Below are 115,343 nucleotides of genomic sequence, written 5' to 3' on the forward strand. Positions count from 1 at the left end.
CACAATAAGTACGGTCCTGGACCAGCCTGCCGAAAGCAAGCTGCTCAGGCATATCGACTGGCGCGGCGCCTTCTGGGTGGCGAGTGGCGTTCCGGCGCTGGTCCTGTTCTCGATCGGCGGCATTGCCGGCACGACGGGAAAGCTGGCGTTCCTGATCTGGACGGTCTCCATGATCATGGGCTTTCTGCAATCCTTCACCTATGCCGAGATCGCCGGCCTGTTCCCGAACAAGTCCGGCGGTGCCTCGATCTACGGCGCCACGGCCTGGCTGCGCTACTCCAAGTTCATCGCGCCGCTGTCGGTGTGGTGCAACTGGTTCGCCTGGTCGCCGGTGCTGTCGCTCGGCTGCTCGATCGCCGCCGCCTATATCCTCAATGCACTGGCGCCGGTGCCGCTGTTCACCGAGGCCTCGCCCGATGTCGTCGCCTACATCGCCGCGCACGCCGGAACGGCACCTGCCGACGCCATCACCGCGGTGACCGCCGCCGCGACGCCGGCGATCCGCAACTGGACTCTGTGGAGCCACACGCTAGGCCCGGTGTCCTTCACGCTCAATGCCACCTTCTTCATCGGCGCCGTGCTGATGCTGATCATCTTCTCGATCCAGCATCGCGGCATCCTGGGCACTGCCAGCGTGCAGAAATATATCGGACTGCTGGTCATTATCCCGATGCTGATCGTCGGCGTGGTGCCGATCTTCACCGGCCAGATCGACTGGTCGAACTTTTCGCCGCTGGTGCCGCTCGCCGCCGCCTATGCACCTGAGCCCGGCTCCTGGAACATCGCCGGCTGGACATTGGCGCTCGGCGGCATGTTCATCGCCGCATGGTCGACCTACGGGTTCGAAACCGCCGTCTGCTACACGTCGGAGTTCAAGAACCCGGGTACCGATACGTTCAAGGCCATCTTCTATTCCGGCCTGCTCTGCATGCTTTTGTTCATCCTGGTGCCCTTCACCTTCCAGGGCGTGCTGGGCTTGAACGGCATGCTGGCAACACCGATCGTCGACGGCTCCGGCGTGGCCGATGCGCTGGCCGGCATGGTCGGCGGCGGCAGGCTTATCCACAGTCTGCTGGTGATGCTGATGATCCTGGCGCTGGTGCTGTGCATCATGACGGCGATGGCCGGCTCGTCGCGCACGCTCTACCAGGGCTCGGTCGACGGCTGGCTGCCCCGTTATCTCAGCCACGTCAACGAGCACGGCGCGCCGACGCGGGCCATGTGGACCGATCTCTGCTTCAATCTGGTCGTGCTGGCGATCGCCTCGGCCGACGCGACGAGCTTCTTCTTCATCCTCGCCGTGTCGAACTGCGGCTACATCATCTTCAATTTCCTCAACCTCAATGCCGGCTGGATCCACCGCATCGACAACGGCCATATCGCACGGCCGTGGAAAGCACCGAGCTGGCTCTTGGGGATCGGGGCGATCTTCGCCTACGTCAACGCGATCTTCATGGGCGCAGGCGCCAAGGTGTGGAACCCGATGGCGCTGTGGGCCGGACTGATCACGGCGGCGCTGATTATCCCGGTGTTCTGCTTCCGCCACTACATCCAGGACAAGGGCAAATTCCCCGACCACATGCTGGCCGATCTCGGCATGGCGGGAGCCGACCTTTCGGTCAAGAAGGCGGGCATGCTGCCCTATCTGACACTGGTCGCCGGCGTGGCGGTCATGCTCATCGCGAATTGGGTGTTCGTCATCTGATGGTCTGACTGCGGCCTAAATCATTGCATCAAGGAAAACCGGCCGGTCGCAAATCGACCGGCCGGTTTTTTATTCCGCCGCCAACGGCAGTTGCGGCCGTTCGATGCCTTCGATCTCCCCTGGCTCCGGCGCCTGCTGGTCGGTCTTCGCCTTCTTCGGCTCGCGGCCGAAGAAGAGCGCATAGCCCGCCGGCAGCACCAGGATGGTGAGCACGGTGGCGACCAGAATGCCGCCCATCATGGCATAGGCGAGCGGTCCCCAGAACACGCCGCGCGAGATCGGGATCAGTGCCAGCACCGCCGTCATCGCCGTCAGCACGATCGGCCTGAAGCGGCGCACGGCCGAGCCGACGATCGCTTCGGAACGGTCCATGCCCTTGGCAATGTCCTGGTCGATCTGGTCGACCAGGATGATCGAGTTGCGCATGATGATGCCGAGCAGGGCGATGACACCGAGGATGGCGACGAAGCCGAACGGTGCACCGCTGATCAGCAGAGCCGCGGCCGCGCCGATGATGCCGAGCGGGCCGGTGGCCAGCACCAGCATCGCCTTGCCGAAGTTCTGCAGCTGGATCATCAGGAGCACGACGATGATGGCCAGCATGATCGGCGCCTTGGCGGCGATCGAAGCCTGGCTTTCGGCTGAATCCTCCGCACCGCCCTGGATCTCGATCTTGTAACCGGGCGCCAAGCCGTCACGCAGGCCCTGCATGTCCTTGTACATCTTGGTGACGACGTCGTTGGACTGCACGCCGTCTGGCAATGTGGCGCGCAAGCTGATCGTCGGCAGGCGGTCGCGCCGCCATTCGATGCCTTGCTCCAGCACAGGCACCACCTTGGCCACCTGCGACAGCGGCACGAAGCCGCCGAAATCGGTCGGGATATAGACCGAGTCGACCGACGACAGCAGGCTGCGGCTGGCATCCGGCTCGCGGGCGACGATCGACACCGTCTCCTCGCCGTCGCGGAAATCGTCAAGCGGCGCGCCGGACATCGTCGCCTGCAGCATCTGGCGGATGCGCTGCGAGGTGACGCCGAGCGCACGGGCACGATCCTGATCGACAACCAGCTTCATCGCCGGAACGGGCTCCAGCCAGTCGTCATGGACGGCGCCGAGCAGGGGATCCTGCCGGAACTTCGCCTTCACCTGGTCGGCGATGCGGCGCACCTCCTGGCGGTCCGGACCCATGACGCGCATCTGCACGGGCCACCCGGTCGGCGGTCCGAGGAACAGGCGGTCGACCTTGGCACGGATCGACGGGAAGTCCTGAGCCAGAACCGTGCGCAGCTTGACGATCAGCCGCTCGCGCGCCGGCTCGTCATTGGCCATGACCAGCATCTGGGCGAAGTTCGGGTTGCGCAGTTGCTGGTCGAGCGGCAGGAAGAAGCGCGGGGCGCCCTCGCCGATATAAGTGGCGATGAAACGCTTGTCCTTGTCGTCCATCATCTTGGCTTCCAGGGCCTTGGCCTGCGCCTCGACCTCCTTGATGCTGGTGCCTTCCGGCAGCCAGAGGTCGACAAGAATTTCGGGCCGTGACGATTGCGGGAAGAAATTCTGCGGGATGAACTGGAACGCCCAAAGGCTAGTGCCGAAAGTCGCCAGCGTCATCACCAAAACGATGATGCGATGGCGCACGGCCCAGCCCACCGTGGCACGCAGCCGACGGTAGAAGCCTGTGTCGAAGGCGTCGTGATGGCTGCCGGCATGCTTGCGCTGCTTGAGGATCATATAGCCGAGCCAGGGCGTGAAATAGACCGCCACGAACCATGACACGATCAGCGCGATGCCCACGACATAGAACAAGGTGCGCACATATTCGCCAGCCGTCGAAGCAGCGAACCCGACCGGTATGAAGCCGGCGGTGGTGATCAGTGTGCCGGTCAACATCGGGAAGGCGGTCGAGGAATAGGCGAAGCTCGCCGCCTCGATCTTGACCAGCCCCTCTTCGAGCTTGCGCTCCATCATCTCGACGACGATCATGGCATCATCGACAAGCAGGCCGAGCGCGATGATCAGCGCGCCCAGCGAAATGCGCTGCAGGTCGATGCCGATCTCGTACATGATGGCGAAGGTGGCGGCGAGCACCAGCGGTATGGCGATGGCGATGACCAGCCCCGAGCGCCAGCCGATCGACAGGAACGAGACGACGAGCACGATCAGCAGCGCTTCGCCAAGCGCATGCATGAATTCGCTGACGGCATCCGTGACGACGCCCGGCTGGTCGGAAATCTGGTCGACCGAAACGCCATAGGGCAGCGCCTCCTCGAAGCGCTTGTAGGTCGCCTCGACATCCTTGCCGACATCGGTGACTTTAAAACCCTTGGCCATGACCACGCCAAGCTGCACGCTGTCGTGGCCATTGAAGCGGTATTTGCGCTGGAAGGGGTCCTCCAGGCCCGAAGTGACGGTGGCGACGTCGCCCAGCCGGGTAACCTGGCCGCCGGCGCGCAGGCGCAGTTCGCGGATGTCGGCCGCCTTGGCGACGTCGCCTTCGACCGAGATGCGCACCGAATTGACGCCGGTGTCGACGGAACCCGCGGGGTCGACGTTGTTCTGGCCCTTGATCGCGTTCTGCAGGTCGGTCAGCGTCAGGCCGCGTTCGGCCAGCGCCTTGGACGAGACATCGACATAGAGCTTTTCCGGCTGGTCGCCGATGATGACGGCCTTTTCGACGCCGGGCGTCGTCAAAAGCATATCGCGCGCCTGGATGGCGAACTTCTTCAATTCGGGAAAGGAGAAGCCGTCGCCGCTGATCGAATGCAGGGTGATAAACGTGTCGCCGAACTCGTCGTTGAAATACGGGCCGAGCAGGCCTTGCGGCAGGTCGCCCTGGATATCGCCGACTTTCTTGCGCACCTGATAGAAAGCATCCGTCACTTCGGCGGCGTTGGTGTCGCCCTTGATCTGGACGGTAATGATGGCGCTGCCGGCGCGGGTGAAGGAACGCACGAAATCGAGATGCGGCGTCTCCTGCAATTTGCGCTCGATCTTGTTGACGACCTGGTCCTCCATCTCCTGGATTGAGGAGCCCGGCCAGATCGCCTGCACGACCATGACGCGGAAGGTGAAGTCGGGATCCTCCTTCTGGCCCATGCGCATCAAGCCGAGCGCGCCGGCTATGATGATCAGCCCGAACAGGAAGCGCGCAATGGAGGGATGGCCGATGGCCCAACGGGACAGGTTGAAGGGACGCTTTTCTTCAGTGGGGGTCGTCATCGGAAGTGGTCCACTTTGCTTGGTTGCCGGCGCTTGGTGCTTCGAAAAAGGGGCTTCGAGGAAGCGCGCGCGGAACGAAATCATCTGCGTTCGATACTGGCTTCCGGGCGGCGTTGCTCTTCAAGCGGAGAGACACTCATCGCGGTGGGACGCGAGGGTCGATGCGGGGGTACATCGGCCTTGACGTCTCGACCTTCGGGCACGCCGCCCGGAAACCTGCGGCCGCGGGAACGCGCGGCCGACCTGTCTGTCGTCAGCGCAACTGGCTGGCTTCGTCGCCCTCGGCCGAGGCGGACTGCTGTGCGGTGCCGCCGGGGAGTTTCACCTTCAGGTTCTCGGTCATGAACTGCGTACCGGCGGCGACCACGACGTCGCCCGGTTTCAATCCCTCCGCGACACGCACGCCGTCGGGGGCGAACTCGGCGACCTTGACCGAACGGGCATGCACGGTGTCGGCGCCACGATCGACCGTCCAGACGATCGACTGGCTGTCTTTCTCGGCGAGTGCACTGAGCGGGATGGACACGAGCTGCTTTTCGTTGGCCGCCGACGCCTCGATATTGGCGGTCATGCCGAGCAGCACGCGCGGGTCGTTGGGCAGGCTGACGCGGACGGCAAAGGTGCGCGACTGCGGATCGGCGCTGCCGGCGACCTCACGGACCTTGCCGTCAAGCTTCAGCCCATCGTCCGACCAGAAGCCCGCCTTGACGTTCTTGCCCGGCTTGAACTCGGCGATCTCCATTTCCGGAACCGCGATCAGCACTTCCTTTTCACCGTCGACCGCGACGGTGACCACGGGCGTGCCCGAGCCGACCACCTGGCCGACATCGGCGTTTACCGCCGTGACGATGCCATCCCTGTCGGCCTTGAGGTCGGTATAGCCGACCTGGTTCCTGGCCTGGGCAAGCGTAGAGCGGGCGGAGTCGCGCGTGGCGATTGCCTGGTCATAGGTCAGTGTCGCCTGTTCGAGCTGCGATTTCGGCGCGAAGTTCTTGGCGAAAAGCTGTTCGGCGCGCTTACGGGCGAGTTCGACCGTCTCGACCTGCCGTTCAGAGGCATCGAGTGCCGCCTGCGCGCTCTTGACCGACAGGTCATAGTCGGAGGGATCGATGCGGGCGAGCACGTCGCCAGGCGCCACGTGCTGGCCGATGTCGACGAGACGCTCGGTGATCTTGCCATTGACCCGGAAACCCAGCGTGCTCTCGGTGCGGGCGCGCACCGATCCGGAATAGGACAGCGTACGGGTGTCATGCGCCTGGGCGATCTCGACGACCTTCACCGGACGGATGATGTCCTTCACCTCGGCTTTTTCCTGCGAGCAGCCGGCAAGCCCAAGCGATGCGACGATCAGGCCGGCAGCTGGCAGCTTGCGAAGGATGGAACTGGGCAAAAACATTTCGGTACTCCCGACTGGAAGACGGACTGTCGACACCGGCACCGGCTGGCGACGGCTATTTCAAGGCTCTGATGGCGTAATCGATGAGGTCGTCGGGCATTGCCCGATTGGTCTTGGCGAGGCACTGCGCCACCATCTGCGGATGGCACAGGATGACGGTGGCGGCACCGAAGCAGCGCGATGCGGTCACCGGGTCCTGCTTCCTGAACTCGCCGGCCTCGATGCCCTCGCCGATCACCTCGGCGAAAAGATCGTGAATGCTGTCGACATGCTTGTCGATGACGCCCCAGTCCCGCTCGAGCGCGACGATGACCATCTCGTGGACCTTCTGGTCGTCGAGCATGACCTCCATCGTCAGCTTGTATTGTGCATGCACATAACGACGCAGCCGCTCCTCGGCGCTGATCGGCAGGTGCATGATCTCGTAAGCCATCTTGTAGCTGGCGCCGAGCATCCGGCCACATACGGCCTGGTGGATCTCGACCTTGGAGGCAAAGAAACGATAGATGTTGGCCGGTGACATGCCGAGTTCGCGGGCGATGTCGGCGACATTGGTCTTGCCGTAGCCATAGTGCCGGAACAGGCGCTCGGCGCAATCGAGTATGCGCGTTACATTTTCCTGTCGGGCGACGTCGGCGACGATGTTGGCGGCTTCGGACATAGCTCTCTGTCAAATAACGAGTGACGAATTTCGATTTTCATCACTCGTAAATCTAAATGAGCGAGGTGTCAACGCGGATTCGGTGTACGCGTACGATAGGTGACAATTGGTGACATCCAGTAGACGTCACAAGGCGCCCTCAGGATGCGGACCATTGAAAATATTCTCTCGAAAATCCCCGGGGGCTTCAGGCGACCTTGGCCATTTCCCGCAGCCGGAACTTCTGGATCTTGCCGGTCGAGGTCTTCGGTATCTCGGCAAAGATCACCGCTTTCGGCACTTTGAAGCGGGCGAGCAGCGTCCGGCAGTGCTCGATGATCTCGGCCTCGCTCGCCTCCTTGCCCGGCTTCAGTTCCACATAGGCGACAGGCACCTCGCCCCATTTGTCGTCATGGCGCGCCACGACGCCGCAGGAGGCGACGGCGGGATGCTTGTAGAGCGCTTCCTCGACCTCGATCGAGGAAATGTTCTCGCCACCGGAGATGATGATGTCCTTGGAGCGGTCCTTGAGCTGGATATAGCCATCCGGGTGCATGACGCCGAGATCGCCAGAGTGGAACCAGCCGCCGCCGAAAGCCTCGTCAGTCGCCCTGCGGTTCTTCAGGTAGCCCTTCATGACGATGTTGCCACGAAACATCACCTCGCCGATGGTCTCGCCGTCGGCGGGCGTCTCGGCCATGGTCTCGGGGTCCATTACCGTCAGGCCTTCGAGTGCGGCATAGCGCACGCCCTGCCGTGCCTTCTTGCCCGCCCTCGCCCCTTTGTCGAGTGCGTCCCAGCCATTATGCCATTCGTTGACGACAGCGGGCCCATAGGTCTCTGTCAGGCCGTAGAGATGGGTGACGGCAAAGCCGGCATCGGCCATGCCCGACAGCACGGCTTCGGGCGGCGGGGCGGCCGCCGTGTTGAAGGTGACGGTTTGCGCAAATGCGCGCTTGTCCTCGTCCTTGGCGTTGATCAGCACCGACATGACCACCGGCGCCCCGCACAGATGGGTGACGCCATAATCGGCGATAGCGTCATAGATGGGCTTCGGTCGCACCCAGCGCAGGCAGACATGCGTGCCGGCCTGGACGGCGAGCGTCCAGGGAAAACACCAGCCATTGCAGTGGAACATCGGCAAGGTCCAGAGATAGACCGCGTGCTTGGCCATGCCGGCATGGATGGTGTTGGTGTAGGCCATCAGCGCAGCACCTCGGTGATGGTAGACGACGCCCTTGGGATTGCCTGTCGTGCCCGAAGTATAATTGAGCGAGATGGCGTCCCATTCGTCGTCCGGCATCGACCAGGCGAACGCCTCGTCGCCATTGGCGACAAAGGCCTCATAGTCCACCGTGCCGACCCTCTCGCCTTTCGGATAGGGCGCGTCGGTGGCGTATTCGGGATCGTCGTAGTCGATGACCAGCGGTTTGACCACGGCCAGACCGAGCGCTTCCCGCACCACGCCGGAAAACTCGCGATCGACGATCAGCACCTTGGTCTCGGCATGGTCGAGTTGGAAGGCAATGACGGCGGCGTCGAGACGCGTGTTGAGCGAGTGCAGCACCGCCTTGGTCATCGGCACGCCGAAATGCGCTTCCAGCATCGGCGGCGTGTTCGACAGCATGACCGTCACCGTGTCGCCCTTGCCGATGCCATGCTTGTGCAGGGCCGAGGCGAGCTTCAACGAACGGCGCCAGAAATCGCGGTAGCTGATGCGCTGGCTGCCATGGATGACGGCGACATGGTCGGGATAGGTTCTTGCAGCGCGCTCCAGATAGGTGAGCGGCGTCAGCGGCTGGTGATTGGCCGCGTTCCTGTCGAGATCCTGTTCGTAGGGATTGGCCATCCCATTCTCCCCAAAGTCTTTTCGAGCTTTCTAACCTTACGCTCGTCGTCACGCTATCCCCCTGAAGGGCTGAGAATGCTATCCTGCACCGACTTGCTAGAATGGGGATTTCGATTGTGCCGCGCCGGCAGGAGATCTCTTCCCGTCTATTCCAAATTTGACTTTTGTCGAGAGCCGTGACTAATGTCAGCCAAGGAGGCGGCATGGCGATCCGACCGGCAGAACAGCTCATCCACAAGGCGGCCTGGCTTTACTATGCCCATGGGCTTCGCCAGGACGAAGTGGCCAATCAACTCAACATTTCGCGCGCCTCCGTCGCTATGTATCTGCGCAAGGCGCGCGAGACAGGCATCGTCAACATCTCGACCTCGACGCAGCTCTTCACGGACGACGTCATGGCGCGTAGGCTGGAAGACGCCCTGAAGCTCGACGCCGTCTGGATCGCGCCTGAGAACGCCTATCTCGCCGACCCCTCGACCGATATCGCGGTGCTGGCGGCAAGCGTTTTCCTGGAACTCGTCGGGAAAGGCGACCGCATCGGCGTCGCCTGGGGCCGCACCATCTACACCATCGCCGACATCATGTCCTATGCCGACCTGCAGGACGTCACCGTGGTGCAGCTCTGCGGCAATCTCGGCGCACCCTATTCCTACCGGCCCGATCAATGCACTATGGAAATCGCGCGCCGGCTCAATGCCAAGGGCCTCAACTTCTACGCGCCCCTGGTGCTGTCGACCGAGGAACTGGCGCATGGCCTGCGCGCCGAACCTGTGATCCGCGACCAGCTTGCCGGGATCAGCGACTGCGATCTTGCGCTCTACTCCATCGGCGCGGTCGATGCCGACAGCCATCTGGTGAAGTGCGGCGCGCTGACGGCAGCCGAGATGGCGGCGCTGCGCAGGGAAGGTGCCGCGGGTGTCATTGCCGGGCAGATCATCGATGCCCGTGGCGAGTTGCTCGACTGCAGCTACAACCGGCGGGTCATCTCGGCGGGGCTTGCTTCACTGCGCGTCATCGGTAAGCGGCTGATGGTCGTGCAGGAAGACAGCAAGTTCGAGCCGCTGCTCGCCGCGATCGCCGGCGGCCTCTGCACGCATCTGGTGGTCGGCGCGCATATGGCGCAGCGGCTGCTCGATCATGCCGGAACGTCAGCAGAAAAGGCGTCCTGAAAACCAATCCTTTGCCGACGCATTTGTCATCAAGGCGTCGCGGCATTCCTGTTCACCATCAAAGACAGCAACTGGACGAAGCGAACATGAAGAATCTGTGGAACGACGACACGGCCGAACAACTCGTTGCCGACTATGCGAAGAAGGGCGTCGGCCGCGATCTGGCGTTGCGTGTCTACACGACGCGGCTTCTGGGCGGCGTGCCGCAACTGGTCCTGCATGGCGGCGGCAACACCTCCTGCAAGATCAAGGCAACCGATCTCGTCGGCGACGAATGGGACGTGCTGTGCGTCAAGGGCAGCGGCTGGGACATGGCGGTCATCGAGCCGCAGGGCCTGCCGGCGGTCAAGATGGGCGCCCTGCTCAAGGCGCGCAAGCTGGACAGGCTTTCCGACGAGAACATGGTCGCATTGCAGCGGGCCAACCTGATCGACCCCGCCTCGCCCAACCCTTCGGTCGAGACCCTGCTGCATGCCTTCCTGCCGCACAAGTTCGTCGACCACACCCACTCGACCGCCATCCTGGCCATCGTCGACCAGGAAGACAGCAAGCCGCTGGTGGCAAAGGTGTTCGGAGCAAAAATGGGCTATGTGCCCTACATCATGCCGGGCTTCGATCTCGCCAAGGCGGCGGCCGATGTCTTCGACGCCGACCCGACGGTGGAAGGCCTGATCCTCGACAAGCACGGCATCTTCACTTTCGGCGACGATGCCAGGCAGGCCTATGACCGGATGATCCACTATGTGAACGTCGCCGAGGATTATGTGGCCGAGCATGCCAAACCGAAGACTGCGAAGATAGCGCTGCCGGCAAGGCTAGCGTCACCGGCGGCGATCGCCCCCATGCTGCGCGGCGCTGTAGCGGCGCCACGCGGCGAAGGCCGCTTCGACCGCATGATCTCTGACTTCCGCACCTCGGACGCGATTGTCGATTTCATCAATTCTGCAGAGATCGCCGACTATGCAGGACGCGGCGTGTCGACGCCGGATCTGTCGATCCGCATCAAGACCGGGCCGCTGGCCGTGCCGGCGCCCGATGCCGACAAGATCGGCGACTACAAGGCCGTAATCCAGAACCATGTCGACGCTTTCGCCAAGGATTACCGCGCCTATTTCGAGACCAATGACGCGCTCGACGACGTCAAGCGCACCATGCTCGATCCGATGCCCCGGCTGACGCTGGTGCCGGGGCTCGGCATGTTCGGCCATGGCCGCACGCTGAAGGATGCCAGGATCGCCTCGGACGTTGGCGAGATGTGGATCGAGGCCGTGCGCGGCGCCGAGGCCGTCGGGCGTTTCCACCCGCTATCCAAGGCCGACCTGTTCCCGCTCGAATACTGGTCGCTGGAACAGGCCAAGCTCGCCTCCAACAAGCCGAAGCCGCTGACCGGCCAGGTGGTGCTGATCACCGGCGGCGCCGGTGCGATTGGTGCGGCGACCGCAAAACTGTTCGCCGACAATGGCGCTCATGCCGTCGTCGTCGATCTCGACGCCGAAAAGGCCGCCGATGCCGCCAGGAAAGCCGGCAACAATTCGATTGGCGTCGGCGCCGACATCACCGACCCGGACCAGATGCGTGCCGCCTTCGACAAGGCGGTCGCCGTCTTCGGCGGCGTCGACATATTGGTGTCCAATGCGGGCGCTGCCTGGGAAGGCCGCATCGGCGAGCTCGACGATACGCTGCTGCGCAAGAGCTTCGAGCTCAATTTCTTCGCCCACCAGTCGGCAGCGCAGAACGCCGTGCGGATCATGCTGGAACAGGGCACCGGAGGGGCGCTGTTGTTCAACACCTCCAAGCAGGCGGTCAACCCGGGTCCGAAGTTCGGCGCCTATGGCGTGCCGAAAGCGGCGACGCTGTTCCTGTCAAGGCAATACGCGCTCGACTACGGCGCCCATGGCATCCGCTCCAACGCCGTCAACGCCGACCGGATCCGCTCCGGCCTTTTGACCGACGCCATGATCGCCAGCCGCTCGGGCGCGCGCGGCGTGTCGGAGAAGGAATACATGTCCGGCAATCTGCTCGGCCAGGAAGTGACCGCGCAGGACGTGGCGCAGGCCTTCCTGCACCATGCCCTGGCCGACCGGACGACCGCCGATGTGACGACGGTCGACGGCGGCAATATCGCGGCGGCGCTGCGATAAGGCAATCTCTGCTATCCTTTTAGCGCCAGGCAGAATCGAGACGAAGACTAGTAAACATTGTTAGTCCTTGTGAGGTGCGCTATATATAGTCGGTATGAAAGCTGAACCTATGCGCACCCTGACCATATCGCTTACGCCGCAGCAGGTCGCCCGCCTGCAGAGCGCCGTCGAGGGCGGAGGATACGCCTCGAACAGTGAAATCGTCCGCGAAGCCTTGCGCCTTTGGGAGCAGCGCGAGCAATTGCGTGCCCTGGAACTGGATCAGTTGAAACGGGCCTCCGCCGACGGCATGGCCAGCGGCAACCCAGTCGAAGTCGAACCCGTCGAGTTCATTCGGGGCCTGAATGCAGAACGCCGCGCCGGTGGCTAAATACAGGCTTACTCCGCGCGCGCCTCGCAGGATTTGCGCGACATCTGGCACACCATCGCAATCGAAAATGAAAAGGCAGCCGATAAGCTGCTGATGCGCATTTTCGACAAGATGGAACTGGCGGCAGGGCATCCCAAGATGGGTTCGGCCCGGCCGGAATTGAGCGCGACGGCCCGCGTGCTCATCGAAGGCCGCTATATCGTCATCTATGAACCACAGCCGGACGGTGTACTGGTCGTAGCGATCGTTCATGGAATGCGCGATCCGGAACACTGGTTGTAACCGGAAGGCTGAACATCGATACGAAAGGGCGGTTCATAGCCGCCCTTTCGCTTTCCTATTGGTGCCGCGCTACTTCGCGTTCGGGTTCGGCATCCATGTCGGCATGGCGACATCGGCATGGGCGAACTGCGGCAGCTTGGCCGACAAGTCTTCCATGTTCTTGATGTCCTTGTCGATCAGCTCCTTCTGGGTGATCAGCGTCGGCGGCACGATGACGTTGTGGCCGGGATCTTCGCCGGCGAGCAGTTGCGCCAGGGCGCGCACCGAGACCTGGCCGACGACTGCCGGGTTGGTCGCCGCCGTAGCCGCCCAGGCACTGTCGGGCTCGCGCATCGCCGCGATGTCGGATGTCGAAATGTCGGCCGAATAGATCTTGATCTTCTTGTTCAGGCCGGCTTCGTCGACGGCGATCTTCACGCCCTTGGCGAACTCGTCATAGGGCGCGAACATCACGTTGATGTCGGGGTGCGCCGACAGCACCGAGCGCGCCTGGTTGGCGACGGAGTTGGCGATGGGATTGTCGAGCGTGCCGAACATGGCGGCTTCCTTTATGCCGGCATATTTTTTCTTGACGTCGACCCAGGTCTCGTTGCGGCGGTCGAGCGGAGCGATGCCGGCGACATAGACATAGCCGGCGTTCCAGCTTTCGCCATTGTCCTTGACTGCCTGTTCGAGCGCCAGCCGTGCCAGGTCTTTGTCCGACTGTTCGATTTGCGGGATCTTGGGGTTTTCGACATTGACGTCGAATGCCACCACCTTGATGCCGGCGTCGACGGCGCGCTGGGCGGCGTCCTTCATCGATTCCGTCAGGCCGTGCTGGATGATGATGCCCTGCACGCCGAGCGCGATGGCCTGGTCGACCATGTCGGATTGAAGGGCGGCGTCCTGGCGGCTGTCGAGCACGCGCAGGTCGATACCGAGCGCCTTCGACTGCGCCTCGACGCCCGACAGATACGCCTGGAAGAAGTCGCCGGTCGAGAGATAGCGAACCAGTGCGATCTTGACGCCGGGTTTGTCGAACGGCGCCGGCTTGTCGGCGGCAAATGCCCCCTGCATCAGCATGGTTGCGCCGGCGAGCCCGAGCGCCACTTTCCCCAGAAGTCTTCTAGTGATGTTCACCTTGTTTTCCTCCACTTTTGTTGAACCCAAATCCTATCTGGCCGAATGCTAGTTCCTGCCCCTGCCCGAAAGGGCAAAGGTGAAGACAAGGGCGACGACCAGAACCACGCCCTTGACGAAATCCTGCGTGTAGTAAGGCGCGTTCATCATCGTCAGGCCTTGCAGCAAGATGCCGACGAACAGCGCGCCGATGGCGGTGCCAAAGGCGTTCGGCTTGGCGGCGCCGAGCACCGCGTAGCCGATCAGCGCCGCGGCAACCGCATCGAGCAGCAGATTATTACCCGAGGCGATGTCGCCGCGTCCAAGCCGGGCCGCGAGCAAAATGCCGCCGATCGAGGCAAAAACGCCTGAAATAACGTAGGCCCAGATCTTGTATGCCTTGACAGGCGCGCCAGCGAGTTCGGCGGCGCGCTCATTGCTGCCGACCGCATACATCATGCGGCCGAAGCGGGTGTATTCGAGGAAGAACCAGATCAGCACGGCCAGCGCCAGAAGCACGACGACCGAGACCGGGATGAGGTTTGGGATGAAGAAGTCGAAGCGGTGGCGGCCGAGCGCCAGGAAGGCATCGGAGAACTTGCCGCTGGCGACCGAGCCATCGGGCATGGTCATGCCGGTGGCGATCGAGCGGCCTTCCGTGGGGATGCGTTGCAGGCCGACCAGCAGGAACATCATGCCGAGCGTCGCCAGCAGATCGGGTACACGCATGTAGACGATCAGCCAGCCATTGATCAGGCCGACAATGGCGCCAATCAACAGGCAGACGATGACCGCCACGAACGCGTTCTGCTCCAGCACCACCATCACATAGGCCGCCGCCATCATGGCCGAGGTTGCGACCGAACCGATCGACAGGTCGAAGCCGCCGACGACAAGCGTGGCGGTAACACCGAGCGCCAGCACACCGGTGATGGCGACCGACTGGAAGATGAAGACGGCACTTTGCGGCGAAACGAACCCGTCGGCGGCGACCGCGAAATAGGCGACCAATCCGAACAGCAGCACGATGAACCCATAGCGGATGGCGTAGTCGCGCAGCGTCATTCGGCGCACCCCGGCGCCGCTGCCCCATTTACCCAACTCGCAGCCATGGTCTCTCCATTCTAATTCCATCGGCCGCCACGCTCAGGCAGCGCTGTGCAGCGGTCCACCGGCAACCTCGGCCAGCAGGCGGTCGAGGTCGACATCGGCATTGCGGTGTTCGCCGACGATCGTGTGCTCCGACATCACCAGGATGCGATCGGCCGTCTCCAGCGCTTCATCGAGTTCGGTGACGAACAGAAGCGTGGCGCGGCCATTGGCGCTTGCCCTCAGCTTGGCGGCGATGTCGCGCCGGGCGGAAATATCGACGCCCTGGAACGGCTCGTCGAGGATGAACAGCGCGGCATTCTGCGCCATCCAGCGGGCGACCATCACCTTCTGCTGGTTGCCGCCCGACAGCGCCGACATCTCGTCCTTCTCGGAGCGGCAGACGATGCCCAGTTGCTCGATCTGCCTGCGCGCGGTGGCGCGTTCGAGGCGGCGCCTGAGCACGCTTAGACTGGACATGCGCTTCAGAAACGGCAGGCTGACATTGCGCTCGATGTTGAAGCTGCCGACGATGCCGCTGGTCGCACGGTCCTTGGCGACCAGGAACACGCCGGCTGCGATCGCGTCGCCCGCCGAGCGCGGCGCGTAAGGCTTGCAGTTCATCGTCATGGTGCCGTCGAGCGGCCGGCGCACGCCGAACAGCGTCTCGGCAAGAGCGGTCTTGCCGACGCCGACGAGGCCAGTGATGGCGACGACCTCGCCATCGCCGAGTGTCAGCGACATCGGCCTGGCGCCCTGCGCGATGCGCAGGCCTTCGACGCTCAGGACCGCCCTGGCGGAACTCCTGGCCACGATCCGGTCGAGATGGATCTTGCGGCCGAGCATGGCGTTGACCGCGCCTTCATAATCGAGCGGCTTGGCATCGAAGGCGCCCGAGACGCCACCGTCGCGCATCGAGACGATGCGGTCGGCGAGCCGCCTGATGTCCGACATGCGATGCGAGATATAGAGGATCGCCACGCCCTGCTCGCGCAGACGGTCGACCAGCGCGAACAGCCTGTCGGCCTCGGCACTGGAGAGCGACGAGGTCGGCTCATCGAGGATCAGCACTTTCGGCTGGTGCGCCAGCGCCCGGGCAATCGCCACCATCTGGCGGTCGGCCAGCGAAAGATCGCTGACGCGCGCCTTCAAATCGATGGCCAGCCCCATGCGGTCGGCGACCGCCTTGGCCTCACGGCGCACGCGAGCGGGATTGAACAGGGTCGGCACGCCCCGACCGCTCAGCCGGTCGAGCGTAAGATTGGTGGCGACATCGAGATCGGCGACCACGCCGTCATTGATGTTCTGGTGCACGGTGACGACACCCGCGCGGATCGCTTCCGCCGGCGTGTTCGGCGCGAACTCCGCACCGGCGAGGGTCATCGAGCCGCCCCCACGCTCGTAGACGCCGCTGATGATCTTGACGAGGGTGGATTTGCCGGCGCCGTTGGCGCCCATCAGCACGGTCACTTCACCGGCATGGAGGTCCAGCGCGATGCCGCCAAGCACCTCGTTGCGGCCAAAGGATTTCCTCAGTCCCTCTACGCGGAACACGGCATTGCCGACCATGCGTTCCTCCCTGGTCATGACGCTATGGTCAATGTAGGCAATTGTCAACACGATTGACAATTGCCAGACAGCTTCCTAGCTTGGCCCCGCCGCTTGGGCTCCTTATGATCGGAGCACATAGGCGGGAGGGAACAAGGATGACTGGGAACTTGCCGTTCGAAGCATTGTCGGTGGAGACGCTCGCAACCCGTCTCGGCACGAACGAAGCGCTGTGCGCGAAGATCGGCAAGGATGCGAGCGCCTGGAAAGTTCGCGAGGTTGGCGACGGCAATCTGAACCTGGTGTTCATCGTCGAAGGCGCCAGTGGCGGCGCCATCGTCAAGCAGGCCCTGCCCTATGTCCGCCTGGTCGGCGACAGCTGGCCGCTGCCGCTAAAACGTTCCTTCTTCGAATACCACGCACTGACCCGGCAAGAGGCACGCGCGCCGGGCTCGGTGCCGGAGATCTACTACTTCGACGAGGTCCAGGCGCTGATCATCATGGAGTATCTGGCGCCGCCACACATCATTCTCAGGCGCGCCCTGATCGACGGGCGCCGACTGCCGAACATTGCCAGGGATATCGGCCTGTTCATGGCCCGCACGCTGTTTCGCGGTTCCGACCTGTCGATGGTGACCAAGGAGCGCAAGGCGGATTTGGCGCTGTTCGCCGACAATGTCGAGCTTTGCGACATCACCGAGAACCTGGTGTTTTCCGACCCCTATTTCGACGCCAAGATGAACCGCCACACCAGTCCGCAGCTCGATGGGCTGGTGGCGGAACTGCGGGCCGACCGCGACCTCAAGGTGGAGGCGCAGCGGCTGAAGCATATGTTCGCCGCCAATGCCGAGACGCTTTTGCATGGCGACCTGCATTCCGGCTCGATCATGGTCACCGATCAGGAAACGCGGATGATCGATCCGGAGTTCGCCTTCTACGGCCCGATGGCCTTCGACGTCGGCATGCTGCTCGCCAATTTCTGGATGTCCTTCTTCTCGCAGCGCGGGCATGAGCAGAACGGCAGGCGCGACGCCATGCGTGCCTATCTGCTCGGCGTCACGGCCGAGACCTGGGCCGTGTTCCGCGCCGAGTTCTCGCTGTTATGGCGCACCGAGCGCACCGGCATGCTCTATCAAAAAAGCCTGTTCGAGGATCAGGGCGACCGGCTGGGCGCCGAGCAGGCACTCGATAATGTCCTGCATCAGATCTGGGACGATCTGCTCGGCTTTGCCGGCATCGAGGTTCACAGGCGCATCCTTGGCCTCGCGCACAATGCAGACTTCGAGACCATTGCCGATGAAGATCTGCGCGCCAGTTGTGAGGCGAAGGCACTGAAATTCGGCCGCCACATCGCCGTCAATCGGCGCCAGATCCACAGCATCGACGAGGTCAACAATCTGGCCGCGCTGATTGAACAGGAGAACAGCATTTGAACGTCGGCGACCGCCACTTTCGGACCATCTGGCTGAGCGACGACGGCCGCTCGGTGGAGATCATCGACCAGCGCTGGCTGCCGCATGAGTTCCGTATCGAGAAGCTCGTCACGGTCGCCGGCATCGCCACCGCGATCCGCGACATGTGGGTGCGTGGCGCACCGTTGATCGGGGTCACCGCGGCCTATGGCGTCGCCATGCAGATGACGGATGATGCATCCGACGAAGCGCTCGACACTGTGTGGGAGATACTGCACGATACCAGGCCGACGGCGATCAACCTGCGCTGGGCGCTCGACGAGATGCGGCGCTTTCTGCGGCCGTTGCCGCTTGGTGAACGCGCCGCGGCCGCCTACCGGCGTGCCAATGAGATCGCCGACGAGGATGTCGGGCTCAACCGCGCCATCGGCGAGAACGGTCTCGCCATCATCAAGGATATCGCGGCGCGCAAGCAGCCGGGCGAGACGGTCAATATCCTCACCCACTGCAATGCCGGCTGGCTGGCGACGGTCGACTACGGGACAGCCACTTCACCGATCTACCTCGCTGTCGAAGCCGGCATTCCGGTCCATGTCTATGTCGATGAAACACGCCCACGCAACCAGGGCGCCCAGCTCACCGCCTGGGAGATGGCTGGCCACGGCGTGCCGCATACGCTGATCGTCGACAATGCCGGCGGCCATCTGATGCAGCGCGGCGCAATCGACATGGTCATCGTCGGCACCGACCGCACCACCGCCGACGGCGACGTCTGCAACAAGATCGGCACCTATCTGAAGGCGCTCGCCGCCGCGGACAACGACGTGCCGTTCTACGTTGCGCTGCCTTCGCCGACCATCGACTGGACGGTGGGCGACGGACTTGCCGAAATCCCGATCGAGGAGCGCTCCGGCGACGAGGTTTCGCTGGTGTGGGGCAAGACAGCGAGCGGCAAGATCGCCCAGGTTCGCGTCTCGCCCGAAGCAACGCCTGCGGCAAACCCCGCCTTCGACGTGACGCCGGCGCGGCTGGTCACCGGGCTGATCACCGAGCGCGGCATCGCCAAAGCGTCGCGCGAGGGGCTGAAGGCGATGTTCCCCGAGCGGGGATAGGCGGGCCGCGCTCAGAACTCGGCATTGTCCAGCGCGTTCACAAATTCCAGCGAGCGCCGCAAGGCGCCGCGAATGGTGCCGATATCCACCGGCGTGCTTCGCCGCTGGGGATCATTGCGCTGCGGGCGCTGCAGCCGCAACGGCAGTTCGATGCTGACTGGCAGCGTGGCGGGCAGCACGGCCCAGTAGGATGCATAGTCGACAGAGCCGTCGCCGATGGCGCAGAAGGCCCATCCCTCGCCGGTGCTGACGACATCCTTCAGATGAGCATGTCCAACCGTATCGATGGCATCGGCGATATCTTGCGCCGGCTGCATCGTCTCGCCGCTGTAAGTGAAGATGTTGCCGGCATCGTGGTTCAGGCGGACGTACGGCGATCCGATGTCGCGGACGAAGCTTGCCCCCGATCGCGCGCTGCCGAGCAGATCGCCACTGCCATGTCCGGGGTTTTCGAGCGCCAGAACCATGCCGGCCTCCTCCAGCCTCGGCAGGAGAGCGTCGATCGTCGCGCGGATCGCCGCGCTGTTTCTCGCCGGGCCGGCATTGGTGATCAGGAACGACGCGCCGAGACCGGCGGCAAAGCCGATGCGCCGGGACAAGGCGTCGGCGGCATCGGCCCCCGACAGGTCGAGATGAGCCGACACGGCGTTGATGCCCAGCCCGGCATGTTCCGCTGCCCGGCGCAGCTTCGCGGCGTGCGCAGCCGCAAACAGACCCTCGTCGAAATCGACATAGCCGCTGATAAAGGCCGGCTCGACATGGGCGGCACCCACAGCGGCAATCTCCTCGACGGCCAATTCCATGGAATAGCCGTCGAAGAGAGCGGTCGATACCGACATGATCCGCGAAGGCAGGGCTCAGGCTCCCTTGCCGTAGACGATCAATTCCGAGGCTTCCTTCACCTTGGCCGGCGACAGTGCCTCGCGCCAGTCGTCACGGACCACGACGCCCTTGGCGAAGCGCATCAGGCGCAGTGCGGCGTCGGACGGCACTTTCGGCGAGAAACCGAACCACATGGCGATCTCGACATTCAGATGACCGATCAGGAAGTCGAGCGCGGCTTGCCTTGGAATGCCATATTTGCGCTCGCACTCCTCGACGGCCTCGACCATCGTGTCGACGAAGGGCATGGCAACCATCTCGGACAGGCCAGGCTCCAGGATCGCCAATTGTTCGACCGTGACGCGATGGCTGTCGATGATCGGCGACCACATCGCCTTGCAGACCTCCTCGCCAAGCGCGTAGTCCTCTTCAGGTCCCTGCATCAGGGCGCAGACGATCGACTGCCTGGCGATGCCGCCATGATAGTCGCGACGCGCGGCCCACTCCGTCTCGTCACCGAACAAGGGCGGGTGGCAGGGATGACCGACGAAATAGGTGAGATCCGGTCGATCGCCGGGCAGGTCGCCGGCATAGGGTGCGGCCGCATCCAGAACGAGGATCATGGTGCCCTTGGCAAGCATCGGCGAGATTTGCCGCGTCACCTGGCCGATGATGTTGTCCGGCAGAGCCATCACCACAACCTTGGCGCCGGGAATGCCTTCCTCCATGGCGACGGCGGCGATATCGGCTTCTCCCAACCGCTTGCGGCCGGCCTCGCCGATCTCCACGGCGCGGACATCGTAACCTGCTTCGATCAGCTTGCGTGTCACGCGGAAGCCCATCTTCCCTCCGGCTCCAAGCACCGCCACGGATGTCGTCATTTGCTTCTCTCCCATTTCCTCTTGATGGCGCGCCGATGGCGCAGATTCAGCCGAACGCTTGCAGCGCGGCCTCGAGCTCCGGATGCGTGGCGGCGTAGTCGCGCGCGGGAATGCCTGCCGCGGCGGCTTCGAAAGCATCGTGCAGACTTTGAACGCCGGCGGCCGGACCGCCGGGATGCGCCATGATCCCGCCGCCGCAGCAATAGATGAAATCGTTCGTGCCGAGCCTTCCATAGGTCTCGCCCGCCTGCACCGCGGTCTGTCCGGACGAAAACACCGGCATCACCGTATCGGGCCGGTCGGCCCGGCCGAACATCGGAGTGAGGCAGGCGTGGGCGGATGCCATCACCGAATCGTCGGGCTCGCAGAACTTGTTGGACAGCCCGTTGACGTGCATGTGGTCGATGCCGGCCAGGCGCCAGAATTTCTGGTAGGCGAGATAGCTCATGCCGACATCAGGAGAACGGCTGAAGAGACCCCAGCCCGCCCGATGGCCGTGCAGCGCGACGGCGGAATGCCGGCGCATCTTGACGACACCCGACAGGCCGACGGAATTGAGGACAAGCATGGCGCAGGTGCCGCCACGGCGCTCGATCAGGTCAAGCTGGCGGCGCATGGCGTCGATGTCGCCGGAAATGTTGGCCGCGTACATGATCTTGCGCCCAGTCCTGTCGGCGTGCCGGTCGATGACAGCCATGACCGCCTCGAACCGCTGTTCGAACGGCGAATGCGGGGGATCTCCCATCAGTTCGTCGTCCTTGATGAAGTCGAGGCCGGCTGAGATCAGCGTATCGGCCAGGGTCGCGGTCTCCCGCGGCGTAAGGCCGACGCTCGGTTTGACGATGGTGCCGATCAGCGGCCGTCCCGTGACGCCGGTCAGACGACGCGTGCCTTCGACAGCGAAGGCCGGCCCCGGATAGGCATCAGCGAAGACATCGGGAAAGCTGACGTCGAGCAGACGCATGGCCGAGAAATGATGCAGCTCGAACAGATTGCCGAGCACCGTCGACCAGACCGAAGCCAGCACGGTGCCCATGTTCTCGATGTTCCAGGAAAGACCCACTTTGGCCCGGCGCGGCCTGACGGCCGCCGCATCTCCGGGCGCGCGCGAAAACGGCAACGCCTCGCCATCGACCTCGCCAAGATCCTCGATGAATTCGACGCGCGCGCCAAATCTGAGCAGCAGTTCCGGCGTCTCCCCAGGGATCGGACGGAATGTCCCGCTCGATTGCTCACCCGCCATCGCGGCCGCGGCGACCTCCATGGGATAGCGGGTTTCGATCAGGTAGGTGGCGTTAAGACGACCGGTCAATGCAGGCTTCCCGGCTGGAATGAACTTCATAACGGGAGCGATAGCATCAAAATGATATCATGTCATCACATGAGTTTTCCCGGTCAAAAAATTTGCGACTGTCAGTCCCCGCCGTCGTTGCCCGCCAGTTTCGAATAGAGTTCGTTGGCGCGGCCTATATGGTCCGCCATGGCGGCGCTGGCGCCTTCGGCGTCGCCGCTGGCGATCGCCTTGTAGATGCGTTCGTGTTCCTCGACCGTCAGACGCTCGGCGCCTTTCACGGCCACGAGATCGCGCTTGAAGCGCGACAGCCATTCGAGCATGCCCTTGGCCACGGCCGCGATCATCGAATTGCCGCTCATTTCCGCTATGACGGCGTGGAATTCCATGTCGGCGGTTACGAACCGAGCCTGGTCGCCCTTCGCCTCGCGTAGGTGGCGCAAGGTCCCGGCAAGCCGTTCCAGGCTCTTGGCCGTGGCGCGTCGCGTGGCGATCCGAACCAGGCCCGTTTCCAGCAAGAGCCTGACTTCTTTGAGTTCTTCGAGGCCGCGCGAATTCGTCGCCAGCATCATGACCATTGCCGCGGAGACCTGATCGACGATCACCTCCGGTGTCGGGTTGATGACGCGCGCCCGTTCGCCGTGCGATATCCGGATGAGCCCCATCTGCTGCAGCGTCAGCATCGCTTCCCGGATCGACGGCCGCCCGACGCCGATCATCGTCATCAGTTCCTTTTCCGACGGCAATTGGGAACCGGGCGGAAATTCGGATGTCGAGATCGCCGCCATCAGCCGATCGAGCACCTCGACATACAACTTCTTCTTCTGGACCGGTTCCATCCGCATCTCTCCTGATCGTTTCCCGGGGGCAATCGATCCCGAGTCGCACCAACAGGCAAGGTCCCCGCTAATAATTGACATTACATATATGATGACCTAGCGTCCAGTGTGGCCAGTCTCAACGCGGCGCGTGACGGCAAACATAGTGTCGGCACGGCCCGACTGGCCAGGGATGAGACGGAGAACCCGGCGGGCGCGTTGCTCCCGTGGACGCGGTCAAATGAGGTTCCGAGTGGCTTGCCTATTTGGTATGCTGGTATAACATGTAGCTGGTATGGTGTCCTTCGGAAGAGACACCTTTACGGAGTGACAGACGAGCCGATCAGGTCGGCCGATTTTTGGGAGGAGAGATCATGAAGTTTTCAATTGTGGCGGCGCTTGCCGGCGCCGCGCTGGCCAGTGCTTCTGTTTTGCCGGCGATCGCATCGTCGGACAAACCGGTGATCGCGCTCGCCAACGCCTATTACGGCAACACCTGGCGCCACCAGATGGTGGAGGCGTTCGAGGCCTCGGCCAAGGAAGCCAAGGCGGGTGGCCAGATCGCCGATTACATCATCATGAACGGTGACGGCTCGGTGGCGCAGCAGAACAGCCAGATCGCCGAGCTGATCCTCAAGAAGGTCGATGTGCTCGCCGTCGACGCCGCCTCGGAGACCGCGGTCAACGGCATCATCGAAAAGGCCTGCAAGGCCGGCATCATCGTCGTTTCCTTCGATTCGGTTGCTTCGGCGCCCTGCAACTACCAGCTCAACTTCGACTTCAAGGGCTACAAGGCGGCCCAGGCCGAAGCCGTCTTCAAGATGATCGGCGGCAAGGGCAACGTCATCCAGGTGCGCGGCGTGAAGGGCTCTGCGCCCGACAACGACATGTTCAATGCGCAGCAGTCGGTGCTGGCGAAATATCCCGACATCAAGGTTGTCGCCACCGTTTACGGCCAGGCGACCGCCTCGGTCGCGCAGGCGGCGATCGCCAACGTCCTGCCCTCGCTGCCACATGTCGACGCCGTGCTCGGCCAGGGCGGCAGCGATGATGTCGGCATCGCCCAGGCCTTCGTCCAGTTTGGCGGCGATTATGCCGGCAAGATGCCGATCATCGAAGGCGGCGGCGGCACCGACTTCGTCAAATGGTGGGCCGAAGAGAATGCCAAGAATGGCTACCAGACCGTCTCGATGAACACCACGCCGGGCATTGGCGGCGCCGCGTTCTGGCTCGGCCTTTCGCTGCTCAAGGGCGGCAAGGCACCGAAGCTGATGATCATGCCGGTGGCGACGGTCGATGCCAGCAATCTCAAGGAGTATGCGAAGCTGCCGGGCGGCCAGATCATCAGCCCTACCTATTCGCTCGACTGGGTCAAGCAGAACCTGCTCAGCAAGTAGGGCTGCCATTGCCAGGGACCGGGCGCCGCCAAACGGCCGCGCCCGGTCCCTGCCCGTAAGAATCGGAGGACGAATGTCCCATCTTGCCGTAACCGATCCGGAGGGCGCTGCCGCTACGGTGCCCGACACCATGCCAAACGTCGTCTCGCTGTCGCGGATCACCAAGAGCTTCGGGCCGACGCTGGCGAATGCGCAAATCGACCTCGCCGTCTCGGCCGGCGAAATCATCGGCCTGGTCGGTGGCAATGGCGCCGGCAAATCGACGCTGATGCGCATCCTGTGCGGGGCGACGCCACCGACCCTCGGCTCGATTTCGTTCACCGGCCAGGATGTGGGCTTCGCCGACTACGACACGGCGGAGGCGCAAAGGCGCGGCATCCGCATGGTGCATCAGGAACTGTCGCTGTGCGCCAACCTTTCCGTGGCCGAGAACTTCTTCCTGGAGACGCCAGGCGACGCAGGCAACCGGCCGGGCTGGCGCGTGCTCTATCGAGCCCGCGCCCGGGCGGCGCTGGACGCCGTCTTTCCCGCCAACGGCATCGATGTGAACGCCGAAGTCGGCCATCTCTCCATCGCCGAGCGGCAGATGGTCGAGATCGCGCGCGCCGCCGCCACGCCGGGTGTCAAGCTGATCGTGCTCGACGAGCCGACCTCCTCGCTCGACCTCGACCGCTCGAGGCAGTTGCGGGCCTTCATCCGCGAACGAGCCAAATCCGGCCTTGCCTTCATCTTCATCAGCCACAAGCTGCAGGAAATCATCGACATCGCCACGCAGGTGATGGTGCTGCGCAACGGGCGCACCGCCTGGCGCGGCGATGTCGCCGGCACTTCGATTGGCCAACTTGTGCAGCTCATGGGCGGCGACGCCAATTCGATCCACCAGCACAGCGCCACTGCCGCCAGCAGCGGCGAGGCGCTGGTCAAACTGTCCGGCTTCCTGACTGCCGGGCTCGGCCGCGACGTCGAGATCGGCCGCGGCGAGATCATCGGACTGGCAGGGCTCGAGGGCAGCGGACAGAAGGAGTTGCTGCACGCCATTTTCGAGCCGGATTCCGCCAGGGGGGCCGCGGTGACCCGGAGCGGCGATGCCGGTTTCATTGCCGGCGACCGCCAGAAGGAAGGCGTGTTCCCGCTGTGGAGCGTGCTTGGAAACATCAGCATTGGCAGCCTTGCCCGCCGTCCGGCACTGGGGCTGGTTTCGCAGCGTGCCAACCGCGAGGCGGCGGCCGAAGCGGCCGGCCGGCTGCGGCTCGACGACAAGCGCTTCGGCTCCAACATCCTCGAACTCAGCGGCGGCAACCAGCAGAAGGCGCTGGTTGCGCGCGCGCTCGTCGCCGACGCTCCGATCCTGCTGCTCGACGATCCGACGCGCGGCGTCGATATTGCCACCAAGCAGGACTTCTACAGGCTCTGCAACGAGATAGCGCGCAGCGGGCGCACGCTGGTCTGGCATACGACCGAAGATGCCGAGCTTTTGGCCTGCGACCGCGTGCTGGTGTTTTCGGGCGGGCGCATCGTCAAGGAATTGAGCGGAGCGGCGATCACGGAATCGGCCGTCGTCGGCGCATCCTTCGCCCAGCAGGCGGACACGCGCGCCGGCCCGCGACACAGCACCGCCGGCGCCGGGCTTGCCCGCCGGCTGGTGAACGCGGCTCCCTTCATCGGCCTCGCCGCCGTGCTGGCGGTGATGATCTCGGCCAACCCGGCGGTCGCTTCGATCTTCGGGCTCGACCTGCTCCTGATGCCGGCGCTGTCGCTGGTGCTGGTGACGGCGGCGCAGATGTTCATCGTCGGCGGCAGCGAGATCGATCTCGGCGTCGGCGCCTTTGCCGGCCTGGTCAGCGTGCTCTCCGCCACACTGCTCTACGATCAGCCATGGCTCGGCGCGCTGGCGCTGGCGGCGGCGGTCGCCGCCTATGCCGGGCTTGGCGGCCTGATCCAGGCACGCAAGATCCCAGCCATCGTCGTCACGCTTGGCGCCTCTTTCATCTGGATGGGACTGGGCTACGCGCTGCAGCCGACGCCGGGCGGCGCCAGCCCCGAATGGCTGTCGGCGATGTTCAGCTGGTCACTGGGTTTCCTGCCCACCTCCATCATCTTAATCGCCGCGGTCGCGCTGGTGGTGCTGGTGATCGACCGGCTGCCGCTCGGCGTGGTGCTGCGCGGCTTCGGCAACAATCCGACCGCCATGATCCGCTCCGGCTGGTCGCCGACGCGCTATGCGCTGGTGCGCTACCTCGTCGCCGGACTGTTCGCGGCTGCCGCCGGCCTGTCGCTGACCGCGATCAACACGGCAAGCGATATCAATTCCGGCAATTCGTTCACGCTGCTCAGCGTCGCCGCCGTGGTGATGGGCGGCTGCTCGCTGCTGGGCGGCGTCATCTCGCCGGTCGGCGCCGTCGCCGGGGCGGTCACGCTGGCCTTGATCGGCGCCTTGCTCGGCACGCTGAACGTGAGCAGCGACTTCAACGCGGCAACGCAAGGGCTGATCCTCATCGCCCTGCTGACGCTGCGCAGCCTGACCGCCGACCGCAGGAGCGAACAATGAACGGCCTCGCCGCCTTCAGCCTGTGGGCGCAGAAGAACCGCTGGGTCTGGTCGGCGATCGGCGTGCTCGTGCTTTGGCTGGTGCTGTCCATCGTCACCAACCGGTTCAGCCTCTCCAGCCTGTCGGGCATCATTCTATCGGCGTCGTTCCTGACCGTTGTCGGCATAGGCCAGATGTTCGTCGTCACCACCGGGCGCGGCAATATCGACCTTTCGGTGGCGTCGGTGATCACGCTCAGCGCCTTCGTGGCGCTGCTCACCATCAAGGGCCAGGATGCCAACCTCGCCATCGGCGTGGGTGCGGCGATCCTGCTCGGCCTTGCGGTCGGCTGCTTGAACTCGCTGCTCGTCGTCGGGCTGAACATACCAGCCATCATCGCCACGCTGGCGACGGGTTATGTGCTGGCGACGGCAACGCTGCTGTCGAACCGCGCCATATCGGGTTTCGCCGTCAGCCCGCTCTTGAAGACGCTGGCGACGGGCCGCGTCTCCGGCGTGCCGATCATGGCCGTCATCGCCATTGTCGGCGTGGCCGCGACCGCGTTCGTGCTGCGCTACACGGTGTTCGGACAGTTGCTGTCGGCGGTCGGCCAGAATCGCACCGCCGCGCGACTGGCGGCGATCCGCAACAACCGGATCATCGCGTCGGCGTTCATCATCTCGGCGGTGCTGGCTTCGCTCAACGGGCTGCTGCTCGGCGCTTATATAGGCGGCGCCTTCCTCGAAATGGGCCAGCCCTATCTTCTGCAGTCGATCGCCGCGGTGGTTCTTGGCGGAACGCTGATCTTCGGCGGCTCGGCCAGCGCCGTCGGCACGCTGTTCGCCAGCATCCTTTTGATCCTCATCGTCACCACCATGCAGATCGTCGGCCTGCCGCCAGGTGCGCAGGACATCGTGCAAGGCATCGTCGTCATCTTCGTTCTGGCGCTGGCCGGCCGGCAGGTGCTGTCGAGGCGAGCCGCCGTCGACCGCGCAGGCGACGACGGCACGCTGAAATCCGAGTGATGATTTCTCTTGCCAAGCTGTGGTAGAGTGATCATACCAGTAGATATGATGACGATCGGCAATGCCGGCGTCCCGCGACCAAGGAGCAAGGGCTAGATGACGACGATTGCGCTGTTCGGTGCCGGTGGCAAAATGGGCTACCGCCTTTCGACCAATTTCCGCGGTTCGCCCTATACGATCCGCCATGTCGAGGTCAGCGAGGCCGGGCGCGAGCGGCTGAAGACCGGACTGGGCTTCGACACGGTCAGCGCCGACGAGGCGCTGGAAGGCGCGGACGTGGTGATCCTGGCCGTGCCGGACACCCATATCGGCAAGGTCGCGGCCGGCATCGAGAGCAAGCTTGCGCCGGGCACGATGGTCATCGTGCTCGATGCCGCCGCACCGTTTGCCGGCCATCTGCCTAATCGTCCCGACCTGACCTACTTCGTCACCCATCCCTGTCATCCGCCGATCTTCAACGACGAGACCGACATGGCGGCCAAGAAGGATTATTTCGGCGGCGTCAAGGCCAAGCAGCACATGGTCAGCGCACTGATGCAGGGACCGGAGGCCGACTACGCCAAGGGGGAGGCTATCGCCAAGATCATCTGGGCGCCGGTAATGCGCTCGCACCGCGTTTCCGTCGAACAGATGGCGCTGCTCGAGCCGGGACTTTCGGAAACGGTGTGCGCCTCGCTGCTGGTCGTCATGAAGGAAGCGGTCGACGAGGTGGTGGCGCGCGGCGTCGACCAGCAGGCGGCACTCGACTTCCTGCTTGGCCACATGAACGTGCTCGGCGCCGTCATCTTCGGCGAAACCAAGGGGGTGTTCTCGGATGCCTGCAACAAGGCGATCGAGTTTGGCAAGCCGGTGCTGATGCGCGACGACTGGAAGCGCGTCTTCGAGCCCGAAGAGATCGCGGCCAGCATCCAGCGGATCACTTGAGCGTCTTAGGTACAGATCTGCCTTAAGTACAGATCACCTGAATTTGTGGTTGACTCATCATACCAGTTAGCTAAGCTAATGTTCGCTCGGATCACGCTTCGCCGGGAGTTCGATGCTGAGACGGGTGGAGGATGGGGGAATAGGAACTTGCCTTGGCGGAGCTGGTGGGCTTGAGCCCGGGCGTTCCGCAACCTTCACACGCTGACGAATTCAAACACAGACAAGTGGCTCGAACGATCGAGACACAGGCTTTTCAAACGGGAGGACTTCATGAAACTGACACGCAGAATGACGCTTGCCGCCTTCGCCGGCGTGCTGGCGCTCGGCACGGCGATGCCCGCCTACGCGGCGGACCTGATCGCCATCATCACCCCATCGCACGACAATCCGTTCTTCAAGGCGGAAGCCGTCGGCGCCGAGGCCAAGGCCAAGGAACTCGGCTACGAGGCGCTGGTGCTGGTGCATGACGACGACGCCAACAAGCAGTCCGAGCTGATCGATACCGCGATCGGCCGCGGCGCCAAGGCGATCATCCTCGACAATGCCGGCGCCGACGCGACCGTCGCCGCCGTGCAGAAGGCCAAGGACGCCGGCATTCCCTCCTTCCTGATCGATCGCGAGATCAACGCCACAGGCGTTGCCGTGGCGCAGATCGTCTCCAACAACTACCAGGGCGCCCAGCTCGGCGCGCAGGAGTTCGTCAAGCTGATGGGCGAAAAGGGTAATTTCGTCGAGCTGGTCGGCAAGGAATCCGACACCAATGCCGGCATCCGCTCCAAGGGCTACCATGACGTCATCGACGATTATCCGGACCTGAAAATGGTCGCGCAGCAATCGGCCAACTGGAGCCAGACCGAGGCCTATTCCAAGATGGAATCGATCCTGCAGGCCAACCCCGACATCAAGGGCGTCATCTCCGGCAACGACACGATGGCGATGGGCGCCTATGCGGCGCTCGCGGCGGCGAACCGCAAGGATGTCATCGTCGTCGGCTTCGACGGTTCGAACGACGTGCGCGATTCCATCACCTCGGGCGGCATCAAGGCGACGGTGCTGCAGCCGGCCTACGCCCAGGCGCAGATGGCGGTCGAACAGGCCAACGACTTCATCAAGAACAAGAAGTCGCCCGAGAAGGAAAAGCAGCTGATGGACTGCGTGCTCATCAATGGCGACAATGCCGCCAAGCTGGAAACCTTCGCGCTGAAGAACTGAGCCGGCACGATATAATTGCGAGGGGCGGACACGCGTTCGCCCCTCAGTGCTTTATTTTGATGCAATTCCGGACGGGAAACCGTTTCACAGTTTTCCTGGAATTGCTCTAATTTCACGTTCCGGGTGCTTTTGACCGCCATGCCGAAGACATTGACCTGGCTAACCCCTTTTAGTTGGCTGACGCTTGTCGCGCTCGCGGGCCTTGGCCTCGGCGGTTGCAAAATCCTGCCGACGCCGGTGGCGCAGAGTGAAAACAGCGCGTCTGCCTTTAACCCGGACAAGATGGTCGAGGACATCTGGGCCCCGAAGGTCATCCCCTACCTCAGGCAGAAGGCTGGGCCGTTCGCCGAGGTCCATGCCTTGGCGAAAACCGATCCGGCGGCGGCCGGCGCCAAATACGGCAATCCAAGGAAGCAGGCGAATTCGCCATGGACCTTCGCGGTCCGCGTCGAGGGCAAGATCGTCGCCGCCAACACGCAGTCGCGCGCGGCAACGATGGATGTCGACGTGGACGGCGACGACAAGGCCGATGCGCGCGTCCAGATCGGGCCGGCGATACGCGGCACCGCACTTAGAGACAGCCTCGATTTCGTCCAGTTCAACGACTTCACCAATCAGATCGACTTCGCCCAGTTCGGCAAGGCCTTCAACGCCTATGCCGGTAAGACCGTGCTGTCCAAACTGCCTCGCGAGGCGCTTGAGGGCCGCACCGCCAAGGTGATCGGCGCCTATACGATCGAAGGCGGCCAGGACCTGCCGCTGGTGACCCCGGCGGAGGCCGAGATCGGGCCGAAGCCATGAGCCCCGCTCACGAGGTTATCCTCAAGCTGGAGGACGTCTCGAAGGTTTATGCCGGCACGGTCGCGGTCAAGCAGGCGAACTTCGAGGTGCACAAGGGGGCCGTCAACGTGCTGGTCGGCGAAAACGGCGCCGGCAAGTCGACGCTGATGAAGATCATCGCCGGCGTCGAGCAGCCGACCCTCGGCCGTATCCTGCTCGAAGGCGAAGAGGTTTCCTTCTCCTCGTCGGGAGACGCGGTCGCGCGCGGCATCGGCATGGTGTTCCAGGAGCTGAACCTGTTCGGCAATATGACCGTGGCCGAGAACATCTTCGCCACACGCGAGATCACCAACCGGCTGGGCAAGATCGATCGCAAGACACAGGAAAAGCGGGCGGGCAAATTCCTCGACCGGCTCGAGGCCGGCATCCGGCCAGACATGCTGGTCGAGGACTTGCGCATCGGCCAGCAGCAGCTGGTCGAGATCGCCAAAGCGGTATCGCTCGACGCCAAGATCCTGATCATGGACGAGCCGACCTCGGCGCTGAGTGCTACGGAAGTCGAAATCCTGTTCAAGGTGATCGCCGACCTCAAGGCGCGCGGCGTCGCTATCGTCTACATCTCGCACCGGCTGGAAGAACTGATCCGCATCGGCGACACGGTCACCGTGCTGCGCGACGGGCGCATCACCGGCCAGGAGGAAATGAAGAACGTCGACACGCAGTGGATCGTGCGGCAGATGATCGGCTCGGACGCCAAGGATTTCGCCAAGGCCGACGGCCACCAGCCAGGCGAGGAAATCTTCCGCGCCGAGGAGATCTGCCTGCCGCGCGTCACCGGCGGACTGGCGGTCGACCATGTCTCGCTGTCGCTGCGCGCCGGCGAAATCCTCGGCATATACGGGCTGATGGGCGCCGGGCGCAGCGAATTGTTCGACTGCATCATGGGCCGCCACGGCCATGCCAGCGGCAAGATCTTCATCGCCGGCAGGCAAGTGAAGGAGCGCGACACGACGCGCCGCATCCAGCGCGGGCTTGCCCTGATCCCCGAGGACCGCCAGCGCGAAGGTTTGGTGTCGATCCTCTCGGTGGCCAGCAACCTGACGCTGGCGAGCCTGTCGCGCTTCGTGCGCCTGTTCCATATCCGAGGCGGCGCCGAGCGGCAGGCCGTGATGCAGATGGTGCGGGAACTCGCAATCAAGGTCGCCGACCCGGCGCAGGAAGTCTCGTCGCTGTCGGGCGGCAACCAGCAGAAGGTGGTGATCGGCAAGGCGCTGCTCACCGGACCGAAAGTGCTTCTGATGGACGAGCCCAGCCGTGGCATCGATGTCGGCGCCAAGGCCGATGTCTTCCGCACCATGCGCAAGCTTTCGCGCGACGGGCTGGGCATCCTGTTCGCCACCTCCGACCTCGACGAGGTGATGGCGTTGTCCGACCGCATCGCGGTGATGAGCAATGGCAGATTGACCGGCATGTTCGACCGCGCCGAAGCGACGGAGGCGGCGATCGTCGCCGCGTCGGCGCTGGGCCACGGACCGGCCGCACATGGGGAGCAACGCTGATGACTGACATTCCGGCCAAGGCGACCGCTCCTTCCGCCTCCGGCGGCTCCGCGTTGCTGACATTGATGAAGCTCAGGACCTTTATCGCGCTGATCGCGGTCCTGGTGTTCTTCTCGATCGCCGCGCCGAACTTCCTGTCTGCGGCGAACCTGATCCTGATGGCCAAGCACGTGGCGCTCAACGCCTTCCTGGCCATGGGCATGACCTTCGTCATCATCACCGGCGGCATTGATCTTTCGGTCGGCTCGATCGTCGGCCTGTGCGGCATGGTGGCCGGCTATCTCGTGCTCAACGGCATCGACCTGCAGATCGGCTACACCATCTATTTCAACGTCGTCGAGATCGCCCTGATCACGCTTCTGGTCGGCATAGCGATCGGCGCCGTCAACGGGCTGCTGATCACCAGGCTCAACGTCGCACCCTTCATCGCCACGCTCGGCGTGCTCTATGTCGCGCGCGGTTTCGCGCTGCTGTCCTCCGACGGCCGCACCTTCCCCAACCTGGTCGGCAAGCCGGAACTCGGCACCACCGGCTTCGGCTTCCTCGGCGCCGGCCGGCTGCTCGGCCTGCCGGTGTCGATCTGGATTCTGATCGTGGTGGCGCTGGGGGCTGCCTATCTCGCGCGCTACACCCCGCTCGGCCGGCACATCTTCGCCGTCGGCGGCAATGAGAGGGCGGCGCGCATCTCAGGCGTGGGCGTCAACATGGTCAAGATGTTCGTCTACATGTTTTCCGGCTTCTGCGCGGCGATCGTCGGCCTGATCATCTCCTCGGAGCTGATGGCCTCGCATCCGGCGACGGGCGAGAGCTTCGAATTGAACGCCATCGCCGCGGCGGTGCTCGGCGGCACCTCGATGTCGGGCGGGCGCGGCACGATCGGCGGCACCATCGTCGGCGCCTTCGTCATCGGCATCCTGTCGGACGGGCTGGTGATGATGGGCGTGAGTTCTTTCTGGCAGATGGTGATCAAGGGGCTGGTCATCATCGTCGCCGTGGTCGTCGACCAGGCGCAGCGCCGGCTGCAGCAGCGCGTCACCCTCATGCAGATGGCAAAGGCGGGTTGAGAGAATGGCGGGCTTAAGTGGAGCGCTGATCGGCTGCGGCTTCTTCGCCGTCAACCAGATGCATGCCTGGCGTGACATCGAAGGCGCCGCGATCATCGCCGTCTGCGACCGCGATCCCGAGCGGCTCAAGATAGTCGGCGACCAGTTCGGCGTGACGCGGCGCTACACCGATGCGGCGGAACTTTTCGCCGCCGAGACGCTCGATTTCGTCGACATTGCCACCACGGTCGGCAGCCATCGGCCGCTGGTCGAGATGGCGGCCGCGCATGGCGTTCCCGTGATCTGCCAGAAACCGTTCGCGCCAACGCTGGCCGACGCCAAGGCGATGGTGAAAGCCTGCGCGGATGCCGGCGTGCCGCTGATGGTGCATGAGAATTTTCGCTGGCAATCGCCGATCCAGGCGGTGCGCGCGGTGCTCGACAGCGGCGAGATCGGCACACCCTTCTTCGGCCGCATCTCCTTCCGCTCCGGCTATGACGTGTTCTCCGGCCAGCCCTATCTCGCGACGGGCAAGCGCTTCATCATCGAGGACCTCGGCATCCACATCCTCGATATCGCCCGCTTCCTGCTCGGCGATGTGTCGAGCCTGACCGCGCGAACCAAACGCATCAACCCGGCCATCGCCGGCGAGGATGTCGCCACGATCCTCATGGACCACGCTGGCGGCGCCACCTCGGTGGTCGATTGCAGTTATGCGACCAAGCTTGCCGCGGAGCCGTTCCCGGAGACGCTCATCGAACTCGATGGCAGCGACGGCACGATCCGGCTGGCGCAAGGCTACCGGCTGACCGTCACCGGCAAGAGCGGAACCAGGGTGAGCGACGTCTCGCCGCGGCTGCTGCCCTGGGCCTCGCGGCCCTGGCACAACATCCAGGAAAGCGTGCTGGCCATCCAGCGGCACTGGGTCGACTGCCTTGCATCAGGCCAGGAACCGGCGACGTCAGGCGCGGACAATCTGAGGACATTCGCCCTGGTCGAGGCCGCCTATGCCGGTGCCGCCAGCCGAGAACCGGTGCAGATCGAAGCCTTGCTGAGATGACGGCAGACGCTTTCCAGCTCTACGGCACGCGCGCGGCCGAGCCCAAGCCGGTCACGCTGCGTGCGGGCGCATTGAGCGCGGAACTGGTCAACGGCAATCTGCGCACCATCCGCCACGGCGGCACCGAAGTGCTGCGTGCCATAGCTTACATTGTGCGAGACCGCGACTGGGGCACCTATGAGCCTGACCTCACGGACCTGACCATCGACCAGACGGACGACCGTTTCTCCGTCAGCTACGCGGCAAGCTGCCTCGGTCCGGACGGCAGCCGGCTCGGCTTCGACGCCACGATCGAAGGCTCGGCCGACGGCAGGCTGGTCTTCGATGTGACCGCGCTCCCCGAGAGCGATTTCGAAACCAACCGCTGCGGCTTCTGCATCCTGCACCCGATCGCCGGCCTCGCCGGCAGCCCGGTGACGGTCGAGCACACCGACGGCAGCGTGGTCGAGACGGAACTCCCCGATCTGATCGACCCGTGGCAACCGTTCAAGGATTTGCGCGCCATCACGCATCAGGTCCGGCCCGGCGTTGTCGCGCAATGCCGGATGGAAGGCGACGCATTCGAGATGGAGGACCAGCGCAACTGGTCCGACGCCTCGTACAAAACCTATGTGCGGCCGCTGGCGCTGCCATGGCCCTATGTGCTGCCGGCCGGGCAGGCGCTGCGCCAGATGATCAGCCTGCGCATCACCGGCGATGCCAATGTGCCTGCCTCGGCGGCGCCGGCCGAACCGGTCCGCGTCGAGCTCGGGCAAGCCGGCGCGAAGCTGCCCGATATCGGCATCGTGGTCTATCCCGAGGAGATCGAGGCGGCACTTGCCGACCTGCCGTTGCTGCGAGGGCTCGGTCCCCGGCAACTGCTTTTCCACTTCGACCCGACGCGTGGTCACGGCCTCGAGGCGCTGCGCGCCCATGCCCGGCTGGCGGCCGCCTATCCTGTTTCGACGACGCTGGAGTGCGTGGTCGCTTGTGCCGGCGATCTGGACGCCGAACTTTCCGAGATCGCCGACATGGTGCGCCGGGCAGGCCTGCGGCTCGACGCCATCGCGGTGTCGCCTGCGGTCGACCGGCAATCGACGCCGCCGGGCAGTGCCTGGCCGGCATGCCCACCGCTCGAGGACGTCTACGCGGCCGCCCGCCGGGCCTTTCCCGGCCTCCGCCTCGGCGGCGGCATGTTCAGCTATTTCACCGAACTCAACCGCAAGCGCGTTCCAGCCGGCCAGCTCGATTTCATCACCCACTGCACCAATCCGATCGTACACGCCGCCGACGATCTCAGCGTGATGCAATCGCTGGAGGCGCTGCCCTTCATCACCCGGTCCACGCGGGCGATCTTCGGGACAAAGCCGTACCGGATCGGACCATCGACGATCGCCATGCGCCAGAACCCGTATGGTGGTGCGACCAAGGACAATCCTCAGGGACAGCGCATCGCCATGGCGAACCGCGATCCACGCCACGCCGCGCAGTTCGCCGCCGCATGGACGATCGGCTATGCCGCGCGCGTCGCACCGGCGGGAGTGGAGATGCTGACACTGTCCAGTTTCGCCGGACCGTTCGGCGTGGTCGCGGGATCGGGCGAACCCGTCGCAGAGGGATCGCCGCGGCCGATTTTCCAGGCCGTCAAAGGGCTTTGTGAGTTGGCCGGGCTGACGCATGTTTCCGCCGTGACGAGCGACGAGACGCGGGTCCTGGCGCTGGCCGGCCGCTCCGCGTCGGGCGAGACCATCGTCTGGCTGGCGAACCTGACACCGAACGACATGCGGGTCGACACTTCCGCGCTTGACCGGGGCGATCTCGTGATGTCTCCGTATGCGATTACCAGGATCGGTTACTTCTCGGAATTCATCACATAGAGCGCACGCGAGCGCTCGAGGTGCTTGATCATCGCCTTCTCGGCGCCGTCGGCATCCCCGTGCTCGATGCGGTCGATGATCTCTTCGTGCTCGGTCAGCGTGTATTTTTCCTTGCCGGTCCAGATCAGCATTTCGGTGTGGTATTCCTTCAGCCAGCCCAGTGTGGCTTCGCTGACGGCGACATAGATCGGATTGCCTGAAATGGACGCGATCTGGGTATGGAATTTCATGTCGGCGGAGATAAAGGCTTCGGAATCGCCACGCGCGGCGCGCTGCTCGGCCACGGTCGCCTTCAGCAATTGCACATCCTCTGATTTGGCCTTTTCCGCGGCTTCCCTGACCATGCCGCGCTCGAAGAAGATGCGCGCGGTCTTCAGGTGCTCCAGCGTGTCCCGGGACGAGGACAGGATGATCTTGGCCGCGCCATCGACCTGCTTGATGATCGACTTAGCGGTGAGTTGCAGCACCTTGGCGCGCTCGCCATGCGAGATGGCGACCAACCCCATATTGCTCAGCGCCTGCATGGCCTCGCGGATCGCCGGCCGGCCGACCTCGAAGCGCTCCATCAACTCGCGCTCGGACGGCATGTCGTCGCCCGGCTGCAGTTCGCCGCTGGTGATCAGCCGCTTCAGTCTTGCAAAGACTTCGTCGGAAAGTTTGCGCCGGACGATCGGCTCCGAACGGTTCATCGTGACGAATCACTCCCTGGCCCGGTTCCTGTTTAGCATTCCTGGCAGGATTACCGGAATGCCCGCGCCTGGAGCGGGTTCGCTCCAGCTTTGCCGCAGCCCACCGCTCTTGTCGAGGCGCGGATATTTCTTGCAATACTTATGTACTCATTATACCAGATTTCCTGCGCGACGAAACTTTTTTCGAACCCTTTTCGAGCGGCCGACCGACCATGATCACGCTTACCTATCGCATCGAAACCCCTGGCAGCATCGAGGCGCTGGCCGCCAAGATCGCCAGCGACCAGTCGACCGGCACCTTCGTCGCGCTGCCGGGCGAGACCGAGGAGCTGAAGGCGCGCGTGGCGGCGCGCGTGCTGGCGATCCGGCACCTGCCGGATGCCACGCAACCCTCTCTCCCGGGATCCGGCAGCGGGCCCTTCCGGCGCGCCGATGTCGACATCGCCTTCCCCTTCGACGCTATCGGCACCGACCTGTCGGCACTGAGGACCATTGCCATTGGTGGCACCTATTCGATCAGGGGCCTGTCCGGCATCCGCGTCATCGACATGAAGCTGCCGGAACAATACCGGGGTGCCCATCCGGGTCCACAGTTCGGCGTTGCGGGCAGCCGCGGGCTGACCGGTGTCGAGGGCCGCCCGATCATCGGTACCATCGTCAAGCCGGCGCTTGGTCTCAGGCCGCACGAGACGGCCGCGATGGTGGGCGAACTGATCGAGGCCGGCGTCGATTTCATCAAGGACGACGAGAAGCTGATGAGCCCTGCCTATTCGCCGCTGGCGGAGCGGGTGAAGGCGATCATGCCAGGGATTCTCGACCATGAGCAGAAGACCGGCAAGAAGGTGATGTATGCCTTCGGCATCTCGCATGCCGATCCCGACGAGATGATGCGCAACCACGATCTTGTGCTCCAAGCCGGCGGCAATTGCGCGGTCGTCAACATCAACTCGATCGGCTTCGGTGGCATGGCTTTTCTGCGGAAGCGTTCCGGCTTGGTGCTGCATGCCCATCGCAATGGCTGGGACATTCTCACACGCCACCCCGGCCTCGGCATGGACTTCAAGGTCTGGCAGCAATTCTGGCGGCTGCTCGGCGTCGACCAGTTCCAGATCAACGGCATCGGCTCGAAATATTGGGAGCCGGACGATTCCTTCATCCGCTCCTTCGAGGCAGTGACGACGCCGCTGTTTTCATCAGACGATTGCGCGCTGCCCGTGGCCTGCTCGGGCCAATGGGGCGGCCAGGCACCCGAAACCTATGAGCGCACCGGCCGCACGGTCGACCTCCTCTACCTCTGCGGCGGCGGCATCGTCAGCCATCCGGACGGACCCGGTGCCGGCGTGCGGGCCGTGCTGCAAGCCTGGCAGGCGGCGGTCGAGGGCATTGCGCTGGCGGACTATGCCCGCGATCACATCGAACTGGCCCGATCGATCGAAAAGTTCGGCGACGGCAAGGCAGCATGAGCATGGCCGCGCAAAACCTGCTCCTCAGTTATTATGGCGACGACCTTACCGGTTCGACGGACGTCATGGAGGCGCTTGAGCTCGGCGGCGTTCCGACGGTGCTGTTCATGAACCAGCCCGATCCGTCCTTGCTGGCGCGATTTTCGCATTGCCGCGCGGTTGGATTGGCGGGCACCAGCCGAAGCGAAACGCCGCAATGGATGGAGGAAAACCTGACGCCGGCCTTCGAATGGCTGAAAGGCCTCGGGGCGGCGATCTGCCACTACAAGATCTGCTCTACCTTCGATTCCAGCCCGGCGGTCGGCAGCATTGGCCGCGCCACCGAAATCGGCAGGCGTATTTTCGGCCGAGCGAGCGTGCCGATGGTGGTCGGGGCGCCGCAGCTCAAGCGCTACACCGCCTTCGGCAATCTTTTCGCGGCGTTCCGTGGCGAGTATTTCCGCATCGACAGGCATCCTGTGATGAGCAGGCATCCGGTGACGCCGATGAACGAAGCAGACCTGCTCGCGCATCTCTCGCATCAGACCAGTCTCAGCGCCGGCCTTGTCGACCTGGCGGCATTGCAGGCCGACGATGTTGCGCAAACGGTCGACCAGGCGATGAAAAACAGGGCGATCGTCCTGTTCGATGTTGAAAGCCGCCAGACACAGAGACGCGTCGGCGAGCAGATCTGGCGCATCCACGATCAAGGCCATGGCTTCGTTGTCGGATCCTCGGGCGTCGAATATGCCTTGCTTGCCGAATGGGCCGGCAAAGGCATCGTCTCCGGGCACGCGTCGTTCGCGCCGCCCGGCCCGGTGGACCGCCTCGCGGTCGTCTCGGGCAGCGTTTCGCCTACCACCGAGAAACAAATCCGCTTTGCGCTCGCCCACGGTTTTGACGGCGTCGAAATGGATGCGATGCGACTGGTCTCGGAGGGCGCCGGCGACGCGATCGAGCAGGCGGTCGCCACCGGGCTGGCAAGTCTGGCCAAGGGCCGCAGCGTCATCCTCTACACCGCGCTTGGCCCGCAGGCCGACCGGGGCGCCGAGATCGACAGGATCGAAGGCGCGCGAAACACGCTCGGGCGAGCGCTGGGGACCATCCTGCGCCGGCTGATCGTGGAACAGAAACTCAAGCGCGCGGTGATCGCCGGTGGCGATACGTCCAGCCACGCGCTCGGACAATTGGCCATCGACGCGCTGACCGTGCGCATGCCTTTGCCGCAATCGCCGGGATCTCCGCTCTGCGTCGCCCATGGCGGCGGTGAGATCGATGGCCTCGAAATAGCGCTGAAAGGCGGCCAGGTCGGCACCGACGCCTATTTCGAGACGATCCGGCTGGGAAGCTAAGCGACGAGCCAGGTCGTTCAATACAACGGCTTGCCCATGTGCTTCGGCGTCGGCCACTGCGCCGTGATGCCGGGTTGCACCGGCCGTTCGAGATAGGTCGCCAGAACCACGTAGCTGCGCGTCGAGGTGACGCCTGGTGTCTCGTAGAGACGCAACAGCAGGCCTTCGAGCGCCTTGGTGTCCTCGGTGCGCACCTTGAGTAGTACGCACGTATCGCCGGCGACGGTGTGGATCTCCTCGACCTCGGGATATTCCGAGATCGCCATCAGTTCAGGGGTCTTGCCCCAGCCGCTGGTGTCTATGTGAACGAAGGTGAGCAGCGGTTTTCTCACCGCGTTGGGATCGATGATGGCGGCCGTATTGCGAATGGCGCCGCTGCGCCGAAGCCGCTTGACGCGCTCGTGCGCTGCCGGCGGCGACAAGCCGACGCGATCGCCGAGTTCGGCATAGCTGACGGTCGCGTCTTCGACGAGAACGCCTAATATTTTTCGGTCGGTCGCGTCGACGTCCCGGGCCGCCGGCCTGTTCCGCGGAATGCCATCTGTTTCTTCATCCATAGCGGTATTCCCGATTGTCACGGAATTTAATACGGCCATTATGATGATATGTCGAACAACGATCAAGCTACAGCCTTGGGCGCGGACACCAGGCTGCCCATCCCGGCCCTCGCCTATCTGCTGACCGGATGCATCGCCGTGATCGGCTCGAATTCGCTGGTGCTGGGCCCGATCGCTCCGGCAGTGGCCGTGTCGTTCTCGACCAGCGTCCCCATGGTGATGATGGCGGCGGCCGCGTTCGGCCTCGGCACATCGGCGAGCGCCCTGTTCCTGGCACGCCATATCGACCGGCTCGGCGCGCGCCGGATGTTGCGGGCGGCCTTGCTGCTGCTGGCATTGGCCTTGGTCGCCAGCGAGGCCGCGCCGACGGTGAGCGCGCTGGTTGCCGCGCAGCTTATCGCTGGGATCGCGGCCGGCGTCGCCATGCCGGCAATCTATGCCAGTGCCGCGGCCATCGCCCCGCCCGGGCGGGAAAGCGGCACGATCGGCGTGGTGCTGACCGGGTGGACGCTCAGCATGGTGGCCGGCGTTTCGCTGTCGGCGGTGCTTGCCGATCTCGTGCACTGGCGCGCCGTCTTTGTCGCCGTGGCCGTGCTGGCGACGCTGGCGCTTGGCGGCCTCAGCGCATCGTCGCTCCCGGATGTCCGGAAGGCCGGACCGGCACCCGCCCCGCTGGTGGCGTTGAACATTCCGGGCATTGTGCCGCTTCTCATCGCATGCGGCGCCTTCATGACCGCCTTCTACGGTGTCTATGGCTACCTTGGCGACCACCTCCACAGCGGGCTGGGGCAGCCGGTCAGCGCCAATGGGCTGGCGGCCCTCGCCTATGGCGCGGGATTTGGCACGGCGGCGCTCTTCGACGGCATCATCGACCGGCTGGGCGCCCGACGCGTCATGCCCTTTGCCTACCTTCTCGTCGCCATCGTCTACGTGGCGATCGCCGCGATCAGCGGCAGCTATGGCTTGACGCTCGCCATGGTGGCTGCCTGGGGACTTGCCAATCATTTCGGGCTGAACGTGCTGGTGATGCGCCTGTCGGCGCTCGATCCGTCGCGGCGGGGCACGATCATGGGGCTGAACAGCGCGGTGACCTACCTCGCGGTGTTCGTCGGCACCACCGGCTTCGGGCCGCTCTATTCCGGCTTCGGCTTCGCCACATGCGCGGCAGTTGCGGCCTTGCTGATGCTGATTGCCGCTGGCGCGGCGGCATGGCGCACACGCTAGAACTTTCCTCCCGTCGCATTGCTCCAGTCGGCACAACGTGATTGGCCAGCGGCCTGTCGCGTAGTTGACAGCGGCCCCACCATCCTTCCATACAAAACGCGTTAATGTTCTCAGGGCGGGGTGAAAGTCCCCACCGGCGGTAACGGCTTCGGCCGAAGCCCGCGAGCGCTTTCCGCTATCGGAGAGGTCAGCAGATCCGGTGTGATTCCGGAGCCGACGGTTAGAGTCCGGATGAAAGAGAACGAAACGGAAGACGGACCGCCCCGGCGGGCCGCATTTCGTATCGTGCGTCCTGATTCTGGTTCGAAACGGAAGGATGGACCCATGAATCAGCATTCCCACAAAGACTATGAAACAATCCGCATCGCCGTCATCAGGGCGCGCTGGCATGCCGACATCGTCGACCAGTGCGTGCAAGCCTTTGGGGCGGAACTGGCCGAGATTGGCGGCGGACGCTTTGCCGTCGACATCTTCGACGTGCCCGGCGCCTACGAAATTCCGCTCCATGCCAAGACGCTTGCCGGGACCGGCCGCTACGCCGCGATCCTCGGCACGGCATTCGTCGTCAATGGCGGCATCTACCGGCACGACTTCGTCGCCAACGCTGTTATCGACGGCATGATGAACGTGCAGTTGTCGACCGGCGTGCCCGTGCTTTCGGCGGTGCTCACGCCCCACAATTTCCACGACAGCGCCGAGCATCATCGCTTCTTCTTCGAGCATTTCACGGTCAAGGGGAAGGAAGCGGCAAACGCCTGTGTGCAGATACTCGCCGCGCGGGAAAAGATCGCGGCCTGAAGCGGCGCTGCCGGGGTGGAAATCCCGGTAACGGGCTGTAGTATCCCGGAAAATACTGAGTTCGGAGGATGCCGGTGCAGACCAAGAAGATCATCAATGACGGCAACCGTGCCGTCGACGAAATGCTCGAAGGGATCCTGGCCGCGCATCCTCGCCATCTCGGGAGCGTGGACGGCAGTCCGCGCTCGATCATCGCCCGCGATGGACCGAGGCCCGGCAAGGTCGGGCTGGTGATCGGCGGCGGCTCCGGCCACGAGCCGACCTTTCTCGGCTTTGTCGGCAAGGGGCTGGCGGACGCGGCGGCTGTCGGCAACGTCTTTGCCTCGCCGCCGCCCGATCCGATCCTCGAATGCACCAAGGCGATCAGCGGCGGCGCCGGCGTGCTGTTCATGTACGGCAACTATGCCGGCGACGTGATGAATTTCGACATGGCGGCCGAGATGGCCGCCATGGACGACATCGAGGTGCGCACGGTGCTGACCACCGACGACGTCGCCTCGGCGCCGCGTGACCAGCGGCGGAAGCGCCGTGGTGTCGCGGGTAATTTCTTCATCTTCAAGGCGGCCGGTGCCGCCTGCGACCTGATGCTCTCCCTCGACGAATGCGAGCGCGTCGCGCGCAAGGCCAACGACCGCACCTTCACGATGGGCGTGGCACTGTCGCCCTGCTCGCTGCCGCAGACCCGGCGGCCGAATTTCGAGATCGGCACGGACGAGATGGAAATCGGGATGGGCATCCATGGCGAACCCGGCATCGCCCGCGGCAAGCTCGGGACCGCCGACGAAATCACCGACGCGATGCTGGACAAGATTTTCGCCGAGATGGCGCCGAAGCGCGGCGACAAGGTCGCGGTGCTGGTCAATTCGCTGGGTTCGACGCCGCTGATGGAGCTCTACATCATGAACCGCCGGGTCAAGCAGAGGCTCGACGCCATCGGCGTTTCGGTCCACGCGACCTGGGTCGGCAACTACTGCACGTCGCTGGAAATGGCCGGCGCTTCGGTGACGCTTTTCCATCTCGACGAAGAATTGCAGGCGATGCTCGACCACCCCTGCGACTGCGCCATGTTCCGTGCCGGCTGAGGAGCGCTCCATGACCATCGCCGCGTTCGACCTGAAAAGAATGTTCGATGCGATCGCCGTGGCGATGGAAGCCGACAGGGACCGGCTTTGCCAGCTCGACGGCGTCATCGGCGACGCCGACCACGGCATTGCCATGGCGCTCGGGTTCAACGCCGTGCGCGATGCGCTGGCATCGCTCGACCTTACGGCGGCCGAGCCGACCGCGCTCCTCAACACCGCGGCGAAATCGTTCCTCAATGCCGTCGGCGCGTCCTGCGGCCCGCTCTATGCCACCGCCTTCATGCGCGCCGCCGCCGCCGTCAAGGGCAAGGCGACGCTGGCGGATGCCGATGTCGTCGCGCTGCTGCAGGCCATGGCGCAAGGCATCAAGGATCGCGGCAAGGCCGAAACCGGCGAAAAGACAATGGTCGACGCCTGGCAACCGGCGGCGGAAGCGGCCGGCGCCAGCAATGCAGCAGGAAAAAACCTTGCCGAAAGCCTCCAGGCCGCTTTTGCCGCCGCCGAGCGCGGCGCGGAATCGACCAAGGACATGATCGCCGCCAAGGGCCGCTCGTCGCGGCTCGGCGAGCGCTCGCTCGGCCATATCGATCCCGGTGCGGCTTCGGCCGTCACCGTCATCGGCGCGATGCGCGCCAGTCTCGCTTAGCCCTTCGCCGCGTCGAGCTTGTCGATCGCCTGGACGTTGCCGGCCGACGGTCCTTTCTCGTCGAACTCCGAGGCCAGCCAGGTATCGACAATGGCCTTGGCGAGTTCCGGGCCGATGACGCGGGCGCCCATGGTGATGATCTGGGCGTTATTGGATTTCGCCGCGCGTTCGGCCGAATAGGTGTCGTGGGTGAGTGCAGCGCGGATGCCCGGCACCTTGTTGGCCGAGATCGAGACGCCGATGCCGGTGCCGCAGAACAGGATGCCGCGATCGTTCTCGCCGTCGACGATCGTCTGGGCAAGTTTCCGCGACAGATCGGCATAGAAGCCGGCCTGGCTGAGGTCGCTGACGGTGAGCCCCGGCTTGGTCGCCAGATGCGCTGATATGACGTCGAGCAGCGGCTTGCCGGCGCTGTCGGCTCCAATGGCTATTTTCATTTTTTGTCCTTTCCAGTTCGATGATTCAGATGGCGGCCGACGCGCGGCGCAGGATGTCGATGTAGCCTTCGGCCTGCCAGGCCGAGCGGCCGATGAACAAGCCGTCGATGTTGGGCTGGGCGATCAGTTCCGCGGCATTGCCGGGATTGACGCTGCCGCCATAGAGCACCGGCGGCATGGACGGCAGCAGGCCGGCGGCGACTGTCTTGATCAGCGCCTGCTGCTTGTCGGCATAGTCGGAGCTGGCCGGAATGCCCTTGTCGCCGATCGCCCAGACCGGCTCGTAGGCGAACAGGATTTTTGCTCCCCTCGCCTCGCCCTCGAGGAATTGCAGTGCACCCTCGACCTGGCTGGTCAGCACCGCATCGGCCTTGCCGCTTTCGCGCTCGGCCAGCGTCTCGCCGACGCAGATCAGCGGCATCAGTCCGTGCTTGACCGCCGCCGCCGTCTTCAGCCCGACCGTGCGGTCGGTCTCGCCGAAGTGCTCGCGCCTTTCGCTGTGGCCGAGTTCGACCAGGTCTAGGCCGCAATCGTTCAGCATCACCGGCGAGATCTCCCCGGTCCAGGCGCCGGCGTCGGCCCAATGCATGTTCTGCGCGCCGACCTTGACGCGCGTCGTCGACAGCGCCTGCCCGACCTCTCGCACCGCCGTGAAAGGCGGGACGACGAAAGGCTGGATGCGATCGTCGAAACCCGCCACGAAGCCGGCCAGTGCGCCTGCAAAATCAAGCGCCTCGGCGAGCGTCTTGTTCATCTTCCAGCTTGTACCGACCCAGTAAACCACGCGTACACTCCTTGGTCCTCAGTCCCCGTTTGATCATCAATCCTTGTCGGCGACCACCGTCAGCGAGACGCCGGCCGCATCCAGCGTGTCCCGCATCCCGGGCTCCGGCCCGCGCCCGGTGAAGACGGCGTCGAATGCTTTGAGATCGGTCAGGAAATGCAGCGCGCTGCGGCCAAACTTGCCGTGATCCACCAGCAGATATTTGCGTGTCGCCGCGGCCATCATCAGTCGCTTGGCCTGCACCACTTCCTGGTCCTGATGGAAGGCGGAGGCGCCATGGATGGCGGACGACGACAGGAAGGCGACGTCGGCACGCAGCGACCGCAGCGAAGCCTCGGCGAGCAGGCCGAAGAAGCCGTGGAATTTCTTCGAGTACTGGCCGCCGAGCGCGATCAGGTTGATGCCCGCGACTCCGGCCAGGTCCTGGATGACGGCGAGATTGTTGGTGATCACCGTCAGTGGCCTGAGATCGGCGAGATACCGCGCGATACCGCCCGCGGTCGAGCCGTCGTCGATGATGACCGTCTGGCCGGGTTCGATCATGGTCACGGCCGCCGCCGCAAGGCGCTGTTTTTCCCCGATCGCCTGCTTCTGCCGGTAGCGGAAATCGCTTTCAAACAGACTGCTCGGCTGGATCGAGGCGCCGCCGCGCACCTTGCGCAGCAAACCGCTCTCCTCGAGCTCGTCGAGGTCGCGATGCACGGTCATCCTGGAGACGCCAAAGCGGGAGGCAAGATCGTCGACGCTCGCCGCGCCGGCGTCCACCAGGAAGTCCATGATGCCTTGGCGTCTGTTGTCGCTCTTCATTCTCGCCGACCCGCCAACGCAGAAGCCTGGCTCCTTGATCGAACGAAGATATAACAGATATGATCGCATAGGTATCATGATTTTTGTGATAATGGGATATTTTTGTGGGATATTTCGCCGGCTTTTATCGCGCCGCTGTAACAAGAATTGCTGCCGGGACGGTCTGTCACGGTTGCGGTTGCGCGGGATTCCGGCCAGAAGCATCGGTGGGCTGAACGATGCGCGGGCGGCCCGCAACCACAGTTCGAAACCAGATACGGGAGACTAATCGTTGGCTCGCATCACACTGAGACAATTGCTCGATCACGCCGCCGAATACGGCTATGGCGTGCCGGCCTTCAACATGAACAACATGGAACAGGGCCTCGCCATCATGGAGGCTGCCGAGGAGACCAAGTCCCCGGTCATCCTGCAGGCGAGCCGCGGCGCGCGCGCCTATGCCAATGACGTGGTGCTGGCCAAGCTGATCGACGCGCTGGTCGAAATCCATCCCGACATCCCGGTCTGCATGCACCTCGACCATGGCAACAACGAAGCCACCTGCGTCACCGCGATCCAGCACGGCTTCACCTCCGTGATGATGGACGGCTCACTCAAGGAAGACGGCAAGTCGCCGGCCGACTATGCCTATAATTCCGGCATCACCAAGCGCGTCGTCGACATGGCGCATTGGGGCGGCGTGTCGGTCGAAGGCGAGATCGGCGTGCTGGGCTCGCTCGAGAGCGGCGGCGGCGAGCAGGAAGACGGCCACGGCGTCGAAGGCGCGATCAGTCACGACCAGCTCCTGACCGATCCGGTGCAGGCCGAACAGTTCGTGCGCGACACCCATGTCGATGCGCTGGCGGTGGCCATGGGCACCAGCCACGGCGCCTATAAATTCTCGCGCAAGCCCGACGGCGCGGTGCTGGCGATGAACGTGATCGAGGAGATCCACCGGCGCTTGCCGAACATGCATCTGGTCATGCACGGCTCGTCCTCGGTGCCGGAGGACCTGCAGGAGATCATCAACAAATATGGCGGCCAGATGAAGCCGACCTGGGGCGTCCCGGTGGAAGAGATCCAGCGCGGCATCAAGCATGGCGTGCGCAAGATCAACATCGACACCGACAACCGCATGGCGCTGACCGGCGCGATCCGCAAGGTGCTGACCGAAAATCCCAGCGAGTTCGATCCGCGCAAATATCTGACGCCGGCGATGGCGGCGATGAGGAAGCTCTGCAAGGAGCGCTTCGAGCAGTTCGGCACCGCCGGCAATGCGCCGAAGATCAAGCCGCTGCCGGTTTCGGAAATGGCCAAGCGCTACAAGTCGGGCAGCCTCGATCCGAAATTCGCCTAGTTCGATCCGGTTGCATTTCATGGACAGGAGCCGCAAGGGCTCCTGTCCGATTTCTATCCGGCCTTCGGCGAAATCCCCGCCCTGCCGGCGTCGATGAACGGTGCCCAATAATCGACCGACTCGCGGATCATGGCGACCACCTGATGGTCGACCGGCTCGCGCTCGCGGAAGGATAGTTCGAGGCAGATTTCGTTGTCGGTGCCGCCGCCGCGTCGTACCGTCTCCAGCAGCTTCTCAGGCGTGATGCGGCCGTCCTTGTTGTGGGCCGCGGTGAATGGCCAATGACCGCCCTTGTTCATCGACGATTGCTTGATGTGGATGATCGGCGACTTCAGGGGAAAAGCTTCGGCCCAGGCATAGGGATCGATGTCGGCCGGATTGGAGGAAGTGACGTCGCCATGGTCGATGTCGACCATCATCTCCAGCGGAATGGCCATGCCGGCCGCGTCGATCGCGTCCTGCAGCATCCGGCAATTCTCGATCGTATGGCCGAATTCGCGACCGACCGACATCGGCTCCCAGAACAGATAGGTCAGGCCTGCCGCCCGGGCGTGCTCGGCGACCTCGCGCCAGCAATCCAGCGCGATGTCGAACAGCCTGGCGCGACGGGCGGGGTCGTCATAGTCCCGATGCGTGAAAATGGCGAACTGCGTGCCCATGCCGCTGGCGCCAAGCTCGGCCGAGATGTCGGCGAAGGTCTTGAACCAGTCGACATAATAGCGGCGCACATCGGCATCCGGATGGCCGAAATGGTTCAGCCGGCCATAGGGGCCGGTCATGCCGGAGGTGACGCGCACGCCGGTTCGAGCCAAGGCGTTGCGGAACAGGCGGACGAACTTGACGATCGTCGCCGCCGGCCAGCCTGGGTTGACGAATTCATGCGTGAGCTGAACGTCGCGAATGCCGATTTCATAGGCAACGGTATCGATCAGGTCGTCCGGCTCGGCGAAGCGGTTGACCAGCGGATTGGTGTTGAGGGAGAGCGTGAAAGCCAAGGTCGCGATCCCTTCAACGCCGGCGCCGAACAGGGGCAATGAGCGTCATCAGCCTGCCCTTGCCTGCCGGCTGGCGCACCAATGCTCGAAGGCCGACTTCTCCTCGGCGGACAAACGCAGGCCATGCTTGGTGCGCCGTTCGAGAATGTCGGCCGCGTCTTCCGCCCATTCCTGTTCGAAGAGGTAGTTCGCCTCGCGCTCGAAGAAATCCTTGCCGAAGCACCGCCCCAGTGCGGCGAGCGATCGGGCGCCGCCGACCACGGACCGCGTCCTGGTGCCGTAGAGCCGGCCGTAATGCTTGAGCAGCGATGCCGGCATCCATGGATACTCGCCTGCGAGGTTGCCAAGAAACTGTTCGAAGTCGGCATTGGCGATGTCGCCGCCGGGCAGATGCGCCTTCGCGGTCCAGGCTTTGCCCATGCGGGGAAAGAACGGTGCGATCCTGTCCAGCGCGTGCTCGGCCAGTTTGCGGAAGGTGGTGATCTTGCCGCCGAAGACGGAAAGCAGTGGCGCCTGCGCGTCCGGCGCGTCGAGTTCGAAAATATAGTCGCGCGTCACCGCGCTCGGATTGTCGGCGTTGTCGTCATAGAGCGGCCGGACACCGGAGAACGAATGGACCACGTCGCCCCGCGCAAGGCCGCGCTTGAAATAGCGATTGACCACTTTGATGAGGTAATCGATCTCGCTCTCATCCGCCCTCACATCCTCGGGCCGGCCCTCGTAGGGGATGTCGGTGGTTCCGATCAAGGCTAGATCGTTCTGGTAGGGATTGATGAAGATGACGCGCTTGTCGTTGTTCTGGACGAGATAAGCCTGCCTTCCCTCCCAGAATTTGGGCACGACGATATGGCTGCCCTTGACGAGGCGGACGTTGCGCCTGGAGTTCTGGCCGGCAACGCGGTTGACGATGTCGTTGACCCAAGGGCCGGCGGCATTGATCAGCGCGCGGGCCCGTACACTGGTCTTGATGCCGGTCCTGACGTCGCGCATCTCGACAACCCAGAGGCCGCCCTCGCGGCTGGCCGCGGTGCAGGCGGTGCGGGTGAGGACCTTCGCTCCCCGTTCGGCGGCGTCGAGCGCATTGATGACGACGAGGCGGGCATCGTCGACCCAGCAGTCCGAATATTCGAAACCGCGCTTGAAGCTGTCCTTGATCGGCGCCCCCTCGGGCGCTGTGCGCAGGTCGAGCGTCCGCGTGGCGGGCAGCCGCTTGCGGCCGCCGAGGTGGTCGTAGAGGAAGAGGCCGAGCCGCACCAGCCATGCCGGCCGGTCGTCCGGGCTGTGCGGCAGCACGAAGCGCATCGGCCAGATGATGTGCGGCGCCGATTCCAGCAGCACCTCGCGCTCGATCAGCGCCTCGCGCACCAGGCGGAACTCGTAATATTCGAGGTAGCGCAGACCGCCATGGACGAGCTTGCCCGAGCGCGAGCTGGTGCCTTCGGCGAGATCGTCCTTTTCGCACAGGATGACGGAAAGCCCGCGGCCGGCGGCGTCGCGCGCGATGCCGGCGCCGTTGACGCCGCCGCCAATGACGAAGAGGTCGACTATGTCAGGGCCGACGCTCATCTTGCCGTCGCCCCACTGCCTGATTTTCGCATCATGGCCATCGCTCTCAGCACGGATTGACCGGAGGCAGGCCGGCCAGGTAGCGGCGCACTTCCTCGGCGGCCTGCTCGGCGGCATAGGTCACGGTGCGCACCGAAGCGCCGGCGATATGCGGCGTCAGCGTCACATTGGGCAGCTGCAGCAAGGGCCAGTCCGACGGCACCGGTTCGACCGCGAAGGTTTCCAGCATGGCGCTGGCGATCTGCCCTGAAACCAGCGGCTCGTAGAGTGCGTCGTAGTCGACCAGCGGGCCACGCGCCGTATTGACGAAGATCACGCCCGGCTTCATCCGCGCGATGGTGTCCTTGCCGATCAGACCGCGTGTCTCCTGCGTCACCCGCGAATGCAGCGTGACCACATCGGAGCGCGACAGGAGGTCGTCGAGCGCAACCAGTTCGACGCCAGCGTTGCGATCCTCGGCGCTCAGTTGCACATAGGGATCGCTGACCAGGACGTGGCAGCCGAAGGCGCGCAGCAGGCGCACCACCTTCGTGCCGATATTGCCGTAGCCGACCACGCCGACGGTCATTTCGCCGAGCTCGCGGCCGGTGCGGTCGGCGCGGTAGAGATCGCCGCGCCATTCCCCCTTGCGCAAGGCCTCGTGGCCGACCCGGATCAGCCGCGTCTCGGCCAGGATGGCGCCGATGGTAAACTCAGCCACGGCAGTGGCGTTGCGGCCGGGCACATTGACCACGGTGATGCCGTGCACCCTGGCCGCTTCCATGTCGATGTTGATCGGGCCGCCGCGCGACACCGCGACCAGCTTGAGCCCTGGCAGGCGCCGCATCATGCCTTCCGACAGGGGCGCAAGCTGGGTGACGACGATTTCGGCATCGCCGATGAAGTCGACGACCTCGTCGGGATGGCCGAAATATTCCTTGACCCTGTCGAGGCCGAGCGCGGCGTTGCCGAACTCCATCGGCTCGTCGGGCCAGGCCGTCTGCAATGTCCTGATATCGAGGTCGCCACTGGCCACCTTCTCGATTTTGGCGCGAAACACCTCCGGCAGCATGAAGTTGTCGCCAATGATCGCTATTTTCCTCAGCATACTCGACTTCTCAATTTTCCTGCGATGTCGCCATGGCACGCCAGACCGGCCGCAGGGCCTGGTGCGCCAGCATGTAGGACGGGGTCATCCTGTCGTAGATCGCGGCGAGATCCGGGTCGCTCGGCTCGGCCTCGCCGAGCAGCGGCGTCACCCATTCGCCGACGCATTCGTCCATGGAGGCGTATTGACCGACGCAGACCGCCGCGATCATTGCGGCACCGGCCGCACCGGCCTCCTCGCGCGCGCTCGTGCGCGTGTCGGCACCAATGGCCGCACCCAGGATCTTGCGCAGCGCCGGGCTTCTGGCGGCGCCGCCGGTCAGGCGAATTTCGCGTGGCAGCGGGCCCATGGCGGCGTAGCAATCGCGCGCCGCGAAGGCCAAGCCCTCGAAGACGGCGCGCACCAGATCGGCGTAGCCGTGACGCGACGAAATGCCGACGAAGCCTGCCCTGGCATTGGCATCGACGAACGGTCCGCGCTCGCCGGCTTCCGACACGTAGGGCTGGTAGAGCAGCGAAGCCGGCTGCGAGGCCGCGATCCAGGCATCGACCAGCGCGATCATCTCGCCATTGCTGCGGGTTATGCCTTGCGAGGCGAGGATGCCGGAAGCGAGGCCAAGCACCCAGTCGATGTTGAGCGTCGCCGCCATGTTGGACTGCATCTGCGCGAAGACGCCCGGCGCCGGCATCGCCATCGTATAGCCGGTCGCCGCTTCGTTGAGCTGCACATCATCAGGGGTCTCGGCCAGCCGCATGTGCATGCCGGTGGAACCGATGATCGAGCAGCCGGGCTTGCGCTCGCGGTCGAGGAGGCCGGCGCCGAGCGCGGTGCAGACGACGTCGACATAACCGAGCACGACGGGTGTGCCGGCAAGCATGCCGGTGACTTCGGCGGCGGCCGGCGACAGTCCGGCGCTGTGGCTCGTGCCGTCGACGATCGGCGGCAGCAGGTGCCTGAGATCGGCGACGCCGAGGACGTCGAGCACGTCCCCACTGTAGTCACGGGTGCGGAAGTCGCCGAAAGTGAAGGTCCCTTCGGACGGATCGGTGGCGCGTTCGCCGGTCAGCTTGAAATAGAGCCAATCCTTGCAGTGGAACGCGGTCGCGGCCTTGCCGAGCATTTCGGGCATGGTGCGCTTCATGAAGGCGAACTGCGAGCCTTGCTGGCAGGCGGCAAGACCGCTGCCGGTCTTCTCGAAGCGCAGCCGGTCATCGGGCCGCGCGCGGATTTCCTCGACGACGCCCGCGGCGCGCGCGTCGAGCCAGAGCCAACCCTTGGCCACCGGCTCGCCCTTGCCGTCGATCAGCCAGGTGCCGTCCCCCTGCCCGGTCACCGCGATGGCGACGGTCCGGCTGGCGAGATCGGGCACCTTGTCGGCAAGCTGGCGCAAGGTCGTGGCGGCATCGGCCCATGTGCGGGCCAGATCCTGTTCGGCGCCGCCGCCCGGCAGCGTCTCGTAATGGTTCGGCGTTGCCGCGGCCGCGATCTGGCGGCCCTTCGTGTCGAAAGCGATGGACTTGATGACGGAAGTGCCGGCATCGATGCCTATTAATAGATCGCGCATCATGCGAGCTCCATGCCGTGCGAGATCGCCTTGCCGCTCGCCTGGTCGAAGACGTGCAGGTTCTTCGGATCGATGCTGACATTGATGGGCGCGCCGAGGTCGAGCCGGGTGCGGTCATGCTCCACCAGGACCAGCGAGCCGCCGGCGAAGTCGGCGGCGATGTGGGTCTGGTCGCCGAGCCATTGGTTGGCCGAGACCCTGGCCGGAACACCCTCCTTCGAGCGCCTGACCGCATAGGGCCTGATGCCGATGACCACCCGCTCGCGGCTGAGCAGCTGGTCGCGAACCGGAGTGCTGAAGGCGTCCTTGTCATAGTCGAGCGACAGCCCGTCGGGCAGCTTGAGACTGATGCGGCCGGCGGTCGTGCCGACAAAGGCCTCGAAGACGTTCATCGGCGGCTCGCCGACGAAGGTGCCGGTGAACAGGTTCGCCGGGCGCTCCTTGATCCGGTCCGGCGTATCGAACTGCTGCAGCACGCCGCCCTCCATCACCGCGATGCGGTCGGCCAGCGCATTCGCCTCGGTCTGGTCGTGGGTGACCAGGATCGCGGTCAGGCCGCGTTCCTTGATGAAGTGCTTGATGCGGCCGCGCAGCACGGCGCGAAGCTGCGGCTCGAGCTGGCCCATCGGCTCGTCCAGCAGATGCAGGTCGGCCTCGCGGATCAGCGCCCGGCCGAGGCTGGCGCGCTGCTGCTGGCCACCCGAAATGGAGCTGGGATAGCGCTCCAATATGTCCTCGATCTCCAGCAGCTTTGCGATGCTGGCGACCTTGGCGTCGACCTCGCTCCTGGGCAGCCTTGCGGCCTTGAGGGCAAAGGCCATGTTCTCGCGCACGGTGAGCGGCGGATAGAGCGAATAGCCCTCGAAGGCCATCGCCACATTGCGTTTGACCGGCGGCAAGGTGTGTACCGTGCGGCCGGCGACCGCGATCGCGCCACGCGACACCTCCTCGAAGCCAGCGATCATTCGCAAGGTCGAGGTCTTGCCGCAGCCCGACGACCCGAGCAGCGCCACGATCTCGCCCTCGCCGATCTCCATCGTCAGGTTCTTGACGGCGTGAACGCCCCTGTCGATCGGGCCATAGAACTTGTCGACGCCTGATATGGTGAGCGCGCTCGGGCTCATGCCGCTTCTCCGTTGCGCAGTTTGACGACATTCCTGGCGCCGATGCGCTCGCCGCTCGCCCGATCGAACAGCAGGGCGCTCTCGCCGTCGACGGCGATATGCGCCTTGCCTTCGCTGCGCCCCGGGGTTCCGGCCGGGCGCGAGACCAGGATTTCACGGCCGCGCACGGTGCGCACCAGGGTAACGATCTTTTCGTTGAGCGGCGTCTCCGCCTCGACGGTCACCGGAACGGCGCCGGGTTCGTTTTCGCCGACGAAATGCAGGGCCTCGGGTCTCAGCCCGATGATGCAGTCGCGGCCGATGGCGGCCTCGGGAGCATCGGCGAGATGGACCTGCACATTGGACAGGCCGACATAGCCCCCCCGGGCATCGCGCGCGGGCTTGACGTCGAGCAGGTTGATGGTCGGATCGCCGAACAGCCGCGCGATCTCGACGTTGGCCGGCTCACGATAGATCTGCTCGGGCGTGCCAAGCTGCCTGATGACGCCTTGCGACATCACCGCGATGCGGTCGCCGAGCGCCATGGCTTCCTTGTAGTCCTGGGTAACGTAAACGACGGTGGCGCCGCGATCGGCGAGCAGCCGCGGCAGTTCGAGCCGCATCTCGAAACGCAGCTTGGCGTCGACATTGCGCAAGGGATCGTCGAGCAGAAGCAGCGGCGGCGAACCGACCAAAGCGCGGGCAAGGGCCGTGCGCTGCTTCTGGCCGTTTGAGAGCGCGCGCGGCTTGTGGCTCAGCACATGGCCGATCTTCAACAATTTGGCGACGCTCTCGACACCGGCCTTGATCGCGCTCTGCGACGAGCGCTTGGCCGCCAGCGGCGTCGCGATATTGTCGAAAGCGCTCATATGCGGAAACAGCGCGAAATTCTGGAACGCCATCCCGACGCCGCGGAATTCCGCGTCGACATCGGTCATGTCCTCGCCGCCGATCAGGATCTTGCCTTCGTCCGGATCGATGACGCCGGCGACCAGCCGCAACAGCACCGTCTTGCCGGCGCCCGAGGGACCAAACAGCACCAGCGTTTCGCCATCGGCGACGGTCAGCGACAGATTGTCGAGGACGGTCTGGCTCTTGTAGCGCTTGACGACGTTTCTGAGTTCGAGGCTGGCCATTTCTATCCTTTCACCGCGCCGAGCGACAGGCCCTCGACCAGATAGCGCTGTGCGTAAAGGGCGAGCGCCAGCGTCGGCGTGATCGACAAGACTATGGCCGCCGAAATCTGGCCGTACTGGATGCCCGATGAAGTGATGAAGGCCAACGCGCCGACCGTCACCGGCTGCTTGTCGGCCGAAGCCAACACCAGCGCGAAGACAAAATTGTTCCAGGCGAAGATGAAGGCAAGCAGGCCGGCCGCCGCGATGCCAGGGCCGGCGAGCGGCAGCGCGATCTTGCGAAAGGTGGCGAACCAGGAATGGCCGCCGATGCGGTAGGCATATTCGATGTCGGCCGGAATATCCTCGAAATAGCCGCGCACGATCCACAGGATCAGCGGCAGGCAGATCAACTGGTAGACCCAGATCAGCCCGATATAGGTGTTGGCCAGGCCGAGCTTCTGGAAATAGAGGGTCAGCGGCAGCAGCACCAGAAGTGCCGGCGCGAACTTGAACGACAGCAGCGTGAAGGCGATATCCTCCGAACCCCGGAATTTGTGACGTGCGAAGGCGTAGGCCGCCGGCACGCCGAGCAGCAGCGAGACCGCCACCGAAGTCACCGACAGGAACACCGAGTTCCAGAGGTTGCGCATGAAGGCGATGTCGAGCGTGCCGGCGGCGGTCATCAGCTTGCCGGTGATCAACGCCGTGTAGTTGGCGAGCGTCGGTTCGAAGATGAGCTGCGGCGGGATGCGCAGAATGGTCTCGTTGGTCTGGAACGACATCATGAAGATCCACAGGATCGGGAACATGAAGAAGATCACGACCAGCGTCAGTGCCGCGCCGCGCAGGATGCGTTCGAGAAGCGAGGTATGTTCCATCGCCGCCTCCTATGCCTGGCCGCGGGCGCGTTCGCGCAGCCTGAGCCAGTTCTTGATGAAGATGTTGGAGAGGAAATAGGTGATCGCCCACAGAATGATCATCAGCGCCGCCGAGCGACCGACATTGGTCGACTGGAAGAAGTTGAGATAGGCCTCGACCTGGAAGACGGTCAGCGTGTCGCCCGGCCCGCCTTGCGTCATCGCGTAAATGATGTCGAACTGCTGGATGGAATCGAGCAGGCGAAACAAGGTCGCCGTCAGGATGTAGGGCGTCAGCATCGGCAGCGTGATGCGGAAAAAGACGAAGCTCCTCGGCACGCCGTCGAGCGCGGCGGCCTCGAAGGGCTGCGTCGGCAGGCTGCGCAGGCCGGCAAGCAGGAGGATCATGATGAAGGGCGTGTAGACCCAGATGTCGACCAGCACGACGGTGAACAGCGCCGTCGACGGCGACGACGCCCAGCGAAAATCCTGCAGCCCGATGAGGCTGGCGAGATAGCTCAGCACGCCGAAGCCCGGATTGGTCATCAGCTTCCACATCAGCGCTGCCAGTGCGGGCGCCGTCATCAGCGGCATCAACAGCATGATCGAGATGAAGTTGTTGAGCGTCGAGCGCTTCTGCAGCAGCAGCGCGATGGCGAGACCGAGAAGCAGTTCCAGCACGACCGTGGTGCCGGCATAGAGCAGCGACACTTTCAACGTGTTCCAGAATTTCGGGTCGGTGAAGAAGGAAATGTAGTTGTCGCCCCAGTTGAACTGGCGCGCCCAGGGCTGGCTCAGACGATAGCGTTGGAACGAGTAAACGACCGAGGTCAGGAACGGGATCAGGATGCCTATGCAGACCAGCAAGGCCGGCAGGCTGAGCACATAGGGCAGCACCCGCTTGCTGATCCTGAAGCCGGATGGCTTGAGCCTTTGCGATACCACCGCAGTCATCGAGCTGCTCCGTTGTTGCTGTCGCTTCGCCCTGCCGGCCGCCCAAGGGAGCAAGGCGGCCGGTGGGGCGAAATGGCGGTCACCTTTCGGCACCGCATCGCAAACATGAAAGATGTGGCGAGGGCCGGACCGTCAAGCAGCCGGCCCTCGTTGCGACTTAACCGAGGCCGGCTTCCTTGAGCTGGCCGTTGATGCTCTCGGCGAGCTTGTCGAGGCCCTCGTCGACCGGCACTTCCTTGGCCACCATCTTTTGCAATGTCGCCGCCCATTCGGTGGTGAGGTCGAAGAACAGCGGCTGCGCCGTGAACTTGATCGAGGCGCCGGGTGCCGAAGCGTCGAACATCTCGACATAGCCAGGGTAGCTCTTGTTCAGCTTCTCGCGGAACATCTCGTCTTTCCACACCGACTGGCGGACCGGATCGACGAAGTCCATCTTGGTGGCGCCGAACAGGCCGTGCTCGGGGCCGGAGGCCCATTGCAGGAAATACCAGGTCGCGTCCTTGTCCTTGGAGAAGTTGGACATCGCCAGCGACCAGATCCAGATGTTGGGCGTCGAGGCCTTGGCTTCCGGATTGGCGGTGAAGGCGGCATAGGCGAGCTTGCCGGCCATCTTGTTGTCGCCGCCATTCATGAAGTAACCGAGGCAGTCGGCGTCGAAGATCATCGCCGAGGCGCCGGCGCCGAGATCGGTGCCGACCTGATACCAGGTGTAGGTCGACCAGTCCTTGGGGCCGCTCTCCTGGATCATCTGCACCCATTTGGCATGGAAGGCCTTGGAGCCGGCGGTGTTCATCGCCGCCGCGAGCTTGCCATCGGCGGAAACGGTCAGGTCCTTCTCGTTGAAGTTCGAGTAGGCCGACAGGAAGCCCGGATGGATCGTCGCCCAGGAACGCGAGCCGCGAACGCCAATGCCGTAGACGCCGCCGCCAATATCCTTCTGCAGCTTGGCCGCCGTCGTGATCATCTCGTCAAGATTGCCGGGAACGCCGACGCCGGCCTTGTCGAACATGCCCTTGTTGTAGGTGATGTTGTTCTGCTCGAAGGCCCATGGAATGCACCACTGCTTGGCGTCCTCGGAGCCCAGCGCGCCGCCCGGCTTGCCGTTCCAGGCGCACGACGATTTCACGCCCGGCAGCATATCGTCCCAGGCATAGTTCGGGTTGGTTTTGGCCGGGTCCTTGATCCATTCGTTGAGATCGGTGATCCAGCCGGCTGGGCCATAGGTCCAAGTCATGTAGGCGCCGGTCATGAAGGCGTCGTATTCGGGCGAGCTCGCCGACAGCGCCGCCGTCACCTTGTCGAAATAGACATCTTCCGGGAAGACGTCATAGACGACGTTCATGCCGGTCAGCTTCTTGAAGTTCTCGAGGTCGGCGATCATCGCATCGGCATAGGGATGCTTGTTGAGCAGCAGCTTGATGGTCTTGCCCTTATGCGCCTGCCAATCGAAGTCGGCGGCGAGCGCGCGGGTCTGGCCGAGGTTGAGCAGCGTGCCGGCGGTGCCGGCGGCGAGACCCATGGCGCCCAGGCCCTTGATCAGTCCACGGCGGTCGACTTGTCCGCGCAGGAAGGCATCTATCAGGTCTTTCTCTTTCTCATGCATTTCGTCTTCTCCTCCACAGGGTAGTTTCAACTGGACTGTTGCCGGCTACCCGACCGGCGTCTCTTCCACGAGCGATCGCGCCGTGCGCTCGTCCGTTATCAGGCCCTTGAGATAGCGCCCCTCCAGCACCGACTTGATTGCGCGAACCTTAATCCTGCCGCCGGCGACGGCGACAATCCGGCGGCTGGCGATATCCTCGCGCGCCAGTGCCAGCGCCCGGTTGGAAACGGTCGTCGCCACTGCCTTGCCGGCCTCGTCAAAGAAATGGCCGAGCAATTCGCCGACACCGCCATTGCGACGGATCTCCTCCATCTCGCCCTTCTCGATCATGCCGGTGGCGACAAGCGAAGCCTCGCGTTCGGCGGTGCCGATGCCCGCAAACAACAGGTCGGCGGATCTGGCGAGATCGAAGACCTCGCTGATGCCCTTCTGGCCCAGCAGCACGATGCGGTCCTCCGCCGTGTTGGCGAACATCGGCACCGGCATCACATAGGCTTCGGCACCGGTGCGTTCGGCGAGACGGTGGATGACATCATGCGGGTTGGCCGAGAATTTCCGCGTCAGGCCACCAAGCAGCGAGACGAAACGGATGCGGTCGGTGGTGGTGCGCGGCAGATATTCCACGCAGGCCGCGAGCGTGCGGCCATGGCCGACGCCGATCAGCGCCTGCTCGCCGCGCTCGATCTCGCGCTTGAGGAACTGCGCGCCGGCGATGCCGAGCGCCTTGAGCGGCAGATCCTCGGAATCGAAATCCGGAACCACCTCGCAATAGTCGAGGCCGTAGCGGCGGGACAATTCGTCCTCGAGCTCGACGCATTCCGACACTTCGCCGTCGATATAGACCTTCACCAGGCCTTCCTGGTTGGCCTTGGTGATGAGGCGGTGCGCCTTGAGGCTGGTCAGCCCCAGCCGCTTGGCGACCTCGGACTGGGTCAGGCCGCCGGCGTAATGAAGCCACGCGGCCCGCGCCGCCATGCTGGCATCATCGTCCCGCAAAAGGCCGTTTCCAAAACCAACCACGTTTCCATCCCGCTGATATTTTTATCAGTTGCTGCAAAATTTTTCACACAGGTCGGACGAAGTCAAGCGCCACCTTCAAATTGCATGGCGTTTGGTCGGCTGCCGCGCGACGGTTCGCCGGGAACCTCAGGAAGGCAAAAAGGTTCTTACATCGACAGCCCGAGGTCGCGACGTACCGGCCAGCCGCAAGCAACGTCGTCAGCGAGGGCGCCGAAATCCTGAGAAAAATGGAGGGCGGAGCACCAGCGCCGCCCTGACAGGGCGATGTTCGAGCCGCTTTGCTGCGATATGCCACTTCATCCGACATGGCCCGATCTTGTCGCCCGGTTGCTGCTTGCGCTGCTGGCTGGTTTCCTCATCGGCCTGAACAGGGAAGCGCGCGGCCACACCGCCGGGCTTCGCACGACCATCCTGGTCGCCCTGGCGGCCGCTGTGGCCATGATCCAGGCCAACATACTGCTTGATACCACGGGCAAGGGAATGGACTTCTTCGCCAGCATGGACGTGCTGCGTCTGCCGCTTGGCGTGCTGACCGGCGTCGGCTTCATCGGCGGCGGCGCCATCCTTCGGCGCGGCGATCTCGTGACTGGAATCACCACCGCGGCCACCATGTGGATCATGACGATGATCGGACTTGCCGTTGGCGGCGGCCAGTTTGGTCTTGCGGCAATTGCGACCGTGCTGACGCTACTGACACTTCAGGTGTTGAAATGGGTCGACCTCAAGTTGCCGCGCGATCACCATGCGATCCTGTCGGTTTCCTGGGCAAAAGAATCCCCACCTGACCTTCCGGAGATGGTGCGGCCGCTCGGCTACGGCGCGCGCCTTGCCAAGATCGAGCATGATCCCGGCCGCGACCGCTTCGTGTACTCGTTCAATCTCGAATGGAGGCAGTCCGACGCCGCCGAACCCTCGACGGAAATCCTGGCGCTGGTCGCGCGCGAATGCGAGATCGAGCGATTCGAGTTCATCGGCGAGAAGGCGTCCTGAAGAGCAATTTTTCCGCCCCGGGGACGCGGCAGATACCGCGGGTCGCCTGCCCGGGAGGTCAATCGAAGAGAAAGGTTACTGCAAGGTCCGTGCGGCGGACGGCACGGAATGGCCATGTGCCATGCCGGCATCGGCATCACCCTCGCTGAGCGAACGATCGAGGCCCGTCGCCACCACCGAGACCCTGAAGCGGCCTTCCATGCTCTTGTCGAAGATGGCGCCGACGATGATGTCGGCGTCCTCATAGACCTCTTCACGGATGCGCGTGGCCGCCTCGTCGACCTCGAACAGGGTCATGTCCCGGCCGCCCGAAATCGACACCAGCACGCCCTTGGCGCCCTTCATCGACATTTCGTCGAGCAGCGGATTGGCGATCGCGGCTTCCGCCGCTTTCATCGCCCGGCCGTCGCCCGAAGCCTCGCCGGTTCCCATCATGGCGCGGCCCATGCCGCGCATCACCGATTTGACGTCGGCGAAGTCGAGATTGATCAGGCCTTCCTTGACGATGAGGTCGGTGATGCAGCTGACGCCGGAATAAAGCACCCTGTCGGCGATGACGAAGGCATCGGCAAAAGTGGTCTTGGCATCGGCGATCCGGAACAGGTTCTGGTTGGGAATCACGATCACGGTGTCGGCGGCCTCGCGCAGCCGCTCGATGCCCTCTTCCGCCATCTGCATGCGGCGCCTGCCCTCGAAGGTGAACGGCTTGGTGACGACGCCGACCGTCAGGATGCCGGCCTTGCGCGCCGCCTGGGCGATGATCGGGGCCGCACCGGTTCCGGTGCCGCCGCCCATGCCGGCAGTGACGAAACACATGTGGGTGCCGGCCAGATGATCCATGATCTCGTCGAGCGATTCTTCGGCCGCGGCACGGCCGATCTCGGGCAACGAGCCGGCGCCAAGGCCTTCCGTGACGTGCGCGCCAAGCTGGATCAGCCGCGTCGCCTTCGACATGGTCAGCGCCTGGGCATCGGTGTTGGCGGCAATGAACTCGGTTCCCTGAAGCTGTTCCACGATCATGTTGTTGATCGCGTTGCCGCCGCCGCCGCCGACGCCGATCACGGTGATCTTGGGTCTCATCTCGGAGATTTCCGGCTTCTTGAACTCGGCCATGCCTGCTTCTCCTTCGCCAATTGCGTGCGCTTCACGACCCACAAGCAGACTGCCTGCAAGACATTGCAATCGAGCGGCATGACGCGAATCAGTCCGTTCGGATGGGTACCCCAAAAAGCCAGAGAGCGGCCGGACGTGCAAGTGCGTGAAGGTCAAGTTTTGTGATGAAGAGGCCGACCTTCGAGAACGACTGTCCGGTTTCGGACGATCGCGATAATGTCGTCGTGGATCAGGCACCAAGCGGATGCCTGCGATGGATGCCCAGAACTCGCATTTGCCGATGGCCATCGATGGCTGAGCGAGATTTCTACGGACTTCGTCAGCAAGCAAGGCCGAGGGGGATATACGCCCTCCAGACCCAAAGGTATGAAAGAATTGTCCAGTTTGCCATCAATGAGAGTGCGACAGCCGGGGAGAGTGCGACAGCCGGGATCGCGACGCGGATTTTTGCGGCGATGAAACGCCCCGTCGACCACGGCGCCATGGCCGTCTCAGGCTATACCGTTCCTTGGCATACAGCGGCCGGAACGCCAATCGCCCTCCATGTCTCGTCGTCGCGGCCGGTACGCGACGTGCACGTCGTGCGGCTCGACACGCAAGCGGCCGAGCCGATGGGCTGGCGCGTCGAGCCGACGGGAAATGCCGTGTCCCGTCGCGATTTCGATCACGGATCCTTCCTCAGGGTCGCGGCGGCGGAACTTGCCAAGGCCACCGAGATCGAAGGCGTCGCCTTCGAAGTATACTTGACCCGCAACGATGGCGCCCGCGTGCTGTTCGAGAGCGGAAACCTGCGCCTCGGCTTGCAGGACGGGCGGCTGATATCAGGCGAGGACGGCAACTCGCCCGATAGCGACGTGGTCTTGCCGGCAAACACCTGGCTCAAGGTCGAGATTTCGTCGAACGACGGTGCGACCGTGCTGCGGATCGATTCGGACGATCTCCTGTCGCCGTTTCGCCTGGATCGTCGATTCGACCTGCCGTGGCGGCTCCTGACCGGTGACATGGTCTTCGGCACCAGCACGGCAAACGATGTCAGGTCGCTCAACGCGAAATTCTCGACGATCTCGCTGCAAACCGCGGCTGGCCGTATCGCCTGGACGTTTCCGACCCTGCTGCCGAGAGGCCCGCTCGCCTCGACAGGCACCGATCGCGTCCTCTTCCTGGAAACGGTCAACCAGCCCGCCTTCTGCATGACCTCGCGCCGCTGGGACGGGTCGAGTTTCGACCCCCGGCTGGTGCCGTCGCATTACGACGCCGTGCATTGCCACGACGACGACATGGAGGCGTTGCAGTGGCCGGCCTCATACCAATTGCAGGTTCCCGCCGAGGCGCCCGCCGGGGTCTATGCCTTCGAGGTCGGTCACGATGAAGGATCGGAGCGTATCGTCTTCTTCATCACTTCGTCGGAGCGCCGGGCGCCGTTGTTGTTCCTGGTGCCGACGGCCACCTATCTCGCTTACGCGGACGAATTCCTGCCGGCGCATCTCTACGAATGGATGTGCGAAGATCGCGGCCATCGCTTCGCGATCGATAACAATCTGAAGTCGCTCTACGACTATCACAGCGACCTCAGCGGCGTGTCGATCTGTTCCACCAGGAAGCCCAAGGCGACGCTGCGTGACGACTACAAGTATCCGCTCTGCGGCTGCCCGCACAATCTGCCGGTCGACCTGCATTTTCTACGCTTCTGCCACAACAATGATATCGCCTTCGATCTCATCACCGACCGCGACCTGCACGAACTGGGTCTTGCCGGCCTGCAGGAGTATCAGGCGGTCATCACCGGTAGCCATCCCGAATACATGTCGGTCGAGATGGAGCATGCGCTGCGCCAATTCGCGGCGGCGGGCGGCAGCATCGCCTATCTCGGCGGCAATGGCTTTGCCGGCAAGGTGGCGTTCCAGGACGATCTGATGGAATTGCGCCGCTCGCCGCTCGAGGCGGGCCGGACCTGGGACGGCCCCATCGCCGAACAGTCACTGTCGATTACCAACCAGTCGGGAGGCTACCTGCGCGCCAGCGGGCGCGGCGAGTTCTCGCTGACCGGCGTCGCCATCTCGCTGATGGGTTTCGATGGCGCGCGGCCTTTCACGCGTACGCCGGAAAGCCGTCAGCCCTCGGCCGCGTGGTTGTTCGACGGCGTCACCAGCGAGACCTTCGGCGACGAGGGCATCGTGCTTGGAGGCGCCGCCGGCTACGAGGTCGATGCCACCGACCCGCATCTGGGCACATCCCCCGACACCATGGTCATTGCCCGCGCGACCGGATTCCCGGACAGCTTCGTCCATGACGCGACGCGCTGGTACGAAGGAGGTGACAGAGAGCGCGACGAGCGCCGCTGCGCGGAGATGACGCTGCGCCATCTGCCCTCGGGCGGTCTGATCTTCTGCGCGAGTTCGGTCGCCTGGTGCGGCGCCTTGCCCGCGGGCGATGCCATGAACGACGTCGGCCGGATCACCAGGAATTTGCTGACGCATCTGGCGCAGGAAAAGAGCGGGCCGGCTCCGGATCGATAGCCGGAAAGGAAGGCAGCCCGCCGCACCGCGCCGGCTCCGGCGGTTGGCTTGCCGCGCAACGATCGAAGCGTCTATCATGCCTGGTCAATCGGCGGCTTGGGTGTTCCCGCCGTGCCGGGCCTAAGCTTTGTCCGCGGCGCGTGTCGTCAGGTCATTTTCAGAACGGATGAAGGTGCGCCCCGCCAATGGCCGGCAGAACACATTTCGGTTTGACCGCCGTCGACACCGTGCCCTTGCACGAGAAGGTCTATCTGGAGCTTGTGCGAGCCCTGATGTCGGGCCAATTCCTGCCCGGCCAGAAGCTGACCTCGCGCAAGCTCGCCAGGGAACTCGGCACCAGCGACATGCCGGTGCGCAGTGCCTTCATGCGGCTGCAGGCATTGCGTGCACTGAGCCCGATGCCGAATGGCAGCGTCGAGGTGCCGGTGATCTCGGCCGAGCGATTCTCGCAATTGACCGCCGTGCGCACACTGCTCGAAGGCCCGGCGACCGAGCTTGCGACGAAACTGATCAACGGCAACAATCTGCGGGCGATCCGACGCCATTGCACGGAACTGACCCTGACGGCCCGCAAAGGCGATATCGGCGACTATCTCAGGAAGAACCACGATTTTAAGTTCTCGATCTATCGCCATTGCGGCAACGAGCAGATGATCTTCCTGATCGAGACGGTGTGGATGCAGGTCGGCCCGTTTCTCAGAAACCTCGCCGTGGGGTTCGAGGACGACCTCTCCTCCATCCTGGACATCGACTATCACGAGGAAGTCGTTGCCGCGATCGAGGCGCAGGACGGTGCGCGAGCGCGGGCGGCCATCGTTCGCGACATCGACGAGGGTGCTGCCCACATCCTGCGGCAGGTCAGATTCCCGGAAGCGAGGAGCTAGGCCGGTGTCTCCTGCACCCCAGATGCCGCTTGGCTTTCCCTTGCCTTGTCGCTATGTTGCGATCGCAGATCGCGCAATTGGTTCCTGAAATGCCTCCCGACATACCGGCTAACTGCTTGAAAAAATGAAGGAAACTTTTCCGACCGATGTCGGAGGTGCCTTCATGAACTCATCAGCTGCTTTGTCGTAGAAATAGGGTGCTCGCCTCAGACGCGACACCGCAGGGAACCAGAGGTTTGAAATTGGGCGATGCAATTGCGGACGTTTTGAACTGGCTTGAAAGCCGAAGCGACATCCAGAGCCTGAGGGCCGCGGTGTGCGACCTCAACGGCATCATGCGGGGAAAACGCATCCCCGTCGAGCAGGCCCGCAAGGCGCTGGAGGGCAAGCTGCGCATGCCCTACTCGCTGATCGGGCTCGACGTCTGGGGCGAGGACATCGAAGGCAACAGCCTGGTCTTCTCGACCGGCGATGCCGATGGCCTTTGCCAATGGACGGGTCGCGGCATTCTGCCGGTGGAATGGACGGCGCATCCGACGGCGCTCGTCCCGCTCTGGCTCGCCGATGAGAGCGGAGCGCCCTATCTCGGCGACCCCCGGCGGGCACTGGCCCGCATCCTCGATCGCTACAAGGCGCTCGGCCTGACGCCTGTCGCGGCGACCGAACTCGAATTCTACCTGGTCGATCCGCAATCGCAGCGGCCGGTCGGGCCGGTCTCGCCGGTCACCGGGCGGCGCCTCGATTCCGACGCGGCGCTGTCGATCGACGAGATCGACGATTTCGAAGCCTTCATCCACGACATCTATGAAGCCTGCCGCGCGCAAGGCATTCCCGTCGATACGGCAATCGCCGAAAACGGCGTCGGCCAGTTCGAGATCAACCTGAACCATGTCGCCGACGCCTTGCGGGCCGCCGACGATGCGGTGTTGTTCAAGCGCACGGTGAAGGGCATTGCCCGCAAGCACGGCTTTGCCGCCTGCTTCATGGCCAAGCCCTATGGCGACCGCGCCGGCAACGGCTTCCATGTCCATTTCAGCCTGGTCGACGCCGATGGGCGCAACGTGTTCGACGACGGCACCGACCAGGGTTCCGACACCATGCGACACGCGGTCGGCGGGCTGCTGGCGGCGATGGCCGAAAGCACGCTGGTGTTCGCGCCGCACTTCAATTCCTACCGCAGGCTGCGCCCGAGATCCTACGCGCCGACCGCGGTCGCCTGGGGTTACGAGAACCGCATGGTCGCGATCCGCATCCCCGGCGGCCCGACCGGCGCGCGCCGCATCGAACATCGCGTCTCGGGAGCCGACGCCAACCCCTATCTCGTGCTTGCCGCCATACTGGGCGCCGCGCTGATCGGCATCGAGAAGCAGATGTCGCCGGGCGACCCGGCGGGGAATGACGGGCAAGGCGTTGCCCCGGCCAAATTGCCGCCGGACTGGGCGTCGGCGATCGCAACCTTTGAAGGCGGGACGCATGTGGCGGAGATCTTCCCGGCGATCCTGCGCGACTCCTTCGTCGCCTGCAAACGCCAGGAATTGAATACGTTTGCCCTCAACGTCAGCGATTTCGAGATCGAGACCTATCTCGAAAGCGTCTGAGGCCTTTACGACGAGCGCTCGGCCTTCAGCACCGTGACCGCCGCCTCGCTGTTGTGAACGTAGTCGTTGGCGTCGGGCTGCTTCTGTACCAGCAGGATGAACAGAAGGTCGGTCAGCGTCAGCTGCGCGTCGCGCGCGGTGATGGAGGAAGAGCGCGCGCGTTCCTCGTCGGCGAGGGTGTAGAGGCGGATGTCGGCGACGCGGCTCAGCGGATTGTCGTGCAGGCCGGTGACGGCGATCACCGTCGTGCCACGCTTGCTGGCAAGCTCCGCGATACGCAAGGTTTCGATGCTGGCGCCGGAATAGGACAGCGCGAACAGCACATCGTCAGGCCCGAGCGTCGAGGCGTTGGCCATCTGGATGTGGCTGTCGCTGTCATGCAGCACATTGCGGCCGAGCTTCATCAGCTTGTATGAAAAATCGCGCGCCACCAGCGAGGAGGCGCCGACGCCGACCAGATGGATGCGCCGCGCGCCATCCAGCAGGTCCAGCGTCCTGGAAAGGATGCGCTCGCTGTTGGCGGCGACGGTCTGCTGCATCGACAGCAGCTTGCTGCCGATCAGCTTCTTCAGGATGACCGGAAAACCGTCACCCACCTCGATGGAGCCGTGGATGACGCCGGCCGGCACCTGCCAATCCTGCGCCTTGGCCTCGCTGACGGCGAGCTTGAGCTCCTGATAGCTGTCATAGCCGAGCTTCTGGCTGAACTTGACGACGCTAGACTGGCTGCGGCCGATCTCGGCCGCAAGCGCGGCCGTCGACAGCCGCAGCATCTGGTCGGGATTGTCGATGATATAACGGCCGATCTCGCGATCGCCGGGCGCCATGCCGTCGAGCTCGGCACTGATCCTGCTTAAGACGGACACGGAAACCCCTCGCTCTTCACTGCAAGACGAGGAATAAATTATTCCAATTTTGATTGACAGCCAAGAACGCAGAATTAATTCTCGACCGACCCGAGGTCATCGCTCGGGATCCCGGGCAGGTCACCGGACGTGGCCGTCAAGGTTTCAGCCATGGACAGATTGCGGATCGTCGGCGGACAGAGACTGGAAGGCGCGGTCACCATATCGGGCGCCAAGAATGCCGCTTTGCCGCAGATCGCGGCCGCTCTTCTCAGCCCCTACCCGCTGGAACTGACCAACCTGCCCGATGTGACCGACGTCGAAAACATGCTCGGCGTGGTGCGACTTCACGGCGCCGAAATCACCCGGTCCGCCCATGCCGCCACAATCGACACAAGTACCGCCGTTTCCAAGGAGACCTCCTACGACACGGTACGGAAAATGCGGGCGACGGTGCTCGTCCTGGCGCCGTTGCTGGCGCGGTTCGGCCATGCCCGGGTTTCGCTGCCGGGCGGCTGCGCGATCGGCGCGCGGCCGGTCGACATGCATGTCGCCGCACTCGCCGCGCTTGGCGCCAGGATCGCCGTCGAGAACGGCCTGATCGTCGCCTCGGCCCCGAACGGGCTGACCGGCACGCGCATCGTGCTCCCCTCGCCATCGGTCGGGGCGACGGAAACCGCCATGATGGCGGCGACCGCGGCCAAGGGCGAAACCGAGATCCTGAACGCGGCGCGCGAGCCGGAAGTGGCCGATCTCGCCGCCTGCCTCGTTGCCATGGGCGCGCGCATCGAAGGCGCCGGCACGCACCGTATCCTGATCGCGGGCGACACCGGCTGGCACGCCGCCAGGCACGACATCATCCCCGACCGCATCGAGGCCGGCACTTATGCCATCGCGGCCGCCATCACCGGCGGCCAGCTCGAACTGACGCACGCCCGGCTCGAGCACATGGCCTCGGTGGTGCAATTGCTGGAGGCGACCGGCGTCAGCGTCTGGCCAGGCGACCGCGGTCTGATCGTCTCGCGCGACCGGCCGCTCAAGGCCGCGGATCTGACGACGGAACCCTATCCGGGCTTTCCGACCGACCTGCAGGCGCAATTCATGGCGCTGATGTGCTGCGCCCAGGGTGCGTCGCTGCTGCGCGAAACCATCTTCGAGAACCGCTTCATGCATGTGCCCGAACTGATGCGGCTCGGCGCCAACATCAAGCTGCAAGGCACCATGGCGCTGGTGCGCGGCGGCGAGAAATTGCACGGCGCGCAGGTGATGGCCACCGATCTGCGGGCTTCGGTGTCGCTGGTGCTGGCGGCGCTGGTCTGTGAAGGCGAGACGACAATCAACCGCGTCTATCACCTCGACCGCGGCTACGAGCAGCTGGACCGCAAGCTGCGCCTGTGCGGCGCCGATATCGAGCGGCTGGGCGCATGAATACCGAAGCGGATTATTTTCTCGGCGTCGACGGCGGCGGCACCGGTTGCCGCGCCCGTCTCGAGGACGCGCAAGGCACGGTGCTGGGACAGGGCCTGTCGGGGCCGGCGACGACGCGGCTCGGCATCGAGGCAGCCTGGACCTCCATCGCGAAAGCTTTCGGCGCGGCGATCGAGGAAGCAGGTTTCGCGCCAGCCGAAACCGCCAAGATCCATGCCGGCATCGGCCTTGCCGGCATCGGCCGCAAAGGCGCGCTTGAGGCGTTGCGGGCAATCGCGCATCCCTTTGCCAGCATCGACTTCGTCAGCGACGGCATCGGTGCCTGCCTTGGCGCGCATTCCGGCCGGGACGGCGCCATCGTCATCGCCGGGACCGGCTCGATCGGCCTCGGCTTCGTCGAGGGCCGCGACCTGCGCGCCGGCGGCTACGGGTTTCCGATCTCCGACGAGGGCAGCGGCGCCGACCTTGGATTGAAAGCCGTGCAACTGGCATTGCGCGCCCATGACGGCCGCCACGAGCGCACGGCGCTGCTGGCGGAGGTCATGCAGCGCTTCGCGGGCGACCCCATGGAGGCTGTCGCCTGGATGGACCGCGCCAGCGCCACGGACTATGCCGCGCTTGCACCCATGGTGATGCGCCATGCCGACCAGGGGGATCCCGTTGGGCGCCGCATCGTGCAAGGTGCCGCCGAACAGATCGACACGCTGGTGCGGGTATTGTTCGAAAAAGGCGCGCTGCGCGTGACGTTGCTGGGCGGCCTCGCCAGCCCGCTGGAGCCCTGGCTTTCTCCCGATGTGCGCCGCCGCCTGAAGCCCGCCGACGGCGACGCCGTATCCGGCGCGATCATTCTTGCCAAGCGTTCGGTTTGCAAGGGATAGCCAGCACGGGCAGGAATAAAATATTCCAAATCTCTGTTGACGATGTGAATATCAAATTCTAAAAAGTTAACAAAGAAAAACTGCGATGACAGACCCAAGGTCCGTCTGCACTGGTTGCCAGTCGAGCGATGCCGGGCGCCGTGTGGCAGAACTTTTGAAAGCGCTGGGATGACCGAGCAAGGGTTGATGTCTGAGCTGGATCGCTTGGTTTCCGAGGGTCGGAACCCAAGGACCGTCGACATCGATCTGCTGCCGACCCTCGACGTGCTGCGCAGGATCAATGACGAGGACAAGATCGTCCCAGCGGCCGTCGAAAAGGTGCTGCCCGAGATTGCCGCCGCGGTGGACCGGATCGTGCTTGCCTTCGAGAGGGGCGCACGCCTCATCTACATGGGCGCCGGCACCAGCGGTCGGCTTGGCGTGCTCGACGCTTCGGAATGCCAGCCGACATTCGGCGTGCCCGAAGGCATGGTGGTCGGCCTGATTGCCGGCGGGTCCGACGCGCTGGTGCGCTCGCTCGAAGGCGCCGAGGATGACCCGAAGACGGGCGCCAAGGCCTTGCAGGGGATCGGACTCACACCCGACGACGTGGTGGTCGGCATCGCGGTCAGCGGACGCACGCCCTATGTCATCGGCGGGCTGACCCATGCCAGGCAGATCGGCGCAACGACGGTCGCCCTCTCCTGCAATCCGGCATCCACCATTGCCGGTATCGCCGACATCGCGATCTCGCCCGTCGTCGGCCCCGAAGTGCTCACCGGCTCGACCCGGCTGAAATCGGGAACCGCGCAGAAGCTGGTGCTCAACATGCTGACCACGGCCTCGATGATCCGGATCGGCAAGAGCTACCAGAATCTGATGGTCGACCTGAACCCATCGAACAGGAAGCTGGTGGCCCGGGCGATCAGGATGGTCATGCAGACGACCGGCTGTACCGCGCCGCAGGCGCGGCAGGCGCTCGACCGGACCGGCAAGGACGTCAAGTTGGCGATCCTGGTGACCATCACCGGCCTCGACGTGGACGCGGCGCGGGCCGCTTTGTCCAGGGCCGGAGGGTTCCTGCGAAAGGCGATCGGCGACGAAGCAACCTGAAGCCACTTTAGACAAGACGGCGTCAAGCCGCATAGACTGGGCCGACACTCCATAGCATGTGTGCCTTGGAAGCGGTCCTCGGAAACTGCAAGGCACCGAGTTCAATAATGGGAGACGAGAATGGTTCATCTTACAAGAAGGCTGCTTTCGGGCATCACCCTTGCCGCGATGCTCGGCATCGCGACGGTTTCGGCGCAGGCGGCGACGCTGCACATGGCCTGGTCCCAGGACGCCACCGGGCTTGATCCGCACAAGCAGACGGCCTTTTCCTCGCTGCGGCTTTTGGAGCTGATCTATGAGCCGCTGGTGCGCGTCGACGCCAGCCTGCGGATCATTCCCGCCATCGCCTCCTCCTGGGAGTTTTCGAAGGACGGCAAGGGGCTGACCTTCAAGCTCGATCCCAAGGCGAAATTCCAGGACGGCACCGCCGTGACATCCGCCGACGTCAAGGCGTCGTTCGAGCGCATTCTCGACGAGAAGACCGGTGCCGCCGCCCGCGCCAACTTCCTGTCGATCGCCAGCATCGACACGCCGGATGCGGCGACCGTCGTGTTCCACCTGTCGCAGGCCGACGCGCCGATCCTGACGGCGATGAGCGACGTCAACGCGGCCATCGTTCCGGTGGCCGAGATCAAGGCCGGCTCGATCGGCACCAGGACGGTCGGTTCGGGGCCGTTCAAGCTCGACAAGTGGGATCCCAACGCCAAGGAAGTCTTGAGCGCCAACAAGAACTGGGCCGGCGGCGCGACCGGCGTCGACGGCATCGAGATCAGTGTGCTGCCCGACGAGGCGGCGATCCTCGCCGCCATGCGCACCAAGCAGATCGATTTCGCCTTGCTCAACGATCCGCTCGTCGCCACGCTGGTGCCGAAGGAAGCCAACTTGCAATTGAACCGCGTGCCGGTGCTGGCTTACAACGTGCTGCAGCTCAACCCGTCGCGGAAGCCGATGACCGAGCTCAAGGTGCGCCAGGCGATCTCCTGCGCTATCGACCGGCAGGAGGTGCTGGACACCGCCGCGCTGGGCGAAGGCAAGGTCACCGGACCGCTGACCATCCCGGCGCTGGCCACCGATCCCAGCCAGTTGTTCTGCTACAAGCGCGATGTCGAAAGGGCCAAGAAGCTGATGGCCGAGGCCGGCTTTGCCGACGGCTTTTCGGCGACCGTGATCGGCGCCACGGGCGAGCCGCCGACGGCAGCGGCCGAAGCCCAGGTCATCCAGTCGCAGCTCGCCGAAATCGGCGTCAAACTCGATATCAAGATGATGGAGCTCAACGTCTATGTCGACGCCTGGCTGAAGGGCGATTTCGACATGGCGATCGCGCTCAATGGCGGCCGGGCCGACCCCTATACCATGTACAACCGCTACTGGACCAAATCAGGCAATCTGCAAAAGGTGGCGAACTACATTGACGACACGCTCGACAGCCTGATGCAGCAGGGCCGCGCAGAGACCGATCCGGCCAAACGCAAAGCGATCTTCGCCGAATTCGAGAAGCACCTCGCCGAAATGTCGCCGTGGATCTGGCTCTACACCTCCTATAGCTATACGGCGCAACAGAAGAACATATCCGGGTTCGTGCCGACGCCGACCGGCACGCTGTTCAGCCTGAGCAAGGTGACGATCCAGTAGCTTCGGCAACGGGACGAGAGGTCTTCCTGGCGTGAACTATCTCCTGCGACGGCTGGCGACGTTTCCTCTCGTGCTGCTTGGCGTGTCCATCCTGGTCTTCGTCGCGATCCGGATGGTGCCTGGCGATTCGATCACGGCGATGCTGGGAACCGAGGCCGGCCTGCTGACGCCGGCGCAGCGCGATGCGCTCGCCGCCTATTTCGGCATCGACCAGCCCTGGTTCGTCCAGTACTGGCGCTGGATCGGCGGCATCCTGCACGGCAACTTCGGCATATCCGTCACCTATGGCAGGCCGGTTCTCGACGTCATCCTCGAGCGCTTCCCGCTGACCTTGGAGCTGGCGCTCCTCTCTATGATCATCGCGCTCCTGGTCGGCATGCCGGCGGGAATCTACGCCGCCACCCACAGCGAGAAGCTGTCCGACCTCGGTGTGCGCGTCGTCGCCATGATCGGCCAGTCGACGCCGAGCTTCGTGCTTGGCCTGTTGATCATCTACACGCTGTCGGCGGGCTTCGGCGTGCTGCCGGCGATGGGCGAATTCGTGCCGCTCTGGCAGGATCCCTTGCGCAATCTCAGCCAGTTGATCCTGCCCGCCATCACGCTCGGCTTTGCCTTCGCGGCATCGGTCACCCGCATTGCGCGCTCGGCAATGCTCGACGTGTTGAGCGACGATTATGTGCGCACCGCGCGCAGCAAGGGCGCTTCGGCGCGCAGCGTCATCTGGCGGCATGCGCTTCCCAATGCACTGATCCCGGTGGTGACGCTGAGCGGCATAGAATTCGGCTACCTCCTGGGCGGCGCCGTCATCGTCGAGCAGATCTACGCCCTGCCCGGCCTCGGACGCATGGTGCTCGACGCGATCCTGCAGCGCGATTACGCGCTGGTGCAGGGCAGCGTGCTGTTCATCGCCTTCAACTTCATGATCGTCAATCTCCTGGTCGACCTCGCCTATGTCGCGCTCGATCCGCGCATCCGGCTGGGGGAACAGTGATGCACATCCTGCGTGCCATCTTCGGCCATGGCAGCGGCCGCATTGGCGGCGTCATCGTGTGCGTCTATCTGCTGCTTGCCATCCTCGGCCTGCTCGGGCTGACGCCGCACAATCCGATCACGCAGTACCGTATCGACCGCCTGCATGCGCCCAGCGCCGCCTACTGGATGGGCACCGACCTGTTCGGCCGCGACGTCGCCAGCCGCCTGATGGCGGGCATCGGCCAGTCTTTTACCGTCGCCTTCTTCTCGGTGGCCTTCGCGGCGCTTGCCGGAACGATCCTGGGGTTGGCCGCCGCCTGGCTCGGGCGCCGCTGGGACGGCGTCGTGATGCGGATCATGGACGTGCTGCTGGCCTTCCCGGCGATCCTCCTGGCGCTGCTCATCGTCACCGTTGCCGGCCCCGGCACCTGGACCAGCGTCGTTGCCATCGGCATCGTCTACACGCCGATCTTCACCCGCGTGGTGCGCGGCCCCGCGCTGTCGCTCAAGACACGCGAATTCGTCGATGCCGCGCGCACCTTCGGCAGCAGCTCAAGCTACATCGTCACGCGCCACCTGCTGCTCAACCTGGTGGCGCCGCTGACCGTACAGGTGACGCTGGCACTGGCCTGGGCGCTGCTGACCGAAGCCGGCTTGAGTTTTCTCGGCCTCGGCACGCAGCCGCCCGCCGCGTCGCTCGGACTGATGCTGAGCGACAGCCGCAACCTGATGGAGACGGCACCCTGGCTGATGATCTTCCCGGGCCTGGCGATCATGATCAGCATTCTCGGCTTCAACCTTCTGGGCGACGCCTTGCGCGACATCCTCGACCCGAGGATGCGGAGCGCGTTCGCATGACCCCGCTCTTGTCAGTCTCGGACCTGCGCGTCGGCTTCGGCCGCGACCCCCGGGCCAACGAGGTGGTGCGCGGCGTCGGTTTCGATATCGCCGATGGCGAGACGCTGGCCATTGTCGGCGAAAGCGGCTCGGGCAAGTCGGTGACGGCGCTGTCGATCAACCGGCTCGTCGATTTCGGTGGCGGCCGCATCACTGGCGGCTCGATGAAGCTCAAGCGGGCCAATGGGACCGTCTTCGAGTTGACGACCGCGACCGAACCGCAACTGACCGGCATTCGCGGCGCCGAGATCGGCATGATTTTTCAGGAACCGATGACCTCGCTCAACCCGGTGCTGACCATCGGCACCCAGATCGAGGAATCGTTCCGCCTGCATCGCGGCCTGACCGGCCGGCAGGCTACTGCGGCAGCCAAGGACGCACTCGACCGCGTGCGCATTCCCGATGCCGCAAGGCGGCTGAAATACACGCCCAACCAGCTGTCCGGCGGCATGCTGCAGCGGGTGATGATCGCCATTGCACTGGCCTGCAACCCGCGCCTGCTGATCGCCGACGAGCCGACGACGGCGCTCGACGTTACCGTGCAGGCACAGATCATGGCGCTGCTTGCCGAGCTGAAGCGCGAAAGCGGCATGTCCGTCATCTTCATCACCCACGATATCGGCCTGGTTGCCGGCATCGCCGACAAGGTGATGGTGATGCAGAACGGGCAGGCCGTCGAACAGGGTGAGCTCAACCGGATCCTCGACAGCCCCCAGCATCCCTACACCCAGCATCTGCTGCACGCCGTGCCGCATTTCGCCAGCGGTCGCGCGACGCGCTCGGATGGGCAACGCGACAACGGCGCGAGCGCCGAACCGGCCTTGAAGGTCGATGGCCTCCTGGTTCGGTTTCCCCTCAAGAGCAGTTTCTTCAGCCGCGCCACCGGCGCGGTGCATGCCGTCGACGGCGTCGATTTCGACCTGATGCACGGCGAGACGCTGGCCATCGTCGGCGAGAGCGGTTCGGGCAAATCCACTGCCGCCAAGGCGGTGCTAGGGCTTGTGCGGCCGGCGCGCGGCGGCTTCTCGGTCGGCGCCCGAGCGGCCTCGCCGAGGCGCAGCGCCAGGCCCATACAGATGGTGTTCCAGAACCCTTATGCCTCTCTCAATCCAAGGCTGACGATCGAGAGCATTCTGGCGGAACCCGTGATCGCCACCGGCGGCCGGGTGGATGCCGAAACGCGGGCCAGAATGGCGCGCCTGCTGGAACGCGTCGGCCTGCCCAAGAACAGCCTCGAGCGCTATCCGCATGAATTCTCCGGTGGCCAGCGGCAAAGGCTGTGCATTGCGCGCGCGCTGATGCTCAACCCGTCCGTCGTGGTCCTCGATGAAGCAGTGTCGGCGCTCGATGTGTCGGTGCAGGCCAAGGTGCTGGAGTTGCTGGTCGACCTGCAGCGCGAGTTTGGGCTGGCCTATCTGTTCATCTCGCATGACATGGCGGTGGTCGAGCGGATCGCGCACCGCATCGCCGTCATCTATGCCGGCCAGATCGTCGAGATCGGCGACGCACAGTCCGTGCTGTCGAAGCCGAGACATTCCTATACGAAGAAGCTCATATCAGCCGTTCCGGCTATCGACCGTCGGCGCGAGCATTTCGAGATCGACACACGCCAGGTGCCTTCGCTGGTGCGCCCGCCAGGGTTCGAGCCGGCGCCGGCGAAGTGGGAGCGGTTTGGCGGGGATCACATGGCGAGGGTGGAGGTGTGATGGACGGTGCACTGGGATATGCAAGGTCGGCGGGACAGCACCCCCCTCTGGCCTGCCGGCCATCTCCCCCGCAAGGGGGGAGATTAGCAGCTTCGGCATCCCGCCCCTTCCTGCGACGTCGGCGATTGGCGAAAGCCGCTATTACGGCCAATCTCCCCCCTTGCGGGGGAGATGTCCGGCAGGACAGAGGGGGGTGCGAAGGATCGCCGACTTTTCCGTTTGACGACATGCCCACGTGCGGTGGCCGGCATTGAGCCCCCTTGCCCAGCTCTTCGATCGCGCGTTCCAACCGCTCGCAGCGGCAGTGGCGGCCAAGCGCATTCCCGGCGGCGTGCTCGGCCTCGTCGGTGGAAATGGCGAGCGCATCACCAGAGCGATCGGCTCCGCGCAGCTTGTGCCTAAGGTCAGGCCGATGACTGTTGAGACCTGGTTCGACCTGGCGTCGCTGACCAAGGTGATCTTTACCACGCCGCGTATCCTGGCGCTGGCGCAGGACGGCATCATCGATCTCGACGCGTCGCTGATTTCCCTGCTTCCCGACCTTCGCCAGTATGACGCGAACGCATGGGAGCGGAAGGTGACCTTTCGCCAGTGCCTGGGCCACCAGACGCCCTTCCCGGCCGTCGAGCCGATCTACACCTATGGGCGCGACCGCGAACTGCTGCGCGCCTTCATCCTGCAGCGGGAATGGCGGGCGCGCGACCCTGTCTATTCCGACATCAATTTCATCCTGCTCGGCTTTGCGATGGAGCGGCTGTCGGGCAAGAGCATCCGCGCCATGGAACCCGGCCCAGGCTTTGCCTGGTTCGCGGAACCCGATGCCGCCGCGGCGACCGAGGACTGCACCTGGCGCCATCGCGTGCTGTCCGGCGAGGTCCACGACGACAATTGCTCGGCGCTGCAGGGTGCGGGTCATGCCGGCCTGTTCGGCACAGCTGCTTCGGTGCTCGATTTCGCCTGGGGATTGCTGGACGGAACCGGCGCATCCGAACGGTTGATCGCGCTGATGCGCGAGCCCCTGTCGGCCACCCGCACCCATGGCTGGGAGCGCCCTTACCAAGGCTGGTCCGGCGGTGCGCTGTGCGGTCCGGGAACGATCGGCCACACCGGCTTCACCGGCACAGGATTGTGGATCGACTTCGACAAGGGCAAGGCGTGGACCTTGCTTACCAACCGGATCCATCCGACACGTCATTTCGACAGCGGCATCGTTCAGCTTCGGCAAGCGGTCGGCGACCTCATCAATGGAGCTCAATGATGGAACCAATCTGGGCCGTCGGCCTGATGACCGGCACGGTGCTTGACGGCAACATCGATGTCGCCCTGATCAAGACCGATGGCGAGCGGATAGACGATTTCGGCACTTACCGGCTGATGCCTTATCCCGCGTCGATCCGGTCGCTGCTGGAAGAGACGCTGGCGGCGGCGCGGGCCTGGAATTTCACTGGGCCGGAACCTGCGATTTTCCGCAAGGCCGAAGAGGCGCTGACGCGCGCGCAGTCGGCGGCGGTGAAGGAACTCGTGAAAGGTTACGGCATGACGATGGCCGAGATCGGGGTCGTCGGCTTTCACGGCCAGACAGTGCTGCATCGCGCGCCGCAGGTCGGACGGCTCGGCCAGACCCGGCAGCTCGGCGACGGCGAGCTCATGCATGCCATCCTCGGCACCAAGGTCGCCTATGATTTCCGCTCGGCCGACATGCGCGCCGGCGGACAGGGCGCGCCTTTGGCCGCTGCCTATCACACCGCGCTGATGCGCGGCGCCGGCGCCAGTGGCGAGGTGGCGGTACTCAATCTCGGCGGCGTCGCCAACATCACCTGGTGGGACGGCGCCGACAATGTCATCGCCTTCGACACCGGCCCCGCCAACGCGCCGCTCAATGACTTCATCAAATCGAAGGGGCTCGGCGAAATGGACCGCGACGGCGCGCTTGGCGGCGCGGGAAAGGTGGACGAAGCCCGGCTCGCCAAGCTGTTGCAGCATCCCTATCTGACCAAGGCCTATCCGAAATCACTCGACCGTTTCGATTTCGGCGCGGCCATGGCCGACGGCCTGAGCGCCGAGGATGGCGCGGCCCTGCTCACCGCCTTCACCGCGTCCGCTGTCGGCAAGGCGCTCGACCTTCTGCCCAGCCGGCCGAAGAAGCTGGTGGTCAGCGGTGGCGGTCGCCACAACCCGACAATGATGGCGATGCTCGCCAGCCGCGCCGGGGTCGAGGTCGTACTGGCCGAAAGCCTCGGCTGGAGCGGCGACGCGGTGGAGGCGGAGTGTTTTGCCTTCCTCGCGGTTCGCGTGCTGCGCGGCCTGCCGATCAGTTTCCCGAGCACGACGGGCGCGCCGCGGCCGATGCGCGGCGGAAAGCTGGCTGGCTGATCAGTCGACCAGTTTCTTCCGCAGGAAGATGCGGCTGCGGCCGACAGGGAAATCGGCCAGCGTCCCGAAAGGCTGGTAGCCTTGCCTCTGATAGACCTTGGCGGCGTTGGGATTGAATGTGTCGATCCAGGCGTTTTGGCAGCCGCGCGCCACGGCTTCGCGTTCGGCCGCGTCGAGCATCCGGCCTGCCATGTGCTGGCCGCGCAGCCTTTCGTCGACCCACAGCCACTGCACGTAGAGCCAGCCCCAGGCGGTGTAGCCTGAAATGCCGGCGACGATCGCCCCGATTTCGTCGCGCACGAACACCGCCAGCGCCTTCTTTTCGGACGCGCCGACATCGCCGTCGTTGAACGCCGTCAGCCGCTCACTGAGAAAGGCGAGTTCTTCCGGCAGGGGATCGGCGGTCGTTTCAAGTGTCGTGTTCATGGCTTTCGCGATACTCGCTTGGAAAGATCAAGAGGGACGGAAATCAGATGCGGCGATGCCATAGCGCTTGAGCTTGTCGTAGAACGTCTTGCGCGGCACGCCGAGCGCGTCGATGGCGCCGCGCACGTCGCCGCCATGGTCGCGCAGCGCGTCGCGGATGAGCTGCGCCTCGTAATGCCCGACCCGCTCCGGCAGTGCGGCGGCAGGCACTGGCAATCGTGCGGGCGAGAACCTGGTTTCGTCATCGGGACCAAGACCGAGCGCGACGCGATCGGCGAAATGGGCGAGTTCGCGCACATTGCCCGGCCAGTCGTGCGACTGGAGATGATGGCTCACGGCGGCGTTCACCTTGGCGACTGGCCGGCCAAACCGTTTCGCCGCCTTGCCAAGGAAGTGGCCGAACAGCATCTCGATATCGCCGCGCCGCTCGCGCAGCGGCGGAATGCGCAGCGTCACCACGTTGAGGCGGAAATAGAGATCCTCGCGAAAATCGCCGCGCTGGTCCTGCCGGCTGAGATCGACCTTGGTCGCCGCGACGACCCGGAGATCGAGGCGCCTTGTTTCGTTCGAGCCGAGCGGGGTGAGGCTGCGCGTCTCCAGCACCCGCAACAACTTGACCTGCAGGGCCGGCGGCATGGATTCGATCTCGTCGAGGAACAGCGTGCCGCCGCTGGAATGCTCTATGCTGCCGATCCGCCGTCGCTGCGCCCCGGTAAACGCGCCGGCCTCGTGGCCGAACAGCTCGCTTTCGATGACGGTCTCGGGCAGAGCGCCGCAGTTCAGTGCCACGAACGGCTTTGCACGCCGCCGGCCCCACCGGTGCAGGAGGTCGGCCACCACTTCCTTGCCGGTTCCGGTCTCGCCCTCCACCAGCACGTCGACGTCCATGTCGGCGATCTGGCGCAAGGTCTCGCGCAGCCGCCTTATGGCCGGCGCTTCGCCGATCAACGGCATGCCGTCCGCGGCAAGTGCGGCGGCTTCGCGGAGCCGCCGGTTTTCCATCACCAGCCGCCGCTTCTCCGATGCACGCTTCAGCGCCTCCACCAGACGCTCCCCCGCATAGGGTTTCGGGATGAAATCATAGACCCCATCCTTGAGCGCGGCGACCGCAAGATCGACATCGCCATGCCCGGTGACCAGGATCACCGGCAAGTCGGGATCAACAGCCTTGACGCGGTCGAAGAGTTGCAGCCCATTCATGCCGGGCATGCGGATGTCGCTGACGACCACACCCTCGAAGTCCCTGTCGACGACACCAAGCGCTGCCTCGGCGGCGTCGAGCCCGATCACCGTGAAGCCGGCAAGTTCGAGCAGTTGCGTGGTGGCATGCAGCAGATCCGCATCGTCGTCGACAAGCGCGACCAGCCCCGATCCCTGCGTCATTCGATCCGCCTCAAGTCGATGGTGAAGGATGCGCCGCTGGCGGTGTCGGGGTCGAGCCGCAGCGTGCCGCCCAATTCTTGGGCGATCTCCTGCGAGATCACCAGGCCAAGGCCAAGCCCCTTCTCCTTGGTGGTCTGGAACGGCATGAACAGATTGGCGGCCGCGTCCGGCTGGAGGCCGGGCCCATTGTCGCGCACCGAAATCAGCACGCGGTCGCCGCGTTCGGCGAGGTCGATCTCAATGCGGGGATCAGGCCGGTCCTTCATGGCGTCCAGCGCGTTCTGCAACAGGTTCACGAGGATCTGCTCCAGCCGGATGCGGCTTGCCATCACCAATGGCGATGCGGTGCCGCGCGGCTTGACGATGGTGACGCCGGAATCGCGGATGCGGCCGGACAGCAGCGACAGCGCGCCCTCGATCGCCTCGCGTACCGGCAAGGGCGAGGCAGCGACGCCAGGCCGTCGCGCAAAGGTGCGCAGCGTGCTGGTGATCGCGCCGATGCGCTCGGTCATCGAGACGATCGAGGTCAGGTTGCCGCTTGCCGGTTCGGTCTTGCCGGCCTCGAGAAAGCGGCGGGCATTCTCGGCATAGGTGCGGATGGCGGCGACCGGCTGATTGATCTCATGCGCCACGCCGGCGGCGATCTGGCCGAGGATGGAGAGCCGGTTGGCCTGGGCAAGATCGTCGCGCAGCCGGCGGACCTTGGCCTCGGCGTTTTCGCGCTCGGCGATTTCGCCGGCAAGGGCCGTGTTCGATCGCGTCAGTTCGGCGGTCCGGGAACTGACCCGGCTTTCGAGTTCGGCATTCATGCGCGCCAGCGCCTCCTGCCGCAGCCGGCGTGTGCGCCGGCGCCGGGTGAACACATAGGCAAGCAGCCCCATCAGCAGCAGCCCGAGCAGTGTCGTCAGGCGCGCCGTGTTGGCGGCGGCGGTCAAGGCGGCATCGGCGGGCGTCAGCAGCCACAGGCGCCAGCCGGGGACGGCACCGGGCAAGTCCTGCACCACCTCGACGAACCGGCGCGATTTTCCGGCTTCTTCGATCGTCGCCAGGCCGTCACCGGCGCCACGCCGTATCGGCAGCGGCTCGAAGGCGGCGTCGACCAGTTGAAGCTGGTCATGCGCCGCGGCGGCATCCGCGGCGGAGAGCGGCGCCAGCGCATGGAACCGCCAGTCGGGCTGGCTGGTGGCCAGAACGACGCCGCGCTCGTCGGTGACGAAAACGAGAAAGCCGCTCGCCCGCCAATTGGCTTCGACACCGCCGAGTTCGACCTTCAGAACCGCGACGCCAAGCGGTTTGCCACCGTCGTCGACACGGCCGGCAAGGTAGAGTCCCGGCTTGCCGCTGATCGTGCCGAGGCCATACTGGCTGGCCGCGCCCTTGGCCATCGCATCGGTGAAATAGTGGCGAAAATTATAATCGATGCCGACAAAGCTGTCCGGCTGGCCGGCATTGCTGGCCGATATCGCCATGCCCGCCGTATCGATGACATAGATGGCCGAGGCCGACGCATCGCCGGCTATGGCCTTCAGCTTGGCGTCGAGCGCTGTTTCCTCGACTTTCCCGGCACGGCGCAGCGCATCACGCACCGCATCGTCGCGCGCCAGCACCAGCGGCACGAGACGTTGCTTTTCGATTTCGCCGGTCAGGGTTCCGGCCGCCAGCGGCAAGGCGGCCAATGCCCCGTCGCGCAGGTCATCGGCGGCCTGACCCTCGGCGATGCGCCCGGCGGTGGCAACCGCGCCGGCAAGCAGAGCGAGCGCTATTGCCGCAAACAGCCAACGGCCGCGCAGGCGCGCTACCGCTTCGCGCAGCAGGTCGCGGCCGGCAAACCCCGGGGATCCGCTATCGATGCGCTGTTGTGGCGTCGGCCCTCTCCCTTTGCTCCCCGGCTTTGCCCCCAGTCTAATGCGAAATTCCGCCCAGGCAAATAAGACCTGTGCGGAAATCCGCACAACTCTCCGTCAAAGGCAAGGCAGGAACGGCTGAACCCAGGGATTCCGGCCTGTCCGGCATCTGGCACAGCGTTTGCAAACATCCGTGCAGCGGCGGGCGACCGGAACGCCGCGATGGGAGAAGTTACGCAGGGCGGGTTCCGTCCATCCGGCCAGGGAGAGTTCGATGCATATCGCAGACCAATCCGCCGCGCCCGCCGCGCAGCGCAAGCCCCTCTATGCCCAGCTCTACGTGCAAGTGCTGGTGGCGATCACCGTCGGCATCCTGCTCGGCCATTACTATCCGTCGATCGGCGAGAGCATGAAGCCGCTCGGCGACGCCTTCATCAAGCTGGTCAAGATGATCATCGCCCCGGTCATCTTCCTGACGGTCGCAACCGGTATCGCCGGCATGAGCGACCTGCAGAAGGTCGGCCGCGTCGCCGGCAAGGCGATGCTCTATTTCCTCACCTTCTCGACGCTGGCGCTGATCATCGGCCTTGTCGTGGCCAATGTCGTGCAGCCAGGCGCCGGCTTCAACATCGATCCGGCGACGCTCGACGCCTCGACGGTCAACACTTACGCGGCCAAGGCACATGACCAGTCGGTCACCGGCTTCCTGATGAACATCATTCCCGGCACGATCGTCGGCGCCTTCGCCGACGGCGACATCCTGCAGGTGCTGTTCTTCTCGGTCCTGTTCGGCATCGCGCTGGCGCTGGTCGGCGACAAGGGCACGCCGGTGCTCAATTTCCTGCAGGCGCTGATGGCGCCGATGTTCAAGCTGGTCAGCGTGCTGATGAAGGCAGCCCCGATCGGCGCGTTCGGTGCGATGGCCTTCACCATCGGCAAATACGGCATCGGCTCGGTCATCAACCTCGCCATGCTGGTCGGAACCTTCTACGCGACCTCGTTCCTGTTCGTGTTCGTCGTGCTCGGTGCCGTCTGCCGCTACAACGGCTTCTCGATCCTGTCGCTGATCCGCTACATCAAGGAGGAGCTGCTTCTGGTACTGGGCACCTCGTCGTCGGAAGCAGCCCTGCCCTCGCTGATGGAGAAGATGGAGAAGGCCGGCGCCAAGCGCTCGGTGGTCGGACTGGTCATCCCGACCGGCTATTCCTTCAATCTCGACGGCACCAACATCTACATGACGCTTGCCGCTCTGTTCATCGCCCAGGCGACGAACATCCATCTGTCGATATCAGACCAGATCCTGCTGCTGCTGGTGGCGATGCTGTCGTCCAAGGGTGCCGCCGGCATCACCGGGGCAGGCTTCATCACCTTGGCCGCCACGCTTTCGGTGGTTCCCTCGGTGCCGGTCGCCGGCATGGCACTGATCCTCGGCGTCGACCGCTTCATGTCGGAATGCCGGGCGCTGACCAACTTCGTCGGCAATGCGGTGGCGACGCTGGTCGTGGCGCGCTGGGAAGGCGAACTCGATGAGGCCAAGCTGGCGAGAGCGCTGGCTGGGAGCGCCGACGACAGCCTGCCGGCGGACATCGTTCCCGCCGAGTGATCCACCGTTTCATACGACGGATAATGGCCGCAAGCACGCCGCTTGCGGCCATGGTCATGTTTCATCGCTATCAGACGGCTTTGCGCAGCGGTGGCACGGCCTTGCCACCCCCCGCGAAGGGGTCGCAGCGCGACGGACCGGCTTGCGGCGAGACAGGGCCGCGCAAGCTTGAGCTCAGCCGTTGAAGTCCTTCCGCGTGTCCGGATATGTGCTTGGGCCGACCGGCATGGGAGCCGCCAACGTGCCCAAATCATCGGACAGGACGAGGCTCGCCGCGCCGACCAGCCCGGCGTGGCGGCCGAGCTGGGCCTGGACGACCGGCACGTCGCGATAGGCGCGCATGGCGCGCTGGCGGATGGTCGCCCCGATGACGGGCGCCATCAGGTCGAGGCCATTGGCGATGCCGCCGCCAACGACCAGCACGTCGGGCGAATAGAGGTGCAAAAGGTTGGTGAAGCCGACGCCCAGCCAGCGCGCCTCCTCCTCGAGCAGAGCCAGAGCGAGGTCGTCCTGCAGCCCTGCGGCCTCGACCACGTGGCGACCCGTGACCTCGGCGTTGGCCGAGAGGCGGCGCAGCGTCGAACCGTCCAAAGGAGACGTTGCGGCATTGGCGCGGCGGCCGAGCGCGGTTCCCGAAGCGATCGCCTCGAAGCAGCCGACGACGCCGCACACGCAGCGCTCGCCTTCGTTGGTGATGGTCATGTGGCCGATCTCCGCGGCAAGACCGCGACGGCCGTGCAGGATGCGTCCGTCGGCGACGACGCCACCGCCGATCCCGGTCGAGACGGTGACGAAGACCAGGGAGCGCGCACCGTGGCCGGCGCCGAAGCGCCATTCGCCGAGCGCTGCCGCATTGGCGTCGTTCTCCAGCCGCACCGGCAGGCCGAGCCGCCGCTCGAGGATGTCGGCCAGCGGCACGTCCTGCCAGCCGGCCAGCGTCGGCGGTCCGACGGCGATGCCGGCCAGCGGATCGAGCGGGCCCGGCGCGCCGACGCCGACGCCGAGGATCGACAGCCCCGGCGCTTCGGCATGAATGGTCGCGGCCAGCGCCTCGATCTGGCCGATCACCACGTCGGGGCCGGCCTGCGCCTGCGTCGGCACAGCCGCGAAGGCCAGGATCTTGCCGTCACGGTCGACCAGGGCGGCACGAAGCTCGGTGCCGCCAAGATCGATCGCGAGGGCGACTTCAATGCTCATCAGGCCGCGACCTTCAGACCACGCAACCAGCCGATGCGGCCGGCGAGATCCTTGTCGCCGAAAGCGAGCGAACCGAGCACCACGGTCTCGGCGCCGGCGGCGCGCAGCAGCGGCACGGTTTCGTGGCGGATGCCGCCATCGGCGGCGAGCACCACGGCCGACTCACGACCAGCGTTCCTCAGGATGGCGCGGGCTTCGCCCAGCCTGTCACAGGCCTTCTCCGACAGGCCCTGGCCCTTGACGCCGATCGCGGTTCCAAGAAGCGTGACGAACGCCACTTCGGAGACGAAAGGCTTCATCGCCTCTACAGGGGTCTCCAGCCTCAGCACGACGCCGGCCTCGGCGCCGAGTTCATGCGCCAGCCGCACCGCGCGCAGACCCGCCTCGCCGTTCTCGGCATGGACGCTGATCATGTCGGCGCCGGCCTCGATGAACTGGCGCGTCTGTTCTTCGACGATTGCTTGGTCGACCATCAGATGGACGTGGATGGGCCTGGCCGTCAGTTTGGCGATACGGGCGACGAGATCGGGGAAGAACAGGAAGGACGGCGCGAAATGGCCGTCCGCGACGTCGATGTGGTGCATATCGGCATAGGGTTCGATGCGCTGCAAGTCGCTCTCGAAATTGGCGAGATTGGCCGACCACGATGAGAATTCGGCGATCAGACGGTCGCGCGGCAGTGCGGCAATGGCGGCCGGGCCTGACAAAGGTTTCGAGATCATGATTGGTCCTGGTTGTTGAAATTTCTATCGAGAAAGCCGCCGATGGCGGCGCGGATTTCGGTGAAATGGCGATCCTTGTCGAGGGCTTTCGGCGTCACCTCGGTGAGGGCGGCGCCGGGGATGGTCTCAGCCAGTTCGCGGGCGGTCGCCAGGGGATGGACGAGGTCTATGCCGCTGCCGACGACGAGCGTCGGGATTGCGAGGCCGGTCGCCATCGCCCGCGTCACGCCAGGCCCGTCATTGGCGATCGCCTGCATCACCTCGGCAAAAACGCTCGCGTTGTCACGCGCGAAGAAGCCGAGCAACGAGGCGAGATTGTCCGGCGCCTCGCTGCGAAAGCGGGCCGCCGTTGCCGAAGCCGCGAAGATGTCGCGCGCCTCTTCCAGCGGGTGGTCGCGGATGAGTTCCGCCACTTCGACGTAAGGGCGCATGTTTTGCGGGGCCGCGTCGAAGGTCCAGGCCGGGCGCACCAGCACAAGAGCGGTGACGCGAGCCGGGTGGCGGGCCGCCAGGTGCAGTGCAATGGCGGCGCCCATCGAGATGCCACCGGCAACGAAGCGCTCAATGCCAGCTGCATCGGCAGCGGCGAGCACATCGTTGGCGAACATCCCGATCGAAAACGGACGCTTGCCGCCGGCACCTGAGCCGCCCTGCGCGCGGCATTCCACAGTCAGCCGGCGGCGCGACGGACTGTCGGGAAAGTTCAGCGCCACCTGCGCGGCATCGCCGCCGAGGCCATGCTGGAAGACGATGGGAAGCCCCTGCCCCGTGTCGAAGACGTGGAGCGCAGCGTCGTCGCGCAGCATGATCGTCGGCGCGGCACCCATCAGAGCAGCCCCCGCAGGATGGTTGCGACGCCAGGAGCCTCGTCGGCGGACAAGCCGTGGGTGACGAGCGCGCCATCGAAACCCACCCCCTTCAGCCGCGCGACGAAATCCGGGAAGTCGACGACACCCTGGCCTGATGTGGCGAAGCGGCCGTCGGCAAAACGATCCTTGGCGTGCGCCATGGCGATGTGGCCAGCGGCCTCATCGATCGCGGCGGCGACGATGGCTCTCGCTTCATCGGGCTTTGCATGCTCGAACAGGTTGGCGGGGTCGAGCACGATCTTCAGATGCTTCGAACCCATCTCGGCGATCAGCCGGGTCGCATCCATGGCCGAGGTGACGATGTTGGCCTGCTCGGGCTCGATACCGAGATCGATGCCGGCCTCCTCGGCCAGCGCCAGTGCCTTCGCCATTTCGACGGCCATGTCGAACCAGGCCGACGGATCGGCATTGTCGGGATGGTATGCCCATTGGTCGGCTGCGTTGCGCGAGCCGGTGCAGAGCGTCACCAGTGGGATGTCGAGCTTGGCTGCAGTGTCGATGACCACCGCCAGGCGCCTCAGTCCGTCGTCGCGCGCAGCCTTGTCAGGATGCGCCATGTTGTAGGTGCCCGACAGCGCGGCCAGCGAAACGCCTGACGATCGCGCGGCGGCACCAGTGGCGGCGACGGCATTCGCCGGCACGGCATCCGGCATCGACGGCAGGCCGGCGCAGGCGAGATTGAACTGCGTCGTCTCGTAGCCGGCCTGCTTCACGGCAGCCAGCACGGTGGCCGGGTCGGTGCCCGCAAATGTCTTGGCGAAGATGCCGAGGCGCATCAGGCCGCACCCGAAACCGAGGCAAGCTCGATCCGCTCGCCAGTCTCGACAGAGCGCGCAATTGCCACCATGGCGCGGATCGACGCAATGCCGTCCCCGACATTGGCGCCGCGCATCGGCGCGCCGGTGAGCACGGTGTCGGCAAGGCCCTCGAGCTGGCGACGGAAGAAGTGGCCGTCGGCACCAAGCGGTTTTCGCGAGGTCGCGTCCTTCTCATGGAAGATGTCGACCTCGCTGGCGCGGAAATACCAAGGATTGAAGGTTTTGGCGATGACGGAACCGTTCTCGCCATAGAGCTGAAACCCTTCGTGCCAGTCCATGCGCACGGCGACGGTGAGGTCGAGATGGCCGAGCGCGCCGCTGGCGAATTCGGTTTCGACGAACCAGCAATAGGCGCCGAAGCGCTCGTTGAGGCGGGCGCGCACGGCAACGATGTCGCCACAGAGGAAGCGGGCGGTGTCAACCAAATGCGATCCGTGCGCCAGCATGAAATATCGCCTGAGATCAGCCTTGGGATTTCCGCCGGGCTTTTTTGCGAGCTTGCTGGTGACTGGCAGCGGCTGCACGGCGTCGGTGTTGGTGTAGCGGTGGGTGGAGTCGCAATACCAGGCCTTCAGTGCCAGCACCTCGCCCATCTCGTCGCGAACGAAGTCGCGGGCGGCCTCCAGCGCCGGATCGAAGCGCTTCATGTGGCCGACCTGCAGCACCTTGCCGGAGCGCTTGACCGCCTCTGCCAAGGCCTCGCCTTCCTCGACCGAGGTACCGATCGGCTTTTCGCAGAGAACATGCTTGCCGGCATCGAGCGCCTTGATCGACATTGGCACGTGATAGGCATCCGACGTGGCGACGATGACTGCTTCGAGCTCGGGATCTGCGAGCATGGCGTCATAGTCGGCATACATCTTCTTTGGTTCATAGGTGGCGCCCATGCGGGCGAGCAAATCGGGTGCCGCATCGCAGATGGCGTAGAGGTCGGCATTGCCGGCCTTGACGCAGGATTCCAGATGCGCGAACTGGGCGATCGGGCCGCAGCCGAGCACACCGACCCTGAGGCGTCTGTCCTGTTTCTTGATCATCGTCTCAGGCCCCGTAGCCGCGCATCGTCCGGCGGTTGGTCTTGACCGCGCCGGCCGGATCGGCGGCGGCGGTGTCGGATTCTTCTTCCAGCACCAGCCAGCCGTTGAAGTTCGGCGCGGTACCGGCGATCTCGATGACCTTAGGCGTGTCGCAGACGCCTTGGCCCAGCATCGCCCAGGTGCCGTCGGCATCGACGTCCTTGAGGTGGATGTAGCGGATGCGGTCGCGGTAGGTGGTGAGCGTGTCGGCCATGTCCCTGTGGCCGCGCAGGATGTGACCGGTATCCGGCACCCAGCCGACCAGATCGGGGTCGAGCAAGGCAAAAATCGCGTCGTAATCGGCGCGGTCGAACAGCAGCGTGTTGTGGTGCGAACTCGGATGCACCGCCACCTGGACACCCGCCTTGCGGCCGAGTTCGCCGGCCTTGTTGTAAACCTCGGCCGCGACAGCGAATTTGTCGTGGCGTGGCCCGTCGGAGACGACGGTGGCCGAGCCCATCGACACGAGCGCATCGGGAAAGTTTGCCACGAAATCGATCCAGCGCCTGGCGGTTTCGAGATCGGTGCCGATCCCGTTCTTGAGCGTGAAGCCGCTCCTGGAGCCGAAGGCGAAGGAAATGAGCGCCAGACCGGACGACTTCAGCGCGGCGGCGAACTCGGTGGGTTTGCCGGCATAGTGGCCGATCATGGTGTCGGTGATCTCGATGCCGGCATAGCCACCATCGGCGATCGCCTTCAACAGATCGTCGGGGCCGCCGGTGAACCGGTCTCCCAGCATTTCCCAGGTGAAGGTCTGGCAGCCGACTTTGAGGTCTTTCACGTTCATCCTTTCATTCCTTGATCCCGCCCATTCCTTGATGCCGCCCTGCGTCAGCCCTTCGATGATGGAAGAACGGCACGAGTGCAATCAGCGGAACGGTGACGACGGCGGAGGCGCGGCGATATCGCCCGCCAGCAGACAGGGTCCAATCATCCATTGCAACACACGGACCCTGCTCCGTCAGTCTCCTTGGGATGGACATCCTACTTGACCGAGCCCGCGGTCATGCCGGCGAGGAAGAACCTCTGGGCAACGAGGTAGATGAGCAAGAGCGGTAGCGAGCCGAGCACGCTCATCGCCATCATCTGGTTCCATTCGAAGGCGTGCTGCCCCATCAACAGCTGTATGCCGATCGGAACGGTGCGCATGGAGGTCGACTTCGTCAGTGTCAGCGCAAAGAGAAACTCGTTCCAGCATAACAGGAAGGTGTAGACCGACGTCGCCACGATACCAGGCAGTGAGATCGGCACGATTACCCGCCAGAGCGCCGTCCAACTGGTGCCGCCGTCAACGGCAACGGCTTCATCGAGATCGCGTGGCAACGTGTTCAGGTACCCTGTCATCAGCAGGATCGCATAGGGCAACGTAAACACCAGGTAGGTCAGGATCAGCGCGACATAGGTGTCGAAGATGCCGTACGAGACGACAAGCCCGAAGAAGGGGATCAGAAGCGTGATCGGAGGGATCGTCTGCGTGCTGATGATGAGTGTGTTCAGAATGCCCTTGCCGCGGAAGTTGAAGCGGCTGAACCCATAGGCCGCCAGCAAGGCGATCAGCACCGTGAGCACGGTCACCGCCCCCGCGACGAAGTAGCTGTTGAAGAAGAAGCGCAGCTTTACCGGGTCGCCAAGGATGGCCGCATAGGCTTCCAGGGTGAAGGCCTTCGGCAGGATGGTCGGTGGCAGGGCAAAGATTTCGGTATTCGACTTGAACGAGCTGCTGAGCATCCAGTAAATCGGGAAGGCTGCGAAGAACAGCCCTGCCGCAAGAGCAACATGCAGCGCGACGGTGGTCAGTTTGTCCTTGCCGGAGTTCCGTTTCCTCATGGCGTCCTACCTGGCCCGCTGATAGCGAATATAGAACAGCGTCAGGCCGAGAGAGATCAGCAGGATGACCACGGCGCTCGCCGATGCCTGAGACAGGTTGTAGCTCGAAAACGCCAGCTTGTAGGTGTAGGTGCTGAGGACCTCGGTCGCGTAGATCGGGCCGCCGCCCGTGGTGATCCAGATCAACGGGAAGACCTGCATGGTCCAGATGAAGTCGAGCAGCGAGATGCTGATGATGATCGGCATCAGCTGCGGGATGGTGATGAAGATCAGCTTCTGGTAGGCTTTCGCCCCGTCGATATCGGCAGCCTCGTAGAAGTCCTTGGGAATGCCTTGCAGGCCTGCGAGCAGGCTGACCATGAAAAGTGGGTAGCCCGCCCAGATATTGGCGAAAGTGACGGCATGCAGCGCGGTCTCGGGCGAGGAAAACCACTCGACCTTGGAACCGATGATGCCCATCTGCATGAGGATGCTGTTCACGACGCCGTTCGGCTCAAGCAGGAGGCGCCAGATCACGGCGATGATCACCGCGGTGAACAGCCAAGGCAGTATGTAGAGCACGCGCAGTACATTGCGCAGCGTCGGATTGATGCGGTCGCTGTTCAGCATGAGCGCGAAGATCATGCCGATGGTCATGTGGAAAACCACACTCATGCATGTGAAATAGAGCGTATGCCACAGCGAAGCCCAGAACACCGGATCGTCAAAGATCGCCTGGTAGTGCTTTAGCCCGGCAAAGGATGGATCACGACGCAGGACCGCGCTGTTCTGAAAGGAATAGGCAATCACCGTAACCATCGGCAACAGCATCAGGAGCCCGACTATGAGCAGCGAGGGCGACAGATAGAGATAAGGTGTCACGGCTCGCTTGAGCTTGTGATGGGAGCGCTTCTGCCGGGTCATAGGGCCAACCTCGCGACAAGAGAAAAGAGCTTCAAACCATTCGGAGTGGTCATTTGCCGGCTGGCCCGCCTAATGGCAGGCCAACCGGTAGATGGGCCGCAAGAGCGGAGCACGAGGGTCAGAATTTCGCTATCCAGCCCTTTTGCGCGGCAGCGGCTGCTTCTTCCGGCGTTTGCTCGCCGGCAAGCATCTTTTGAGCCTGCACGTCGAACTGGGTCATCAGGTCTTCAGCCACCGGCAGGCCCGTGAACTCGTTGGCGAGATAGCCGGTCTTGAAGATCTCGAAAGCCTTGCCGAAAGCCTTGTCGGAGGTCACGAAATCGGGCTTGGCGTTGACGTTGCCCGGGAAGGCGTTGGCAAGCGAGACGAGCTTGGCGTTCACCTTTTCGCTCATCAGATACTGGACGAGTTTCCAAGCCTCCTCCTGATGTTTCGAGGCAGCGGAGATGCCGATGCCCCAGGAGGCATAGGGAAGGCCGCGCTTGCCCGTATAGCCCTCCACAACCGGGACCGGGATGAGGTCGAAGTTCAGCTTGGGATTGCGCTTGCGGATGAGGTTCACATGCGCGAGCGAGTCGATCATCATCCCGACGCGGTCGTTGACGAATTCCTCGACTTTTTCCTGTTCGGTCTTGGTGGCGATGCCGGGCGAGATGGTGCCGGCGTCATTGAGCGATTTGACGAAGGAGAGCATATCCACCACCGGTTTGCCCTCGAGGGCGGGCTTGCCGTTCGCCATCATCGACTGACCCGAAGCCCAGACCCACGACATCATGTCGTTCTGGACACCGGAAGGCGTTTGCAGCGACAGAGGCAGCACCCAGCCATACTGGTTCTTGTCGGCGTGCGTCATCTTCTTGGCGGCTTCGAGAAATTCCGCGCGCGTCGACGGCAGCTTGGTCACGCCTGCCTGGGCGGCAAGGTCCAGATTGACGAAAACCGGATAAACGAACGAGGCGACCGGAAACATCACCGCCTTGCCGTCGACCTTGATGATATCGGCGACCTGGCTCTTGTCGAACTTGCTCGCATCCATCATCGGGTTCATGTCGGCGAGTGCGTTCTGCGCGTTCAGATTGTTCACCCAGGCGCCGTCGAGGCCGACGACGTCGCTGAGCGTTCCGGTTGCAGCCCCAACCGAGATCTGGTCCCGCGTGGTCGCGTAGGGGCCGCTGACCAGCGTCACCTTGATTCCGGGGTTTGCGGCCTCGAAGCCATCCATGATTGCCCTGAGCGAGCCGGCCGGCAGTTCGGGCTCCCACCATTGGGTGAATTCCAGCGTCGTGTCCGCCATGGCACCGGTTGCGCCAAGCAACCACGCGGCCGCGGCTATTTTCAGCATCGCGGATTTCATATGAAACGTCATATTCTCCTCCTTCTCTTTTATGATCGACCGCACAATGCCGCCGATCGTCTGGTTATTCAGAAGTCTTCTTACGCGGACGCCTCGCCCTCGCCCGCGGGCCTTGCCACGGATGTTCAGATCGCCAGATGCGTCTCGGGATCGAAGAAATGGAGCTTGGCATCATCCAGGGCCACCCGGATTTCCGAACCGGAGCGGGCTGCGCTGACCGGTTCGAATTTCGCCACCGCGTTCGACGCCCGGCCGAAATCCTCCACCGCGTCCGGGTCGCCGGAATCTACCCGGACCGCGTCGATGTTCAGGTGGACGATGTGCTCGGATCCGAGTTCTTCGATCGAGGTCACCTTTGCCGGGATCGTCTGGTACTTGCGACCGGATTCGAGGCTGCTGTCATAGAGATGCTCCGGTCGAATCCCGAACACGACCTTGCGTCCCGCATACGATCTCAAGCCCGGCCTGCGGACGAAGGCCTCATCCTGCAGCCGGATGGCGAAGGTGCCGGAAATCAGGTCGTCGCCCGCCAGGGTCGCCTCGAAAAGGTTCATCGAAGGAGAACCGATGAAGCCGGCGACGAAGGCGTTCACCGGCGATTCATAGAGTCTCTTGGGGGTGTCGACCTGCTGCAGCACGCCGCCTTTCAGCACCGCGACCCTGTCCCCCATCGTCATCGCTTCGGTTTGGTCGTGGGTGACGTATATGGTCGTGACGCCCAGCTGCTTTTGCAGGCTGGTGATTTCGGCGCGCATTTGAACACGCAGTTTCGCGTCCAGATTCGAAAGGGGCTCGTCCATGAGAAAGGCGGCCGGGTCGCGCACCATGGCGCGGCCCATGGCAACCCGTTGACGCTGTCCGCCTGAAAGATTCGCGGGTTTGCTGTCCAGCAGCGACGTCAGCTGCAGGGTTTTGGCGATCTCGTCGACGCGCTTCTTGCGCTCGGCCTTTGGCTTGCCTGCCAGCCTCATCGAAAAAGCAATGTTTTCGAACACGGTCATATGCGGGTAGAGCGCGTAACTCTGGAAGACCATCGCGATGTCGCGGTCCTTGGGCGGCATGTCGACGACGTCGATGCCGCCGATCCGAAGGCTGCCGCTGGTAATGTCCTCCAACCCAGCGATCATCCGCAACGCGGTGGATTTGCCGCAGCCTGACGGCCCGACGAGAATCAAAAACTCGCCGTCCTCGACCGACAGGTTCAAGTGGTCGATCGCGTTAAAATTGTTCCCGTAGGTTTTGCAGATATTCTCAAGAATGACTTGAGCCATATTCCTCCCTCCACAAGTCCAGCCCGCCGATTTTTATAGTTCTCCTTGGCTTATGTTCGCCTGCGAAATATTTGCTCGGACAGTTCAGGCTATGTACCAGTATCGAGCGGCGCATATTTCAGTTCGACTGCCGACGGCGCGTTCGTCGATGCAAGGAATTCCGTGACCTGGCCGTCGGTCGGCAGCGCCTCGCGCCCGCCCCGCCCCGTTATCGAAAGGGCCGCCGCCGCGGCCGCGAACGCGACCCGGCGTGGGGTGTCGGCCCCGCGCGTCAATGCCAGGGCATAGGCGCCATGAAAGCAGTCACCGGCGCCGGTCGAATCGACAACGGCAACCCGATGGGGAGGCAGGTGCCAGAGCCCTTTCTCGTCGCGTCCGCGATAATAGACGCCCCTGCCGCCATCCGTCAGAACCACGGCGGACCGCGACGGCAACCACAATGCATCGAGTATCTCGGCGGGCGAGCGGCACCCTGTGGCGATCCGCGCAAAGCCGAGGGGAAGAATGAGGTGGTCGCAGAGCGCGATCAGCTTCTCGGTGGCTGGGCCTCTGCTCCATTCGATATCGCCGAGGATCGCAAGGCCGAGATCGCGAGCCCGAACCACGACATCCAGCGACCGGATCGCGTAACTATCGACGATCAGGACTGTCGCGCGGCTGAGGACCTCGTCCGGAAAGTCCGGCGCGGTGCCCAGCATCGCTTCGTCGTCATAGGCGATGAACCGCTCCCCATCCGAGCCGACGGTGATCCGCGAGCGCACCGGGCGTGCGTGCGGGTGGCGCGGCGCGAATGCAGTTTCAACACCGCTCGCAACGAGATCGCACAGCACGGCGTCGTCCGCGGCACTGCCCAGCCATCCGACGAACCCGGCGGTGCCGCCGAGCCGCGCGACGGCGGCAAGGGCCGTCGCGACATTTCCGCCGAAAGCCCGGGCGCTTTGCAGAACCTTCCCCTTGCCCGCCGACAACGGCTGATCGACATAGACGATGTCGTCGATCGCAATAGCTCCGAAGCCGAGGATTGAAGGGACGGCGGGCATCGTTCAGGCACCCGCCCTTGCCAGGGCGTCTTGCGCCGAAAGGCCGTCATGGATGACGCCCCGAAAGGCTATCGCTGCTTTCTCCGGATCGCCATGCCCCCAGAGATTGCGGCCCACCACGGCACCGCGCGCACCGGCACGGATGGCGTCCGCCGTCTGCTGGAGGGCGCCGAGCAGCGTATCGGTCTTCGGGCCACCCGCGATCACAACCGGCACCGGGCATGTCCGAACGGTCTCTCGGAACGATTCGAAATCTCCCGTGTAACCGATCTTGATCACGTCGACGCCAGACTCGTAGCCGATGCGCGCCGCATAGGCGATCTCGTCGGGGGTGAAGACGATTTTTGCCCCGTCGGTGAAATCGCGAGGATAGATATGCGCGACCACCGGCATGCCGTAGCGGGCCGCTGCATTCACCGAATCGGTCAGCCAGCGTATGTATTTGCCCTCGGTCGCGCCGCGTACCGGAATGGCCACGGCCAAGGCATCGGCGCCGGCGCGCACGGCATCCTCGGGCGTTGCGATCAGCTCACAGATGCGATCGTCCGGGGTGAAGCAGCCGGCCTGGATCACCAGGCAGGCCTTGCCCGCGTATTGCGGCCATAGATGGCGCGCTGTGCCAGGCTGGATGCTGACGTAGTCGGGTTTGCCCACCATGACGCGGGCGAGCGCACCGGGCAGATCGGCAAGACCGCCTTTGCGCACGTCGCCATAGCCGACAAAGTGGTCGACCGCGCCGCCAAAAAGATTGCCCGATGGATGCGAGAAGAGGCGCGCAAGGCGCACCTGGGTTCCGAGGCTCATGAGTGCAAAATTCTCCAATCGATTGATTTCCAAATCCTGGATCCAGTGTTTTCGAAAGAAAGGATAAATGCAATCTTTCGAAATCTTTCGAATTCGCGTATTTTCGGTAGCGTGAGCCGAGGCCAGGGCTTGGCATATGGAGGCAAGGACAAGGCAATGTTGTCAGAGCAGAGACGCCAATCGATCCTGTGTGAGGTGCAACGCAGCGGACAGGTTCGCATCAAGGACCTGTCAGACGATTTTGGCGTGTCGGAGGTCACGGTCCGCTCCGACCTCGAGATACTGGACCGCAAGGGACTGCTGACCAAGACCCGTGGAGGGGCGGTGACCCGGACCACGGATTCGACCACGGCCGCGTTCGCCCGCCGGATGCAAACCAACCTCGATGCGAAGAAACGCATCGCCCGGGCAGCGGTAGAGCTGTTCGAGGACAACCAGTCGGTCATCTTCGACGGCGGCTCGACATTGATGCAGGTTGCCATGCAGCTACCGCCGCTCAACAATGTCGTGGTCGCGGCCACGGCGATGAATATCGTGCAGCATCTGATGCATCGGCCCGGGCTCGACGTTCACATGATCGGTGGCCGGGTCTATCCAGACACGGTGAGCACGCTGATTACCGATGCCGACACGGCTCTCGGCGGCTTGGTAGCGCATCAGGTCTTTGTCGGAGCGCATGCGATCGACTCGTCACTGGATGTGGTCGACGTGAACGAAGACATGGCGCGAACGAAGCGAATCCTCGTGCGCATGGCCCGGCGCGTTGTCCTCCTGGCGGATTCGAGCAAATGGGGCGTCAGCGGGACCTCCAAGGCCTTTTCGCTGTCGGGCGTCGATGTGGTGATCACCGACGATGGCCTGCCCGGTCCAATACGCAGCCAGCTTGATAGGATCGGGGCCATGGTGATCTATGCCTGAACCCGTCGCGATTCCTGGCCGCCCTCGAAATATCCGAGGCCGAATGACCCGCGGGCTTCGGCGCCCGCGATCGGCCGGTTTTCATGTCCGTCATTTTCTCCTCCCAGGGCCAGCAGCCTCCCGACACCGCACCAGCATTTCCGCATGTTCTATAAAAATTTTACGCGCGTCAATATTTAAAACGTTGTATAGCCATTTCGAGCCCGATCCGGCACCGTCGCGACGATCGGGCAGACGTGATCGCATTGGGAGGTACGACAGAATGCAGGCAAACTCACAAGCCAAACTCGGCATCGGTGTCATCGGATGCGGCAACATCTCGATGACGTACCTGCGCAATGCCGCGCTTTTCGGCGGCATCGAATTGCGCGCCTGCGCCGATATTTCAGCCGAGATGGCGGCGCTGCGAGCCAAGGAATACGGTATCCGGCCCCTTGACGTCGATGCGCTGCTGGCCGATCCCGAGATCGACCTCGTCCTCAACCTGACCATTCCGGCGGCGCATTTCGATATTTCATTCTCCGCCCTTTCGGCGGGAAAGCATGTCTTCACTGAAAAACCGCTCGCAACCTCGGCCGGCGACGGCCGCCGCCTGGTGGCGGAGGCGGCCAAACGCGGCCTGCTGCTCGGCTCGGCTCCGGACACTTTCCTTGGCGCAGCCGGACGCAAAGCGCGCCGCCTGATGGACGAGGGCGCCATCGGCCGCCCTGTCACCGGCACCGCCTTCATGATGGGGCGCGGCATGGAGCGCTGGCACCCCAACCCGCAATTCTATTATCAGCCGGGCGGCGGCCCGGTGTTCGACATGGGTCCCTATTATCTGACCATGCTGGTCAATCTGCTCGGCCCGGTCGCACGCGTCATGGCGATGGTGACACGCGGCCAAGAGGAACGCCTGATCACGGCCGAAGGGCCGTTCAAGAACACCAAGTTCAAGGTCGGCACGCCGACCAGTGTGCTGTCGCTGCTCGAATTCCGCTCCGGCGCGACCGTCACTTTCGGCGCGTCATGGGATGTCTTCAGGCATTCCAATCATCCGATCGAACTGCACGGCACGGAAGGCTCGCTGCGGCTGCCCGACCCGGATACGTTCGGCGGCACGGTGTCGCTGTCGGAACGCGGCGCCGACTGGAAGGATTTCGCCAGCGAAGGCGAACTCTACGGCGCCTGCAACTGGCCTTACGCGGCGCCCGACCGCGCCAACTACCGCATGCTCGGCGTCGCCGACCTGGTGCGTTCGCTGCAGACAGGCGCGACGCCCCGCGCTTCCGGCAATCTGGCGCTGCATGTGCTGGAGATCATGGAAGCGATCCTGCATTCGGGCGAGACGAAAAGTCCGGTCGCCATAGCAGGTGACGTCGTCCAGCCGGCCCTGCTTGGCGAAGACGAGGCGCGCGGCCTGCTCGCCTAAGCGTTCCTTGTTTCACGCAATTCCGGACGGAAAACCGCTGCACACTTTTCCTGGAATTGCTTTGACGGAGATGACGATGACGCTCGACCCAGATGCGCTGCGTGCCCTGGAAATCGGCCGTGCCGCCGGCGGCGAACCCTTCGAGAATGACAGCGTCGCGGCGGCGCGGGCCACGTACAACGCTTCGTTCCCGACGCTGCAGGGCGAGCACGAGCCGGTCGCGGCAACCGAGCAGCAGCAGATCGACGGGCCGAACGGCCCGGTGACGATCCGCATCCATCGCGGTATCGGCGCGCCGCGGACGGGGGCGCGCGCCGTGCTCTATCTGCATGGTGGCGGCTGGGTGATCGGCAATCTCTCCTCGCATGACGATATCTGCCGCTGGCTGGCCAATCTCGGCAACGCCGTCGTCGTCTGTCCCGATTACCGGCTGGCGCCGGAGCACAAGTTTCCCGCCGGGCTCGAGGATTGCGCGGCAGCGCTGCGCTTCATGGCCGCTGGAGAACTCGGCATCGACCCTACCCGTATTGCCGTCGCTGGCGACAGTGCCGGCGGCAACCTTGCCGCCGTGCTGGCATTGCTCGCCCGCGACAGGCTGGCGCCGCCGCTCGCCGCCCAGATCCTGATCTATCCCAACACCGATGCCCGCCAGACGGCGGACAGCTACCGGCGTTTCGGCGAAGGCTTCGGACTCACCGCCGCCACCATGGCCTGGTTCCGCGACCACTATGTGCGAACGCCCGATGATATCGCGGACTGGCGCGTATCGCCGCTGCTGGCCTCCAGCCTCGCCGGCGCACCGTCGGCCTTCGTCGTGATCGCCGGCCACGACATCCTTGCCGACGAAGGCACGGCCTATGCCGAGCGCCTGCGCGCCGACGGAGTGCCGCTGGCGTTGCGACACTGGCCGGGTCAGATCCACGGCTTCGTCTCGATGGGCCGCCACATCCTGGCCGCGCGGCAAACGGTAAGCGAGGCGGCGGCCTGGCTCCGCCTACAGACGCCGGAGCCGATCACTCAGGCCGACTGACGCATCACCAGGGTGGCGCCAAGCTTGACGTTGCGCGCCAGATCATGGCCGGACGGATCGGCCTCGTCCAGCAACGCCAGCAGGATCTCGACGCTGCGGCCGGCCATGGCGGCGAAGTCCTGTGCCATGGTGGTCAGCGCGGGACAGGTGTAGCGGCTCAACGGATGATCATCGTGGGCGGCGACGCGAAAATCGCAATCGGCGCGGCGGCCGATCTTCAGCCCGCGCGAAAAGGCGGCCGCCATCACACCGAAGGCGAGACGGTCATTGGCGCAGAGCAGCGTGCGGGCCGGCAGGCCGCCTTTCTCCAGCGTCCTGTCCATCCATTCGTGGCCGATGCGCTCGAAGTCCCAGCTATAGTCGCCCGCCGCCTTGAGAACGGTGGGCTCCAGGCCCGCGGCCTGCATCGCGTCGATATAGCTCTGCAGGCGTTCGCCCGAATTGTGGTTGACGTGCGGGATGTCGACATAGACAGGCGGTTCGCCGGACCGGCAGAGATAATCGACGATGGTCGAGGTGCTCTGGTGGTTGTCATTCCCGACGAATGGCGTGTCGCCTTCGATATAGGTGTCGAAATAGACGATCGGGATGTCCTCGCTCATCCGTTCGAAGACGCCGGGTTCGGAGACCAAGCCCAAGGGCGCGACGATAGCACCCGCGACCTTCAGCGACATCAGCGTCCTGACCGATTCCGCCTCCAGTTTCGGCGAACCGTGCGAGGAGATGACGATCGGCCAAAACCCTTCGTCGCGACAGCGCCGTTCGATGCGGCTGACCATCTCGGCGTAGAACGGATCGGTGATCGCCGGTACGACGATGCCGACATTGCGGGTGCGCTTGCGGTTGAGGTTGCGGGCAAAAACATTCGGCTGATAGTCGGACGAACTAAGCGCCGCCTCGATGCGCGCCCGGGTCGCCGGCTTCACGCTGGCCGGATCGTCGAAATACTTCGACAGGGTCGGCCGCGAAACGCCGGACGCCCTGGCGAAATCATCCATCGTCCGGTGGGTCTTTTCCGCCATCTATATTTCAGGCCCCTTATCCTCGATGCCAGCCTTAACGCTCTGGCGAGAATCAGTCTTGCGATCGTCGCGGTGAGGCAGCATTGCTTGAGCCAACTTATTCAGTCAAATTTCCACGGTTTCCAGTACAACGCAGAAGCATTGCGCACGTCAAATTATTTATTGACGCTCCGAAAACGACAACTTAGGTTTTGAACATGCACGGATAAAGGAATTTCTGGCCAAGCGGAGGCCGTCCGTCCGGCAGATGGTGAGGACATGAAGAAACTGGTTTGTGCCGGCGAGATCCTGGTCGAGATCATGGCCGAGCGGATCGGCCAGAGTTTTCGCGCTCCCGGCCCGCTGGTCGGTCCGTTTCCCTCGGGCGCTCCCGCCATCTTCGTCGATCAGGCGGCGCGGCTCGGCCAGCCGGCGGGGCTGATCGCGGCAGTGGGCGACGACGATTTCGGCCATTTGAACATCGAGCGCCTGCGTGCCGACGGCGCCGACATCTCGGCCATCACCGTCCATCAGGGTGCCGCGACCGGAACCGCCTTCGTCACCTATGAGAGCGATGGCAGCCGGCACTTCGTCTACAACATCAAGCAGAGTGCCGCCGGCCTGATCGAGATGGGCGCGGAAGCGCGCGCGCTGCTGGCCGGCGCCGACCATTTTCACGTCATGGGGACATCGCTGTTCTCGCCCGAGGTGATCGAAATTGCCCGCAACGGGATCGAAGCCGTCAAGATGCGCGGCGGCACGGTCTCTTTCGACCCCAACATCCGCAAGGAGATGCTCGATCTACCGGGCATGCGCGACGCCTTGCTCTTCGTGTTGTCAAAGGCCGACGTGTTCCTGCCGAGCGGGCCGGAACTCTTCACCTTCGCTGAGGCAAACGACGAGGAAAGCGCGGTACGCGAAATGCTGGACCGCGGCATCTCCACTATCGTCGTCAAGAAGGGCGCGCAGGGCGCCGTCCACTACGACCAGTCGGGGCGCACAGCCTCACCCGGCTTCGTCGTCGAGGAAATCGATCCGACCGGCGCCGGAGACTGCTTTACCGCGGCCTTTGTCTCCTTCTGGCTGCGTGGAGAGGCACCGGAAAGGGCGCTGCGAATAGCCAATGGCTGCGGCGCGCTGGCGGTGACGAAGAAGGGACCAATGGAAGGCATCGCCTCGCTCGCCGCCGTCGAGGCGTTCATCGAGACCGCCCGGACCGGAGCACCGGCATGAGCCAGGCGACCGATCGACTGGCTAGCATCGCCACGCGCCGTGCGGCCGGCGAACGCTGTGGCATCGCCTCGATCTGCTCGGCCCATCCGCTGGTCGTCGAAGCGGCGCTGCGCCACGGCAAGGCGCGCGGCGCCGATGTGCTGATCGAGGCCACCTGCAACCAGGTCAACCACGAGGGCGGCTATACCGGCATGACACCGCGCGATTTCCGCCGCTTCGTCGAGACGATCGCCGGCAAGGCCGGCTTTCCCCTGGACAGGCTGGTGCTCGGCGGCGACCATCTGGGCCCCAATCCTTGGAAGCACCTGCCGGCGCCCGAGGCGATGGAAAAAGCCGCACGCATGGTGGATGCCTATGCCGAGGCCGGCTTCACCAAGATCCACCTGGACGCCAGCATGGGCTGCGCCGGCGAAGGCGCGGCACCGCCCGACGCCACCATCGCCGCGCGCGCCGCCGAACTGGCCGAGGTGGCGGAGGCCGCGGTTGAACGAACAGGCGGCACCACGCCTGTCTATGTCATCGGCACGGAAGTGCCGGTGCCGGGCGGCGCACAGGAGGCCATGGACCATCTGGCGGTGACGACACCGGAGGCCGCGGGCGAGACGGTTCGCATCCACCGCGATGCGTTCAGCCGGCGCGGCCTCGACCAGGCTTTCTCGCGGGCGATCGGCGTCGTCGTGCAGCCGGGCGTCGAATTCGGCAATGCCGAGGTCATCGCCTACCGGCCGGAACGCGCCCGGGCGCTTGCCAGCACGCTGCGAGACCTGCCGCAATTCGTCTTCGAGGCCCACTCGACCGACTACCAGCCCACTGCGGCGTTGAGCGCGCTGGTCGACGACGGTTTTGCCATACTCAAGGTCGGGCCCTGGCTGACCTTCGCGCTGCGCGAAGCCCTCTATGGTCTGAGCCATATCGCCGACATTCTGGTTCCCGACCCATCGCGGGAAAGCCTGCCGGCGGCCATGGAGCGCGTCATGCTGGCGGCGCCCGGCAATTGGAAGAATTACTATCACGGCTCTGAGGCCGAGCAGCGGATCGAGCGGCATTTTTCCTACAGCGATCGTATCCGCTACTACTGGCCTGCGCCGGCGGCGCGGCAGGCCGTGAACGCGCTGATGCAGGCGCTGGGCGAGCGCGACATCCCCTCACCCCTGATCAGCCAGTATCTCGGCCGCCTCGACAGCGCGGTAGCGAGCGGATCCGTCGCGCCAAAGGCCAGGGAACTCCTCATCGCAGGCGTGACGGACGTTCTCGACATCTATGCCAGCGCAACCGGCTGATCCCGACTTTCATGGCTGTGGCACTAGGGCGCACGTGATGCGGCGCAACGCCAGATCGCGATGCGCGTCAGCGGCGGCGTCAAGGGCTCCGGCTATGGTTGCTTCGGCGGCAAGGCCTCGATCGCCGAATTCACCGATTTGCGCTGGGTGACGATCGAGGACCCGGGCCAGCACTATCCGTTCTGCAACGGCCTCGCTTCGGGCAAGTCGCGGCGAAGATCAAACAGCCAGCGACGGTATGAGGCGGACGCTGGCGGATTGTTTCTGGCCAGGGGCCAGCACAATGCAACCGGTGTCGATCTCCTTGTCGCCCCTCCGGTTGAAAGCATCGGTAATGTTGCTGACCGGCTCGGCGCAAAAGAACGGTTCGCCCGGCGGCGTGTAGAGGGCGAGGAAGTCGAGCGGCGCCTCTGCCTCGATGTCCAGCTGCCGCCCGTGTTCGGGCCAGGTAATCCGGGCGCGGCGCGCCCATCCGGTGAAGACCGTGTCGAACTCCACTTCCGATACGTCAAAGCCGATGGATGGATCGGCCCCCACGGGCGGCGGGACATGCCGGATGGGCAGCACCTCCGCATCGGTTTCCCACATGCCTGATACCCGTGCCTGGACATGCGTCCACGGTGTCGACGGGAAGTAAGGATGGAGACCGAGGCCAACCGGCATCGGCGCGTCCGACAGGTTGCGCATGGTAATGGTCATGCAAAGCCTGCCTTCGGCCAGCGAGATCACTTGCTCGGCTTCGTAGCTCCATGGCCAGGAATCGGCGGCGTGGCGATAGCGCAGGACGATCATGCTCGCTTCATGGCTCACGACGGCCCACGGGTGACGCCAGCCATGGCCGTGCTCATGATGTGGATCGTCCGGGGCCGTCGGCAATTGAATGGGGCGCCCCGCGAATTCAAAGCGGCCATTCCTTATGCGGTTGGAATAGGGCACGAGCGGAAAGCAGGCCATGGCGCCGGCATCGCCACGGCCGATCGCCGCTGGGTGAGCCGCACGCAGCCAATCCACGGCCGAACCATCCCGCCACCATCGATACGACGCCAGCGCTCCACCAGCGGCGGGAGCAATTTCAACCGTCGCGATGCCGTCGCTGATCGAGACCAGTTCCGTGTACTGCGCGACGGCCACAGCGAAATTCTTTGTCATCGGCACTCCCCCAATCCCTTGACTCCAATCCCCACGCCTATAAGACATATCATATGAATAGTATGAAGAATAGAAAATCATTCAGCACAGCCCGCACGTCACGAGTCGCGGTCGCGGTTTCCAGCGGCTCCACCGCGCTGCACGCCACCGTCGTCGAGCAGATCGGGCTGCGCATCGTGCAAGGCGACTTCCTGCCCGGCGAGGCGCTGCCCAATGCCGACGATTCCAGCGAGATGCTGGGGGTCAGCCGCACAGTGCTGCGCGAGGCGATCAAGGTCCTGGCGGGCAAGGGGCTGGTCGAATCCAGGCCGAAGACCGGCACGCGGGTGCGTCCTCGCGCCGACTGGAATTTCCTCGACCCCGACGTCCTGTCCTGGCGCTATACCGGCGGTGTCAGTGCGGAGGATGTGCGGGCGCTGTTTGAACTGCGCCGCGCCATCGAGCCGATGTCGGCGGCCCTTGCCGCGCAGCGTGCGACGCCGGCTCAGATCGCCGAAATCCATGCAGCGCTGGCTGAAATGGAAGCACTGAGCGATGACGGAGACCGCTTCGCCAAGCCCGATCTGGTGTTCCACCAGACCATATTGCGCATGACCGGCAACGAGCTGATCGGCTCGCTGGCCGCACTGGTCGAGACCGCGTTGGTAATGAGCTTTCGCCTCTCCAACGACAATCCGGAAGGGCAGCGCCATTCCTTGCCGCTGCACCGGGAAGTCGCCGAGAAGATTGCCGACGGCGACGCCGCCGGCGCGCAAAAGGCATTGCTGGTGCTTATCGACAATGCCGAGGATGACGTGCGCCGCAGCGTCGAGAACCGCAACAAACGCCGCAACGAGCGGGGCCTGCAATCGTGACCGAGACCAAACGCAAATTGCGGTCGGAAGCCTGGTTCGGCGGTGAAGGCAAGAACGCTTTCATGCACCGCAGCTGGATGAAGAACCAGGGCATTCCCGCTGACGCTTTCGACGGCCGCCCGGTCATCGGCATCTGCAACACGTGGTCGGAACTGACCCCCTGCAATGCGCATCTGCGGGCGCTCGCCGATCACGTCAAGCGCGGCGTCTATGAGGCCGGCGGCCTGCCGTTCGAATTTCCCGTGATGTCGCTGGGCGAGAGCAACATGCGCCCCACCGCCATGCTGTTTCGCAACCTGGCCAGCATGGATGTCGAGGAATCCATCCGTGGCAATCCGATCGACGGCGTCATCCTACTTGTCGGTTGCGACAAGACCACGCCGGCGCTCTTGATGGGGGCTGCCTCGTGCAACCTGCCGACCATCGCCGTCTCCGGTGGGCCGATGCTGAACGGCAAGTTCCGCGGACAGGATATCGGCTCGGGCACGCATGTCTGGAAATTCGCCGAGGAGGTCAAGGCCGGCCGCATGCCGGTCGCCGACTTCCTTGCCGCCGAGCAGGGCCAGAGCCGGTCGGCCGGCAGCTGCATGACGATGGGCACCGCCTCGACCATGGCCAGCATGGTGGAGGCGCTCGGCATCGGCATGCCCGACAACGCCGCGATCCCGGCGGTGGATTCGCGCCGAAGCGTGCTTGCCCAGTTGGCCGGACGGCAGATCGTCGATCTTGTCCACCGCGACGTGACGATTGCAAAGATCCTTACCAGGCAAGCCTTCGAGAATGCCATTCGCGTCAATGGCGCGATCGGCGGCTCGACCAATGCGGTGCTGCATCTGATCGCCATCGCCAACCGGGTCGGTGTCGATCTCGGCCTCGATGACTGGGACCGCCTTGGCCGCGGCGTGCCAACCATTGTCGACCTGATGCCGTCGGGCCGGTTCCTGATGGAAGATTTCTACTATGCCGGGGGGCTAGCTGCGGTCATGGCGTCGCTTGATGAAGTGGGGCTTCTTCATCGCGACGCCATGACCGTCAGCGCCAAGACCATCGGTGAACTGATCGACGGCGCGCCCAACTATAACCGTGAGGTCATACGGCCGCTGCGCGAGCCGCTGACCAAGGAGGGCGGCATCTCGATCCTGCGTGGCAATCTGGCGCCCAACGGAGCCGTCATCAAGCCGTCCGCGGCAACGCCCGAACTGATGCAGCATCGCGGCAAGGCGGTCGTCTTCGAGAACATCGAGCATTACCATGCCCGCATCGACGATCCGGAGCTGGATATCGACGCCTCCTCGGTGATGGTGTTGAAGAATTGCGGACCACGCGGTTATCCCGGGATGGCCGAGGTCGGCAACATGCCGCTGCCAGCCAAGCTGCTCAGAGAAGGCGTTTCCGACATGGTGCGCATTTCGGACGCGCGCATGAGCGGTACCGCCTACGGCACGGTCGTGCTGCATGTGGCGCCGGAGGCAGCGGCCGGTGGTGTGCTGGCCCTGGTGCGCGACGGCGACCTCATCGAGCTGGACGTCGCCGGCCGCCGTCTCGAGCTTTTGGTTTCGGACGAGGAACTGGCGATCCGCCGGCGTGACTGGAAGCCGCCGGAGCCGCCGGAGGGCGGCTACCAGAGCCTCTATGTCGAGCGCGTGCTGCAGGCCGACAAGGGCTGCGACTTCGACTTTCTCGTCGGCCGGCGCGATGCCGGCATCCCCCGGCATTCCCATTAGAGAGGCGCGCGATGACGGATCAGATCGGCAGCTACGCGACCTACCCCAGCCTGAAGGGCCGCAGCGTGTTCATAACCGGCGGCGGCAGCGGCATCGGCGAAAGCCTGGTGCGCCATTTCTGCGCGCAAGGCAGCCGCGTCGCCTTCGTCGATCTGGCCGAGGAGCCTTCACGGCGCCTGGTCGATGCGATCGCGGCCGAAGGGCATGCCGCGCCGCTGTTCATTCCCTGCGACCTGCGCAATGTCGAGCAGCTGCAGGCGGCGACCGTCGAGGCGATGCGGCACAACGGTCCGATCCAGGCGCTGTGCAACAATGCCGGCAATGACGACCGCCACCAGACCAAGGACGTCACGGTGGCCTATTGGGACGACCGCATGGCGGTCAATCTGCGCCACCAGTTCTTCGCCGCCCAGGCGGTGCGCCCGCAAATGGGCTCGCTGGGCGGCGGCTCGATCATCAATTTCGGTTCCATTACCTGGATGGTCGGCGATCCCGACTGCCCTGCCTATGTCACCGCGAAAGCCGCTGTCTACGGCATGACGCGGGCGCTGGCCCGCGAACTCGGCCCCGAGCGCATCCGCGTCAACTGCATGGTGCCTGGCTGGGTGATGACAGAGCGCCAGATGCGGCTATGGCTGAACCCCGCCGGCGAACGCCAGATCGCGGAGCGGCAGTGCCTGCCCGACCGGCTGCAGCCATCCGACATTGCGCGCATGGCGCTGTTCCTCGCCGCCGACGACAGCCTGATGTGCACGAGCCAACAGTTCATCGTCGACGCGGGCTGGGTGTGACCCGGTACGGCCTCTAGGGAAGAAGGGTATTTCATGCGTCTTGTTCAGTACACAACGATCGACGGCGGCAGGCGGGTCGGCCGCGTTTCCGATGACGACGGCAATCGCCTGTATCTACTCGACAAGACAAGCACCGTGCTGGAGCTCGCCGAAGCGGCGATCGCCCAGGGTGCGTCGATCGCGGCGCTGGTCGAGAAGCGGACGGCTGCGGCCACGATCGACTATGGCGAACTGCTGCGCGATGGCCGCGTGCTCGCTCCCGTCGACCATCCGGAACCGGCGCGCTTCCTGGTCACCGGCACCGGCCTCACCCACACGGGAAGTGCCGCCGCGCGCGACAAGATGCATGTGCTGACCCATGGCGAGGACGCCGAGGAGTCGGATTCGCTGAAGATCTTCCGCATGGGCTTGGACGGGGGCAAGCCCGGCGCCGGCAAGATCGGCATCCAGCCCGAATGGTTCTTCAAGGGCGTCGGCACCTGTGTCGTGCCGCCTGGCGCCGATCTGCCGATGCCTGCCTTCGCGAAAGCCGGCGCCGAAGAAGCCGAGATCGTCGGCCTTTACCTCAATGGGCCGGATGGCCGCCCTTATCGCATCGGCTATGCGCTGGGCAACGAATATTCCGACCATGTGACGGAGGCCGAGAACTACCTTTATCTCGCCCACTCGAAACTCCGCTCCTGCTCGATCGGACCGGAGCTTTTGATCGGCGACCTGCCCGAAGAAGTGCGTGGCCATTCCCGCATTCTGCGCGACGGCACTGTTATCTGGGAACAGGAATTCCTGTCGGGCGAAGCGCACATGTCGCATTCGATCGCCAATCTCGAACACTTCCATTTCCGCTACCCGATGCACCGCAGGGCGGGCGACCTGCACGCCTATTTCTTCGGAGCGGCGGTGATGAGCTACGCCTCCGGCGTCAAGACGGCTTCCGGCGACGAGTATGAAATCCAGGCACAGACATTCGGCAAGCCGTTGCGCAACCGGATGGTGTCGGTGCCGGACGAGGGACTGGTCGCCGTCACCCAGCTGTGACGGCGATAGCCCCGGAAATTACGGTCCACCAGAACGACAATGGGAGATTAAAAATGGGACTGAAGAAAGCGTTTCTGAGACTAGCGACCATCGGGCTCAGCATCGGCCTGATGACGTCGGCGGCGCTGGCCGCGAACCTTCGCGTGCTGGCCTGGGACGGTTATGCCGACCCGGACTGGGTGAAGGACTTCACCGCCGCCACCGGCATCGGCGTCGATGTCGTCTTCATCGGCAGCGATGACGAAATCTGGGCCAAGATCAAGGGCAGCGAAGGGCAGGACTTCGACGTCTTCGCCGTCAACACCGCCCAGTTGCAGCGCTACATCAAGGCCGATCTGGTGTCGCCGATCGACATCACCAAGCTGCCGAACCAGAAGGACGTGCTGCCGCGCTTCCGTGATCTGTCTCAGGTCAGCGGCGACACCAAGGACGGCAAGGTCTACGGTATTCCGTTCTGCTTCGATTCCATCGGGCTGATCTACGACACCGACAAGGTCAAGCCGGCGCCGACCTCGATGTCCGTCCTGTGGGATCCGGCCTACAAGGGCAAGATCCTCGCCTACGACAATGGCGAGCACAATTTCTCGTTCACCGCGCTGACGCTCGGCTACAAGGATCCGTTCAACCTCGACGAAAAACAAATGGCGGCGGTCAAGGCCAAGCTGGTCGAGCTCAAGCGCAATGTGCTGAGCTTCTACACCACCGCCGACGAGGCGCAGCAGATCTACCAGAACAATGATGTTGCGCTGATCTGGGCCAATTATGGCCAGCAGCAGGTGAAGGCACTGCAGAAGATCGGCGCCCATGTCGCCTACGTCAATCCGAGCGAAGGCGCGCTTGCCTGGCTCGACAACTGGGTGATCTCCAAGGGTGTCCGCGACAATGCCGCGGCCGAGAAATGGATCGACTTCATGCTGACGAAGAAGGTCAGCGGCGCGCTTTCCGAGCGCACCGGATTCGGCAACACGGTGGTCGAGTCGAGCAGTGCGGGCGGCAACGACAAGCTGGTCTGGCTCAACAATGTCGAGGATCCGCTCAAGCGTTCGGACTTGTGGAACGAGGTCAAGGCGACGCCCTGATCCCTTCCGCGCCTGACTTCGAAGGACCCGGCGGTCCGGACGTTCCGGACCGCCGAAGCGTATGCGAGAATATCCCATGAGCCAGAACACCGACCTCTTGACGCTGCGGTCCGTCTCGAAATCCTACGGCACGGTTCCCGTGCTGCACGACATCGACCTGTCGCTCCGGGACGGTGAGTTCCTCACCGTCCTTGGACCGTCGGGTTCGGGCAAGACCACGGTCCTGCGGCTGATCGGCGGGCTGGAGCCGCTGACGTCAGGCGAGATCCGGCTGGACGGCCAGGACATCAGCCGCATGCCGATCAACAAGCGGCCGTTCAACACGGTGTTCCAGGACTATGCGCTGTTCCCCCATATGACCGTCTCCGGCAATGTCGGCTATGGGCTTTCGGTGCGCCATATCAAGCGCAAGGAGATCGCCAGCCGCGTGGCGCAAGCCCTCGATCTGGTGCAGCTCGGACGTTTCGCCGAGCGCTTTCCGGCACAGCTTTCCGGCGGCCAGCGCCAGCGTGTCGCGCTCGCCCGGGCGCTGATCTGCCAGCCGCGCCTGATCCTGCTCGACGAGCCGCTGGCGGCACTCGATCTCGAATTGCGCCGGCAGATGCAGGAGTTCCTGAAATCCATCCAGCGCGAGATCAAGACCACCTTCCTGTTCGTCACCCACGACCAGGAAGAAGCGATCGGCATGGCCGATCGGATCTGCGTCATGCAGGCCGGCCATATCCGCCAGCTCGGCACGCCGCATGAGCTCTACTACAAGCCGAATTGCGAATTCGTGGCGCGCTTCTTCGGCGAGAACAATCTGGTGGCCGGAAAGCTCGGTCCGGTGCAAGGCGAGCAGCGACCGATCGAGACGGCACTCGGACGGTTGGTCTGCTCGATCGGCGACCAGCCGCATCTGAAGATTGCCCCGGATGGCGCCGCGGCTTTCGCGGCGTTCCGCCCCGAAGCCTTGCATCTCGCGGACGCCCGTGATGGCGCCAATCGCTTTTCCGGTGCCATTGCCGATCTCGCCTTTGCCGGCTCGTCGACGGTCGCCACGATCATGGCGGGGGCGGACGATGCCGCGCAGCGCCTGCGGCTGCGCATGCCGAGCCGGATCGACGGCAGCATCTTGAAATCCGGCGAGACGGTCTCGCTTTCGTTTGCGCCGCATGAAGGCCATCTGGTGCTGGCATGAGCGGAACCGGCTCGACACACGCCGCGCAACGGCGACTGTCAGGGTTGGTGACGGTGCTGGCATTCGCCTTGCCGGTTATCTTCGTCCTCGTGCCGCTGGCAATCTTCCTGGTCTACAGTTTCTTCAGCGTCGACCAGGGTACGATCGTCCATGCACCGATGCTCGGCAACTATGTCAGGTTCTTCACCGACCCGATCTTTCTGCCGGTGTTCTGGAACACCATCGTGCTGTGCGTATCGGTGGCCGTCATCTGTATCCTGCTCGCCTATCCCGCCGCCTACTTCCTGACGACGCTGAAGGGGCGGTGGCGCTACGCCCTGCTGATGTTGCTGCTGGTGCCGCTGCTGATGAGCTACGTCATCAAGATCTACGCGATCCGCAGCATCCTCGGCCTCAACGGCTTCCTCAACAAGGCGCTGGTGGCGCTCGGCATCCTGGATCAGCCATCGACGCTTTTCGTCTTCAACATGAACGCCATCCTCTTGACGCTGAGCCTGCTTTTGATCCCGTTCGCCATCCTGCCGATCTTCCTGTCGCTGGAGCGGATTCCGCAGACCTTGCTGCGCGCCTCGGATGACCTGGGCGCCAGCAGCCTGCAGACATTCCTGCGCATCACCTTGCCGCTGAGCCTGCCCGGCGTCGCCTCGGCGGCGAGCTTCGTCTTCGTACTGGCGATCGGCGATTTCCTGACGCCGCAGATGGTCGGCGGGATCAGCGGCTTCACCTTCGGCCGCATCCTCTACAGCCAGTTCGGCACGGCCTATAACTGGCCGTTCGGCGCCGCGCTGTCGGTGGCGCTTGCGATCGTGGTGATCGCCGCCATTCTCATTGGCGAACGGTTCGGGCGCAGCCGGGGGACGTCGGTATGAGCGCGCTGCCCCGGCCGTCCACCATCTTCCTGGCCGCGATTACGACGCTGGTCGCGGTGCTGCTATACAGTCCACTGTTCGTGCCGATCGTGTCGTCGTTCTTCACCATTTCGCATGGCAATGTCGACTGGTCGTCGCCGACCTTTTCGACCTATGTGGCGCTGGCTGAAAACCATGACATCCTGACCGCGTTGCGCACCACGCTGATCGTCGGCGTCTGTACCGTGATCCTGTCGGTGGTCAGCGGGACGCTGCTGGCGCTCTACTATCACGGCCGCCGCTCGGGACGTTCGGTTCTGCAGTTCATCATCTTCCTGCCATTCCTGATGCCGCCTATCATCAGCGGCCTGGCGCTGCTGATCTTCTTCCGCGAGATCGGCCTCGAACGCTCGCTGCTGACGGTTGTCATCGGCCACACCGTGTTCGTGCTGGCGATCGTCTACCGCACTGTGCTGATGCGGCTGCAGTCGATGAGCCGCACGCTGGTCGAAGCATCCTACGATCTCGGCGCCAGCGGTTGGCAGACCTTCTGGCGCATCATCCTGCCGAACCTGTCGAGCGCCATGGTCGGCGGCGCCATCCTGGCCTTCGCGCTGTCGTTCGACGAGACGATGATCACCATCCTGGTCACCGGCACGCAAAGCACGCTGCCGGTCCGGCTGTGGGCGATGATGCGGCTAGGCTTCTCGCCCGACATCAACGCGCTGGTGGCGCTGATCCTGATGTTCACCGTGCTGCTGTGCGTGCTCGCCGCCCGTTTTCTCATTCCCAGGCAAATGGCGACGGAACGTACCTGAGTTTCAAACGGTTGGGTCAAGGTCGAAGACTCGTCCGGGATTGAGGATGTTCTTCGGATCGAGCGCCGTCTTCAGCCGCCGCATCGTGGCGATCTCGGCGTCACTGCGCACCAGATTCAGCCACTGCTTCTTGTCGACGCCGATGCCATGCTCGGCCGACACGCCACCTCCGGCCGCCGCCACGCCGCGATAGATGATACCGTAGGCCGCCGCCGGGTCCGCCGTCAGCACCTGATAGTGCAGGTTGCCGTCCCCGAGATGGCCGAAGACGTAGATGTCCGCACCGGGATCGACCGCGCGGATGGCGGCATCCGCTTCTTGCAGGAACGCCCCCATTCGCGCCAACGGGATGCTGATGTCGACGCCGATCAGGCCTTTCATCGAAAACAGGACGCGGTTGGCGTCCTCCCGCACATCCCACAGCGCGCGGAATTCGCGCGGCGATTGGGAGACGACAACATCGTCGACGGCGCCGTCCTCGACCGCCTGCATCAAGACCTCGGCGAAGCGCTCGCCGTCGCGTTCTGGCTCGCTGCCCTGGATTTCAGCCAGCACGTAGACGGGTGATCCAGCCGGAAGCGGCGCCGGCATGGCCATGCTGGCGACCATGACGTCATAGAGCGGCGCGATATTGACCTCATAGGCGGACAAAAGCGGGCCGAGCTTTTGCCGCAGCAGCCCAAGCAGGGCGATCGCCGCATCGAGCGAAGGCAGCGCGCAGAAGGCGTTCACCTCCGATGCTGGCTTGGGATGCAGCCGGAGCGCGGCGCGGGTGACGACGCCAAGCGTCCCTTCCGCGCCGATGAAGAGTTGGCCGAGGTCGTAGCCGGAATTGTCCTTGGGCAGGCCTTTGAGCGACGTCAGCACGGTGCCATCGGCGAGTACCGCCTCCAGCCCCAGCACCTGTGCCCGGTACATGCCATAACGCAGCACGCGGATGCCGCCGGCGTTGGTGGCGATGTTGCCGCCGACCGTGGCGGAGCCGCGCGCGCCGATATCGACGCCGAACATCAGCCCGGCGCCGTCGGCCGCTTCCTGCACCGATTGCAGCGTCGCGCCAGCTTCGGCGACGATGGTGGCGGCTTGACAATCCGGGGCGGCAAGGCCGGTCATGCGCTCCAGCGACAGCACGACCTCGCCCGGCTGGACGCGCGCGCCACCGGCCAGCCCGGTGCGCCCGCCCTGGACGACGACCGGCTGGCCAAGAGCGTTGCACGCGGCGAGTGCCGCCGCGACACCCTCGGCATCGCGCGGGCGCAGCACGGCTTCGGGAAGCACGCCGAGCTTGCCGTCGGGATCGTCACGATAGCGCTGGTCCACGTCGGAGCCGGCGAGCACGCCGCCCGCGCCCAGCCTGTTGCCAAGCGCGGAGAGCAGCCGTTGTGTTTCAGGCGACATCCGGCTCAGGCGCCTGCGTGACAGGGCGCATCATCAGCGTCCAACAACCGGATCGCCCGATGAGTATCCTTGTCCAGCACGCTCGCCATCCCTGAATTGCAGCCGGCCGATCCTAATCGCGCCCGCTTGTCGTGCAAGCGATATCGAGCTGCCTCAGACTATGCCGGCATCGATCGCGATGGGCGAGATCGATGCCGGAAGTACAGCGACGGCTTACTGAAGCTTGGCCTGCAGCGCGTTGACGTCGTCGGTGGTCATTTCACCATCGGTCGTCACCTTGCCGTCGGCGATCTTCCACAGCCGGAACGGGCCGGTGATGTCGCCAAACTTGTCGAAGACCACGGGACCGATGACGCCTTCATAGCGGATCGGCTTGCCGTCCTTGATCAGGCCGAGCGCCTTGGCGAATTCTTCCTTGCCGGCATAGATCGGCGTGCCGGCGGGATCGACTGCCTTGTACATGGCGTCCTTGATCTTGGCCGGGTTCTCGGAGCCGGCAATCGCGATGGCGAGCCCGACAATGGCGCCGGCATCATAGGAGCGGTCTGCCGCGGGATTTGACGGTTCGATGCCGGAAAACGCCTTGTAGTTCTTGGTGAAATACTCCGTCGAGGCGGTCGGGCTGGTGCCGGAAGACGTGCCATAGGCGTCCTTCAGATAATCGGCGCCGACGGACTCGATAAAATCGGGGCTGTTCATACCGTCATTGAGCAGGAATTTCTGGACGCCGCCCTGCGAAACCCAGGTTCGGGCGATGGTGGCGCCGTCGACGGGCGTGCTGACCAGGTAAAGTCCATCCGGTTCGCCACCCATCGCCGCGGTGACTTCCGAGGCGTAGCTCGACTGCTTCTCGTTGTAGGGGGTGTCGGAGACGATGGTGCCGCCGAGCGCTTTGTAGGCACGCGAGAATTCGGCCACCATGTTGACGCCGAAGTCGTTGTTGACGTGGATGATCGCCAGCTTCTTGAAACCCTTGTCGACGGCATATTTGGCGGCGGCGACGCCCTGCAGCGCATCCGAGGTGATGGTGCGGAAGAAGATGCCGCTGGTCTTGCCGTCGCGGCCGAGTGTCGTCAGCGTCGGCGAGGACGACGCCGGCGAGACCTGGACGATCTTGGCCGGCGCGGTCACCGAGGTCAGGATCGGGATCGACACCGAGGAAATGATGCCGCCGATGATCACAGGCACTTTCTTGACCTGAACCAGCTGGGTGGCGGCATCGACCGCGATGTTGCCCTGGCTCTGGCTGTCGCGCGTGTCGGTGACGAGATCGCAGCCGCGCACGCCGCCGGCTTGGTTGATGTCGCGGAAGGCCATTTCGACCGATTTGGCGCCGGCCTGGCCGTATTCGCCGGCCGGACCGGTCAGTTCCATGACGAGGCCGACGGTGATCTTGCAGTCGGCGGCCTGTGCGGCACCCGCCATCGTCACGAGAGCAAGTGCCGTGGTGAGCTGGAGTATCGTCTTTCTCATTGTTGTTCCCCTTGAGTTACACGAACTGATTTGACGTCTGGAAAGTCTCAGTGTTCCGGCACCTGCAGCCAGGTTTCATGCAGATGCCGCCATTGGACGCCGTTGGGCGCCGATGAACGGGTGGTAAAGACCGCGCTCGACTGGCGGCGGCTGTGCTTGCCCGCGCGCAGCTGCGCCTCGACATAGAGGACGACGATCGTATCGCCATCCTGCCAGCCGGGCCGGATGTCCTCGATCGAGATGGCAAAGCCGTCGTCGCAAGTGGCGCGGCTGGAGCGCACATGGTCGATCACGGCATCGCGGTCGAGGATCTGGCCGCCTGGTGCGATCATGGTCAGGCCTTCGCCCATGACGGCTTCGAAGCGGCCGAAATCCACCTTGTCGGCGCGCGAGGCGACGAACCAGTCGACGAAAAAGCGATGCAGATCGACGACTTCGGCGCTGGCCTGCGAAAACAACCTGTCGTCCATGGTCTTCATATCCGGCCCGCGTTGAGATTGTAGTGCATGATCGAGCCGTGGCGGCCGTGGCGGTCGCGCTCCAGCGTGTAGACATCTCCCTCAAGGCCGTTGCCCCTCGCTATCACGGCTGCAATCCGCGCACGGTCATCGGCGTCGAGTACGACATCCATGATCTTGGCGTTGGCCAGCGCATGCGCCTGGTTGCGGGCACCGACGATGACCGCGGCCACTCGCGGCTGCTCCAGCACCCAGGCGCTGGCGATGGTGGCGATGTCGACGGCGTGGCGGTCGCCCACCGCCTTCAGCGCGCGAAGCAGTTGCTGGAACAGGTCCCAGCCGCCGAAATCGTCGATGATCAG

Annotated in this window: 100 protein-coding genes and 1 riboswitch (2 of these 101 cut by a window edge); of the genes, 51 read left to right on the plus strand and 49 right to left on the minus strand. The window is 64.3% G+C overall.

Annotated features, from left to right (window positions below; translation table 11 throughout):
- Positions 1–1,705 carry the 3' portion of a trimethylamine N-oxide permease gene (locus MESAU_RS25555; protein WP_015318922.1) on the plus strand. The gene continues 5 nt to the left of window position 1, outside the view, so only the last 1,705 of its 1,710 coding nucleotides appear in the window; its start codon lies off the left edge, out of view; the stop codon is at positions 1,703–1,705.
- 69 nt (positions 1,706–1,774) lie between these two features.
- Here MESAU_RS25555 and MESAU_RS25560 read toward each other — a convergent pair whose 3' ends face one another.
- The 4 genes from MESAU_RS25560 to MESAU_RS25575 form a co-directional block, all read right to left on the minus strand.
- Complete coding sequence (locus MESAU_RS25560; RefSeq protein ID WP_015318923.1) at positions 1,775–4,921, minus strand: efflux RND transporter permease subunit; 3,147 nt, start codon at positions 4,919–4,921, stop codon at positions 1,775–1,777.
- Positions 4,922–5,174: 253 nt separating this feature from the next.
- The gene (locus MESAU_RS25565) at positions 5,175–6,317 is read right to left on the minus strand and encodes an efflux RND transporter periplasmic adaptor subunit (RefSeq protein ID WP_015318924.1); all 1,143 of its coding nucleotides are present in this window, start codon (positions 6,315–6,317) and stop codon (positions 5,175–5,177) included.
- 55 nt (positions 6,318–6,372) lie between these two features.
- Complete coding sequence (locus tag MESAU_RS25570) at positions 6,373–6,978, minus strand: TetR/AcrR family transcriptional regulator (protein ID WP_015318925.1); 606 nt, start codon at positions 6,976–6,978, stop codon at positions 6,373–6,375.
- A gap of 187 nt (positions 6,979–7,165) precedes the next feature.
- Positions 7,166–8,806, minus strand: coding sequence for an acyl-CoA synthetase (locus tag MESAU_RS25575; protein WP_015318926.1), 1,641 nt, complete (start codon positions 8,804–8,806; stop codon positions 7,166–7,168).
- Positions 8,807–9,009: 203 nt separating this feature from the next.
- Here MESAU_RS25575 and MESAU_RS25580 point away from each other — a divergent pair, with 203 nt between their 5' ends.
- From MESAU_RS25580 to MESAU_RS25595, 4 genes are all read left to right on the plus strand, one after another.
- A complete protein-coding gene (locus tag MESAU_RS25580) occupies positions 9,010–9,975 on the plus strand; it encodes a sugar-binding transcriptional regulator (RefSeq protein ID WP_015318927.1) in 966 nt (321 codons plus the stop codon).
- 86 nt (positions 9,976–10,061) lie between these two features.
- Complete coding sequence (locus tag MESAU_RS25585) at positions 10,062–12,116, plus strand: bifunctional aldolase/short-chain dehydrogenase (protein ID WP_015318928.1); 2,055 nt, start codon at positions 10,062–10,064, stop codon at positions 12,114–12,116.
- Between the two features lie 109 nt (positions 12,117–12,225).
- Entirely contained in the window at positions 12,226–12,486 is a 261-nt protein-coding gene (locus tag MESAU_RS25590; protein ID WP_015318929.1) for a ribbon-helix-helix domain-containing protein, read from the plus strand.
- Between the two features lie 33 nt (positions 12,487–12,519).
- Complete coding sequence (locus tag MESAU_RS25595; protein ID WP_041163513.1) at positions 12,520–12,768, plus strand: type II toxin-antitoxin system RelE/ParE family toxin; 249 nt, start codon at positions 12,520–12,522, stop codon at positions 12,766–12,768.
- Between the two features lie 69 nt (positions 12,769–12,837).
- On the opposite strand, the gene MESAU_RS25600 is transcribed toward MESAU_RS25595, so the two are convergent.
- The 3 genes from MESAU_RS25600 to MESAU_RS25610 all read right to left on the minus strand — a co-directional run bounded on the left by MESAU_RS25600 (position 12,838) and on the right by MESAU_RS25610 (position 16,524).
- Positions 12,838–13,887: a substrate-binding domain-containing protein gene (locus MESAU_RS25600; RefSeq protein ID WP_015318930.1), complete on the minus strand. Its 1,050-nt coding sequence runs from the start codon at positions 13,885–13,887 to the stop codon at positions 12,838–12,840.
- A 48-nt stretch (positions 13,888–13,935) separates the two neighbouring features.
- Positions 13,936–14,931, minus strand: coding sequence for an ABC transporter permease (locus MESAU_RS25605; RefSeq protein ID WP_041163514.1), 996 nt, complete (start codon positions 14,929–14,931; stop codon positions 13,936–13,938).
- Between the two features lie 81 nt (positions 14,932–15,012).
- Positions 15,013–16,524 (minus strand): sugar ABC transporter ATP-binding protein, encoded by a 1,512-nt coding sequence (locus MESAU_RS25610; RefSeq protein WP_015318932.1) that lies wholly within the window; start codon positions 16,522–16,524, stop codon positions 15,013–15,015.
- A gap of 137 nt (positions 16,525–16,661) precedes the next feature.
- Between MESAU_RS25610 and mtnK the strand changes: the two genes are divergently transcribed.
- Together mtnK and mtnA are read left to right on the plus strand one after the other, a co-directional pair.
- Positions 16,662–17,936, plus strand: coding sequence for an S-methyl-5-thioribose kinase (gene mtnK / locus MESAU_RS25615; RefSeq protein ID WP_015318933.1), 1,275 nt, complete (start codon positions 16,662–16,664; stop codon positions 17,934–17,936).
- On the plus strand, positions 17,933–19,027 hold the full coding sequence (gene mtnA, locus MESAU_RS25620) for an S-methyl-5-thioribose-1-phosphate isomerase (protein WP_015318934.1): 1,095 nt from the start codon (positions 17,933–17,935) through the stop codon (positions 19,025–19,027). Before mtnK ends, mtnA begins: the two co-directional genes overlap by 4 nt.
- Before the next feature lie 11 nt (positions 19,028–19,038).
- Here the strand turns inward: mtnA and MESAU_RS25625 are convergent, their stop codons facing one another.
- From MESAU_RS25625 to nanR, 4 genes are all read right to left on the minus strand, one after another.
- Positions 19,039–19,866 carry a sugar phosphate isomerase/epimerase family protein gene (locus MESAU_RS25625; RefSeq protein WP_015318935.1) on the minus strand — a complete coding sequence of 276 codons (828 nt, stop codon included), beginning with the start codon at positions 19,864–19,866 and terminating at the stop codon, positions 19,039–19,041.
- An 18-nt stretch (positions 19,867–19,884) separates the two neighbouring features.
- Positions 19,885–20,730 (minus strand): phosphogluconate dehydrogenase C-terminal domain-containing protein, encoded by an 846-nt coding sequence (locus MESAU_RS25630; RefSeq protein WP_015318936.1) that lies wholly within the window; start codon positions 20,728–20,730, stop codon positions 19,885–19,887.
- A gap of 46 nt (positions 20,731–20,776) precedes the next feature.
- On the minus strand, positions 20,777–22,072 hold the full coding sequence (locus MESAU_RS25635) for a ribulose-bisphosphate carboxylase large subunit family protein (protein ID WP_015318937.1): 1,296 nt from the start codon (positions 22,070–22,072) through the stop codon (positions 20,777–20,779).
- Positions 22,073–22,143: 71 nt separating this feature from the next.
- Positions 22,144–22,860 carry a transcriptional regulator NanR gene (nanR, locus tag MESAU_RS25640; RefSeq protein WP_015318938.1) on the minus strand — a complete coding sequence of 239 codons (717 nt, stop codon included), beginning with the start codon at positions 22,858–22,860 and terminating at the stop codon, positions 22,144–22,146.
- Positions 22,861–23,213: 353 nt separating this feature from the next.
- On the opposite strand from nanR, the gene MESAU_RS25645 reads away from it, so the two are divergent.
- The 10 genes from MESAU_RS25645 (at position 23,214) to apnL (ending at position 36,222) form a co-directional block, all read left to right on the plus strand.
- The gene (locus MESAU_RS25645) at positions 23,214–24,236 is read left to right on the plus strand and encodes an ABC transporter substrate-binding protein (RefSeq protein WP_015318939.1); all 1,023 of its coding nucleotides are present in this window, start codon (positions 23,214–23,216) and stop codon (positions 24,234–24,236) included.
- 73 nt (positions 24,237–24,309) lie between these two features.
- Positions 24,310–26,784, plus strand: coding sequence for an ATP-binding cassette domain-containing protein (locus MESAU_RS25650; protein WP_015318940.1), 2,475 nt, complete (start codon positions 24,310–24,312; stop codon positions 26,782–26,784).
- Positions 26,781–27,788, plus strand: a complete 1,008-nt coding sequence (locus MESAU_RS25655; RefSeq protein WP_015318941.1) for an ABC transporter permease — start codon at positions 26,781–26,783, stop codon at positions 27,786–27,788. Before MESAU_RS25650 ends, MESAU_RS25655 begins: the two co-directional genes overlap by 4 nt.
- Before the next feature lie 96 nt (positions 27,789–27,884).
- Entirely contained in the window at positions 27,885–28,712 is an 828-nt protein-coding gene (locus tag MESAU_RS25660; protein WP_015318942.1) for a phosphogluconate dehydrogenase C-terminal domain-containing protein, read from the plus strand.
- Between the two features lie 270 nt (positions 28,713–28,982).
- Complete coding sequence (locus MESAU_RS25665) at positions 28,983–29,924, plus strand: D-ribose ABC transporter substrate-binding protein (protein WP_015318943.1); 942 nt, start codon at positions 28,983–28,985, stop codon at positions 29,922–29,924.
- Positions 29,925–30,062: 138 nt separating this feature from the next.
- Positions 30,063–30,725 (plus strand): DUF2291 family protein, encoded by a 663-nt coding sequence (locus MESAU_RS25670; RefSeq protein ID WP_015318944.1) that lies wholly within the window; start codon positions 30,063–30,065, stop codon positions 30,723–30,725.
- Entirely contained in the window at positions 30,722–32,263 is a 1,542-nt protein-coding gene (locus MESAU_RS25675) for a sugar ABC transporter ATP-binding protein (protein WP_015318945.1), read from the plus strand. The genes MESAU_RS25670 and MESAU_RS25675 overlap by 4 nt, the downstream gene beginning before the upstream one ends.
- Entirely contained in the window at positions 32,263–33,327 is a 1,065-nt protein-coding gene (locus tag MESAU_RS25680) for an ABC transporter permease (RefSeq protein WP_015318946.1), read from the plus strand. Before MESAU_RS25675 ends, MESAU_RS25680 begins: the two co-directional genes overlap by 1 nt.
- Before the next feature lie 4 nt (positions 33,328–33,331).
- Positions 33,332–34,366, plus strand: a complete 1,035-nt coding sequence (locus MESAU_RS25685) for a Gfo/Idh/MocA family protein (RefSeq protein ID WP_015318947.1) — start codon at positions 33,332–33,334, stop codon at positions 34,364–34,366.
- Complete coding sequence (apnL, locus tag MESAU_RS25690; RefSeq protein WP_015318948.1) at positions 34,363–36,222, plus strand: D-apionate lactonase; 1,860 nt, start codon at positions 34,363–34,365, stop codon at positions 36,220–36,222. Before MESAU_RS25685 ends, apnL begins: the two co-directional genes overlap by 4 nt.
- Here the strand turns inward: apnL and MESAU_RS25695 are convergent.
- Positions 36,198–36,911, minus strand: coding sequence for a transcriptional regulator NanR (locus MESAU_RS25695; protein ID WP_015318949.1), 714 nt, complete (start codon positions 36,909–36,911; stop codon positions 36,198–36,200). The two genes, apnL and MESAU_RS25695, sit on opposite strands and share 25 nt — an antisense overlap.
- Before the next feature lie 212 nt (positions 36,912–37,123).
- Between MESAU_RS25695 and oiaX the strand changes: the two genes are divergently transcribed.
- Positions 37,124–38,374 carry a 3-oxo-isoapionate-4-phosphate decarboxylase OiaX gene (gene oiaX, locus MESAU_RS25700; RefSeq protein WP_015318950.1) on the plus strand — a complete coding sequence of 417 codons (1,251 nt, stop codon included), beginning with the start codon at positions 37,124–37,126 and terminating at the stop codon, positions 38,372–38,374.
- 2 nt (positions 38,375–38,376) lie between these two features.
- Positions 38,377–39,705, plus strand: coding sequence for a four-carbon acid sugar kinase family protein (locus tag MESAU_RS25705; RefSeq protein WP_015318951.1), 1,329 nt, complete (start codon positions 38,377–38,379; stop codon positions 39,703–39,705).
- Positions 39,706–39,722: 17 nt separating this feature from the next.
- On the opposite strand, the gene MESAU_RS25710 is transcribed toward MESAU_RS25705, so the two are convergent.
- Positions 39,723–40,262, minus strand: coding sequence for an Lrp/AsnC family transcriptional regulator (locus MESAU_RS25710; protein WP_015318952.1), 540 nt, complete (start codon positions 40,260–40,262; stop codon positions 39,723–39,725).
- A 48-nt stretch (positions 40,263–40,310) separates the two neighbouring features.
- Here MESAU_RS25710 and MESAU_RS25715 point away from each other — a divergent pair, with 48 nt between their 5' ends.
- From MESAU_RS25715 to dhaL, 4 genes are all read left to right on the plus strand, one after another.
- A complete protein-coding gene (locus tag MESAU_RS25715; protein WP_015318953.1) occupies positions 40,311–41,486 on the plus strand; it encodes an MFS transporter in 1,176 nt (391 codons plus the stop codon).
- Between the two features lie 102 nt (positions 41,487–41,588).
- Positions 41,589–41,733: riboswitch (FMN riboswitch) on the plus strand.
- A 77-nt stretch (positions 41,734–41,810) separates the two neighbouring features.
- A complete protein-coding gene (locus tag MESAU_RS25720) occupies positions 41,811–42,284 on the plus strand; it encodes a 6,7-dimethyl-8-ribityllumazine synthase (RefSeq protein WP_015318954.1) in 474 nt (157 codons plus the stop codon).
- Between the two features lie 74 nt (positions 42,285–42,358).
- Complete coding sequence (locus MESAU_RS25725; protein WP_015318955.1) at positions 42,359–43,366, plus strand: dihydroxyacetone kinase subunit DhaK; 1,008 nt, start codon at positions 42,359–42,361, stop codon at positions 43,364–43,366.
- A gap of 10 nt (positions 43,367–43,376) precedes the next feature.
- Positions 43,377–44,012 (plus strand): dihydroxyacetone kinase subunit DhaL, encoded by a 636-nt coding sequence (gene dhaL, locus MESAU_RS25730; RefSeq protein WP_015318956.1) that lies wholly within the window; start codon positions 43,377–43,379, stop codon positions 44,010–44,012.
- Here the strand turns inward: dhaL and derI are convergent.
- From derI to MESAU_RS25745, 3 genes are read right to left on the minus strand one after another with little or no spacing between them, the layout of a single operon-like run.
- Positions 44,009–44,449 (minus strand): D-erythrulose-4-phosphate isomerase, encoded by a 441-nt coding sequence (gene derI, locus MESAU_RS25735; RefSeq protein ID WP_015318957.1) that lies wholly within the window; start codon positions 44,447–44,449, stop codon positions 44,009–44,011. The genes dhaL and derI overlap by 4 nt on opposite strands.
- Positions 44,450–44,474: 25 nt before the next feature.
- A complete protein-coding gene (locus MESAU_RS25740; protein ID WP_015318958.1) occupies positions 44,475–45,233 on the minus strand; it encodes a triose-phosphate isomerase in 759 nt (252 codons plus the stop codon).
- A gap of 36 nt (positions 45,234–45,269) precedes the next feature.
- Positions 45,270–46,040, minus strand: coding sequence for a DeoR/GlpR family DNA-binding transcription regulator (locus tag MESAU_RS25745; RefSeq protein ID WP_015318959.1), 771 nt, complete (start codon positions 46,038–46,040; stop codon positions 45,270–45,272).
- Between the two features lie 271 nt (positions 46,041–46,311).
- Between MESAU_RS25745 and fba the strand changes: the two genes are divergently transcribed.
- The gene (gene fba, locus MESAU_RS25750; protein WP_015318960.1) at positions 46,312–47,376 is read left to right on the plus strand and encodes a class II fructose-bisphosphate aldolase; all 1,065 of its coding nucleotides are present in this window, start codon (positions 46,312–46,314) and stop codon (positions 47,374–47,376) included.
- Positions 47,377–47,429: 53 nt separating this feature from the next.
- Here fba and MESAU_RS25755 read toward each other — a convergent pair whose 3' ends face one another.
- From MESAU_RS25755 to MESAU_RS25800, 10 genes are all read right to left on the minus strand, one after another.
- On the minus strand, positions 47,430–48,371 hold the full coding sequence (locus tag MESAU_RS25755; protein WP_041163901.1) for a sugar phosphate isomerase/epimerase family protein: 942 nt from the start codon (positions 48,369–48,371) through the stop codon (positions 47,430–47,432).
- 48 nt (positions 48,372–48,419) lie between these two features.
- Positions 48,420–49,937, minus strand: a complete 1,518-nt coding sequence (locus MESAU_RS25760) for a glycerol-3-phosphate dehydrogenase (RefSeq protein ID WP_015318962.1) — start codon at positions 49,935–49,937, stop codon at positions 48,420–48,422.
- A 46-nt stretch (positions 49,938–49,983) separates the two neighbouring features.
- Positions 49,984–51,024: a 2-hydroxyacid dehydrogenase gene (locus MESAU_RS25765; RefSeq protein WP_015318963.1), complete on the minus strand. Its 1,041-nt coding sequence runs from the start codon at positions 51,022–51,024 to the stop codon at positions 49,984–49,986.
- 10 nt (positions 51,025–51,034) lie between these two features.
- Positions 51,035–52,588, minus strand: coding sequence for an FGGY-family carbohydrate kinase (locus MESAU_RS25770; RefSeq protein WP_041163902.1), 1,554 nt, complete (start codon positions 52,586–52,588; stop codon positions 51,035–51,037).
- Positions 52,588–53,712 carry an ABC transporter ATP-binding protein gene (locus MESAU_RS25775; RefSeq protein WP_015318965.1) on the minus strand — a complete coding sequence of 375 codons (1,125 nt, stop codon included), beginning with the start codon at positions 53,710–53,712 and terminating at the stop codon, positions 52,588–52,590. The genes MESAU_RS25770 and MESAU_RS25775 overlap by 1 nt, the downstream gene beginning before the upstream one ends.
- On the minus strand, positions 53,709–54,827 hold the full coding sequence (locus MESAU_RS25780; protein ID WP_015318966.1) for an ABC transporter ATP-binding protein: 1,119 nt from the start codon (positions 54,825–54,827) through the stop codon (positions 53,709–53,711). Before MESAU_RS25780 ends, MESAU_RS25775 begins: the two co-directional genes overlap by 4 nt.
- A 2-nt stretch (positions 54,828–54,829) precedes the next feature.
- Positions 54,830–55,687: a carbohydrate ABC transporter permease gene (locus tag MESAU_RS25785; protein ID WP_015318967.1), complete on the minus strand. Its 858-nt coding sequence runs from the start codon at positions 55,685–55,687 to the stop codon at positions 54,830–54,832.
- 9 nt (positions 55,688–55,696) lie between these two features.
- Positions 55,697–56,620 (minus strand): carbohydrate ABC transporter permease, encoded by a 924-nt coding sequence (locus MESAU_RS25790; RefSeq protein WP_015318968.1) that lies wholly within the window; start codon positions 56,618–56,620, stop codon positions 55,697–55,699.
- A 157-nt stretch (positions 56,621–56,777) separates the two neighbouring features.
- Complete coding sequence (locus MESAU_RS25795) at positions 56,778–58,223, minus strand: ABC transporter substrate-binding protein (protein WP_015318969.1); 1,446 nt, start codon at positions 58,221–58,223, stop codon at positions 56,778–56,780.
- Positions 58,224–58,268: 45 nt separating this feature from the next.
- Entirely contained in the window at positions 58,269–59,243 is a 975-nt protein-coding gene (locus MESAU_RS25800; RefSeq protein ID WP_015318970.1) for a sugar-binding transcriptional regulator, read from the minus strand.
- Positions 59,244–59,507: 264 nt separating this feature from the next.
- Here MESAU_RS25800 and MESAU_RS25805 point away from each other — a divergent pair, with 264 nt between their 5' ends.
- A complete protein-coding gene (locus tag MESAU_RS25805; protein WP_041163515.1) occupies positions 59,508–60,233 on the plus strand; it encodes an MgtC/SapB family protein in 726 nt (241 codons plus the stop codon).
- A gap of 75 nt (positions 60,234–60,308) precedes the next feature.
- Here MESAU_RS25805 and ftsZ read toward each other — a convergent pair whose 3' ends face one another.
- Positions 60,309–61,346, minus strand: a complete 1,038-nt coding sequence (ftsZ, locus tag MESAU_RS25810; protein WP_015318972.1) for a cell division protein FtsZ — start codon at positions 61,344–61,346, stop codon at positions 60,309–60,311.
- 455 nt (positions 61,347–61,801) lie between these two features.
- Here ftsZ and MESAU_RS25815 point away from each other — a divergent pair, with 455 nt between their 5' ends.
- The 3 genes from MESAU_RS25815 to MESAU_RS25825 all read left to right on the plus strand — a co-directional run bounded on the left by MESAU_RS25815 (position 61,802) and on the right by MESAU_RS25825 (position 66,344).
- The gene (locus MESAU_RS25815) at positions 61,802–63,862 is read left to right on the plus strand and encodes a N,N-dimethylformamidase beta subunit family domain-containing protein (protein WP_015318973.1); all 2,061 of its coding nucleotides are present in this window, start codon (positions 61,802–61,804) and stop codon (positions 63,860–63,862) included.
- A 185-nt stretch (positions 63,863–64,047) separates the two neighbouring features.
- Positions 64,048–64,746, plus strand: a complete 699-nt coding sequence (locus tag MESAU_RS25820; protein ID WP_015318974.1) for a GntR family transcriptional regulator — start codon at positions 64,048–64,050, stop codon at positions 64,744–64,746.
- Positions 64,747–64,988: 242 nt separating this feature from the next.
- Complete coding sequence (locus MESAU_RS25825) at positions 64,989–66,344, plus strand: glutamine synthetase family protein (RefSeq protein ID WP_015318975.1); 1,356 nt, start codon at positions 64,989–64,991, stop codon at positions 66,342–66,344.
- Positions 66,345–66,349: 5 nt separating this feature from the next.
- Here MESAU_RS25825 and MESAU_RS25830 read toward each other — a convergent pair whose 3' ends face one another.
- The gene (locus MESAU_RS25830) at positions 66,350–67,210 is read right to left on the minus strand and encodes a MurR/RpiR family transcriptional regulator (RefSeq protein ID WP_015318976.1); all 861 of its coding nucleotides are present in this window, start codon (positions 67,208–67,210) and stop codon (positions 66,350–66,352) included.
- Positions 67,211–67,360: 150 nt separating this feature from the next.
- Here MESAU_RS25830 and murA point away from each other — a divergent pair, with 150 nt between their 5' ends.
- The 9 genes from murA to MESAU_RS25875 all read left to right on the plus strand — a co-directional run bounded on the left by murA (position 67,361) and on the right by MESAU_RS25875 (position 78,167).
- Positions 67,361–68,617: a UDP-N-acetylglucosamine 1-carboxyvinyltransferase gene (murA, locus tag MESAU_RS25835; RefSeq protein ID WP_015318977.1), complete on the plus strand. Its 1,257-nt coding sequence runs from the start codon at positions 67,361–67,363 to the stop codon at positions 68,615–68,617.
- Entirely contained in the window at positions 68,614–69,495 is an 882-nt protein-coding gene (locus MESAU_RS25840; protein ID WP_015318978.1) for a glucosamine kinase nucleotide-binding domain-containing protein, read from the plus strand. The genes murA and MESAU_RS25840 overlap by 4 nt, the downstream gene beginning before the upstream one ends.
- A gap of 168 nt (positions 69,496–69,663) precedes the next feature.
- Complete coding sequence (murQ, locus tag MESAU_RS25845; protein ID WP_041163516.1) at positions 69,664–70,587, plus strand: N-acetylmuramic acid 6-phosphate etherase; 924 nt, start codon at positions 69,664–69,666, stop codon at positions 70,585–70,587.
- Positions 70,588–70,707: 120 nt separating this feature from the next.
- Entirely contained in the window at positions 70,708–72,219 is a 1,512-nt protein-coding gene (locus tag MESAU_RS25850; RefSeq protein WP_015318980.1) for an ABC transporter substrate-binding protein, read from the plus strand.
- 31 nt (positions 72,220–72,250) lie between these two features.
- Positions 72,251–73,210, plus strand: a complete 960-nt coding sequence (locus MESAU_RS25855) for an ABC transporter permease (RefSeq protein ID WP_015318981.1) — start codon at positions 72,251–72,253, stop codon at positions 73,208–73,210.
- Positions 73,210–74,049, plus strand: coding sequence for an ABC transporter permease (locus MESAU_RS25860; protein WP_015318982.1), 840 nt, complete (start codon positions 73,210–73,212; stop codon positions 74,047–74,049). The genes MESAU_RS25855 and MESAU_RS25860 overlap by 1 nt, the downstream gene beginning before the upstream one ends.
- Positions 74,046–75,794, plus strand: coding sequence for an ABC transporter ATP-binding protein (locus tag MESAU_RS25865; protein ID WP_015318983.1), 1,749 nt, complete (start codon positions 74,046–74,048; stop codon positions 75,792–75,794). Before MESAU_RS25860 ends, MESAU_RS25865 begins: the two co-directional genes overlap by 4 nt.
- 250 nt (positions 75,795–76,044) lie before the next feature.
- Positions 76,045–77,052 (plus strand): serine hydrolase domain-containing protein, encoded by a 1,008-nt coding sequence (locus MESAU_RS25870; protein WP_015318984.1) that lies wholly within the window; start codon positions 76,045–76,047, stop codon positions 77,050–77,052.
- Complete coding sequence (locus tag MESAU_RS25875; RefSeq protein WP_015318985.1) at positions 77,052–78,167, plus strand: anhydro-N-acetylmuramic acid kinase; 1,116 nt, start codon at positions 77,052–77,054, stop codon at positions 78,165–78,167. Before MESAU_RS25870 ends, MESAU_RS25875 begins: the two co-directional genes overlap by 1 nt.
- Here the strand turns inward: MESAU_RS25875 and MESAU_RS25880 are convergent, their stop codons facing one another.
- The 3 genes from MESAU_RS25880 to MESAU_RS25890 are packed head-to-tail and all read right to left on the minus strand — an operon-like array spanning position 78,168 to position 81,928.
- Positions 78,168–78,593: a GNAT family N-acetyltransferase gene (locus MESAU_RS25880; protein ID WP_015318986.1), complete on the minus strand. Its 426-nt coding sequence runs from the start codon at positions 78,591–78,593 to the stop codon at positions 78,168–78,170. It abuts the gene before it with no gap.
- Positions 78,594–78,620: 27 nt separating this feature from the next.
- On the minus strand, positions 78,621–79,976 hold the full coding sequence (locus tag MESAU_RS25885; protein ID WP_015318987.1) for a sigma-54-dependent transcriptional regulator: 1,356 nt from the start codon (positions 79,974–79,976) through the stop codon (positions 78,621–78,623).
- Positions 79,973–81,928, minus strand: a complete 1,956-nt coding sequence (locus MESAU_RS25890; RefSeq protein WP_015318988.1) for a sensor histidine kinase — start codon at positions 81,926–81,928, stop codon at positions 79,973–79,975. Before MESAU_RS25890 ends, MESAU_RS25885 begins: the two co-directional genes overlap by 4 nt.
- A 166-nt stretch (positions 81,929–82,094) precedes the next feature.
- On the opposite strand from MESAU_RS25890, the gene MESAU_RS25895 reads away from it, so the two are divergent.
- Positions 82,095–83,423 carry a dicarboxylate/amino acid:cation symporter gene (locus MESAU_RS25895; protein ID WP_015318989.1) on the plus strand — a complete coding sequence of 443 codons (1,329 nt, stop codon included), beginning with the start codon at positions 82,095–82,097 and terminating at the stop codon, positions 83,421–83,423.
- A 174-nt stretch (positions 83,424–83,597) separates the two neighbouring features.
- Here the strand turns inward: MESAU_RS25895 and MESAU_RS25900 are convergent, their stop codons facing one another.
- From MESAU_RS25900 to MESAU_RS25955, 12 genes are all read right to left on the minus strand, one after another.
- Positions 83,598–84,620 carry an ROK family protein gene (locus tag MESAU_RS25900; RefSeq protein WP_015318990.1) on the minus strand — a complete coding sequence of 341 codons (1,023 nt, stop codon included), beginning with the start codon at positions 84,618–84,620 and terminating at the stop codon, positions 83,598–83,600.
- The gene (locus tag MESAU_RS25905; protein WP_015318991.1) at positions 84,620–85,342 is read right to left on the minus strand and encodes a ribulose-phosphate 3-epimerase; all 723 of its coding nucleotides are present in this window, start codon (positions 85,340–85,342) and stop codon (positions 84,620–84,622) included. Before MESAU_RS25905 ends, MESAU_RS25900 begins: the two co-directional genes overlap by 1 nt.
- Positions 85,339–86,169: an alpha/beta fold hydrolase gene (locus MESAU_RS25910; RefSeq protein WP_015318992.1), complete on the minus strand. Its 831-nt coding sequence runs from the start codon at positions 86,167–86,169 to the stop codon at positions 85,339–85,341. The genes MESAU_RS25905 and MESAU_RS25910 overlap by 4 nt, the downstream gene beginning before the upstream one ends.
- Positions 86,169–86,987, minus strand: a complete 819-nt coding sequence (locus tag MESAU_RS25915) for a sugar phosphate isomerase/epimerase family protein (protein ID WP_015318993.1) — start codon at positions 86,985–86,987, stop codon at positions 86,169–86,171. Before MESAU_RS25915 ends, MESAU_RS25910 begins: the two co-directional genes overlap by 1 nt.
- On the minus strand, positions 86,987–88,063 hold the full coding sequence (locus tag MESAU_RS25920; RefSeq protein WP_015318994.1) for a Gfo/Idh/MocA family protein: 1,077 nt from the start codon (positions 88,061–88,063) through the stop codon (positions 86,987–86,989). Before MESAU_RS25920 ends, MESAU_RS25915 begins: the two co-directional genes overlap by 1 nt.
- 4 nt (positions 88,064–88,067) lie before the next feature.
- The gene (locus MESAU_RS25925; protein WP_015318995.1) at positions 88,068–88,889 is read right to left on the minus strand and encodes a sugar phosphate isomerase/epimerase family protein; all 822 of its coding nucleotides are present in this window, start codon (positions 88,887–88,889) and stop codon (positions 88,068–88,070) included.
- A gap of 197 nt (positions 88,890–89,086) precedes the next feature.
- Positions 89,087–89,929, minus strand: a complete 843-nt coding sequence (locus tag MESAU_RS25930; protein ID WP_015318996.1) for a carbohydrate ABC transporter permease — start codon at positions 89,927–89,929, stop codon at positions 89,087–89,089.
- 6 nt (positions 89,930–89,935) lie between these two features.
- Entirely contained in the window at positions 89,936–90,832 is an 897-nt protein-coding gene (locus tag MESAU_RS25935) for a carbohydrate ABC transporter permease (protein WP_015318997.1), read from the minus strand.
- Positions 90,833–90,950: 118 nt separating this feature from the next.
- Positions 90,951–92,198 carry an ABC transporter substrate-binding protein gene (locus MESAU_RS25940; protein WP_015318998.1) on the minus strand — a complete coding sequence of 416 codons (1,248 nt, stop codon included), beginning with the start codon at positions 92,196–92,198 and terminating at the stop codon, positions 90,951–90,953.
- A gap of 113 nt (positions 92,199–92,311) precedes the next feature.
- Positions 92,312–93,457, minus strand: coding sequence for an ABC transporter ATP-binding protein (locus MESAU_RS25945; protein WP_015318999.1), 1,146 nt, complete (start codon positions 93,455–93,457; stop codon positions 92,312–92,314).
- Between the two features lie 89 nt (positions 93,458–93,546).
- A complete protein-coding gene (locus MESAU_RS25950; protein WP_015319000.1) occupies positions 93,547–94,497 on the minus strand; it encodes a PfkB family carbohydrate kinase in 951 nt (316 codons plus the stop codon).
- 3 nt (positions 94,498–94,500) lie between these two features.
- Positions 94,501–95,301 (minus strand): beta/alpha barrel domain-containing protein, encoded by an 801-nt coding sequence (locus MESAU_RS25955; RefSeq protein WP_015319001.1) that lies wholly within the window; start codon positions 95,299–95,301, stop codon positions 94,501–94,503.
- A 156-nt stretch (positions 95,302–95,457) separates the two neighbouring features.
- On the opposite strand from MESAU_RS25955, the gene MESAU_RS25960 reads away from it, so the two are divergent.
- The 3 genes from MESAU_RS25960 (at position 95,458) to MESAU_RS25970 (ending at position 98,660) form a co-directional block, all read left to right on the plus strand.
- Positions 95,458–96,219: a DeoR/GlpR family DNA-binding transcription regulator gene (locus MESAU_RS25960; RefSeq protein ID WP_015319002.1), complete on the plus strand. Its 762-nt coding sequence runs from the start codon at positions 95,458–95,460 to the stop codon at positions 96,217–96,219.
- 262 nt (positions 96,220–96,481) lie between these two features.
- On the plus strand, positions 96,482–97,630 hold the full coding sequence (locus MESAU_RS25965) for a Gfo/Idh/MocA family protein (RefSeq protein WP_015319003.1): 1,149 nt from the start codon (positions 96,482–96,484) through the stop codon (positions 97,628–97,630).
- 76 nt (positions 97,631–97,706) lie between these two features.
- Positions 97,707–98,660 (plus strand): alpha/beta hydrolase, encoded by a 954-nt coding sequence (locus tag MESAU_RS25970; protein WP_015319004.1) that lies wholly within the window; start codon positions 97,707–97,709, stop codon positions 98,658–98,660.
- Here the strand turns inward: MESAU_RS25970 and MESAU_RS25975 are convergent.
- Positions 98,648–99,682, minus strand: coding sequence for a LacI family DNA-binding transcriptional regulator (locus MESAU_RS25975; RefSeq protein ID WP_015319005.1), 1,035 nt, complete (start codon positions 99,680–99,682; stop codon positions 98,648–98,650). The genes MESAU_RS25970 and MESAU_RS25975 overlap by 13 nt on opposite strands.
- A 258-nt stretch (positions 99,683–99,940) precedes the next feature.
- Between MESAU_RS25975 and MESAU_RS25980 the strand changes: the two genes are divergently transcribed.
- A complete protein-coding gene (locus MESAU_RS25980; protein WP_015319006.1) occupies positions 99,941–100,894 on the plus strand; it encodes a tagatose kinase in 954 nt (317 codons plus the stop codon).
- Positions 100,891–102,174: a D-tagatose-bisphosphate aldolase, class II, non-catalytic subunit gene (locus MESAU_RS25985; protein ID WP_015319007.1), complete on the plus strand. Its 1,284-nt coding sequence runs from the start codon at positions 100,891–100,893 to the stop codon at positions 102,172–102,174. The genes MESAU_RS25980 and MESAU_RS25985 overlap by 4 nt, the downstream gene beginning before the upstream one ends.
- A gap of 219 nt (positions 102,175–102,393) precedes the next feature.
- On the opposite strand, the gene MESAU_RS25990 is transcribed toward MESAU_RS25985, so the two are convergent.
- A complete protein-coding gene (locus MESAU_RS25990) occupies positions 102,394–103,323 on the minus strand; it encodes an aldose 1-epimerase (protein WP_015319008.1) in 930 nt (309 codons plus the stop codon).
- Between the two features lie 53 nt (positions 103,324–103,376).
- Between MESAU_RS25990 and MESAU_RS25995 the strand changes: the two genes are divergently transcribed.
- The 8 genes from MESAU_RS25995 (at position 103,377) to MESAU_RS26030 (ending at position 111,652) form a co-directional block, all read left to right on the plus strand.
- Positions 103,377–104,177, plus strand: coding sequence for a FadR/GntR family transcriptional regulator (locus tag MESAU_RS25995; RefSeq protein ID WP_224595545.1), 801 nt, complete (start codon positions 103,377–103,379; stop codon positions 104,175–104,177).
- The gene (locus MESAU_RS26000; RefSeq protein ID WP_015319010.1) at positions 104,174–105,901 is read left to right on the plus strand and encodes an IlvD/Edd family dehydratase; all 1,728 of its coding nucleotides are present in this window, start codon (positions 104,174–104,176) and stop codon (positions 105,899–105,901) included. The genes MESAU_RS25995 and MESAU_RS26000 overlap by 4 nt, the downstream gene beginning before the upstream one ends.
- Before the next feature lie 11 nt (positions 105,902–105,912).
- A complete protein-coding gene (locus tag MESAU_RS26005; protein WP_015319011.1) occupies positions 105,913–106,692 on the plus strand; it encodes an SDR family NAD(P)-dependent oxidoreductase in 780 nt (259 codons plus the stop codon).
- Between the two features lie 33 nt (positions 106,693–106,725).
- Complete coding sequence (gene araD1 / locus MESAU_RS26010; RefSeq protein WP_015319012.1) at positions 106,726–107,727, plus strand: AraD1 family protein; 1,002 nt, start codon at positions 106,726–106,728, stop codon at positions 107,725–107,727.
- Between the two features lie 53 nt (positions 107,728–107,780).
- Complete coding sequence (locus tag MESAU_RS26015) at positions 107,781–108,806, plus strand: ABC transporter substrate-binding protein (RefSeq protein WP_015319013.1); 1,026 nt, start codon at positions 107,781–107,783, stop codon at positions 108,804–108,806.
- A 76-nt stretch (positions 108,807–108,882) separates the two neighbouring features.
- Complete coding sequence (locus MESAU_RS26020; protein ID WP_015319014.1) at positions 108,883–109,986, plus strand: ABC transporter ATP-binding protein; 1,104 nt, start codon at positions 108,883–108,885, stop codon at positions 109,984–109,986.
- A complete protein-coding gene (locus MESAU_RS26025; protein ID WP_015319015.1) occupies positions 109,983–110,855 on the plus strand; it encodes an ABC transporter permease in 873 nt (290 codons plus the stop codon). Before MESAU_RS26020 ends, MESAU_RS26025 begins: the two co-directional genes overlap by 4 nt.
- Complete coding sequence (locus MESAU_RS26030) at positions 110,852–111,652, plus strand: ABC transporter permease (protein WP_015319016.1); 801 nt, start codon at positions 110,852–110,854, stop codon at positions 111,650–111,652. The genes MESAU_RS26025 and MESAU_RS26030 overlap by 4 nt, the downstream gene beginning before the upstream one ends.
- A 3-nt stretch (positions 111,653–111,655) precedes the next feature.
- On the opposite strand, the gene MESAU_RS26035 is transcribed toward MESAU_RS26030, so the two are convergent.
- From MESAU_RS26035 to MESAU_RS26050, 4 genes are all read right to left on the minus strand, one after another.
- Positions 111,656–113,050 (minus strand): FAD-binding oxidoreductase, encoded by a 1,395-nt coding sequence (locus MESAU_RS26035; RefSeq protein ID WP_015319017.1) that lies wholly within the window; start codon positions 113,048–113,050, stop codon positions 111,656–111,658.
- 213 nt (positions 113,051–113,263) lie between these two features.
- Positions 113,264–114,523: an ABC transporter substrate-binding protein gene (locus MESAU_RS26040; protein ID WP_015319018.1), complete on the minus strand. Its 1,260-nt coding sequence runs from the start codon at positions 114,521–114,523 to the stop codon at positions 113,264–113,266.
- 47 nt (positions 114,524–114,570) lie between these two features.
- Complete coding sequence (locus MESAU_RS26045) at positions 114,571–114,993, minus strand: DUF4440 domain-containing protein (RefSeq protein WP_015319019.1); 423 nt, start codon at positions 114,991–114,993, stop codon at positions 114,571–114,573.
- Positions 114,994–114,998: 5 nt separating this feature from the next.
- Positions 114,999–115,343: the 3' portion of an aldo/keto reductase gene (locus tag MESAU_RS26050; RefSeq protein ID WP_015319020.1), read on the minus strand. The gene runs 711 nt beyond the window's last position; the window shows 345 of its 1,056 coding nt (coding positions 712–1,056); its start codon lies off the right edge, out of view — the gene reads right to left on this strand; its stop codon occupies positions 114,999–115,001.

It is taken from the genome of Mesorhizobium australicum WSM2073 (genome assembly GCF_000230995.2).
Taxonomy (GTDB): Bacteria; Pseudomonadota; Alphaproteobacteria; order Rhizobiales; family Rhizobiaceae; genus Mesorhizobium; species Mesorhizobium australicum.

Bases quoted from the DNA above. Each gene is read 5' to 3' on its own strand.
- MESAU_RS25560 (WP_015318923.1), bottom strand. From the start codon at position 4,921: ATGACGACCCCCACTGAAGAAAAGCGTCCCTTCAACCTGTCCCGTTGG.
- MESAU_RS25565 (WP_015318924.1), bottom strand. From the start codon at position 6,317: ATGTTTTTGCCCAGTTCCATCCTTCGCAAGCTGCCAGCTGCCGGCCTG.
- MESAU_RS25570 (WP_015318925.1), bottom strand. From the start codon at position 6,978: ATGTCCGAAGCCGCCAACATCGTCGCCGACGTCGCCCGACAGGAAAAT.
- MESAU_RS25575 (WP_015318926.1), bottom strand. From the start codon at position 8,806: ATGGCCAATCCCTACGAACAGGATCTCGACAGGAACGCGGCCAATCAC.
- MESAU_RS25580 (WP_015318927.1), top strand. From the start codon at position 9,010: ATGGCGATCCGACCGGCAGAACAGCTCATCCACAAGGCGGCCTGGCTT.
- MESAU_RS25585 (WP_015318928.1), top strand. From the start codon at position 10,062: ATGAAGAATCTGTGGAACGACGACACGGCCGAACAACTCGTTGCCGAC.
- MESAU_RS25590 (WP_015318929.1), top strand. From the start codon at position 12,226: ATGCGCACCCTGACCATATCGCTTACGCCGCAGCAGGTCGCCCGCCTG.
- MESAU_RS25605 (WP_041163514.1), bottom strand. From the start codon at position 14,931: ATGACGCTGCGCGACTACGCCATCCGCTATGGGTTCATCGTGCTGCTG.
- MESAU_RS25610 (WP_015318932.1), bottom strand. From the start codon at position 16,524: ATGGTCGGCAATGCCGTGTTCCGCGTAGAGGGACTGAGGAAATCCTTT.
- mtnK (WP_015318933.1), top strand. From the start codon at position 16,662: ATGACTGGGAACTTGCCGTTCGAAGCATTGTCGGTGGAGACGCTCGCA.
- MESAU_RS25625 (WP_015318935.1), bottom strand. From the start codon at position 19,866: ATGTCGGTATCGACCGCTCTCTTCGACGGCTATTCCATGGAATTGGCC.
- MESAU_RS25630 (WP_015318936.1), bottom strand. From the start codon at position 20,730: ATGACGACATCCGTGGCGGTGCTTGGAGCCGGAGGGAAGATGGGCTTC.
- MESAU_RS25635 (WP_015318937.1), bottom strand. From the start codon at position 22,072: ATGAAGTTCATTCCAGCCGGGAAGCCTGCATTGACCGGTCGTCTTAAC.
- nanR (WP_015318938.1), bottom strand. From the start codon at position 22,860: ATGGAACCGGTCCAGAAGAAGAAGTTGTATGTCGAGGTGCTCGATCGG.
- MESAU_RS25645 (WP_015318939.1), top strand. From the start codon at position 23,214: ATGAAGTTTTCAATTGTGGCGGCGCTTGCCGGCGCCGCGCTGGCCAGT.
- MESAU_RS25650 (WP_015318940.1), top strand. From the start codon at position 24,310: ATGTCCCATCTTGCCGTAACCGATCCGGAGGGCGCTGCCGCTACGGTG.
- MESAU_RS25655 (WP_015318941.1), top strand. From the start codon at position 26,781: ATGAACGGCCTCGCCGCCTTCAGCCTGTGGGCGCAGAAGAACCGCTGG.
- MESAU_RS25660 (WP_015318942.1), top strand. From the start codon at position 27,885: ATGACGACGATTGCGCTGTTCGGTGCCGGTGGCAAAATGGGCTACCGC.
- MESAU_RS25665 (WP_015318943.1), top strand. From the start codon at position 28,983: ATGAAACTGACACGCAGAATGACGCTTGCCGCCTTCGCCGGCGTGCTG.
- MESAU_RS25670 (WP_015318944.1), top strand. From the start codon at position 30,063: ATGCCGAAGACATTGACCTGGCTAACCCCTTTTAGTTGGCTGACGCTT.
- MESAU_RS25675 (WP_015318945.1), top strand. From the start codon at position 30,722: ATGAGCCCCGCTCACGAGGTTATCCTCAAGCTGGAGGACGTCTCGAAG.
- MESAU_RS25680 (WP_015318946.1), top strand. From the start codon at position 32,263: ATGACTGACATTCCGGCCAAGGCGACCGCTCCTTCCGCCTCCGGCGGC.
- MESAU_RS25685 (WP_015318947.1), top strand. From the start codon at position 33,332: ATGGCGGGCTTAAGTGGAGCGCTGATCGGCTGCGGCTTCTTCGCCGTC.
- apnL (WP_015318948.1), top strand. From the start codon at position 34,363: ATGACGGCAGACGCTTTCCAGCTCTACGGCACGCGCGCGGCCGAGCCC.
- MESAU_RS25695 (WP_015318949.1), bottom strand. From the start codon at position 36,911: ATGAACCGTTCGGAGCCGATCGTCCGGCGCAAACTTTCCGACGAAGTC.
- oiaX (WP_015318950.1), top strand. From the start codon at position 37,124: ATGATCACGCTTACCTATCGCATCGAAACCCCTGGCAGCATCGAGGCG.
- MESAU_RS25705 (WP_015318951.1), top strand. From the start codon at position 38,377: ATGGCCGCGCAAAACCTGCTCCTCAGTTATTATGGCGACGACCTTACC.
- MESAU_RS25710 (WP_015318952.1), bottom strand. From the start codon at position 40,262: ATGGATGAAGAAACAGATGGCATTCCGCGGAACAGGCCGGCGGCCCGG.
- MESAU_RS25715 (WP_015318953.1), top strand. From the start codon at position 40,311: ATGTCGAACAACGATCAAGCTACAGCCTTGGGCGCGGACACCAGGCTG.
- MESAU_RS25720 (WP_015318954.1), top strand. From the start codon at position 41,811: ATGAATCAGCATTCCCACAAAGACTATGAAACAATCCGCATCGCCGTC.
- dhaL (WP_015318956.1), top strand. From the start codon at position 43,377: ATGACCATCGCCGCGTTCGACCTGAAAAGAATGTTCGATGCGATCGCC.
- derI (WP_015318957.1), bottom strand. From the start codon at position 44,449: ATGAAAATAGCCATTGGAGCCGACAGCGCCGGCAAGCCGCTGCTCGAC.
- MESAU_RS25745 (WP_015318959.1), bottom strand. From the start codon at position 46,040: ATGAAGAGCGACAACAGACGCCAAGGCATCATGGACTTCCTGGTGGAC.
- MESAU_RS25760 (WP_015318962.1), bottom strand. From the start codon at position 49,937: ATGAGCGTCGGCCCTGACATAGTCGACCTCTTCGTCATTGGCGGCGGC.
- MESAU_RS25765 (WP_015318963.1), bottom strand. From the start codon at position 51,024: ATGCTGAGGAAAATAGCGATCATTGGCGACAACTTCATGCTGCCGGAG.
- MESAU_RS25770 (WP_041163902.1), bottom strand. From the start codon at position 52,588: ATGCGCGATCTATTAATAGGCATCGATGCCGGCACTTCCGTCATCAAG.
- MESAU_RS25775 (WP_015318965.1), bottom strand. From the start codon at position 53,712: ATGAGCCCGAGCGCGCTCACCATATCAGGCGTCGACAAGTTCTATGGC.
- MESAU_RS25780 (WP_015318966.1), bottom strand. From the start codon at position 54,827: ATGGCCAGCCTCGAACTCAGAAACGTCGTCAAGCGCTACAAGAGCCAG.
- MESAU_RS25785 (WP_015318967.1), bottom strand. From the start codon at position 55,687: ATGGAACATACCTCGCTTCTCGAACGCATCCTGCGCGGCGCGGCACTG.
- MESAU_RS25790 (WP_015318968.1), bottom strand. From the start codon at position 56,620: ATGACTGCGGTGGTATCGCAAAGGCTCAAGCCATCCGGCTTCAGGATC.
- MESAU_RS25795 (WP_015318969.1), bottom strand. From the start codon at position 58,223: ATGCATGAGAAAGAGAAAGACCTGATAGATGCCTTCCTGCGCGGACAA.
- MESAU_RS25805 (WP_041163515.1), top strand. From the start codon at position 59,508: ATGTTCGAGCCGCTTTGCTGCGATATGCCACTTCATCCGACATGGCCC.
- ftsZ (WP_015318972.1), bottom strand. From the start codon at position 61,346: ATGGCCGAGTTCAAGAAGCCGGAAATCTCCGAGATGAGACCCAAGATC.
- MESAU_RS25815 (WP_015318973.1), top strand. From the start codon at position 61,802: ATGAAACGCCCCGTCGACCACGGCGCCATGGCCGTCTCAGGCTATACC.
- MESAU_RS25820 (WP_015318974.1), top strand. From the start codon at position 64,048: ATGGCCGGCAGAACACATTTCGGTTTGACCGCCGTCGACACCGTGCCC.
- murA (WP_015318977.1), top strand. From the start codon at position 67,361: ATGGACAGATTGCGGATCGTCGGCGGACAGAGACTGGAAGGCGCGGTC.
- MESAU_RS25840 (WP_015318978.1), top strand. From the start codon at position 68,614: ATGAATACCGAAGCGGATTATTTTCTCGGCGTCGACGGCGGCGGCACC.
- murQ (WP_041163516.1), top strand. From the start codon at position 69,664: ATGACCGAGCAAGGGTTGATGTCTGAGCTGGATCGCTTGGTTTCCGAG.
- MESAU_RS25850 (WP_015318980.1), top strand. From the start codon at position 70,708: ATGGTTCATCTTACAAGAAGGCTGCTTTCGGGCATCACCCTTGCCGCG.
- MESAU_RS25860 (WP_015318982.1), top strand. From the start codon at position 73,210: ATGCACATCCTGCGTGCCATCTTCGGCCATGGCAGCGGCCGCATTGGC.
- MESAU_RS25865 (WP_015318983.1), top strand. From the start codon at position 74,046: ATGACCCCGCTCTTGTCAGTCTCGGACCTGCGCGTCGGCTTCGGCCGC.
- MESAU_RS25875 (WP_015318985.1), top strand. From the start codon at position 77,052: ATGGAACCAATCTGGGCCGTCGGCCTGATGACCGGCACGGTGCTTGAC.
- MESAU_RS25880 (WP_015318986.1), bottom strand. From the start codon at position 78,593: ATGAACACGACACTTGAAACGACCGCCGATCCCCTGCCGGAAGAACTC.
- MESAU_RS25885 (WP_015318987.1), bottom strand. From the start codon at position 79,976: ATGACGCAGGGATCGGGGCTGGTCGCGCTTGTCGACGACGATGCGGAT.
- MESAU_RS25895 (WP_015318989.1), top strand. From the start codon at position 82,095: ATGCATATCGCAGACCAATCCGCCGCGCCCGCCGCGCAGCGCAAGCCC.
- MESAU_RS25900 (WP_015318990.1), bottom strand. From the start codon at position 84,620: ATGAGCATTGAAGTCGCCCTCGCGATCGATCTTGGCGGCACCGAGCTT.
- MESAU_RS25905 (WP_015318991.1), bottom strand. From the start codon at position 85,342: ATGATCTCGAAACCTTTGTCAGGCCCGGCCGCCATTGCCGCACTGCCG.
- MESAU_RS25910 (WP_015318992.1), bottom strand. From the start codon at position 86,169: ATGGGTGCCGCGCCGACGATCATGCTGCGCGACGACGCTGCGCTCCAC.
- MESAU_RS25915 (WP_015318993.1), bottom strand. From the start codon at position 86,987: ATGCGCCTCGGCATCTTCGCCAAGACATTTGCGGGCACCGACCCGGCC.
- MESAU_RS25920 (WP_015318994.1), bottom strand. From the start codon at position 88,063: ATGATCAAGAAACAGGACAGACGCCTCAGGGTCGGTGTGCTCGGCTGC.
- MESAU_RS25925 (WP_015318995.1), bottom strand. From the start codon at position 88,889: ATGAACGTGAAAGACCTCAAAGTCGGCTGCCAGACCTTCACCTGGGAA.
- MESAU_RS25930 (WP_015318996.1), bottom strand. From the start codon at position 89,929: ATGAGGAAACGGAACTCCGGCAAGGACAAACTGACCACCGTCGCGCTG.
- MESAU_RS25935 (WP_015318997.1), bottom strand. From the start codon at position 90,832: ATGACCCGGCAGAAGCGCTCCCATCACAAGCTCAAGCGAGCCGTGACA.
- MESAU_RS25940 (WP_015318998.1), bottom strand. From the start codon at position 92,198: ATGACGTTTCATATGAAATCCGCGATGCTGAAAATAGCCGCGGCCGCG.
- MESAU_RS25945 (WP_015318999.1), bottom strand. From the start codon at position 93,457: ATGGCTCAAGTCATTCTTGAGAATATCTGCAAAACCTACGGGAACAAT.
- MESAU_RS25950 (WP_015319000.1), bottom strand. From the start codon at position 94,497: ATGCCCGCCGTCCCTTCAATCCTCGGCTTCGGAGCTATTGCGATCGAC.
- MESAU_RS25955 (WP_015319001.1), bottom strand. From the start codon at position 95,301: ATGAGCCTCGGAACCCAGGTGCGCCTTGCGCGCCTCTTCTCGCATCCA.
- MESAU_RS25960 (WP_015319002.1), top strand. From the start codon at position 95,458: ATGTTGTCAGAGCAGAGACGCCAATCGATCCTGTGTGAGGTGCAACGC.
- MESAU_RS25965 (WP_015319003.1), top strand. From the start codon at position 96,482: ATGCAGGCAAACTCACAAGCCAAACTCGGCATCGGTGTCATCGGATGC.
- MESAU_RS25970 (WP_015319004.1), top strand. From the start codon at position 97,707: ATGACGCTCGACCCAGATGCGCTGCGTGCCCTGGAAATCGGCCGTGCC.
- MESAU_RS25975 (WP_015319005.1), bottom strand. From the start codon at position 99,682: ATGGCGGAAAAGACCCACCGGACGATGGATGATTTCGCCAGGGCGTCC.
- MESAU_RS25980 (WP_015319006.1), top strand. From the start codon at position 99,941: ATGAAGAAACTGGTTTGTGCCGGCGAGATCCTGGTCGAGATCATGGCC.
- MESAU_RS25985 (WP_015319007.1), top strand. From the start codon at position 100,891: ATGAGCCAGGCGACCGATCGACTGGCTAGCATCGCCACGCGCCGTGCG.
- MESAU_RS25990 (WP_015319008.1), bottom strand. From the start codon at position 103,323: ATGACAAAGAATTTCGCTGTGGCCGTCGCGCAGTACACGGAACTGGTC.
- MESAU_RS25995 (WP_224595545.1), top strand. From the start codon at position 103,377: ATGAATAGTATGAAGAATAGAAAATCATTCAGCACAGCCCGCACGTCA.
- MESAU_RS26005 (WP_015319011.1), top strand. From the start codon at position 105,913: ATGACGGATCAGATCGGCAGCTACGCGACCTACCCCAGCCTGAAGGGC.
- araD1 (WP_015319012.1), top strand. From the start codon at position 106,726: ATGCGTCTTGTTCAGTACACAACGATCGACGGCGGCAGGCGGGTCGGC.
- MESAU_RS26015 (WP_015319013.1), top strand. From the start codon at position 107,781: ATGGGACTGAAGAAAGCGTTTCTGAGACTAGCGACCATCGGGCTCAGC.
- MESAU_RS26020 (WP_015319014.1), top strand. From the start codon at position 108,883: ATGAGCCAGAACACCGACCTCTTGACGCTGCGGTCCGTCTCGAAATCC.
- MESAU_RS26025 (WP_015319015.1), top strand. From the start codon at position 109,983: ATGAGCGGAACCGGCTCGACACACGCCGCGCAACGGCGACTGTCAGGG.
- MESAU_RS26030 (WP_015319016.1), top strand. From the start codon at position 110,852: ATGAGCGCGCTGCCCCGGCCGTCCACCATCTTCCTGGCCGCGATTACG.
- MESAU_RS26035 (WP_015319017.1), bottom strand. From the start codon at position 113,050: ATGTCGCCTGAAACACAACGGCTGCTCTCCGCGCTTGGCAACAGGCTG.
- MESAU_RS26040 (WP_015319018.1), bottom strand. From the start codon at position 114,523: ATGAGAAAGACGATACTCCAGCTCACCACGGCACTTGCTCTCGTGACG.
- MESAU_RS26045 (WP_015319019.1), bottom strand. From the start codon at position 114,993: ATGGACGACAGGTTGTTTTCGCAGGCCAGCGCCGAAGTCGTCGATCTG.